The sequence below is a fragment of the Streptomyces sp. NPDC056628 genome, from assembly GCF_042792555.1.
Lineage (GTDB): Bacteria > Actinomycetota > Actinomycetes > Streptomycetales > Streptomycetaceae > Streptomyces.
The window spans coordinates 150952-264086 of record NZ_JBHTWG010000007.1; the positions used below are offsets into that span (position 1 = coordinate 150952).

The following is a 113135-nucleotide window of genomic DNA, read 5'->3' on the forward strand; positions in this document are numbered from 1 at the left end:
GAGTAGCCGCCCTCGTACTCGTGGACGACACCGCGCTGCACGTCCCACATGCGGGTGGAGACCTGGTCGAGGAACCAGCGGTCGTGGGTGACGCACACGAGGGCCGAGCGGCGCTCGCGCAGGTGCTGGGCGAGCCAGGAGATGCCCTCGACGTCGAGGTGGTTGGTGGGCTCGTCGAGGACGATCAGGTCCTGCTCCTCGATGAGCAGCTTGGCGAGCGCGATCCGGCGCCGCTCGCCGCCGGACAGCGGGCCGATGACGGTGTCGAGTCCCTGCGGGAAGCCGGGCAGGTCGAGGCCGCCGAAGAGGCCGGTGAGGACGTCGCGGATCTTGGCGTTGCCGGCCCACTCGTGGTCGGCGAGGTCGCCGATCACCTCGTGGCGGACGGTCGCCTCGGGGTCGAGGGAGTCGTGCTGGGTGAGGACGCCGAGCCGCAGCCCGCCGGAGTGGGTGACCCGGCCGGTGTCGGGTTCCTCCAGCTTGGCCAGCATCCGGATCATGGTCGTCTTGCCGTCGCCGTTGCGGCCGACGACGCCGATGCGGTCCCCCTCGGAGACGCCGAGTGAGACGCCGTCGAGCAGGGCACGGGTGCCGTACACCTTGCTGACGTTCTCGACATTGACCAGATTGACGGCCATTGTTCTCCTGCCCGGGGGCTGTGTCGACGTGCGGCGGAGCCGCGTGGGTCAGCCTCCCAGCCTAGTCGGGCCGGAGGTCAGGCCAGGACGGTGGCGCCGGGGGCCGGCCCCGAGGCCGTGCGGACGGTACGGCAGGTGCCGGAGGCGCGCAGGGTCTCGGCGACCTTCTGCGCGCTGCCGGGGTCGCGGACGAGGAACGCCGTGGTGGGGCCCGAGCCGGAGACGAGCGCGGTGAGCGCGCCGGCCGTGCGCCCGGCGGCCAGGGTGTCCGCCAGCTCCGGGAAGAGGGAGAGCGCGGCGGGCTGGAGGTCGTTGGAGACGGCGGCGGCGAGCGCGTCCGGGTCGCCCTTCGCGAGGGCGTCGAGCAGGGGCTCGGAGGCGACGGGCTCGGGGACGCCGGTGCCCTCGGCGAGCCGGTCGAACTCGCGGAAGACGGCGGGCGTCGACAGCCCGCGGGTGGCCATCGCGAACACCCAGTGGAAGGTGCCGCCGACGTCGAGGGGGCGCAGCTTCTCGCCGCGCCCGGTGCCGAGGGCCGCGCCGCCGACCAGGCTGAACGGGACGTCGCTGCCGAGTTCGGCGCAGATGTCGAGGAGTTCCTCGCGGGACGCGCGGGTGCCCCACAGGGCGTCGCAGGCGAGGAGGGCGGCCGCTCCGTCGGCGCTGCCGCCCGCCATGCCGCCGGCGACGGGGATGTCCTTGGCGATGTGCAGGTGCACGTCGGGGGTCAGGCCCTGGCGCGCGGCCAGCGCCTCGGCGGCGCGGACGGCGAGGTTCGATCCGTCGAGCGGGACCTGCGCGGCGTCGGGGCCGTCACAGGTGACGCGTGGTCCGCCGGGCGAGGGCGTCGCGGTGACCTCGTCGTACAGGCCGACGGCGAGGAAGACGTTGGCCAGGTCGTGGAAGCCGTCGGGGCGGGCGGCACCCACCGCGAGCTGGACGTTGACCTTGGCGGGGACGCGGACGGTGACGCTCACTGCTGGCCCTGCTCCTTGTGCTCGGCGATGGACGCGAACTCCTCGACCGTCAGGGACTCGCCGCGGGCCTGCGGGGAGACGCCGGCCGCGACGAGGGCGGCCTCGGCGGCGGCGGCGGAGCCGGCCCAGCCGGCGAGCGCGGCCCGCAGTGTCTTGCGGCGCTGGGCGAAGGCGGCGTCGACGACGGCGAACACCTCGCGCCGGGACGCGGTGGTCGAGACGGGTTCGGTGCGCCGGGTCAGTGCGACCAGGCCGCTGTCCACGTTCGGGGCGGGCCAGAAGACGGTGCGGCCGATGGCGCCGGCCCGCTTGACCTCGGCGTACCAGTTGGCCTTCACGGACGGCACCCCGTACACCTTCGAGCCGGGGGCGGCGGCGAGGCGGTCGGCGACCTCCGACTGCACCATGACCAGGGTGCGTTCGAGGCTCGGGAAGGTCTCCAGCATGTGCAGCAGGACCGGGACGGCCACGTTGTAGGGGAGGTTGGCGACCAGCGCGGTCGGGGCCGGGCCGGGCAGCTCCGTGACGTGCATCGCGTCGGAGTGGACCAGCGCGAACCGGTCGGCGCGCTCGGGCATGCGGGCGGCGACGGTGGCGGGCAGCGCGGCGGCCAGCACGTCGTCGATCTCGACGGCGGTGACCCGGTCGGCGGCCTCCAGCAGGGCGAGCGTGAGGGAACCGAGCCCCGGGCCGACCTCGACGACCACGTCGTGGGGGCGGACCTCGGCGGTGCGGACGATTCGGCGGACGGTGTTCGCGTCGATCACGAAGTTCTGGCCGCGCTGCTTGGTGGGGCGCACACCGAGGGCGGCCGCCAGTTCGCGGATGTCGGCGGGGCCCAGGAGGGCGTCGGGGGTGGGGCTGCTCACCCGACAAGGGTACGGGGCGCCACCGGGCCGGATCGCCGGAGCTGGCCGGGCGCCCGTCTCACCCGTGCAGGCGCTGCCCGCAGTGCGGCCAGGGGCTGGTGCCCTGGCGGACGTACAGCTTCTTGGCCCGCATCGTCTGTTCCGCGGGCGGGGCGTCCTGGGGGCGGCCCCGGCCGCCGAGGTTCTGCCAGGTCTCGGTGTCGAACTGGTACAGGCCGCCGTACGTCCCCGAGGAGTCGACGGCGTCGGGGCGGCCGCCCGACTCGCAGGCCGCGAGTCCCTCCCAGTCCAGCCGTCCCGTGGAGTTGGTCGACGTCGGCAGGGGCTTCGTGCCGACCTTGACGATCTGGGTCTGCGGCCGGCGCACCAGCTCGGTGCCGGTGCGCCGCGGCTTCTGCCGCACCCCGTTGACGGTGCGCAGCGTGTACGTGATGCGGCGCAGGCCCGCCCGTCCCGGCTGCTCGACGACCTCGGTGCCCCGGAACACCGCCGGGTCCTCGACGCGCCGTACGTCGAAGGGGATGACCTCGTCGCGGATCTCCCGGCCGCCGGTGATCCGCAGCACGGTCACCGCCTGCCCGTCGCGCGGGAAGTCCCCGGCCCGCGCCGAGGTGGTGTCGTCCCCGCGCAGGGTGATGCCGGCCTGCTCGACGACCTCGCCGACGGTCGCGGCGTTGGTGCGGACGGTGCGGGCCCGGCCGTCCGCGAGGACCGTCACGGCGCGTTCGGTGCGCACGTCCAGGGTGAGCCCCGCGCGTCCGATGCGCCGTGAGCGCGGCACCGACACGTACGCGCCCTCGGTGCGCACCCCGAGCTCCCGCAGCGCGGCCTCCACGGTGCGGGCGGTCGTCCACACCTCGCGGCGGCGGCCGTCGAGGGTGAGCCGCAGGGGGCGCCCGTGGCGCACCGAGATCTCGTCGCCGCTCCGCAGCGCCGATCCGGCGGGCGGGTCCACCACGTCGTGGGCGCCGACCTCGACGCCCTGGTCGGCGAGGAGCTCGGTGACGTCGTCGGCGAAGGTGTGCAGGGTGCGCGGGGTGCCGTCGACGGTCAGCTCGACCGCCTTGTCGCTCGCGACGAAGGCACTGGTGCCGCCCGCCAGGAACGCGACGACGAGGGCCTGCGGGACCAGCCGGCGCATGGGGCCCTCGACCCGCTCGACGGTCCGGCCACGCCGGCGGTGCGCGGCCCGCCGCCCGGTCCGGTGGTCCGCGCCGGGCGTGTACGCCCCTTCGGCCACCTCGTACGCCGGGCGGTAGGTGTCCGTGTACGCCTCGGACGCGCCGCCGCCCCCGTACCCGGTGTCGTGACGTTCCGTGTACGTCTCGAAGGCGGCCGGCGTGCCGTAGGGCACCGTGGGAGCGGTGTACGGGTCGAAGCCGCCGTACCCCGGGGGGTACGGGGACGGGCTCGGTCCATACGTCTCGAACTGCGCGTTGCTCACCACGACGCTCCAGCGGAGGGGTCCGTTCAGGGCCACCAGAACCTAGCGGAGCGCCGGGCGGTCACCAAGGCGACGCGGCTACGCACCGTAATTTTTACGGGCGTTGGGAGCCGGGAGGGCCGTCGTGCGGGTGTCAGCGCGGGTAGGAGAAGGCCTGTGCGGTGTTCGATCCCAGGGCCGCGGCCAGCGTGTCCTCGTCGATGCCGCGCACCTCGGCCATGGCCCGGACCGTGATCGGAATGAGATACGGCGCGTTGGGCCGTCCGCGGTACGGGGCCGGGGTGAGGAAGGGCGCGTCGGTCTCCACCAGGAGCAGCTCCGGCGGGGCCACCGCGACGGCGTTCCGCAGGTTCTGGGCGTTCTTGAAGGTGACGTTGCCGGCGAAGGACATGTAGTAGCCGGCGCGGGCGCACACCCGGGCCATCTCGGCGTCGCCGGAGTAGCAGTGGAAGACGGTCCGCTCGGGGGCGCCCTCCTCCTTGAGGATGCGCAGGACGTCGTCGTGGGCGTCGCGGTCGTGGATGACGAGGGTCTTGCCGTGCCGCTTGGCGATCTCGATGTGGGCGCGGAAGGACGCCTCCTGCGCCCGGATGCCCTCGGGGCCGGTGCGGAAGTGGTCGAGGCCGGTCTCGCCGACTCCCTTGACCTGGGGGAGCGCGGCGAGACGGTCGATCTCCGCGAGCGCCTCGTCGAGCGCCGCCGCGCCCCCGGCCTCGCGCGCCCCCTGCCGGGACCAGCCGTCGGGGTCGCCGTGCACGATGCGGGGGGCCTCGTTGGGGTGCAGGGCGACGGTGGCGTGCACGGCGTCGTGCGCCGCCGCCGTCTCGGCCGCCCACCGCGAGCCGCGTACGTCGCAGCCCACCTGCACGACGGTGGTCACCCCGACCGAGGCGGCCTTCGCCAGGGCGTCCTCCACGCTGCCGGACTGCATGTCGAGGTGGGTGTGCGAGTCGGCGACCGGCACCCGCAGCGGTTCCGGCGCGGGTGGGGCGGCGTGCTTGTCGGCGGCGTTCGAAGACATGCCCCGATCCTACGGAAGGGGCCTGCCCGCCCGGCCGGGCGGCGGGTCAGCCGGCCTTGCGGTGGAAGACGTGCAGGAGGTCGGAGAGCTGCCAGTGGTGCGGGACCTCGCCCGCCGGCGCGGGCACGGCCGGGGCCTGCGCGGGGACGGGGCGGGAGCCGTGCAGGGAGTTCTGCACGGAGGACACCTGCCCGGCGCGCATGATGCGCACCACGTGCCCGTCGCAGTTGTGGCAGGCGGGCCGGCTCAGCGGCGACGGCACGACGCGGCCGTCGGCCACGTACCGGACGAACTCGTGGCCGTCCGCGTCGCGGTGGTGCTCTATCTCGTACGACTGCTCCCAGCCGTGCCCGCAGCGCATGCACGCGAACGAGTACGACTCGTGGACGACCGCGGTCGCGGTGCCGTGAAGGTCCGGGACCTGCTGTGTGCTCTCACTCATGCCGGCTCCTGTGGTCCGCTGGGCTGGGACGGTCGGCGCCCCACGACTCAGTGGACTCGCCGGCGGCGGCGAGCGCACGGAATCTGTCCAGTGTTGGCGGCGAATTGGCCGTTCCTTGCCGAAACGCCCGAGTCGCTTTACCCCGGCATGGGGCGCCCGCTCATCCGGGCATACGCCCTGCTCACACCACCTTCACGCCCCCGCGTTCTTGGCCGCCACGACGGCGTCGAAGACCTCCCGCTTGGGCACCCCGGCCTCGGCGGCCACCGCCGCGATCGCCTCCTTGCGCCGCTCCCCCGCCTCCTCGCGGATCCGGACCCGGCGCACGAGCTCCGCCGCGTCGGTCTCCTCGGCACCCTTATCCGGGGCCCCCTCGACGACGACGGTGATCTCCCCGCGCACGCCCTCGGCGGCCCACGCCGCGAGCTCCCCGAGCCCGCCGCGCCTGACCTCCTCGTACGTCTTCGTCAGCTCCCGGCACACGGCGGCCCGCCGTTCGGGACCGAACACCTCGGCCATTGCGGCGAGGGTGTCGTCGAGCCGGTGCGGGGCCTCGAAGTAGACGAGGGTGCGCCGCTCCCGCTCGACCTCGGCCAGGCGCGAGCGCCGCTCCCCCGCCTTGCGCGGCAGGAACCCCTCGAAGCAGAACCGGTCCACGGGCAGCCCGGACAGGGCGAGCGCGGTCAGCACGGCGGACGGGCCCGGCACGGCGGTGACCCGGATATCCTTCTCCACCGCCGCCGCGACCAGCCGGTACCCCGGGTCCGACACGGACGGCATGCCCGCGTCGGTCACCAGCAGCACCCGCGAGCCCTCCAGCAGCGCCTCGACCAGCTCGGGGGTGCGCGCCGACTCGTTGCCCTCGAAGTACGACACGACCCGCCCCGAGGGCTGCACGCCGAGCGCCTGGGTGAGGCGCTTCAGGCGCCGGGTGTCCTCGGCGGCGACCACGTCCGCGCCGGCCAGTTCCTCCGCGAGCCGGGGCGGCGCGTCCTGGACGTCGCCGATGGGGGTGCCTGCCAGTACAAGGGTTCCTGTCACGTTTCCAGTCTCGCAGGGCGCATCCGCGCGACTGTCACAGACGTGTTCCCTACGATGGCGCGGTGACCAGTACCGCGTCCTCCACGGACACCCGGCAGGACCAGGCATCGCACGAGCAGCGGCCCTCGTGGCAGCAGCGGCTGCGCCGATTCGGCTACTCCGCCGCGCCCGGCGGCGACGTACGCGACCGGCTCGTGCCGCCGTACGTGGCGCCCAGCCCGAGGATGTGGCAGTTCCTCGGCGTCTCGGGCCCGCTCGCCGCCCGGATCACGCGCTGGTCCGCGTGGGGCGGTCCGCTGCTGGTGACGCTGCTCGCCGGCGTGCTGCGCTTCTGGCACCTGGGCAGCCCGAAGGCGGTGATATTCGACGAGACGTACTACGCCAAGGACGCCTGGGCGCTGATCCACCGCGGCTTCGAGGTCAGCTGGGACAAGAACGCCAACAAGTCGGTCCTGGAGCTGGGCGACCACGTGCCGATCCCGACGGACGCGGCGTACGTCGTGCACCCGCCGGTGGGCAAGTACGTCATCGGGCTGGGCGAGCTGATGTTCGGCTTCAACCCGTTCGGCTGGCGCTTCATGACGGCGCTGCTCGGCACGCTCTCGGTGCTGATGCTGTGCCGCATCGGCCGCCGCATCTTCCGCTCCACGTTCCTCGGCTGCGTCGCGGGCGCGCTGATGGCCGTGGACGGACTGGCCTTCGTGATGGCCCGCACCTCGCTGCTGGACGGGGTGCTGATGTTCTTCGTGCTGGGGGCCTTCGGCTGCCTGATCATCGACCGGGACCGGGCGCGCGCGAGACTGGCCGCCGCGCTGCCGGTGGACGCCTCCGGGCGGGCCCGCCCGGACGCGCACATCGCCGAGACCCTCCGCCTCGGCCTGCGCCCCTACCGCTGGCTGGCGGGCCTGATGCTGGGCCTGGCCCTCGGCACCAAGTGGAGCGGCCTGTGGGTTCTGGCCGCGTTCGGCCTGATGACGGTGCTGTGGGACGTCGGCGCACGCCGGGTCGCCGGCGCCCGGCGCCCGTACCGGGCCGTGGCCCGGCACGACCTGGGGCCGGCCTTCCTGGCGACGGTGCCGGTGGCGATCGTCACCTACCTCGTGTCCTGGACGGGCTGGATCCTCTCCCCGGCGAACGGCAAGGGCGGCTACTACCGCGACTGGGCGACCGCCGACGGACGCACCAGCGACTGGTCCTGGCTGCTCCCCGACTGGTGGCTGAGCCTGTGGCACTACGAGCGCCAGGTGTACGACTTCCACGTGGGCCTGTCCTCGCCGCACACCTACCAGTCCAACCCGTGGAGCTGGATCGTCGACGGCCGTCCGGTGTCGTTCTTCTACGAGTCCCCGCTGCCCGGCGCTGACGGCTGCCCCTCCGACGCGGGCGGCAAGTGCGCACGCGAGGTCCTGGCGATCGGCACCCCGGTCCTGTGGTGGGTGGCGGCCGCGGCCCTCCTGTACGTCCTGTGGCGCTGGCTGCTGCGCCGCGACTGGCGGGCCGGCGCCATCGCCTGCGGCGTCGCGGCCGGGTACCTCCCCTGGTTCCTCTACCAGGAACGCACCATCTTCTTCTTCTACGCCATCGTCTTCCTCCCCTTCCTGTGCCTGGCCGTGGCGATGCTCCTGGGCGCGATCATCGGCCCACCCCGCTCCGGCGACACCCGCCGCGTGATCGGCGCGACGGCCGCGGGCGTCCTGTTCCTCCTGATCGCCTGGAACTTCATCTACTTCTGGCCGCTGCACACGGGCCAGTCGATCCCGCTCGACGAGTGGCGGTCCCGGATGTGGCTGGACACGTGGGTGTAGCTGGGCGCACGAGCTAGGGCGTGTTTCGAAAGTAGCGTCGTCCGCCCGAAGGGCGGGGTCCGCGGCGTCTGGCGCGGTGCATCGCAAGGCGGAGGGTCGTCCGCGTACTGGGCGTACGCGGACGATCCCGACAACGCGGCGAGGCGCCGTGCCAGGCGTCGCGGACCAGACGGGACTTTCGAAACACGCCCTAGCAGGGTGCGGCCGCCGGTTCGTCGCCCCGGGCTTGCGAGCACCCGGGGTGCGGGCAGCGGGGCCGGGTATCGGGGTGCGCGGAGAGCGGGTTTTCGCCGGCCGCGATGGTGTCCTCCCGCGTCTTCCCCCAGACGTTCGGTCACAAAAGAAAACTCCCCTCACAGTTCTCCCCCACGCCACTTACAGTGCGGAGGACGGAACGGGGAGGGGATCATGGCCAAGGGGGTCAAGGTCGCGGTCGTGGGCGGGGTGTTCGCCCTGATAGTGGGCGGGGCCGGGTACGGCGCCTACAACATCGTGTCCGCGCTGGACGGGGGCGGGGCCACCGGCGCCGGGGGGGCGGCGCGGTCCGGGCCGCCGGACGCGGACGAGGTGGCGGAGACCACCGAGGCGTTCTTCGCCGCCTGGGAGAAGGGCCGGGTCGAGCAGGCCGCCGCCCGGACCGACAACGACGCGGCCGCCGGCGTCCTGCTCAACGCCTACACCGAGGCCGCGCACATCACCGATGTGAAGATCACGCCGGGGAAGGCGAAGGGCACCACCGTGCCGTTCACCGTCGACGCCAAGGTGTCGTACGGCGGGAAGTCCGAGCCGCTGCGCTACGAGAGCCGGCTCACCGTGGTGCGCGGGGTCAGCACAGGACGGGCGCTGGTCGACTGGCAGCCGTCCGTGCTCCACCCGGAGCTGCGCAAGGGCGACACCCTGGTCACCGGCGAGGCCGCGAGCCCGCCCATCGAGGCCGTCGACCGGAACGGCACCGCGCTGACGAAGGAGAAGTACCCCTCGCTCGGCCCGGTCCTGGACACCCTGCGGTCCCGCTACGGCGACAAGGCGGGCGGCGAGCCCGGTGTGGAGCTGTCGATCCGGCACACCGTCACCGAGGCCCCGGACACCTCGCTGCTGACCCTCTCCAAGGGCAGACCCGGCACGCTGCGCACCACGCTCAGCGCGGGCGCCCAGGCGGCGGCCGAGAAGGCGGTGAAGCAGTACGGGCAGTCCTCGGTGGTGGCCCTCAAGCCGAACACCGGTGAGGTGCTGGCCGTGGCCAACCACCGTGAGGACGCCTTCGACGCCGCGTTCCAGGGGCAGGTCGCCCCCGGTTCCACGATGAAGATCCTCACCTCGGCCATGCTCATCGACAACGGCCTGGCCACGATGAACGGCCCGGCACCCTGCCCGGACACGGCGGTCTGGCAGAGCCAGACCTTCAAGAACCTGAAGGGCATGAAGCCGGACGAGGGGCCCGGCGCCACCCTTTCGGCCGCCTTCACCCGGTCCTGCAACACGGCCTTCATCAAGCTCGTCGGCCGCGACGGGGTCACCGACTCCTCCCTGGCGACGGAGGCCGAGCAGCGGTTCGGGATCGGCCGTGACTGGCGGACCGGCATCAGCTCCTTCGACGGCAGCGTCCCCGCCTCCGGCGGCCCGGACCGCGCGGCCAACGCGATCGGGCAGGGCACGGTCCAGATGAACCCGCTGACCATGGCGTCGGTGACGGCGACCGCGATCACCGGCACCTTCCGGCAGCCGTACCTGGTGCCGCGCACGCTCGACGACCGCGACTTCGCGACCGCCTCCGGACTGCGGCCGGGCACCGCGAACCAGATCCGGCAGATGATGCGGCTGACCGCGACGCAGGGCACCGGCGCGCCGGCGATGCGCGGGCTGGGCGGCGACATCGGCGCGAAGACCGGTTCGGCCGAGGTCGACGGGGAGGCCACCTCGGACAGCTGGTTCGCGGCGTTCCGCAACGACGTGGCGGCGTCCGCGCTGGTCCAGCAGGGCGGGCACGGCGGAGACGCGGCCGGTCCGATTGTCGCAGCCGTGCTACGAGCGGCCGGCTGACCTCACCCTCGGCGCCCGGGGACTCTAGGCTGTCGTCGTTGTGCGTGAGGGCAGCGGGGCACTGGGGACCCCTGGGATTCGCGAGGGAACGGAAAGCAGTGGGCACAAGAAAGCGCGTCGCCGAGCGGCGGAAGACCAATCCCGCCGTGCTCGGCGGGATGATCGCCGTCGTCATCGGTGGCGCCGGGTTCGGCGTCTACGCCCTGTACGGCGGTGGAGCCGCGGCCGACTCGCAGTCGGCCTCCGCCGAGCAGCGGGCGAAGAAGGTCAGGTCCGGCCCGCTGTCCGGCAAGGAGGTCACCACGGCCGCCGAGGCGTTCCTCACCGCCTGGCAGAAGGGCGAGGTGGCCGAGGCGGCCGCCGCCACGGACGACGGCGCCGCCGCGAAGGCCCTGCTCACCGGCTACTCCAAGGACGCCCACATCAAGGACGTCACCCTCACGCCGGGTCCCCGCACCGGCGACAAGGTCCCCTTCTCGGTGAAGGGCACCGTCACCTACAAGGGCATCAGCAAGCCCCTGACGTACGACAGCGCCCTCACCGTCGTCCGGCGGGCCGAGGACGGCAGGCCGCTGGTCCGGTGGCACGCGGCGGTCGTCCACCCGGAGCTGAAGGACGGCGACCGGCTCGTCACCGACGCGTCCGGCACCCCGCCGGTGAGGGCACTCGACCGCGACGGCGGCGAGCTGACCGAGAAGACCTACCCGTCGCTGGGCTCGGTCCTGGACGGACTGCGCGAGAAGTACGGCGAGAAGGCCGGCGGCACGGCGGGCGTCGAGCTCCAGGTGGTCCGGGGCAAGGAGTCCCGGAAGGCGGAGCTGTCCGACAGGACGCTGGTGGAGCTGAGCGAGGGCACGCCCGGCATGGTGAAGACGACGCTGAGCCCGGCGCTCCAGGCGCTCGCCGAGCAGCAGGTCGCCGCCAAGGAGAAGGCGTCGGTGGTCGTGCTGCGCCCCTCCACCGGCGAGATCCTCGCGGTGGCGAACTCCTCGCACGGCTTCAACACCGCGTTCCAGGGGTCGCTGGCCCCCGGCTCCACGATGAAGGTCGTCACCTCCTCGCTGCTGATCGAGAAGGGCCTGGCGTCCGCGGACAAGCAGCACCCCTGCCCGAAGTACTTCACCTACGGGCACTGGAAGTTCCAGAACGACGACAAGTTCGAGATCAAGGGCGGGACGTTCAAGGCGAGCTTCGCCCGGTCCTGCAACACAGCCTTCATCAGCCAGGCGCCGAAGCTGGACGACGACAGTCTCACCCAGCAGGCCCAGCAGGTCTTCGGCCTCTCTCTCAACAACTGGTCGGTGGGCGTGCCCACCTTCGACGGTGCCGTCCCGGTGCAGTCCCAGGCGCAGATGGCGGCCGAGTTGATCGGGCAGGGCGGCGTGCGGATGAACCCGCTGAACATGGCGTCGGTGTCGGCGACCGTGAAGGAGGGCACCTTCAAGCAGCCCTACCTGGTCTCCCCGGAGGTGGACGGCCGGTCGCTGGCGAAGGCGTCCCGCGCGATGTCCGCGTCCACGCTCGCGCAGCTGCGCGAGCTGATGGCGTACACGGCGCACTACGGCACGGCGGCCGAGGCGATGGCGGGCGTCGGCGGCGACGTCGGCGCGAAGACCGGTTCGGCCGAGGTCGACGGGCAGAAGAAGCCCAACGGCTGGTTCACCGCCTACCGCGGCGACCTGGCGGCGGCGGGTGTGGCCCAAGCGGCCGGGCACGGCGGTTCGACGGCCGGCCCGATCGTGGCGGCCCTGCTGAAGGCCGGTGGCTGAGGCTCAGCCGCGCACGGGTTCCGCGGCGGCCAGATAGGTCCGCCGCAGGAACCGCATCAGCGCCTTCGTCTCGAACTGGACGACCGAGACACCCTGCGGGGAGTGGAACTCGACCACGGACTGCACCCGGCCGCAGGGCCACACCCGTATCTCGCCGCTCCCGGCGGGGGCGCGCAGCCCCTGCTCCAGCAGGGTGCGTGAGCACGTCCAGTCGTGGGTGTCGCCTCCGGGCAGCCGGATGTGGACGACGCGCGGGTCGGTGTCGGGGTCGTAGCGCAGGACCACGGGGACCGCGTCCTGTTCCGAGGCCAGGATGTCCGCGTCGGTGACGACGTGGGCTCGTGCGTACTGCTCGACTACGGACATCGGACGGCCCCTAACCCGCGTGACATGACGCGTGACCTGTGCGAAGGCCGTGCCTCCGCTCCTTCTCCAATGTGGCACATCTTCCCGATTCCGCTCGTCGTAGCCGGATCGGGCTCAGATGTGTGCGGAATCATGCGGAGGCCGTCCCACGACCGAGGCGGACGCAATGAACAGCCCCTCGCTCTTGCAACTCATTCGCATTAAGCCACTATCATCGAACGGTGCACGTACCTGACGGATTCATAGACGCCCCCACCTCCGCCGTGACCGGAGTGGTCGCCGCGGCCGCCGTCGCCGTGAGCCTGCGCGGTGCCCGGCGCGAGCTCGACGAACGCACCGCCCCGCTGGCCGGGCTGGTCGCCGCGTTCATCTTCGCCGTCCAGATGCTCAACTTCCCCGTGGCGGCGGGCACCAGCGGCCATCTGCTCGGCGGCGCCCTCGCGGCGATCCTCGTCGGGCCCTATACAGGCGTGCTGTGCGTGTCGGTGGTCCTGCTCATGCAGGGCATCCTGTTCGCCGACGGCGGCCTGACCGCGCTCGGCGTGAACATCACCACCATGGCGATCGTGACGACCGTCGTCGCCTACGCCGTCTTCCGGCTCCTGGTGAAGGTGCTCCCCCGCGGCCGCCGCTCCATCACCGTCGCCTCCTTCACCGCCGCCCTGCTGTCCGTCCCGGCGGCGGCCCTCGCCTTCACCCTGATGTACGCGGTCGGCGGCACCACCGACGTCTCCCTCGGCAAGGTCGCCGGCGCCATGGTCGGCGTGCACGTCCTGATCGGCCTCGGCGAGGCCACGATCACCGCGCTGACCGTCGGCGCCGTCGTCGCCGTACGCCCCGACCTGGTGTACGGCGCCCGCGACCTGCGGCAGCGGCTGAGGCTGCGGGTGAACGGCGAACTCGTCGACGCGCCCGCCGGCGAGCCCGCCCCGGTCGCCGCCGCGCGCTCCCCGCGCAAGGTGTGGGCCGTGGGCCTGGTCACCTCCCTGGTCCTCGCCGGGTTCGTCAGCTTCTACGCCTCCGCCAGCCCCGACGGACTGGAGAAGGTCGCCGCCGACCACGGCATCGACAAGAAGACCGAGGACCACGCCGTCGCCGACTCCCCCCTCGCCGACTACGGCGTCAAGGACGTCACCGACGCCCGGCTGTCCGGCGGCCTCGCGGGCGTGATCGGCGTCGGGGTCACCGTCGTCGCGGGCAGCGCGGTCTTCTGGGCCGTGCGCCGCCGCCGTACGGCCGGACCCGCCGACGTCTCCCCCGCGAGCACGAGCGGCGCCTGACATGGGGACGGGGCACGCGCACCGGCTCTACCGGCACGGGCACTCGCCCGTGCACGGTCTGCCGCCGCACACCAAGCTGGCCGCGACGTTCGCGTTCGTGGTCGTCGTGGTCTCCACACCGCGGGAGGCGATGTGGGCGTTCGGCCTGTACGCGGTCCTGCTCGCCGTCGTCGCGCACACCGCCCGCGTGCCCGCCCGGTTCCTGCTGAAGCGGCTGCTGATCGAGGTGCCGTTCGTCGCGTTCGCCGTGCTCATGCCGTTCGTGGCGGAGGGCGAGCGCGTCGAGGTGCTGGGCCTGTCGCTGAGCGTCGGCGGCCTGTGGGGCGCCTGGAACGTGCTGGCCAAGGGCACCCTCGGCGTCGCCGCCTCGGTGCTGCTCGCCTCCACCACCGAGCTGCGCGAGCTGCTGCTCGGCCTGCAACGGCTGAAGCTCCCGCCGCTGCTCGTGCAGATCGCGTCCTTCATGGTCCGCTACGGCGACGTCATCGCCGACGAGATGCGGCGGATGCGCATCGCCCGCGAGTCCCGCGGCTTCGAGGCGAGGGGCGTACGGCACTGGGGCGTGCTCGCCAAGTCCGCGGGCGCCCTGTTCATCCGCTCCTACGAGCGCGGGGAGCGGGTGCACCTGGCCATGGTCAGCCGCGGGTACGCCGGGACGATGCCGGTGATCGACGAGGTCACCGCGTCCCGGGCGCAGTGGACGTACGCCCTGACGCTGCCGCTTTCCGCCCTCGTCGTCTGTCTGCTGGGATGGACCCTGTGACCGCTTCCCTCGAGGTCTCCGGCCTCGCCTTCGCCTACCCCGACGGGCACCAGGCCCTGTTCGGCGTGGACTTCTCCGTCGAGCGCGGCGAACGGGTCGCGCTGCTCGGCCCGAACGGCGCCGGCAAGACGACCCTCGTCCTGCACCTCAACGGCATCCTGAGCGGCGGCACCGGCACGGTGCGGGTCGCCGGACTGCCCGTGGGCCGGGAGCACATGGCGGAGATCCGGCGCCGGGTCGGCATCGTGTTCCAGGACCCGGACGACCAGCTGTTCATGCCGACGGTCCGCGAGGACGTGGCGTTCGGGCCGGCCGCGGCCGGGCTCAAGGGGCCCGAGCTGGAGGCGCGCGTGGACCGGGCGCTGGAGCGGGTCGGCATGGCGGAGTTCAAGGACCGCCCGCCGCACCACCTGTCGTTCGGGCAGCGGCGCCGGGTCGCGGTCGCCACCGTGCTCGCGATGGAACCGGAGCTCCTCGTCCTGGACGAGCCGTCCTCCAACCTCGACCCGGCCTCCCGCCGTGAACTGGCCGACATCCTGCGCTCGCTGGACGTCACCGTCCTCATGGTCACCCACGACCTGCCGTACGCGCTGGAGCTGTGCCCGCGGTCGCTGATCCTGAGCGAGGGCGTGATCGCGGCGGACGGCCCGACCCGTGAACTCCTCGCCGACGACGCGCTGATGAGCGCCCACCGGCTGGAGCTTCCCTACGGTTTCGACCCGCGCTCGGTGCCCACGGACGCCTGACCGCCGCCCCCGCGCGCGAGACGTCGGCCACACTTCGGAATCGACGGTCGCGCACCCATGTTGGATGGGACACCGCAGGCGCCACGGGGGCGCCGGGTGGTCGGTCGAGGGAGCACGAACGTGGACGTGAACGGCACAGTCGCCGAGGGCTTCGAGCCGGTCAGGGAAGCGTTCGCACGGAACTTCACCGGGCTCGGCGAGCGCGGCGCCGCCGTCGCCGTGTACCGCGACGGGCACCGGGTCGTCGACCTGTGGGCCGGCACCCGGGACGTCGACGGCACCGAGCCCTGGCAGCGCGACACCGCGCAGGTCGTGCGCTCGGCCACCAAGGGCGTCGCCGCCGCCGTAGCCCTGCTGCTGCACCAGCGCGGGGAACTGGACCTGGACGCGCCGGTGGCGGCCTACTGGCCGGAGTTCAAGGCGCACGGCAAGGAGCGGCTGCTGGTCCGGCACGTGCTCGGCCATCGCGCCGGGCTGCCGGTCCTGGACGTGCCGCTCACCCCCGAGGAGGCCCTGGACCCCGAGCGCGGCCCGGCGGCCGTGGCCGCGCAGGCGCCCGTCTGGGAGCCCGGGACCGACCACGGCTACCACGCGCTGACCTACGGCTGGCTGCTGGAAGGGCTGGTGCGGCGGGTCACGGGCCGCTGGGTCGGCGCCTGGCTCGCCGAGGAGGTGGCGGGCCCGCTGGGGCTCGACCTGTGGCTGGGGCTGCCGGAGGAGGCGGCCGGCCGGGCCGGCCGTACCGGGCGGGTGGACGGGCCGGAGCCGGCGGGCGCGCTGCGGGCCCGGCCGAAGCGGTCGGTCACCGCGGCCTACGAGGACCCGGACTCGCTCACGCGCCGCGCGTTCGCCGCGATCAGCCCGTTCCCCGACCAGAACGACCCGGTGTACCGGGCCGCCGCGCTCCCGGCGACGAACGGTGTCGCGACGGCCGACGGGCTGGCCCGTTTCTACGCGGCCCTGATCGGCGAGGTCGACGGGGTGCGGCTCCTAGACCCGGCGACGGTGGAGCTGGCCCGCGCCGAGGAGTCGTCGGGCCCGGACCGCGTCCTGGTCGTCAACACCCGCTTCGGACTGGGGTACATGCTGCACGGCACCGCGTCCCCGCTGCTCGGCCCCGGCTCCTTCGGGCACCCCGGACGCGGCGGCGCCCTCGGCTTCGCCGACCCGGAGGCGCGGATCGCCTTCGGCTATGTGACGAACGGCTTCCGCAGGACGGTGACGGCGGACCCGAGGGCGCAGGCGCTGATCCGGGCGGTCCGGGCGTCGTCGGCCGCCTAGGGCGTGTTTCGAAAGTCCCGTCCGGTCCGCGACGCCCTTCGGGCGGACGACGCTACTTTCGACACGCCCTAGACGTTGATCGGGTGCGAGGTGCGGCCGGACGCGGCGTCGATCTCGGTGTGCGCTTTGCCGAGCATCTGCATCGCCAGCTCGTTCAGCGCGCGGGCTCCGGCGATCTCCTCGCCGACGCGGGGCTGGTAGGAATCGGTGTGGTGCCGGCTGGCGTGCCCGTGGGCCCGTACCTCGGTGCCGTCGGGCAGCCGCACCATGGCGACCGCCCGCGTGTGCTGGTCGTCCTCCATGAACTCCATCTCGACGTGCCATCCCACTGCGGTGTGCATCATGACGACCACCTCCGGAAGACCTGCTTCCAGGGTGCTCCTTCACGGACGGGCCCGCCAGAAGGGCACCCGGCTCAGGCGGCGAGGGCGAGCAGCGCGAGATCGGCCAGCAGCAGGGGTGTGTAGAACAGCAGGAGGGTCGGGGTGAACCAGACCTCCCGCCAGGGCATGGCGCTCAGATGGGACGCCACGTTCATCGACAGCGGCTCGACGGTGCTGCCGGGGCGGCGGACGTCGTCGTAGAGCCGGCGGTAGGCCCGTTCCTGGCGCAGGAAGAAGCAGTCGAGGTACCAGAAGCACAGCAGCGGCACCACACCGACGGCCGCGAGGTGCCAGCTCAGCCGGCTCGCGGACAGGGCGAGCAGACCGGCGGCCAGAGTCAGGGCCCAGCCCTTCACCAGGAAGGAGTTGGTCCCCAGCCGCGTGATGGTGGCCTGGATGAACTCCAGGTGCTTGATCCGGTCGGGATGCAGGGGTTCCCGGTCGCCGACCCCCGCGTCCGACCCCTCGCTCAGCGCCGTCACTGTCCGCCCCCTCGGTGAACCGTCCGCCGGGACGATCGTAGTGCGGCGGGCGGGCGGTGGGGGCCGGTCCCGGAGGGTCGAAAGGCCGGTTCCGGACGCCGCGTTCGACCCGGCCGACCCGCGTTTACCCGGGGTCGATCCGGCAACTCGGGATCAGGTGACAACCGGCACAGGGGCCGCCGCAGGCGTTCCCGCCCTGCTTCCGCGGGAGGGTCGCGCCCCGGACCTGGCCCCGCCGCCGGCGCCTCTCGTCCCGTTCCCCGCGCAAGGCCGCCTCGAGGATCTGCGCTGCTGCCTCTCCGCCCATCTCCCCGCCCTCCTGTCGGCTCTCCCGGGCCCCCGTGAGGTGCTGCGCTCCGGGGCGCGGCTGACCCCCGCCCTGCTGCGGTCGGCGGCGACGGCCACCCGGTGGTCCCGCGCACCGCACCCCGACGACCTGGCGGCCGTCCACCTGGAACTGGTCACGCTGACCGAGGACCGCGCGGTCGTCACCTGGTTCACCGGTGTCCCCGGCACCGACGACGGCGCGGGCCGCCCCGTGCCCGCCGTCACCGAGGGCGAGGTCGTCTACGGCACCCACCCGTCCCGGCTTAACCGGGTCGCGTCCGGGGACCGGCCCACCGCCCACCACCAGGTCGAGCTGACCGGTCTGGAGCCGGGGCAGACGTACTACTACCGGGCTCGCTCACGCGGTGTCGCCGCTATTCCCACCCCGCTGCAGCTGGTGCGGGGCAACGCGGTCGGCACCTCGGCGTTCGGGCTGGGCACCCGCAGCGGGCCGTACTCCTTCACGACCCCGCGGCCCCCGCCCGGCCGGCATCTGCTGTCCATCGCGCTCTGCAACGACCTGCATCTCGGCGAGACCACCGCCGGGCTGGTCGGCGGGCTGCCCCTGCCGCGCGGGGTGCCGCAGCGGGCGGGTGGGGAGCCGTACCCGGAGCTCATGGGCCGGGCGCTGGTCGAGGAGGCCCGGCGGCGCGGGGCGGACGTGCTGCTCGCCGGGGGCGACATCTCGGCCTGCGGGGCGGCGCGCGACCTCGCCGAGGCCCGGCGGATCCTCGACGGGTTCGGCAGGCACGGGCAGGACTACTTCGTCGTCGGCGGCAACCACGACCGGTCGGCGGAGAACACCTTCGCCGCCGCGTTCGTGGACGGCGACGGCCCCGGGTACTTCACCCACGACCTCGGCGGGCTGCGCGTCGTCGGCCTCGACACCTACGTCGAGGCCGGCGACGGCGCCGGCGCGGGCGGCCTCGGGCCCGAGCAACTGGCCTGGCTCCGGGATCGGTTGAGGGAGCAGCCGGACCAGCCGACGCTGGTGTTCGGGCACCATCCGCTGACCGTGCGGGACTCGGTGTTCCCGGTGACCCGCGGGCACTGCCTGGACCGCCGGCAGGCAGGTGCCGTGCTCGACGCCTACGCGGACGCGCCCGGCGTCTTCCTGCACCACGCGGGCCACACGCACCGCAACAAGCGCACGGTGCTGGCGCGGGCCCCGCATGTCACCCAGCAGGAGGTCGCGGCGGCCAAGGAGTACCCGGGCGGCTTCACCCTGCTCCGCGTCCACTCGGGCGGCTACGCCCTGAACCACTACAAGGCGGGCGACCTGGCGGCGCGTCAGTGGAGCGAGCGCAGCCGGCGCGTGGCCGCGGGCCTGTGGCCCCACCACTCGCTGGGCCGCACGGTCGGCGACCGCAACAGCATGACGGTCCGTGACCTGTCGGGCATCACGGGACGGGCCTGAGGGACCCGCCGGGTCATCCCGCGTGCAGCATCAGCCCGATCCCGGCGACCAGCAGGAACGCGGCCGCGATACGCGGCGCCCCGAAGCGCTCCTTGAAGAGGACGGCGCCGATGGCGGCGCCGACGATGACGGAGGACTCGCGCAGCGCCGCGACCGGCGCCAGCTCGGCCCGGGTCTGCGCCCACAGGACCAGGGCGTAGGCGGCGACGGACAGGGCCGCGCCGAGCAGTCCCAGCCCCGCGTAGGGCAGCAGCGCGGCCCCGGCCGATCCGCGCCGGCGCACCAGCGTGAACGCCGGGATCACGAGCCCTTGGAGCAGCATCAGCCAGGCGATGTAGCCGAGGGACGACCCGGAGGCGCGGACGCCGAGGCCGTCGAGCAGGGTGTAGGCGGCGATGGTCAGCCCGGTGGCGAGGGCGGCGCCGATCGCGGCCCAGTCGGGCCGGCGGCCGCGCAGCCCCCACAGGGCGACCCCGGTCAGTCCCGCGCAGGACAGGGCGATACCGGCGGCCGCCCAGCCGTCCGGCACCTCGTGGGCGAAGACGGCGGCGAGGACGGCGACCACGAGCGGCGCGGTGCCACGGGCGATGGGGTACGCCTGCCCGAAGTCACCGAGCCGGAACGACGTCATGAGCAGCGCGTAGTACAGGACGTGGACGAGCGCCGAGGCGAGGAGGTACGGCCAGGCGCCCGCGGCCGGGAACGTCCCGAAGGGCAGCAGGGCGGTCCCGATGAGCGCGCCGCCGCCCGCGATGAGGGTGAACCCGACCAGCTTGTCGGTGATGCGGTGCGCGATGGCGTTCCAGCCGGCGTGGGTGACGGCGGCGGTCAGGACGGCCGCGGCGACCAGGGGGGTCACTGCTCGCGCACGTCCACGAGGGCGGCGCCGGCGTGCGCGACGAGGGCCTTCGGCTCGATCGGGAAGACGGCGTGCGGGTTCCCGGCGGCGGCCCACACCACGTCGTGCTCCAGCAGCGAACGGTCGGCGAGGACGCGGGTGCGGGTGCGGTGCCCGAAGGGCGGCACGCCCCCGATGGCGTACCCGGTGGTCTCGCGGACGACGTCGGCCTTGGCGCGGGTGACCTTCGCGGCGCCGAGTTCCTCCCGCACCCGTTCGAGGTCGACGCGGGAGGCGCCGTCCATGAGCACCAGGACGGGGACGCCGTCGGCGGCGAAGATCAGGGACTTGCAGATCTCGCGGAGCTCGCAGCCGATCGCGGCGGCGGCCTCGGCGGCGGTGCGGGCGGCGTCCGGGAAGCGGCGGACGCGGGGCAGCAGTTCGCCGAGGCCGAGTTCCTGAAGGGCCTCGGCGAACCGGGGGTGGGCTCCGGAGCCCGTGCTGTCGGTCGTCGTCATGCACGGCACGCTAGCGGTGCGTGTACGAGCCACGCGAGCCCGTTTCGCGGGCCGGACCGGCATGGCGGAGGCCGGTGAGGGCGCCCCGTCCCCACGGAGCCCTCACCGGCCGGTCCTGATCAGTGGCCGCGGGTCACACGAGGGCCGGCGCGCGGTCCGCGTCCGGGTCGGCGTCCCTGCCGTCCTCGGGGGTGCGCAGGCCCTCGCCCTCCACGTCCACGTTGGGCAGGGCGCGGTCCAGCCACTTCGGCAGCCACCAGGCCCGCTTGCCGAGCAGGGCGAGGACCGCCGGGACGATGGCCATGCGGACCACGAAGGCGTCGAAGAACACCGCGATCGCCAGGCCGAAGCCGATCATCTTGACCATGGACTCGCTGGAGCCGATGAAGCCGGCGAACACCGCCATCATGATCACCGCGGCCGCGGTGACGACCCGGGCGCCGTGCCGGAAGCCGGTGACGACCGCCTGGCTGGGCTTCTCGCCGTGGACGTACGCCTCGCGCATCCGGGTCACGAGGAACACCTCGTAGTCCATGGCGAGGCCGAAGACCACGCCGACCATGAAGATCGGCATCATCGACATGACCGGTCCGGTCTCCTCGACGCCCAGCAGGCCGGCGAACCAGCCCCACTGGAAGACCGCGACGACCGCGCCGAGGGCCGCGAGAACGCTCAGCAGGAACCCGAGGGCCGCCTTGAGCGGGACGAGGACCGAGCGGAACACCACGATCAGCAGCAGGAAGGCCAGGCCGACGACCAGCGCGAGGTACGGCAGCAGGGCGTCGTTCAGCTTCTGCGAGACGTCGATGTTCATCGCGGTCGAGCCGGTGACCAGCACGGTCGCGTCGCTGTCGGCCTGGATGCGGGCGCCCTCGTCGCGGATGGAGTGCACGAGGTTCTCGGTGGTGACCGACGACGGCTTGGCGTTCGGGATGACGGTGATGGTGGCGGTGTCGCCGGCCTTGTTGGGCGCGGCCGGCGTCACGGTGGCCACGTTGTCCAGCCGCTCGATCTCGTCGCCGACGTCGCTGAAGACGGCCTTCGGGTCGTCGGTGCCGCGGGCGTCGACGACGACCATCAGCGGTCCGTTGAAGCCCGGCCCGAAACCGTCGGAGAGCAGGTCGTAGGCGCGGCGCTGGGTGGTGGAGGTGGGCTGGGAACCGTCGTCGCCGAGGCCGAGTTCCAGGGAGGTCGCGGGGACGGCGGCCGCGCCGAGCCCGAGCACGCCGAGCAGCAGCACGGCGACGGGGCGGCGGACCACGAAGCTGGCCCAGCGGGTGCCCATGTTGGGCTTCGCGGTGCCGGACGCGGCCTTGCGCTCGGCGCGCCGGCCGCCCATCCAGCGGCTCTTGGCGCCGGCGGGGCGGACCTTGCGGCCGGCGTAGCCGAGCAGCGCGGGGATCATCGTCAGGGCGATCAGGACCGCGATCACGACGGTGCCGGCGGCGGCGATGCCCATCTTGCTGAGCATGGGGATGTTGACGACCGACAGGCCCACCAGGGCGATGACGACGGTCAGGCCGGCGAAGACCACCGCGGAGCCGGCGGTGCCCACGGCCCGTCCGGCCGCTTCCTCGCGGTCGCGGCCCTCGGCGAGCTCGGCCCGGTAGCGGGAGACGATGAACAGGGCGTAGTCGATGCCGACGGCGAGGCCGATCATCGTCGCCAGGGTCGAGGTGGTGGAGCCGAGCTCCAGTGCGCTGGCCAGGGCGGCGATGGTGGAGATGCCGATGCCGACGCCGATCAGGGCGGTCAGCAGCGGGAGTCCGGCCGCGACGAGCGAGCCGAAGGTGATGACGAGGACGACCGCGGCGATCGCGATGCCGATGACCTCGGTGGCACCGGTCTCGGGGGTCGTCTGGAGGGCGTCACCGCCGACCTCGACGGTCAGTCCCGCGTCGCGGGCGTCCTGCGCGGCGTCCTTCAGGGCCTCGCGCGAGGTGTCCTCCAGCTCCATGCCGGACACCTTGTACTTCACCGACGCGTACGCGATCGTGCCGTCCTTGCTGACGGCGTGCGCGGTGTACGGGTCGGCGACGGATGCCACCTCGGAGCCGTCGGACAGCTCCCGGACGGCGTCCTTCACGGTCGCCTCGTTCCCGGCGTCCGTCATCTTCTGGCCGTTCGGCGCCTTGAAGACGACCCGGGCGGTGGCGCCGTCGGCGCTCATCCCGGGGAAACGTTCGTCCAGCAGGTCGAAGGCCTTCTGGGCCTCGGTGCCGGGGATGGAGAAGGACGTGCTGCCGGCGCTCGGGGCGCTGGCCGCGCCGACACCCGCGAGGGCGAGCAGCGCGACCCAGATGAGGGCGACGAAGTGGCGTCGCCTGAAGGCGAGCCGGCCGAGTTTGTACAGGAACGTGGCCACGAGGGCGTCTCCCGGTCAGGTCGTGGGTTGGTTCTGGGCAGGGGTGATCAGCCCGACGACGTGAGCGGTTACGTCAGGAAAGGGCTTGCGAGAGGGGAACTCGTCAGGTGACGGGGACGCCGAGGGCGGGGAGGACGACGGCGTCGATGTAGGAGGTGAGGAAGGCCTTCGTCGGCGGCCTGTCGTCGATCAGCGACCGTGTGGCGAACGCGCCGACGAGCATGTGCACGACGTAGTCGAGCGCCGGGCGGTCGGCGCGGACCTCGCCGCGGTCGACGGCCCGTCGCAGGATCCGCCGGAACTCCTCCATCTCGGGTTCGATGAGGAGTTCCTTGAATGCCCGCAGGAGGTCGGGGTTGCTGTGCACCGCCATGAACAGACCGCGCATGAGCGCGGCGTTCTGCTGCATGGTGCAGTCGTCCTCCTGGGACGTGAGGGTGTGCAGGTCGCCCCGCAGGGACCCGGTGTCGATGGCGGTGGCGCCGGCCGGCTTGGTGTGCCGGATCGCCTTGACCACCAGCTCCGGCTTGCCGCCCCACTGGCGGTAGAGCGTCGCCTTGCTGGACCGGGTGCGGGCCGCCACGGCGTCCATGGTGAGGGCGTCGTAGCCGACCTCCCGGAGCAGGTCGAGCACGGCCGCGTACATCTCGGCCTCGCGCTCGGGGGTGATGCGTGAACGCCGTGTCGTGGACGCCTCGGTCATCGCTGCCACCCTCCTCCTCCGAACGATACGGTTTCGTACACCTAAGACGATAGCGCACCCCCTAACGAAACGAAACGGTTTCGTTCGTGTCCTGGGTCACGCGCGCCGCCTCCCGGCCGCACGGGCCCGGCACCCATCCGAACGGACGGTATGTCACGACTTGCCCCTGTCGGCCCCCGGGCGAAGCATGGGGAGGTGAGCTACCTGCGCCTACCGCATCTGAGCGGCGACCTGCTGTGCTTCGTGGCCGAGGACGACCTGTGGCTGGCCCCCCTCGACGCCCCGGGCCGCGCCTGGCGGCTCACCGTCGACCGCGCCAAGACCGGCCACCCCCGCTTCTCCCCCGACGGCCGGCACATCGCGTACACGAGCTGGCGCACCCTCGTCCCCGAGATCCATCTCGTGCCCGTCGACGGCGGCATCGCCACCCGGCTCACCTACTGGGGCTCCAGCGACACCCAGGTGTGCGGCTGGGACCCCGACGGGGTGATCCTCGCCGTCGGCTCCCACGGCGAGCCCTTCTCCCACTACACGTTCGCCCACCAGGTGCGCCCCGACGGCGACCCCGGCCGCAAGCTCCCCTGGGGCCCCTGCTCCGACATCCAGGTCGCCGACATCGACGGCGAGCGCCGCACCCTGCTGCTGACCGGCACCCCGCCGCACGAACCGGCGTACTGGAAGCGCTACCGGGGCGGCGCCACGGGCCGCCTGTGGCTGCACTGCACCCGCCTGCTCGCCGGTCTCGACGGGCATCTGCACTCCCCCATGTTCGTCGGCGACCGCATCGCCTTCCTCTCCGACCACGAGGGCATCGGCAACCTCTACTCCTGCGCCCACGACGGCTCCGGCCTGCGCCGGCACACCGACCACGACGCCTTCTACGCCCGGCACGCCGCCAGCGACGGCACCCGGGTGGTGTACCAGTGCGCGGGCGACCTGTGGATCGTGGACGACCTCTCGGCCGACTCCGAACCCCGCCGGCTCGACGTACGGCTGTCCGGCCCGGTGACCGGACGCCGCCGGTACCAGGTGCCGGCCGCCCAGCACATCGAAGGCGTCTCCGTGGACGAGACCGGCCGCGCCAGCGCCGTCGTCGTCCGCGGCAGCCTGTACTGGCTGACCCACCGCGACGGCCCCGCCCGCACCATCACCGACACCCCCGGCGTACGGGTCCGCCTCCCCGAGATGCTGGGCCCCGTCGGCCAGGTCGCCTATGTCACCGACGCGGACGGCGAGGACGCCGTGGAGATCGCCTACCTCCCGCGCGCCACCGGCGACCGCGAGCCGCGCCGGCTGGCCTCGGGCGCGCTGGGCCGGGTCCTGGAGACGGTCGCCGACCCCAAGGGCGAACGACTCGCGATCGCCGCTCACGACGGCCGGCTGCTGCTGCTCGACGCGACCGAGGACTCTGGGGGCACCTCCCGGACGAAGTCTGGGGGAGGCGAGGTCACCGAGCTGATCCGGTCCGTCAACGGCCCCGTGCGCGATCTCGCGTTCTCCCCCGACGGCGGCTGGCTGACCTGGTCCCACCCCGGCATCGGCCGCACCCTGCGCCAGATCAAACTGGCCCGGATGAAGGACCGGCTGATCGTCGACGTCACCGACGGCCGCTTCGAGGACGAGAACCCGGTCTTCACCCGGGACGGCCGCTATCTGGCGTTCCTGTCCTGGCGGGGCTTCGACCCGGTCTACGACGTGCACACCGGCGACCTGTCCTTCCCGCTGGGCTGCCGCCCCTACCTCGTCCCGCTGTCCTCGGCCACCCCCTCCCCGTTCGCCCTGACCCCGGAGGGCCGGCCCGCCGCCGGGGGCCTGGACCCGCTGAGCGACGAGGAGGGCGGCGACCCGGGCACGACGACCGTGGAGACCGAAGGGCTGGAGAGCCGGGTCACGCCGTTCCCGGTGACCGCCTCCAAGTACTCGGCGCTGCGCCCCGTCGCCGGCGGCGGACTGGTGTGGCTGCGCTGGCCGATCTCGGGCGCGCTCGGCGAGACCTTCGCCAACCCCGACGACACGACCGGCCGGCCCACCCTGGAGCACTTCTCCGTCGGCAAGGCGAAGAAGACCGAACTGGTCGGCCACCTCGACTCGTTCGCGGTCAGCGGCGACGGCACCCGGCTGGTCGTCCTCGACGAGGGTGACCTGCGGGCCGTCCCCGCCGGCGAGTCCGGCGACAGCGACAGCACGGTCTGGATCGACACCCGCCGCATCCTGCACGAGGTGGACCCGGCCGCCGAGTGGCGGCAGGCGTACGCCGAGGCCGGCCGCCTGACCCGGGCGTACTTCTGGGACCCCGGCATGTGCGGCATCGACTGGGACGCGATCCTCGACCAGTACCGCCCGCTCGTCGAACGCGTCTCCACCCCCGACGAGTTCGCCGACCTGCTCCGCGAGGTCCTGGGCGAGCTCGGCACCTCGCACGCCTACGTCACGGCCGCCCGCCGCAACGAGGGCCCGCCGCACTACCAGCGCTGGCAGGGCCTGCTCGGCGCCAACTTCGTCCGCCGCGACGAAGGCTGGACGGTCCGGCGCATCCTGCCCGGCGACTCCTCCGACTCCAAGGCCCGCTCCCCGCTGGCCGGCACCGGCATCCGCGAGGGCGCGGTCCTCACCCACGTCGACGGCCGGCCGGTCGACCCCCGCACCGGCCCGTACCCGCTGCTGGCCGGGGCCGGCGGCACCACGGTGGAGCTGACCTTCGTCCCGGCCGAGGGCGTCGCCGGCCGCGCACGCCGCGTCGCCGTCGTCCCCCTCATCGACGAACGGCCCCTGCGCTACCAGGACTGGGTCACCAAACGCCGGGCCGTCGTCCGGGAGCTGAGCGGCGGACGCTGCGGCTATCTGCACATCCCCGACCTCGGCGGCTCGGGCTGGGCCCAGTTCAACCGCGACCTGCGCATGGAGGTGTCCCGCCCCGCGCTCCTCGTGGACGTGCGCGGCAACGCGGGCGGCAACATCAGCGAACTCGTGGTGGAGAAACTGACCCGCAAGATCCTCGGCTGGGACCTCACCCGCAATGCCCAGCCGGTGTCGTACGCCTCCAACGCGCCGCGCGGCCCCATCGTCGCCCTCGCCGACGAGGCGACCTCCTCCGACGGCGACATGATCACCGCCGCGTTCAAGCTGCTGCGCCTCGGACCGGTCGTCGGCCAGCGCACCTGGGGCGGTGTCGTCGGCATGACGGGCCGTCACCGCCTAGGCGACGGGACGGTGATCACCGTCCCGATGAACGCCGCCTGGTTCGACGCCTACGGCTGGTCCGTCGAGAACAGGGGCGTCTCCCCCGACGTCGAGGTCCTGCGCACCCCCCTGGACTGGGCGGAGGGCCGCCACGCTCAGCTCGCCGACGCCGCCGAACTCGCCCTGGAACTCCTGAAGTCGCACCCGCCGGCCACACCGCCGGACTACTCCCACGTGCCGGACCGGTCCCGGCCGAGACTGCCACCGCGGCCGGCGCCCTGACAGCGCGCCGGCCGGCACCCGCCCACGCGAACGCGGGGCACCCACCAGAGCCGGGGGCACCCCGCGTTTCAACGAACCGACCGACTACCGGTCGTAGTCGACGTCGAAGCGCTCGTCGTCCTCACGCTCACGCGTGCGGTCGGACTCCTCGTCCCGCTGCGGCCGCTGCGGGCGGCCCCGCTCCGGCTGCTCCTGCGGACGGCCGCGCTCCTGCTGCCCGTGCTGGCGCGCACGCTCCTGGAGCTGCTCGGACTTCTCCTTGAACTGGTCCTTCATGCCCATGTGGGTTCACTCCCGTAGTGGGTCGGATCGGCCCCCTCGCTGGGGCCTCGACCAGATTCACACGGGCCGTAACCCTGCGCATGTCGATCAGTCACGGCGTGTAGTCCTCGCCTGTTCGTCGGCCTCGCCGCCCGCCCCGACCAGGCCCGTCCGCATGCCGTCCAGCCGGTCCGCGAAGCGCCGCATCTCCCGCTGCCCCACGGTCCCGATGAGCGCCGGCAGATACCCGCGCACCCCCTGCATGCCGCGCAGCCACCACTGCCCGTACACATGGCTGGACCGCCGCTCGATCCCGGCCACGAGCCGGTCGACCGCCGGTCCCAGCGGGTAGGTCTTGTTCGCCGGCCACACCAGCCGCTGCCTCAACTCCCGCATCACGTCGTTCTCATCGGCACCGCGCACCATGTCGGTGTCCGTCCACGACAGATAGCCGACGCCCACCCGCACGCCCTTGTAGCCGACTTCGGCCCGCAGGCTGTGCGCGTACGCCTCCACACCGGACTTCGACGCGCAGTACGCCGACATCATCGGCGCCGGGGTGACGGCCGCGAGCGAGGCGATCTGCAGCAGGTAGCCGCGGCTCTCCATCAGCAGCGGCAGGAACGCCCGCCCGGTCACCGCCGACCCGATCAGGTTGACCTCGATGACCCGCCGCCAGGACTCCGGGTCGGACTCGACGAACGGCCCGCCCGTCGCCACACCGGCGTTGGCGACCACGATGTCGACCTTCCCGAACCGCTCCTTCACCTCCCGCGCCACCCGCGTCATCGCCTCGTGGTCGGTGACGTCGGCGTGCCACTGGTCGCTGTCGCCGTGCAGCCGCTCCGAGACCTGCTTGAGCACATCCGGCTCCAGGCCCACCAGCGCCACCGACGCGCCCCGCGCGGACAGCTTGCGCGCGAGCAGCTCCCCGACCCCGCGCGCCGCCCCGGTGACGACGGCGACCTGACCCTCAAGGCTCACCCTGCTCATGCACCCTCCTTGACCTGCGTGTACGTCGTGACGAGTTCACGTATCTTCCCGGTGACCAGCTCGGGTGCCTCGATGGGCGTCATGTGCCCGAGCCCCTCGAGCTCCGTCACGCCGAGGCAGTTCGGCAGCGCGGCGGCCAGCGAGCGGGCGTGCACCGGCGGGGTGAGCCGGTCGGCCGTGCCGACGACCACCGCAGTGGGGACGGTCAACTCCCCTATGCCGTGGTCGAGATCGATCAGCGCCAGCACCTGCGACCAGGCGTGCCGCACGGTCCGCGGGCAGGCGTGCACGATCCGCGCGCACGCCTCGACCATCTCGGGCGCCGAACGCGGCCCCATCGTCGCGTACTTGAGGATCGCCCGGGCGGCCGCCGTGACCGGCCCGAGCGGCGCCCGCGACCCGAGGAGGCGCCCCGTCAGCCGGGTCCGCAGCCCGCCCGCCCGCAGCGGCAGCACCGTCGACTCGGCGACCAGCCGCGACGCGCCCGTGCTGCACAGCAGGACGGCGGCCACGTGCTCCCGGAAGGCCGGACGGGCGGCCGCCGCCATCACGGTCATCCCGCCCATCGAGTGCCCGGCCACGACGGCCTTCTCGCCGGGGGCCAGCGTGGCCCTCAGGACGGCTTCCAGGTCGTCGGCGAGGGCGTCCGTGCTGCACACGGCACCTGCCGGGCTGCGTCCGTGACCGCGCTGGTCGTAGGCCACGACCCGGTGGTCCACGGCCAGTTCGCGGATCTGCGCCGCCCAGAAGGCCGTCGAACAGGTCCAGCCGTGCGCGAGCACGACGGCCGGAGCGCCCTCCGGTCCGTGCACCTCCACGTGCAGCCGGGCCCCGTCGGCGGACTCCACCGTCAGCTCACGGACGGGCGCGGGCGGCGCGTACGGCCCCGAGGCCACGCTCGTCAGGCGGCTCACGCGGACACCTCCACGTTCTCGCCGCTGTGCGCGCGCTCCGGCGCCGAGGACCGGACGACGGCGTACTCCGCGAGGTCCACCCGGCGGGTGGCCCGCCGGAACTCCGCCGTCGTGCCCGGCCACACCGTGGTGTTGCGGCCGTTGGCGTCCAGGTACCAGCTGGTGCAGCCGCCCGTGTTCCAGACGGTCCGCGTCATCCGCTGCTGCACCCGCCGGTTCCAGGCGTGCACGGCGCTCGGCCGGGCGTCCAGGGCCACCCGCCCGCCGAGCACGTCGAGCTGGCGCACGAAGTCCACCATGTAGTTCAGCTGGGACTCGATCATCAGGATCATCGACGAGTTCCCCAGGCCCGTGTTGGGCCCGATGATGGTCATCCAGTTCGGGAACCCGGCGGCGGACGCGCCGCGCAGCGCCTCCATCCCGCCCTTCCACACCTCGGCGAGGGTCTTGCCCTCCGCACCCACCACGCGCTCGGCGATGGGCATGTCGGTGACATGGAACCCGGTGCCGAACACGATCGCGTCGACCTCGGCCTCGCTGCCGTCGGCCGCGACGAGCGTCGAGCCCCGGATCTCGCTGAGCCCGCTGGCCACCACGTCCACGTTGGGCCGGGCGAGGGCCGGGTAGTACGCGCTGCTCAGCAGGATCCGCTTGCAGCCGATGCGGTAGTCGGGGGTCAGCTTGGCCCGCAGCTCCGGGTCCTTGATCGCACGGGCCATGTTCCGCTTGGCCAGGCCCTCGATGAAGCCCAGCTCGTTCGGGTGCTTGGTGAACGCCTGCACCTGGAGCTCCCGGATGCCCCACAGCAGGCCCCTGCGCACCCGGCTGGTGAACGGCAGCGCCCGGTGCAGCGACCGCTCGGCCCCGCTGATCGCGCGGTCCATCCGGGGCATGACCCACGGCGGGGTGCGCTGGAACAGCGTGAGCCGCTCCACCTGGGGCTGGATGGACGGCACAATCTGGATGGCGGAGGCGCCCGTGCCGACCATGGCGACCCGCTTGCCGCGCAGGTCGTAGTCGTGGTCCCAGCGCGCCGAGTGGAACACCTGCCCGGGGAAGGACTCCAGGCCCGGGATCTCGGGGATCTTCGGGTCGGACAGCGGCCCGGTGGCGGAGACGACGAGGTCGGCGGAGAGCTCCCCCCGGCTGGTCTCGATGTCCCAGCACAGCCGCTCGCCGTTCCACGTCATCCGCTTCACCTCCGAGTCGAAGCGGATGTGCGGCCGCAGCCCGAAGGTGTCGGTGACGTGCTCCAGATAGGCGCGGATGTGCTCCTGGCCGGAGAAGGTGCGCGGCCAGTCCGGGTTGGGCGCGAACGAGAAGGAGTACAGATGGGACGGCACGTCACAGGCGCAGCCCGGATAGCTGTTGTCCCGCCAGGTGCCGCCGACGCTGCCCGCCCGTTCCAGGACGACGAAGTCCGTGACGCCCTCGCGCCGCAGCCGTACGGCCGCCCCCAGCCCGCCGAACCCGGACCCGATCACCGCGACGCGCACATGTTCGCGTTCGGCCATGCGTGTGCCTCCCTGCTCCACCGGAATCACGCCAGTGAACACTGGCATGGTGGGGAGCGTAGAGGAGCCCCGTACCGACCGGTAGGGGGCGGGCCGAGGAAAGTTACCCGCGGTACGAATTAAGGTGCCCGAGTGACCGAGAAGCGTGAGTACCGCATGGAGGAACTGGCCCGGCTGGCCGGCATCACAGTGCGCACCCTGCGCTTCTACCGCGAGCGCAAGCTCATCCCGCCACCCCGCCGCGAGGGCCGCATCGCCTGGTACGACGACCACCACCTGGCCCGCCTGCGCACCATCGCGGCTCTCCTGGAACGCGGCCACACCCTCACCGGCATCGCCGAACTCGCCGAAGCCCTCGACCACGGCCGCGATGTCGCCGACGTGCTCGGCGTCACCCCCACCGAGGAGGAGCCGGTCCGCCTCACCCCCGAGGAACTCGCCGCCCGCTTCGAGGGCCAGGTCACCCCCGAGAACCTCGCCGCCGCCCTCGACCTCGGCTACCTCGGCACCGACGGCGACGAGATCGTCCACATCAGCCGCCGCCTGCTCGACGTCTCCTCGGCCCTCGTCCGCGAGGGCATCCCCCTCGCCGAGGTCCTCACCGCCGGCCGCCGCATCCGCGAACACGTCGACGCCATGGCCGACCTGTTCGCCGACCTGGTCCTGCGCCACGCCGGCGAATCCGACCTCCCCCGCCTGCGCCCCCTGGCCCGCAGCGTCGTCGAGGCGGAACTCTCCCTGGCCCTGGACCGCCGGCTGCGCAACCAGAGCGAGCGGGACCAGCCACAGGACTAGGTCGTGTAGACGACCGTCACCGGCGCGTGGTCCGACCAGCGCTCGCCGTGCGTGGCGGCGCGTTCCACGTACCCCTTGAGCGCCCGGCCCGCGAGCCCCGGCGTCGCGACCTGGAGGTCGATCCTCCATCCTGTGTCGTTGTCGAACGCCCGCCCCCGGTACGACCACCAGGAGTACGGCCCCTCCACGTCCGGGTGCAGGGCGCGGACGACGTCGACGTAGCCGCCCTCGGACGGGTCGAGGACGCGGGTCAGCCAGGCGCGTTCCTCGGGCAGGAAGCCGGAGTTCTTCGCGTTGCCCCGCCAGTTCCTGAGGTCGGCCTTGTCGTGGGCGATGTTCCAGTCGCCGCAGACCAGGACCTCGCGGCCGTCGGCGGCGGCACGTTCGCGCAGGTCTTTCAGGTGGGCCAGGAACTCGGTCATGAAGCGGTACTTCTCGTCCTGCCGCTCGGTGCCGACCTCGCCGGAGGGAAGGTAGAGGGAGGCGATCGTCACACCCGGCAGGTCGACCTCCGCGTAGCGGCCGCTGGCGTCGAACTCGCTGGACCCGAAGCCGACCCGTACCCGGTCGGGCTCGCGGCGTGTGTAGAGGGAGACCCCGGCGCGACCCTTGGCGGCCGAGGGCGCGTGCAGGACGTGCCAGCCCTCGGGGGCGCGGACAGGCTCGGGGAGCTGCTGCGGCTCGGCCCGGACCTCCTGGAGGCACACCACGTCGGCATCGGTTCCGGCCAGCCACTCCACGAAGCCCTTCTTCGCGGCGGCCCGGAGTCCGTTCACATTTACAGAGGTCACAGTCAGCACCCAGGTACTTTACCGGCACACTGGACGTTGTCCGATTCTGGAATGTCCCGATCTTGAATTGATATACGGTATTCAGCATGCATATTCGCCCGGTTCCCTTCGACCACCCCGACGCGGTCAAGCTCAACGACCAGGTCCAGGCCGAGTACGCCGTCCGCTACGGCGACGACGGTGACGCCACGCCGCTCGCCGTGGCCGACTTCGCGCCCCCGCGGGGCCTGTACCTGATCGCGTACGACGCGCTCGGCGTGCCGGTCGCCTCCGGCGGCTGGCGGACGCAGGACGAGAACGGCGAGGGCAACCGGGACGGCGACGCCGAGCTGAAGCGCATGTACGTGGTGGAGGACGTGCGCGGCCGCGGGATCGCGCGGCGCATCCTGGCGGCGCTGGAGGAGGACGCCCGATCGGCGGGCCGCCGGCGGATGGTGCTGGAGACGGGCGTGAAGCAGCCGGAGGCGGTGGCCCTCTACACGTCGAGCGGCTACGAGCCGTGCGAGAAGTTCGGCTACTACCGCTTCCACGAACTGAGCCTGTGTTACGCCAAGGCGCTGTGAGCCCCGGCACGCATCCGTGGCGGGTGATCGGGGGTCAGACCCCGGCGCCCGCCGCCTCTTTCCCGACCCTGAGACATGCCAAAGCCCCGGTCGGGAGATCCCTACCGGGGCTTTGGGCTGCGTGGACCTGAGGGGATTCGAACCCCTGGCCCCCTCGATGCGAACGAGGTGCGCTACCGGACTGCGCCACAGGCCCTTGCAACGAGTGAAACTTTAGCACCCCGATCGGCGTGCTCGGAAATCCGTTGCCGGGCGGCCGGGCGGCCGTGCCGGGCCGCCGTCACTCGTTGGCGGCGCGCGGCCGGTCGCCGTCCTCGTACTGGTCGAACAGCGGTGTGCGGCCCCGCTCGCGGGCCCGGCGGGCGGACGCGGCCCGGCGGGCGTCGCTGCGCTCGCCCCCGTCGGTGCGGTCGTCCTCGGCCGCGGCGGAGGCGTCGGCGGACGCGGCCTCGTGCTCGTGGCCGACGGCGCTGGAGCGGGCCGAGCTCCACGCGTCCGGTGCGCCGAGGTCGACGTCGGAGGTGGCGCGGGGGGCGACGGGCGCGGTCACGTACGTCGGCAGGGGGACGGGCACCGGGTCCCAGCTGTCGCCGTGCCCGGGGCGCCGCTGGCGCTCGCGCTGCTGGTCGACCCACTCGGCGTGGTCGGTCTGCTCGACGAGGGCCCGCCGGTCGGCGGCGAGCGCGGACAGGTCGGTGCCGGTGTCTGGTCCGGCCCCTTCGTCGGACTCGGCGGCGCCGGACGGGGCGTCGCCGGGTCCGCGGCGGCGGTTCCGGCGGGCGTGTTCGCGCAGCCGCTGTGCGGCGACCTCGGCGCCGCGCCGGTCCATCTGGTAGGCGAAGCGGCGGCGCTCCTGGGACCGCAGGTAGGCGATGTACCCGCTGAGGAGGACGGCGGGGACGCCGGGCGCCCAGAGGAAGGCGAGTCCGCCGACGGCGGCGACGATCGCGCCGAGGGTGAAGGCCAGGAAGAGCATGACGGTGGTGCGCCGGCGGCGCGCGAGGACCTTCAGGCGCCGGGCCCGCGCTGCGGCCGCCTCCTCGGAGGGGGACCTCCGGGGGGCCGGCACGCGCTTGCGGGCCTGGGCGTCGGGCTCCCGGGGGGCTTCGGGGCGTGCCGGGTCCGGGCGGGCCGGTGCCTGGGCCGGTGCCGCCGCCTGGGTGTGCGGACGGGTCGGGGGCACGGCGAAGGCCCGGACGTCCACCGACTCGGTGACGTCGTCCGGGTCGTCCGCGCCGGGCTCCCCCTCGCCGGTGGAGCGGGCGCGCAGGTCCTTGGCGTACCGGCGCTCCATGCCCGCCCGTCCGGACAGCAACCGGATGGCCGTGCTGAAGCGTTCCGTCGGACGGGCCTCGTTCAGCTCGTCCTGCCTACGGAGCCACATCGGCACCAGGTAGGCGGCCCAGGCCCCGACGATGACTGCGTAGATGAGGCCGCTGCTGCTCACGCCTCACACGGTAGAGGGGTTTGCTTGAGGCCATCCGCCAATTGAGCCGGTGTGTCGCACGATCTGGCTGATATTTCGAACTTTTTTTGTGACCGATGCGATCAGCAGCCCGCCGAGGCCGCGAATTTCACGCCCTCAGCCGGTCATCCGCCGATCAATTTCGAACATTTATTCAATTCCCGGGGTTACGCGGGATTGCCTCGTGTGTTCTGCGGCTTGGCGGGCGGGGTGGCCTGCGCACGGGTGCGGTGCCAGCGCCCGAGCAGTCCGTCCGGGACCTCTTCCGCGGTGAGCGCGAAGACGAGGTGGTCGCGCCAGGCCCCGTCGATGTGCAGATAACGCGGACGCAGTCCCTCTTCGCGGAATCCGAGTTTCTCCACGACCCGGCGGCTGGGCCTGTTCTCGGGGCGAATGCAGACCTCGATGCGGTGCAGACCGACGGTGCGGAAACAGTGGTCCACGACGAGCGCGACGGCGGCCGGCATGACCCCGCGGCCCGCGACGGACTCGTCCACCCAGTAGCCGACGTGCCCCGAGCACATCGATCCCCAGGTGATCCCGGCGACCGTCAACTGCCCGACGAGGCGCCCCTGGTACTCGATGACGAACGGCAGCATGCGGCCCGCGTTCGCCTCGGAGCGCAGGTGCCGCACCATCTGGCGGTAGGTGGGCCGGTGCGCGATCGGCCCGCTGGGCGTGGGCGGCGGGATGGTGGCCTCCCAGGGCCGCAGCCAGTCCCGGTTGCGCCGGTTGACCTCGCGCCACACCCGCTGGTCGCGCATCTTTATCGGCCTGAGGACGACGTCGCCGTCCCTCAGCTCGACGGGCCAGGATGGGCTGTTCAGCTCGCACCCCCACTGCTCGGTCCGGGGTGGTCACCGCCGCGGAGCTGGTCGAGGGCGTGGATCAGGAGGGGTTCCAGGACGGCCAGGCCGTCCTTCACCCCGCCGCTGGAGCCGGGCAGGTTCACGATCAGCGTCCGCCCGGCGACGCCGGCCAGGCCCCGGGACAGGGCGGCGGTCGGCACCTTGTCCCGGCCGAACGCCCGGATGGCCTCCGCGATGCCGGGGACCTCGCGGTCGATCACCGCGCGGGTCGCCTCGGGGGTGCGGTCGGTGGGCGAGATGCCGGTGCCGCCGGTGGTGACGACGACGTCGTACCCGGCGCCGACGCCGGCGCGCAGCGCCGCCTCGACCGGGTCGCCGTCGGGCACGACCTGCGGCCCGTCGACGGTGAACCCGAGCGCCTCGAGGCCGTCGGCGATCAGCGGTCCGCCCCGGTCCTCGTAGACCCCGGCGGCGGCCCGGTTGGACGCGGTGACCACCAGAGCGCGATACGTCATGCCCGGCTCCAGTCGCCCGACTTGCCGCCCGTCTTCTGCTCCACCCGTACGTCCGTGATGACCGCTCCCTTGTCGACCGCCTTGACCATGTCGATCACGGTGAGCGCGGCGACGGTGACGGCGGTCAGGGCCTCCATCTCGACGCCCGTGCGGTCCGTGGTCTTCACGGTGGCCACGATCTCCACGGCGTCGTCCGCGACCGACAGGTCCAGTTTCACACCGGAGAGCGCGAGGGGGTGGCACAGCGGGATCAGGTCGGGGGTGCGCTTGGCGCCCATGATGCCCGCGATACGGGCGGTGGCGAGGGCGTCGCCCTTGGGCATCCCCTCGCCCCGCAGGAGTTCGACCACGCGCGGCGAGACGAGGACCCGTCCGGCGGCGCGGGCCGTGCGTGCGGTGACGTCCTTCGCGGAGACGTCGACCATCCGGGCGGCGCCTGCCTCGTCGAGGTGCGTGAGGTGGTCCTGCGGGGGTGGGTTCTGCGTGCTCATGCTGGTGTGGCGCTCCCGGTCCGGGCCCGTCGCGGTGCGGCGCACGGACCTGCTGTGCGCGACACGGTACCGCCAACCAGCGACGGTCAGCCGAGCAGGACCACCTCGACCTCGCCACCCGGTTCGACGCTCTCGACGTCCTCGGGGACGACGATCAGCGCGTCGGCCTGCGCGAGGGCGGCGACCAGGTGGGATCCGGCGCCTCCGACGGGCCGGACCTCGCCGTCGGCGTAGGTGCCGCGCAGGAACTGCCGGCGTCCCTTGGGCGAGGTGAGCGCCTTGTCGGCGGCGAGGGTGGCCCGGGTGCGCGGGCGGTGCACGTCGGTCAGGCCCATCAGGGTGCGGATCGCGGGGCGCACGAACAGCTCGAAGGAGACGTACGACGACACCGGGTTGCCCGGCAGGGCGAGCAGCGGGGTGTGGTCGGGGCCGATCGAGCCGAAGCCCTGCGGTTTGCCGGGCTGCATGGCGAGCTTGCGGAACTCGACGCCGCTGCCGGGCTCGTCCTCGTCGCCGACGTGGGCCAGCGCCTCCTTGACGACGTCGTACGCCCCAACGCTGACACCTCCGGTGGTGACCATGAGGTCGGCGCGCACGAGCTGGTCCTCGATGGTGTCGCGCAGCGTCTCGGCGTCGTCGGCGACGGCGCCGACGCGGTAGGCGATGGCGCCGGCGTCGCGGGCGGCGGCCGTGAGGGCGAAGCTGTTGGAGTCGTAGATCTGGCCGGTGCCGAGCGGTTCGTCGGGCTGGACGAGTTCGCTGCCGGTGGACATGACGACGACCCGGGGGCGGGGGCGCACCCGGACCGTGCCGCGGCCGATGGCGGCGAGCAGGGCGATCTGCGGCGGGCCGAGGACGGTGCCGGCCCGCAGGGCGCGGTCGCCGGCCTCGACGTCGCTGCCCGCCGCCCGCACGTGCGCGCGGGCCTCGGCGGGCCGGTGGATCTGCACGGTGCCGGCGGCGCCCTCGGGGGCCTGGCTGCGGGCGCGCATCCCGCTGACCGGGCCCTCGCCGAGCCCTCCGTCGGTCCACTCCACGGGGACGACGGTCTCGGCGCCGGGCGGCAGCGGGGCGCCGGTCATGATGCGGACGGCCTGGCCGGGGCCCACGTGGAGCAGGTCGGCCTGGCCCGCCGCGGCGTCCCCGACGACCTCCAGGACGGCCGGGAACTCCTCGCTCGCGCCCGCGATGTCCGCGACCCGCACCGCGTACCCGTCCATCGAGCTGTTGTCGAACGGCGGCAGGGAGACCGGCACCGTGACGTCGTCGACCAGGACACAGCCCTGGGCGTCGAGGAGCTGCAGCTCGATGGGTTCGAGGGGACGGACGGTGGCGAGGATGTCCTGAAGGTGCTCGTCCACGGACCAGAGCTGGTCGTGACCGGCGGGACGGGGCGCGGCGGTGCTCAACTCGCTACATCTCCTCGGCTACGTAACTGCGAAGCCAGGTCCGGAAGTCCGGGCCCAGGTCTTCACGTTCGCACGCCAGTCGGACAATGGCACGCAGGTAGTCGCCGCGGTCGCCGGTGTCATAGCGGCGGCCCTGGAAGACGACGCCGTGCACCGGGCCGCCGACCTTCTCGTCCGCGGCCAACTGCTGCAGCGCGTCGGTCAGCTGGATCTCGCCGCCGCGGCCGGGCTCGGTCTTGCGCAGTATGTCGAAGACGTGGGGGTCGAGGACGTAGCGGCCGATGATGGCGTAGTTCGACGGGGCGTCGGCCGCGGCCGGCTTCTCGACGAGGTCGTGGACCTTGACGACGTCGCCGTCCTCGGTGAGGTCGACGGCCGCGCAGCCGTAGAGGTGGATCTGCTCGGGCTCGACCTCCATCAGGGCGATGACGCTGCCGCCGCGCTGCTCCTGCACCTCGATCATTCGCTTGAGCAGGGGGTCGCGGGGGTCGATCAGGTCGTCGCCGAGGAGGACGGCGAAGGGCTCCTGGCCGACGTGCGGGGCCGCGCACAGCACGGCGTGGCCGAGGCCCCTGGGGTCGCCCTGGCGCACGTAGTGCATGGTGGCGAGGTCGCTGGACTCCTGGACCTTGGCGAGCCGTTCGGCGTCGCCCTTCTTCTGCAGGGCGGACTCGAGTTCGTAGTTGCGGTCGAAGTGGTCCTCGAGCGGCCGCTTGTTACGGCCTGTGATCATGAGGACGTCGTCGAGGCCCGCGGAGACGGCCTCTTCGACCACATACTGGATCGCGGGCTTGTCGACGACCGGCAGCATCTCCTTGGGAGTGGCTTTGGTGGCCGGCAGGAAGCGTGTTCCTAGGCCCGCTGCGGGGATGACAGCCTTGCTGATCCGAGGGTGGGACTGAGTCATGCCCGACACCTTATCCGGTGCCTTTGCGTGGAATCCGAGGCTCCGGTTATTTGGCTCTCATTTGCGCACATTGGGAAGAGTACGGGAGCGAGCTTTGACTCACTTCGAACAGGGCACCGAGTCTGCCAAACGGACGTTGCGGCGAGAGCTCCTCTCGGTAAGAAGCAGGTTGACGCCGGATGACGTGCGGGAATCGGCGGCCGCGCTGGCCCGGCGCGCCCTGGACCTGCCCGAGCTCGCGCGGGCGGGCACGGTGGCCGCGTACGTGTCCGTGGGAAGCGAACCCGGCACCCTCGCGCTGCTCGACGCGCTGCGCGCGCGGGGCGTGCGCGTCCTGCTGCCCGCCCTGCTGCCCGACAACGACCTGGACTGGGGCCCCTACACCGGCCGGGACGCCCTCGTCCGGGTCCAACACGGCAGGAAGACGGCACTCTTCGAGCCGGCCGGCCCGCACCTCGGCCCGGACGCCGTGACCGAGGCCGGCGCGGTGCTGCTGCCGGGCCTCGCCGTCGACGCGCGCGGGATGCGCCTGGGCCGCGGCGGCGGCTCGTACGACCGGGTCCTCGCGCGGCTGGGGAACGCGGGTGTCCATCCGGCGCTGGTGGTGCTGCTGTACGACGCGGAGGTCGTCGGGCGGGTCCCCGAGGAGCCCCACGACCGTCCGGTGGACGCGGTGGTGACACCGTCCGGGGTGCGCCGTTTCCCGGAGTCCTGACCGGCACCCTGTACGCGAAAGGGCCCTCCACGCGCGCGTGGAGGGCCCGTCCGTGCTGTCAGCGGGTCACGGCCGCAGCACCAGGGTGTCGCTGGTGGCGTCGTCGACCGCCTGCTTCGAGAAGGACCAGTCGAGCAGCTCGCCGTCGGCCCACTTGTCCGTCTGGTCGGTGTAGTGGGAGTTGTAGGCGTGCCCGGAGGCGCCGGTGAGGCTGATCCACTTCGACTTGTCCAGGTCGCCGAGGTTGACGACCATCCGCATCGACGGCACCCACACGACCCCGTAGCCGCCAGCGGCGTTCCAGCCGCTCGCGTTGACCGTGGCCTCGCCGCCGCTGAGCTTCCAGGGGCCGCGGTTGAGGGCGTACTGGAGGAAGCCCGGGCCCTCGGTGCCGAGGGTCTGGTTCTTCAGGAACAGGCGGTGCAGCCGGCCCCAGCTCCAGGTGTCGATGTCCTTGCCGAGCTTCGCGGTCAGCTCCCAGCGGGCGTCGACCATGGCCCGGGCGAACAGGTCGTCCCGGTTGCGGTCGGCTCCGTCGCGGGCGCCCGCGTCGGGCGTCGTCCACCAGTCGCTGTCCGGGTCGTCCATGAGGCCGCGCACGACCTCGAACCATCGGTCGCCGCCGTCCGGCTGCGCCTGGTCGGCGTCGCGCTCGCCGCACTCGCGGACCTTCTGCACCTCGTCGGCGGGACCGGTGGTGTTGACCGGGTCGACGTACAGGCACTGGCCCTTGACCCGCAGTTCCTTGGGCAGCTTGTTGCCGAAGGCCAGCTTGAGGGTGTTGCGCCACACCGAGTTGAAGTAGGCGGCGGCCGCCGAGTCGGCGTCCTGGGTGTAGTCCCAGCCCTCCAGCAGCTCCTGCGCCTCGCGGACGTCCGGGTCCGCTATGTCGATCTTGAGGAGCTGGGGCACCAGCAGCTTGGCCATCTCACTGCTGTTGTCGAGCTGCATCTGCCGCATGTCGTCGGTGGAGATCTTGCCGCCGCCGTCGATCTTCGACTGGATCAGGTCGTTGATGCGCTGGCTGCGGGCTCCGTAGCCCCAGTCCGTGGTGAGCGTGTAGGGGTACGTGTCCTTGTCGACGACGGCCTGGTTGGCGGTGACGATGTAGCCGCGCCTCGGGTTGTACTCGTACGGCAGCTCGTCCTCGTCGAGGTAGCCGGTCCAGCGGGACGCGGGGTCCCAGCCGGGCGCCGGCACCGAGCCGTCGTAGCCCTGCGCGCGCGTGGGGATCTTGCCGGGCAGCGTGTAGCCGATGTTGTCCTCGCGGTCCGCGTAGATCAGGTTCTGCGAGGGGACGTCGAACAGGGCGGCCGCGGAGCGGAAGTCCTTCCAGTTCTTCGCCCTGTCCATGGCGAAGACGGCGTCCATGGTGGTGCCCGGGTCCAGCGCGGTCCAGCGCAGCGAGATGCCGTAGCCGTCGCCCCGGTCGGGGGCCGCGGTGTCCACGGTGGCCTTCTTGCCCACCTTGACGAGCTCGGAGCTGCGGTCGGACAGCAGCGGGCCGCTCTTCGTCGCGCGGACGACGATCTTCTTCGGCTCGCCGCCGGCGACCTCGATGGTCTCCTGGCGGGTGGTGAAGGGCACCGTCTTGCCGCCGTACAGGTAGCCGTCGCCGGACAGCTTCTCCAGGTACAGGTCGGTGACGTCGACGCCGGAGTTGGTCATGCCCCAGGCGATGTCCTGGTTGTGGCCTATGACCACGCCCGGCATGCCCGCGAAGGTGTAGCCCGCCACGTCGTACTGGCAGGAGGCGGAGACCGCTCGGCAGTGCAGGCCCATCTGGTACCAGACGGACGGCAGCGAGGCCGACAGGTGCGGGTCGTTGGCCAGCAGGGGCTTGCCGGTGATGGTGTGCTTGCCGCCGACCACCCAGGAGTTGGAGCCGATGCCGTTGCCGTTCACACCGACGGCGGTGGGCAGCCCGTCCAGGACGTTCTGGAGGCCGGCCAGCTGGCTCTGCAGGCCCGTGGTGCCGGACGACCCGGACGCCCCGGACGACGAGGGGGTGCCGCCCGTGCCGCCCACGGTGCCGGTGCCGCCCGTGGCGTCTTCCGGCCCGTACGTCTTGGTGACCTCGTCGTAGCGGCCGGTCCGCACGATCGCCTTGTTCCGGCTGTACGGGTACTGCGGGTACAGCTCGGCGATCTGCTTGGGGCCGAGGCGGCTGGTCATCAGGGCGCGGTCGATCTCGTCCTGCATGTTGCCGCGCAGGTCCCAGGCCATCGCCTTCAGCCAGGCGATCGAGTCGACCGGCGTCCACTGCTCGGGCTTGTAGTCGTTGGTGAACCCGAGGGCCGCGTACTCCAGGGAGATCTCCGCGCCGTCCTTGCCCGCCAGGTAGGCGTTGACGCCTTTGGCGTACGCCTGGAGGTACTTCTTGGTGGCGGCCGACAGCTTGGTGTCGTACTCCTGCTTCGCGATCCGGTTCCAGCCCAGGGTGCGCAGGAACTCGTCGTTGTCGACCTGCCCCTTGCCGAACATCTCCGACAGCCGCCCGGAGGTCATGTGCCGGCGGACGTCCATCTCCCAGAACCGGTCCTGCGCCTGCACGAAGCCCTGCGCCATGAACAGGTCCGCGTCGGAGGAGGCGTAGATCTGCGGGACGCCGTAGCCGTCCCGCTTGACGTCGACCGGCCCGGACAGGCCGTCGAGCGTGATCGAGCCCTTCGTCTGCGGGAAGGACGCGCGGACGGTGCTGATGGACCAGTAGGCACCGCCGGTGACGCCCGCGATGACGGCCAGCACCAGCACCAGGACGAGCAGACGCGCTCTGCGCCCCTTCTTCCTGCCGGATTTGCCGGGCTGCTGACCCGTGGATGCGGTGGTGTTGGGGGGCATCGCTGTCCTTGCTGTCCTAACGCGAGCGGCAGACGGTCCTGGAGTGCTGGAGCAACCATAGGCGCAGGGCCCGGTCGGACTTGACGCGGAGTGGGCAACCCACGCGGACGGACGTTCGATCATGCCCTCACGAGCGTCAAGAAATCGTCAAGAGTTAGGTAAGCTAATGAAGTAGTTGGGTGCGAAGCACCGCCACTTCGTGTCCTATGTTCATGAGCCCCCGCGCGCGTCCACGTGGGCCAGGGAAGGGAACGGCCGCTGACTGTCCACGACCTCAACCAGCTTCTGCTCGTCTGCTCGCTCGTGCTGCTCAGCGCCGTCGCGGCGGTCCGCATCTCCTCACGCAGCGGCCTGCCCAGCCTGCTCGTCTACCTGGGCATCGGCGTGCTCATGGGCCAGGACGGCATCGGCATCCGCTTCGACGACGCCGAGCTCACCCAGGTCATCGGCTACGCCGCCCTGGTCGTGATCCTGGCCGAGGGCGGACTCGGCACGAAGTGGAAAGAGGTCGAACCGGTCCTGCCGGCCTCCGCCGCGCTCGCGACCGTGGGCGTCACGGTCAGCGTCGGCGTGACCGCGTCGGCCGCGCACTACCTGGTCGGACTGGACTGGCAGCAGGCGCTGATCATCGGCGCTGTCGTCTCCTCGACCGACGCCGCCGCCGTGTTCTCCGTACTGCGCCGCCTCCCGCTGCCCTCCCGCGTGACCGGCACCCTGGAAGCCGAGTCCGGCTTCAACGACGCCCCCGTGGTCATCCTCGTCGTCGCCTTCTCCCACCACGGCCCCATGGAGCACTGGTACGTGCTGCTCGGCGAGATAGCGCTGGAACTGGCGATCGGCGCGGCCATCGGCCTCGCCATCGGCTGGCTCGGCGCCTGGGGTCTGCGGCACGTCGCGCTGCCCGCCTCCGGCCTGTACCCGATCGCCGTCATGGCCATCGCCGTCACCGCCTACGCGGCCGGCGCCATGGCCCACGGCAGCGGCTTCCTCGCCGTCTACCTCGCCTCGATGGTGATGGGCAATGCGCGCCTGCCGCACTGGCCGGCCACCCGCGGTTTCGCCGAAGGACTCGGCTGGATCGCCCAGATCGGCATGTTCGTCCTGCTCGGACTGCTGGTCACCCCGCACGAGTTGGGCGACGACATCGTGCCCGCCCTCGTCATCGGCCTCGCGCTGACCATGCTGGCGCGCCCGCTGAGCGTCGTCGTGTGTCTGACGCCGTTCCGGGTGTCCTGGCGGGAGCAGGCCCTGATGTCCTGGGCCGGCCTGCGCGGCGCGGTGCCGATCATTCTCGCGACGATTCCCGTGGTGAGCGGCGTCGAGGGCAGCCAGCGCATCTTCAACATCGTCTTCGTGCTGGTCGTCGTCTACACCCTGATCCAGGGGCCGACCCTGCCCTGGCTGGCCCGCAAGCTGAACCTCGGACAGGGCCCGGAGGCCGCCGACCTCGGCATCGAGTCGGCGCCCCTGGAGCGGCTGGGCGGACACCTGCTGTCGTTCGTCATCCCCGAGAACTCGAAGATGCACAACGTCGAGATCGCCGAACTGCGCCTGCCGCCCGGCGCCGCCGTCACCCTCGTCGTCCGCGACGGAAAATCGTTCGTGCCGCAGCCGGCGACCGTGCTGAGGCACGGCGACGAACTCCTCGTGGTCGCCACCGACCCGGTGCGCGACGCGGCCGAGCGCCGGCTGCGCGCCGTCGGCGCGGGCGGCAAGCTGGCCGGCTGGCTGGGGGCGGACGGACTGAGGCGCTCGTAGAGAACGCCCCGACCGTTCCGGGGAAGCGCAGGCCGGAAGCCGGGGCGTGCTGGCTTTCACAGGGGTCACAGGGTGAACGCCCTGTACAATGCAGGTGATCCAGATCGAACCAACTCTGCCTGACGCAGAGCTGGCGCGACCGTATGGCGGCCGGGACGCCCCTCCTCATCGTGGGCGCCGGTATCTACCGCAGTTCCGCGCAAGAGGACAGCTCTCGGCGCCGCCCCCACCCGGGGGTGCCGCGCTACCAGGCGGCAGAAAGGCACGGGCCGTGGCGTCCACGGTCACCAAGGAGCCGTCGAAGGACTCGGCCTCCTCCCGCCCGGGATACGGACAGCTGCTGCGCACCCGCGGCGCCTGGACGTTCCTGCTCCCCGGCTTCGCGGCACGCCAGCCGTTCGCGATGCTGACCATCTCCATCGTGCTGCTGGTCCAGCACACCACCGGCTCCTACGGCGCGGCGGGCGCCGCCGCGGCCGTCACCGGCGTCTCCATGGCCCTGTTCGCGCCCTACAGCGGCCGTCTCGCCGACCGCTACGGGCAGCGCACCGTGCTGATCCCCGGCGTTCTCGTGCACACCGTGTCCGGTCTGGCCCTGACCGCTCTCGCCCTCGCCCACGCGCCGCTGTGGGCCCTGTTCGCCGCGGCCGTGCCCACCGGCGCCTCGGTGCCGCAGGTCGGCCCCATGGTGCGGGCGCGCTGGGGTGTGAAGCTCCAGGACTCGCCCCTGATGACGACGGCCGCCGCCTTCGAGTCCGTCACCGACGAGCTGACCTTCGTCGTCGGGCCGCTGCTGGCCACCGCCCTGTGCACGGCCGTCGACCCGGCCGCCGGCCTGGTCACCGAGGCCACGCTCACGCTGGTGGGCGGCCTGCTCTTCGCCGCGCAGCGCGGCACTCAGCCGGCCGTCACCGGCGGCGGGCACACGCGCGTGGAGCACGGCTCCGCGCTGCGCATCCCTGGGGTGCGGGTGCTGATCGTGACCTTCCTCGGCATCGGTTCCGTCTTCGGCGGCATGCAGGTCTCCCTGGCCGCCTTCACCGAGTCGATCGGCCGCCCCGGCCTGAACGGCGTCCTGTACGGCACCTTCGCCGCGGGCAACATGCTCGCCGGCCTGGTCTGCGGTGCCATCGCCTGGAAGGTCGCGCCCCAGCGCCGCCTCCTCGTCGGGTACGCCGCGCTCGCGCTGGCCGCGTCCGGGCTGTGGGCCGCGCACTCGGTCCTCGTGCTGGCCGCCCTGGGCCTGCTGGTCGGCATGTGCATCGCGCCCTCCCTGATCACCGGCTACACGCTGGTCGAGAGCCTGGTCCCGGCCGGGGCCCGCACCGAGGCGTTCACCTGGCTGACCGGTGCCGTCGCGCTCGGCCAGGCCGCCGCCGTCACGGTCGCCGGACAGCTGGAGGACCGTCTGTGGGGCGGGGCCGGTTTCCTGGTGCCGATGGGCGGCACGCTGCTGGCCCTGGTCACCCTCGTCGCCCTGCGCTCCCGGCTCTCGGCGCGGGCCGCCGGCCGTACGGTCGCACGTGGCGTGGGTCACCGCGTGCCGGTCGCAGTGGACTGAGAGGCCGGAATACGTCACTATGGATTGTCGTTAGCACTCATCAAGTGAGAGTGCCAGGAGGAAGACAGTGCCGACCTACCAGTACCAGTGCACCGCTTGCGGCGAGGGCCTCGAGGCGGTGCAGAAGTTCACCGACGACGCACTGACCGAGTGCCCCACCTGCCAGGGCCGCCTCAAGAAGGTGTTCTCGGCGGTCGGCATCGTCTTCAAGGGCTCCGGCTTCTACCGCAACGACAGCCGCGGCTCCTCGTCGAGCAGCTCGCCGGCGGCGTCGAAGTCGTCGTCCACGTCGTCCGACTCCTCGTCGTCGTCCACGGGGTCCTCGTCCTCGTCGGACAAGAAGGCGTCGAGCACCGGCTCCTCCTCCAGCAGCTCCGCCGCGTAGCGCGCACCACTTCTTACAGGACCCTGTCGTCGTAGGGCGGCGGGGTCCTCGGCGTGTCCGGGGGCCGTCGGGGGCGGCTAGGGTGCGGACATGGCGAACAAGGCGAACGCCGAGCTCGGCGTGATCGGCGGCTCCGGTTTCTACTCCTTCCTCGACGATGTGACCGAGGTCCAGGTCGACACCCCGTACGGACCGCCCAGCGACTCCCTCTTCCTCGGCGAGATCGCCGGCCGGCGAGTCGCCTTCCTCCCCCGGCACGGCCGCGGCCACCATCTGCCGCCGCACCGCATCAACTACCGCGCCAACCTGTGGGCGCTGCGCTCCGTCGGCGCGCGCCAGGTGCTCGGCCCGTGCGCGGTCGGCGGCCTGCGGCCCGAGTACGGACCCGGCACCCTGCTCGTGCCGGACCAGTTGGTCGACCGCACCAAGTCCCGGGTGGGCACCTACTTCGACGGCCTGCCGCGCCCCGACGGCACCGTGCCCAACGTGGTGCACGTGTCGCTGGCCGACCCCTACTGCCCCACCGGCCGCGCCGCCGCGCTGAAGGCCGCGCGGGGACGGGACTGGGAGGCCGTGGACGGCGGCACCCTGGTCGTCGTGGAGGGGCCCCGCTTCTCCACCCGCGCCGAATCGCTGTGGCACCAGGCGCAGGGCTGGTCCGTGGTCGGCATGACGGGCCACCCCGAGGCGGCGCTCGCCCGTGAGCTGGAGCTCTGCTACACCTCGATGACCCTGGTCACCGACCTGGACGCGGGCGCGGAGACCGGCGAGGGCGTCTCCCACGACGAGGTGCTGCGCGTGTTCGCGGCCAACGTCGACCGGCTGCGCGGGGTCCTCTTCGACGCGGTGGCCGCCCTTCCGTCCAACGACGAACGGGACTGCCTGTGCGCCGGGGCGCTGGGGGGTATGGACCCGGGGTTCACACTGCCGTAGGGGGCGGCGGGGCGGACTTCGCGGGACCGGTGCGACCGGTGCGACCGGTGCGGCCGGGCGGAACGCCTCCTTCGGGGGGCGGAGTTGTCCACAGGCTGTGGGTTGTCCACGGGCTTCAGCGAGCGGCGGCGGGATGCCGGATGGTGGCTTCGCAAGCCGTTCCGTCCGCACCGTTCTCGCTGGTGGTGATCCCGTGTCCCTCGCTCCCCCCGCCCCTCGATTCCCGGCCTCGCCCTCTTCTTCCTCCCCCTCCCCTCTCTCCTCTTTTTCCTCCCCCTCCTCTTTCTCCTCGTCGCCGCGCTGCGCGCTGCCACCGGGCCCCGACGCCCCGGCCACCCGTGAGGTGCCGCACTTCGATCCGGTGCGGGTGCGCGGCACGCGCCAGCGACTGCGCCGGCTCGTACGGCACCGGCGGCGGGCCGTCGCGGCCGGGCTGGCCGTGACCGCGGCCGCCCTGGTGGCGGCCGGACCGCGGGAGGCCGACGGGGCGCGCGGGCATCCGGCGCAGGGCCCGGCGCGGCTCGCCGAGCGGGTGTCGGCGCCGGTGCGGATCGCCGACGCGGCCACCGTGCGGCTGCTGCGCCCCGGCGACCGGGTCGACGTGATCGCCGCCGAGGAGCACGGGCCCGGTGGGGACGCCGAGGTGGTGGCGCGCGGGGCGCGGGTGGCGGAGGTGCCGGAGCCGCTGGAGGCCGCCGGGGAGAGCGGGGCGCTGGTGGTGCTGTCCGTGCCGCGTCCCACGGCCGCCCGGCTGGCGGGGGCGAGTGCCACCGCGCGGCTGTCGGTGACGCTGTGCTGAGTCCGGTCAAGCGTCGGCTCGCGTCACGTCCCTCCGAAGAGGAGGCCGATTGGACAGAATGGCTGAACGCTGACGTAGGTTGCGGAGCGATCCGTTCCCCAAGCTGCGTGCCAGAGGAGTGCCCCCCAAGTGAGCGAGAACAAGGAACCGAGCGTCTGGCAGGGCTTCAAGGCCTTCCTGATGCGCGGGAACGTCGTCGACCTGGCGGTCGCGGTGGTCATCGGCGCGGCCTTCACCAACATCGTCAACGCGGTGGTGAAGGGCATCATCAACCCGCTGGTCGGTGCGATCGGCACGAAGAACCTCGATCACTACAGCTCGTGCCTGACCGGTACCTGCGAGGGCGACGAGGGCATCCAGATCCTGTGGGGCTCCGTCCTCGGCGCCGGCCTCAGCTTCGTGATCACCGCGGCCGTCGTCTACTTCCTGATGGTCCTGCCCATGTCGAAGTACCTGGCCCGGGTGGAGGCCCGCCGCAAGGCGAAGGAGGGCACGAAGGAGATCATCGAGGTGACCGAGCTGGAGGTGCTGAAGGAGATCCGCGACGCGCTCGTCGCGCAGCGCGGGTCGGGCCACGACCAGCGGTAGTCTCCCGGCGCCCGGGCGGCGCGGCGCCTGTTCTCACGCCTCAGATGTGGTGCGGCGGCTTCTCGTCGAGGAAGCGCTTGAGGTCGGCCGCGCTGTCCCCGGCCGGCCGATCGCCCCACCCGCGGTCCGTGTCGTCCGAGGACTGCTGGTCCAGCGGGTCGTCGAAGATCAGCGCGGGCTTCGGCTCGCGCGGCTCGGAGGCGGGGCTGCTGCTCATGACTCCAGGGTACGGCCGCACCGCCGCGGGTCCCGTCCCGCCGACACGAGCCCGTGGTCCGGCCGGGCCGCCCGGGGAAGTCCTGCGGGGGTTGTGCGCAGGTCGTGCGCCGCGGACGCGAATCCGCGCCCCATCTGCTGTGCTTTATCCCATGACGTCCAGTTCGAATCCCGCGCCGGACTCCCCCCGCCCGCCCGGACACCGCCGGCCGGTGCGCCCGCTCTCGGCCCGGGGCCGTGGTGAGGCACACCGGGCCGCCACCCCGCTGGAGCTCTTCTTCGACCTGTGCTTCGTCGTGGCCATCGCCCAGGCGGGCGTCCAGCTGGTCCACGCGATCGCCGAGGGCCATGTCGGCGAAGGCATCCTGAACTACGCGATGGTGTTCTTCGCCATCTGGTGGGCGTGGATGAACTTCACGTGGTTCGCGTCGGCCTACGACAACGACGACGTGCTGTACCGGCTCGTCACGCTGGTCCAGATCTCCGGTGTGCTGGTCCTGGCCGCCGGCGTGTCCCGGGCGTTCCAGGACCACGACTACGCGGCGGTGCTCGTCGGGTACCTCATCATGCGGCTCGCCCTCGTCGTGCAATGGCTGCGGGTGGCCCGGTCGAGCTCCGGTCCCGAGCGGGCGATGGCCCTGCGCTACGCCGGCGGTGTGCTGCTCTGCCAGATCGGCTGGGTGGGCCTGGTGGTGCTGCCCGAGGACGTCCGGGGCTGGTGGTTCCTCGTCATGGCCGTCCTGGAGCTGTGCGTCCCGGCGTACGCGGAGAGGGCCCACCCGACGTCGTGGCACCCGCACCACATCGCCGAGCGGTACGGGCTGCTCACCATCATCGTGCTCGGCGAGACCATCGCGGCGGCCACGGTCGCCGTGAAGACCGGCATCGACGAGAACGACGCGCTGGGCGAGCTGCTGCCCATCACCACGGGCGGCCTGCTCATCATCTTCTCCGCGTGGTGGATCTACTTCGTGGTGCCGATCCACTGGCATCTGCGTTCCAACCAGCGGGCGTTTCTATGGGGTTACGGCCACTACGTGGTGTTCGCGTCGGCGGCGGCGATCGGCGCGGGCCTGGAGGTGGCGGTCGAGCAGACCCTCCACGAGTCGCACATCTCGACGCTGGCCGCGTCGGCGGCGGTGACCCTGCCGACGGCGCTCTACCTGCTCACGGTGTGGGTGCTGCACTCGCGGTACTTCAGGGTGGGCATCGCCCAGCAGCTGGTGCTGCCGACGACGGCCCTGCTGGTGATCTGCTGCACGTTCCTGCACGACTGGGGGGTGTTCGCGGCGGGGCTGGTCTCGGCGGCGGGCGTGGCCGTCGGCGAGACGCTGACGGCCCGCAGAGCGGCCCGGCAGCGCGCGACGGCGACACGGGAGCCGGCCGCCTGACGATCCCGGCGCGGCGGGTCGGGCCTGGACGACACTGGGCGCATGACAGTTGACGCTCTGACGGATGTCGCCGGGCTGCGCGTGGGCCACGCGACCCGCACCGGGGACGGCTGGCTCACCGGCACGACGGTCGTCCTCGCCCCTGAAGGCGGGGCCGTGGCCGCCGTGGACGTGCGTGGCGGCGGGCCCGGCACCAAGGAGACCGACGCCCTGGACCCGGGCAACCTCGTGCAGAAGGTCGAGGCGATCGTCCTGACGGGGGGCAGCGCGTACGGGCTGGACGCGGCCTCCGGGGTGATGGCGTGGCTGGAGGAGCACCGGCGCGGGGTGCGGGTCGGGCCGGACCCGGCGCACGTGGTGCCGGTGGTGCCCGCGGCCTGTGTCTTCGACCTGGGGCGCGGCGGCGACTTCCGGGCCCGGCCGGACGCCGGCACCGGTCGCGCGGCGGTCGAGGCGGCTGCGGCGAGCGAGGCCGGAGCCCCGGTGCCGGAAGGCTGCGTGGGCGCCGGGACCGGTGCCACGGTCGGGCCGGTCAAGGGCGGGATCGGCACCGCGAGCACCGTCCTCGGCTCGGGGATCACGGTGGCCGCACTGGTCGTGGCCAACGCGGCGGGTTCCGCCGTGGAGCCCGAGACCGGGGCCCTCTACGGGGAGTTGCTGCGGGGCCGGGTGGACCTCCCGGAGGCCGGTGTCCACGAGGCCGCGCGCCGGCGGCTCGCCGAGTTCGCGGAGACCAACGCGCCGCCGCCGCTGAACACCACGCTCGCGGTGGTGGCCACCGACGCCGACCTGTCCAAGGCACAGGCGCAGAAGCTGGCCGGCACCGCCCACGACGGCATCGCGCGGGCCGTACGGCCGGTGCACCTGCTCAACGACGGCGACACGGTCTTCGCCCTCGCCACCGGTGAGCGCCCTCTGGACACCGAGCACCCGCTCGCGCTCAACGACGTCCTCGCGGCGGGCGCGGACACGGTGACCCGGGCGATCGTCCGGGCCGTCCGCGCGGCCGAGCCGGTGACGGGCCCGGGCGGAGCGTGGCCGTCGTACGGGGAGTTGTACGGGCGGTAGCGGGGGCCGAGCCCGGTGCCCTCACCTTGGAATGGCCACATCGCGCTCACGATTGTCGCGGTTGTGTCACGTGATGGCATTCACGGCGCACGTGGGGAACCCGCCCCCGTGGCGGTGGCCTCTTCCACCCTGGAACGGAACGGAACCGAACAGAACTCGCGGAACGTCGGACGAGGGAGCAGATCGTGACAACGCCGGACATGACAGCGCGACGCACAGTGGGGGCCTGTGCCGCCCTGGTGATCGGCGCCCTGACCCTCACCGCCTGCGGGGGCGGCGACACCGGCAGCGGGGCCGGTGACGACGGCAAGGGCGGCAAGGGGGCGTCCACGACGTCCGCGGCGAAGATCGTGATCTCGGCGAAGGACGGTTCCACGGGGGCGTCCATCAACTCGACCGGCGTGCGGGTCAGCGGCGGCAAGCTGACGGCCGTACGGATGAAGGACGCGAAGACCGGGCGGGACGTGCCCGGCTCCCTGTCCCCCGACGGGACCGGCTGGCACCCCGGGAAGCAGCTGGAGCGGGGGGCCAAGTACGAGATAACGGCCACCGCGAAGGACGCGGACGGCCGGGGCGCCACCGCGGACTCGACCTTCACCACGGTCAGCGCGGCCGACAGCTTCGTCGGCACCTACACCCCCGACAACGGCACCACGGTCGGGGTGGGCATGCCCGTGTCGTTCTCCTTCGACAAGGCGATCAGCGACCGGAAGGCCGTGCAGTCGCACATCACCGTCACCTCCAGCAGCGGGCAGAAGGTGGTCGGGCACTGGTTCGGCCAGAAGCGCCTGGACTTCAGGCCCGAGGACTACTGGAAGGCCGGCTCCAAGGTCACGATGAAGATCGACCTGGACGGTGTCGAGGGCGCCGACGGTGCCGTCGGGGTGCAGAAGAAGACGGTCACCTTCACGATCGGCCGCTCGCAGGTGTCGACGGTCGACGTGGACACCCAGACCATGAAGGTCGTCCGGGACGGCAGCACGATCAAGTCGGTGCCGATCTCGGCGGGCAGCTCGGAGTTCTCCACCTACAACGGGCAGATGGTGATCTCCGAGAAGTTCAAGCAGCTCCACATGGACAGCCGGACGGTCAACCTGGCCGACGCGTACGACATCAAGGACGTGCCGCACGCGATGCGGCTGACCCGGTCGGGCACCTTCATCCACGGCAACTACTGGTACAACCAGGGCAACCCGCCGTTCGGCCGCCAGGGCACCAGCCACGGCTGCGTCGGCCTGCGGGACGTGAAGGGCGGTCAGAGGGACACGCCGTCCAAGTGGTTCTACGACAACTCGATGCTCGGGGACGTGGTGATCGTCAAGAATTCCCCCGACAAGGACGTGACGCCGGACAACGGCCTCAACGGCTGGAACATGGACTGGAGCGAATGGGTGGCGGGCAGCGCCGCCTGATCGCCTCGCTTCCCTGAACCGCCCGTCGGGCAGGGTTTCTTGACGGTTCAACGGGCCGCGCGGGAACTTCTCGCGCGGTCCGCGCGTTTCACCGGACGTACGTTTTCTCGGTTCCCGGACATGATGTCCGGCCGAGGGGCTACGGTATGCACCCACAAGGTGACATGCAGCAACGCCGGGAGAAACCTTGAGCGTTCCGTACGAGACCACAGCGTACGAACCACCCGAGTCGCCGGAGTCTCCGGAGGAGCACCTCGCGCGGCTCCTCGGCCGTGCCCTGAACTCCTTCGAGCTGCCCGACGAGACTCTGCGGCGCCTGGACTGCGCGCTGGCCCACGACAGTTCGCTGCACTCCGCGCACCACAGTGCGGGACTGCACCGTGAGACGTACCGGCACACCTGGCTGCTCGACGACGGTTCGGCGCTCACCCTGTGGGAGCTCGTGCACAACACCGCGCGCGGCGGCGTTCCGCAGCACGAGGTGTACGGGGACGAGGAGGAGCTGCGCGCCGCGACCGAGCGGCTTCCGCTGCCCCCGGACGCGCCCGACTTCGAGCTGCCGGTGACCGTTCAGTTGTCGCCGTCGATCACGCCCCGGCACGGGTATGTGCCGGACGATTCGGCGGACCACGCGCGGCGGCTGCTGCGCCGTGCGGAGAACGCGGACCGGCCGGGCCGTGAGACGGCCGCGTTGCTGGCCACGGCCTGCGGGCACCGGATCATGCAGGCGTTCGGGCGTCCCTGGCGGTCGGCGCGCGCGGGCCTGTGCTTCTCGCTCTACGAGCACGCGTTCCTGCTGCGGGACGGGGCGGAGGTCTCGCTGTGGGAGGTCGAGCACACGGCGACGCCGGACGGGCGGCACATGTGCGAGGTGTACGTCAGTGAGGACGCGGCGCGGGCCGCGGTGCGGCGGCGGGCGACGCAGGTCTCCTGAGACGCCGGCGGGCGTCTGCCGGCCGAAGCCGTGCTCAGCGGCCGCTGTTGAGCCGGTGGACCAGGCCGGCGAAGGCGTCGCGTTCCGCCGGGGTGAGTTCGACGGTCTCCCGGTCGGGGGCGGTCTGCCGCTGCTGCGGAAGCCCGGGGAGCGGCTGGTCGGGGGCCCACCGGTGGTGCACGGGGCGGTAGCGGCGCAGCAGGCGGACGAGCCCCGTCACCCACAGCACGGCCGCCAGGGCGAGGACGACGGGACCCAGGAGCTGGAGGATCGAGACGTGCTCAGGCATGCCTCCCAGTAGACATCACGGTCCGGGCCGTATGACCCGGACCGTGACGTATCTCGCAGGAGCCGTGAACCACGCACAGCGCCTCAACCGGGACAAGAGCGATGACCTTGTCCGGGCGGGCGGCAGTCCGCCCCCTCCACCTGTCAGGCGGCGACCGGCTGCGGCCCGGCCCCGGTGTCCGAGGTGCCGGGCGCGCCGGCGGCCGGGGTGCCGTCGGGTGCCGTGCGGCGCAGGCCCTTGAGCAGGATGACCAGGCCGGCCGTGACCACCGTACCGGCCGCGATGGCCAGGAGGTAGAGGAACGGCTTGCCGATGAGGAAGGTGACCCAGACGCCGCCGTGGGGTGCGCGCAAGGTCGAGCCGAAGGCCATGGTGAGGGCGCCGGTGACGGCGCCGCCCGCCATGGAGGCGGGGATGACGCGCAGCGGGTCGGCGGCGGCGAAGGGGATGGCGCCTTCGCTGATGAAGGAGGCGCCGAGCACCCAGGCGGCCTTGCCGTTCTCGCGTTCGGCGGGGGTGAAGAGCTTGCGGCGCAGGGTGGTGGCCAGGGCCATGCCCAGGGGCGGGACCATGCCGGCCGCCATGACGGCGGCCATGATCTTCATGGCGGAGTCGCTCGGGTCCTGCACGGCGATGCCGGCGGTGGCGAAGGCGTAGGCGACCTTGTTGACGGGGCCGCCGAGGTCGAAGCACATCATCAGGCCGAGCAGGATGCCGAGGAGGACGGCGTTGGAGCCGGACAGGCCGCTGAGCCAGTCCGTCATGGCCTTCTGCGCCTCGGCGATGGGCTTGCCGATGACGACGAGCATCAGGAAGCCGACGACCATGGAGGACAGCAGCGGGATCACGACGACGGGCATGATGCCGCGCAGCACCGGGGGGATGCCGACGCGCTGGATGGCGAGGACGACACCGCCGGCGAGGAGACCGGCCACGAGACCGCCGAGGAATCCGGCGTTGATCGTGAAGGCGATCATGCCGCCGACGAAGCCGGGGACGAGTCCCGGCCGGTCGGCCATGCCGTAGGCGATGTAGCCGGCGAGGACGGGGATCAGGAAGTTGAAGGCGACGCCGCCGATCTGGAAGAGCAGGGCGCCCCAGCTGTCGACCTGCCCCCAGTCGAAGTGCTCGGTGACGGGTGGGGCCTCGTTGATCTGGTAGCCGCCGATGGCGAACCCGAGGGCGAGGAGCAGTCCTCCGGCGGCGACGAACGGGACCATGTAACTGACGCCGGACATCAGCCATTTGCGCAGCCGGGTGCCGTAGCCGTCGCCTGGTTCGCCGGCGCGGTCGACGGGGGTGCCGGCGCCGGGCCGGGCCGCCCGGGTGGTTTCTCCGCGGGCGGCCTTCTCGCGCACCTCGGCGATGAGTTCGGCGGGCCGGTTGATGCCGGCTTTGACGCCGACGTCGACCGTGGGTTTGCCCGCGAACCGGTCCTTCTCGCGTACGGCGACGTCGTGGGCGAGGATCACGCCGTCCGCGGCGGCGATGACGGCGGGGTCGAGCCGGGTGAAGCCGGCCGAGCCCTGGGTCTCGACGACGAGTTCGACGCCCGCGTCCCGGCCGGCGTTCTCCAGGGACTCGGCCGCCATGTAGGTGTGGGCGATGCCGGTGGGGCAGGAGGTGACGGCGACGATACGGAAGGGCCGTGCGTCGTCGTCGGCGGAGGCGTTCGTGTCCGGTTCCTCGGCCGCGGGTGCCCGCTCCCCGCGGATCAGCGCGGCCGCCGTCCCGGCGTCCCGGGCGGCGCGCAGGGCGTCCGTGAACGCGCTGTCCATGAGCTGCCGGGCGAGGGACGACAGGATCGTGAGGTGGGCGTCGTCCGCTCCGGCCGGGGCGGCGATGAGGAAGATCAGGTCGGCGGGTCCGTCGGCGGCGCCGAAGTCGACGCCGGCCGTGCTGCGTCCGAAGGCGAGCGTCGGCTCGGTGACGTGGGTGCTGCGGCAGTGCGGGATGCCGATGCCGCCGTCGAGGCCGGTGGGCATCTGTGCCTCGCGGGCGGCGACATCGGCGAGGAAGCCGTCCAGGTCGGTCACCCGGCCCTGGGCGGCCATGCGCTCGGCGAGGGCGCGTGCCGCGGCCTCCTTGGTGTCGGCGGTCAGGTCGAGGTCGACCAGGTCCGCCGTGATCATGTCGCTCATCGCGGGCTCCTTCGCACGCGTATCGCCCCGGGAGTTCGGTGGGCGGGGGTGGGGATGGGGCGGCCGGCGGCCGGTGCGTCCGTGCCGTTCATGACGTGGGCTCCGTGAGGGCGCGGTCCGCGGGGATGTCGGCCGTGACGGTGACGGCCGACGGGTCGAGGTCGGCGGGGGTGGGCATGACGCTGCCGGGGAGCCGTACGGCCGCGGCGCCGTGGGCGACGGCGCAGGCGAGGGCGTCGGGGCCGTGACCGCCGGCGATGAGGAATCCGGCGAGGGAGGCGTCTCCGGCGCCGACGTTGCTGCGGACGGCGTCGACGTGTGCGGTGCCGAACCAGGTGCCCGCGTCGTCGACCAGCAGTTGCCCGTCGGCGCCCAGGCTGGCGAGGACGGCGCGGGCGCCCAGTTCGCGCAGTTGCCCGGCGGCCTTGAGTGCGTCGCCGATGGTGGTGAGGGGGCGTCCGACCGCCTGGGCGAGTTCGTCGGCGTTGGGTTTGACGACGTCGGGCCGGGCGCGTACGGCTTCGAGGAGGGCCGGTCCGGAGGTGTCCAGGGCGATCCGGGTGCCGTCGGCGTGGGCCCGGGTGACGACGTCGGCGTACCAGGTGGCGGCGAGTCCGCGGGGGAGGCTGCCGCAGCAGGCAATCCAGTCGGCGGCGCGGGCCTGGGTGCGGACGGCGTCGAGGAGGGCTTCGCGTTCGGCGGGGGTCAGTTCGGGGCCGGGAGCGTTGACCTTCGTCAGGACGCCGTCCGACTCGGCGAGGGCGATGTTGGAGCGGGTGGCGCCGGCGACGGGGACGGGGGCGACGTCGATGCCCTGCGCGTGCAGGAGGTCGGCGACGAGGGCGCCGGGGGCGCCGCCGAGGGGCAGGACGGCGACGGTGCGCCGGCCGGCCGCGGCGACGGCCCGGGAGACGTTCACTCCCTTGCCGCCGGGGTCCATGCGCTCGCCGGTGGCGCGGATGACCTCGCCGCGGTCCAGGGCGGGGATCTCGTAGGTGCGGTCGAGGGACGGGTTGGGGGTGACGGTGAGGATCATGCGCTCGTTTCCAGGCCCGGGTGGGGGCACGTTCTCAGACACGCTGCACTTCCGTCCCGCCGTGCTCGATGGCCGTGGCGGTCTCGGGTGCGAGGCCGGTGTCGGTGATCAGCAGGTCCACGTCGCCGAGGTCGCCGAAGCGGGCGAAGTGTTCCTGACCGTGCTTGCCGGAGTCGGCGAGCAGGACGACGCGGCGGGCGGCGGCGACGGCGGCGCGTTTGACGGCGGCTTCGGCGAGGTCGGGGGTGGTCAGTCCGTGCTCGGCGGAGAAGCCGTTGACGGCGACGAACAGCACGTCGGCGCGGATCTCGGCGTAGGCGCGCAGGGCCCAGGCGTCGACGGCGGCGCGGGTGCGGTGCCGTACGCGGCCTCCGACGAGGTGGAGCTGGATGCCGGGGTGGTCGGCGAGGCGGGCGGCGATGGGCAGGCTGTGCGTGACGACGGTGAGGGACGACTCGAGCGGCAGGGCGGCGGCGAGGCGGGCCACGGTGGTGCCGGCGTCGAGGATCAGGGTGCCGTCGGTGGGGAGTTCGGCGAGGGCCGCCTTCGCGATCCTGTCCTTCTCGTCCGCCGCCGTGGACTCCCGCTCGGTGAGGTCCGGTTCGAAGTCGAGACGCCCGGCGGGGATGGCGCCGCCGTGCACGCGCCGTACGAGTCCGGCCCGGTCGAGCGCCTTGAGGTCCCGCCGGATGGTCTCGGCGGTGACCTGGAACTCCTCGGCGAGCGACAGCACGTCCACCCGGCCGCCGTCCCGAGCCAGGCGGAGGATCGCTTGCTGCCGCTCCGGTGCGTACATGCCCGTTCTCCTTCGCTGCGTGCCCGAGCTTGTGGTTCTAGAGTGAGATTACGCCCGGGATTCAGGGAAGTAAACAGACTCGGATCCAATCGGGCATGATCGGGCATTGAGTCGGGGAGACCGGGAACGGCGAAGGGCCCGTCCAGGTCATACCCGGACGGGCCCTTTCGGGTCGGCCACTCGGCCACTCGGTCGGTCGACCCTCGGTCGGTCGACCCTCGGTCGCTCAGCCGACGAGCTGAGGGGTCCCCTCGGCGGACCGCTCGTCCTCCGGGGCCTCGCCTCCGGAGCCTTCACCCTCTCCCGGTCCCATCGGCCGCGCCGGCAGGGCCCACATCAGCAGGAAGATGACCGCCATCACCGCCGCCACCCAGCCCAGCGCGTGCTGGAAGCCGTCCGCGAAGGCAGTGCCCGCCGCGGTGGGGGTCGTGGCCTCGGTCAGGCGGTCGTCGACGACGCCGTAGAAGACGACGGAGACGAGGCCGAGACCGAGGGCGTTGCCCATCTGCTGGACCGTGTTGATCAGGCCGGACGCCGAGCCGGCGTGCTCGCGCGGCACCTCGGAGAGGATCGCGTCCGTCAGCGGGGCCACGATCAGACCCATGCCGGCGCCCATCACGATCAGGGGCAGAGCCATCTGCCACGGGGCGATGGCGAGGCCGTAGCGGCCGGCCTCCCAGATGTAGAGCAGGATGCCGGCGCCCATGAGCAGCGCGCCCGTCTGAAGCACCGTGCGGCCGAAGCGCGGCACGAGCTGCTGGACGGACAGACCGGCCGCGGTGGAGACGGCGATCGAGAACGGGATGCCGGTGAGGCCGGCCTTCAGCGGGCTCCAGCCCAGCCCGAACTGCATGTACAGCGTCCAGACCAGGAAGAAGATGCCGAGCGCGACGCCGAAGACCGTCTGGACGGCGATACCGGCCGCGAAGCTCTTCACCTTGAACAGGGACAGCTCGACCAGCGGGGAGCCGTCACGGGCGCCCTTGCGCCGCTCGTACGCCACCAGCACCCCCAGCACGACGAGCGAGCCGCCCATCGACAGGTATCCCCACAGCGGCCAGCCCAGCTCGCGGCCCCGGGTCAGCGGGTAGAGCAGCATCAGCAGTCCGAGGGTGACCAGGGCGACGCCCACCAGGTCCAGCTTCAGGGCCTTCGGGGCCTTGGACTCGGTGATGAAACGGCTGCCGAGGATCAGGCCCGCGATACCGACCGGCAGGTTGATCAGGAAGATCGGGCGCCACGCCAGCCCGAAGAGGTCGCCCTCCGTCAGCAGCGCGCCGAGCAGCGGGCCGCTGACCGCGCCGAGCCCGACGATCGCGCCGAACAGGCCGAAGACCTTGCCCCGTTCGTGCGCCGGGAAGGTGGCGTGGACGATCGACAGGACCTGCGGCACCATCAGCGCGGCCATGCCGCCCTGCAGGACGCGGGAGGCGACCAGCATCTCCGGGTTCACGGCGAAGCCGCACAGCGCGGAGGCGAGTGTGAAGCCGCCGATGCCGATGAGGAACAGCCGCTTGCGGCCGTGGATGTCACCGAGCCGGCCGCCCGTGATCAGGCCCGCGGCGAAGGCGAGGGCGTAGCCCGCGGTGATCCACTGGATCTGGCTGAAGGTGGCCCCGGCCTCGCGCTGGATCGACGGGATGGCGATGTTGACGATCGTGACGTCCACCAGGTCCATGAAGGCCGCGGTCATCACGATGGCCAGCGCGAACCAGCGGCGCCGGTCCGCCGGGGCCGCCACGGCCCCCGGTGCCGGGCCGGGTTCGACAGGTGCGGTGTTCTCGGCCGTGCCGGCCGTGTCGGCCGTCGCCGTCGGCAGGTCCGTCGTCGTGGTCGTTCGCTGTCGCGGTGTCGCTGTCGTGCGCTCGCCTGAGGTCATGTCTCGAAGCTACGGGCCCACTAGGTCAGATCACGTCCTAGATGTACGGCATCCTCGCATCCATGACGACGGACACTCCGGCACGGCTGCTGACCCTCCTCTCCCTCCTCCAGACGCCCCGCGAGTGGCCCGGCGGTGAACTCGCCGACCGGCTGGGGGTGTCCCGGCGCACGGTGCGCCGGGACATCGACCGGCTGCGGGAACTGGGATATCCCGTGCAGGCGACCAAGGGATCCGACGGGGGCTACCGGCTCGTCGCGGGCAAGGCGATGCCGCCGCTCGTCCTGGACGACGAGGAGGCCGTGGCGATCGCGGTGGGGCTGCGGGCCGGTGCCGGGCACGCCGTCGAGGGCGTCGAGGAGGCGTCGGTGCGGGCCCTGGCGAAACTGGAGCAGGTGCTGCCGGCCCGCCTGCGGCACCGGGTGAGCACGTTGCAGGCCGCCACCACGCCGCTGGCCAGCGGGGACGGGGCGAGCATCGCGCCCGAGACGCTCACCGTGATGGCGTCGACCGTGGCGGGGCGGGAACATCTGCGGTTCGCGTACCGGGCGAAGGACGGCACCGCGTCACGGCGCCTGACCGAGCCGTACCGGCTGGTGTCGACCGGGCGGCGCTGGTACCTGGTCGCGTACGACCTCGACCGGGGCGACTGGCGGACGTTCCGGGTGGACCGGGTGAGCGAGCCGTTCGCGACCGGGGCGCGGTTCGCCCCGCGGGAGCTGCCCACGGGGAGCGCCGCCGAGTATCTGCGGCAGTCCATGTGGGGGTGGCAGGAGTCGTACGACTTCTCCGTGACGTTCGCCGCGCCCGCGGAGTTCGTCGCCGCGCGGTTGCCGGGGTGGCTGGGCGTGCCGGAGCCGCTGGAGGACGGGCGGACGTGCCGGGTGCGGGGGACGGTCGGGGGCGCGGTGGAGTGGACGGCGATGCGGCTGGCGATGGTGGGCTGCGAGTTCACCGTCGAGGCACCGGAGGAACTGGTGCGGTCCGTCGAGCAGTTGGGCGGGCGCCTCAGCCGGGCGGCCTCCGCCTAGGGGTGGGGAGCGGGCGCTTGAGCCGGGCGGCCTCCGCCTGGGGGTGGTGGGGGCCCTTGCCCAGGAGCCGTGGGCGGCATCCTTCAGCCCTGCCCTCCTTCAGCCCAGCCCTCTTTCAGCCCGCCTCCCTGGCAGCCCTGCCCGGTTCGCCTCTCCCCCCTCACCGCTCACCGGCGGACCCCCCGCTCCCCCACGGAAAGCCCTTCAGCGCCTCCAGGTTGACCAGGGCCCGTGCCCTGGGGCCCTCCGGGCCGTCGGCCGGGGCCTCTCCGACGGCCCAGGTCTCCACCGCCACGCGGACCGCGGCCGCGGCGACCGCCGCCGGGAAGGCCAGGTCGGCGGCAACGTTGTCGCCCGCGCCGCGCGCCGCCAGCACCGTGGCCAGCCGGGCCTCCGTGGCGTGGCCGACCTCCGCCCACACCCGGTGCAGCGCGGGGTCGAAGAGGGCGAGGCGGACCAGGGTGCGGGTCCACTCCCAGGAAGCATCGGAGATGCCTTCGCCGGGGGTGAGCGTGTGCCGGACCGCGTGCTCCAGGGCCTGCGGCACCGACAAGGCGGCGGGGGCGTCGTGGACGGCCTGGGTCCAGCGCTCGGCGCCGTCCGTATAGAGCGGGGCGACCGCTTCTTCCTTGGTCGCGAAGTAGCGGTAGAAGGTGCGCGGCGCGACACCGGCTGCCGCCGCGATGTCCTCGGCCCGGGTCGCCTTCAGTCCCTGCTGTACGAACAGGCCGGCCGCGGCGCGGGCGATCTCGCCGCGGGTCGCCGCCTTGCGCCGTTCCGTGAGGGAGGCGGAGGCCGGGGGCGGTGGAGGGGTGGGGCTGCTCACGTGCTGCAGGCTATGCCCATGTGACACAATCTGCCATCCGAGGGGTCACCCCGTGGTTCAGGTACGGGGTGACCCCTTGTCCGCTCGAAGTCCCGCTCGAACGAACCCACGTGGGGTGGGCATGGGTGGAGCCGGGCCCCGGCACCCAGGGGGGATGGGCGCCGAAGCCCGGCTCGGGGAAAGTCCCGGCGCCGGGGGGAGTGCGTCGGGACGTGGTCCGCGGGTGGGAGTCGAACTCCCTTGCCCTGAGGTCTTGTTCCCTGGGCCCTGGGGGTTGAAGCAGCGTTCCGCGGCCATGTTTGCGCGGTCTTTCGCCACCCGGCGCACGCCCCTGGGCGGCGCCGCCCCCGCGGCCGCGTGCGTTACGCGGCCGCGTCGAAGCCGGTGCTGCGCGCCAGCTTCTTCAGCTCCAGCAGGGCGTGCTTCTCGATCTGGCGGATGCGCTCGCGGGTCAGGCCGTGCTGCTTGCCGACCTCGGTCAGCGTGCGCTCACGGCCGTCCTCGATGCCGTACCGCATCTTGATGATGGACGCCGTGCGCTGGTCGAGGCGGCCGATCAGGTCGTCCAGCTCCTCGCTGCGCAGCAGGGTCATGACGGACTGCTCGGGCGAGACGGCGGAGGTGTCCTCCAGCAGGTCGCCGAACTGGGTCTCGCCCTGGTCGTCCACCGGCATGTTCAGCGAGACGGGGTCGCGGGCCCAGTCCAGGACGTCGATCACGCGCTCCGGGGTCGCGCCGAGCTCGCCGGCGATCTCCGCGGGCTCCGGGTCGCGGCCGTGCTCGCGGTTGAACTCGCGCTGCACACGGCGGATGCGGCCCAGCTCCTCGACCAGGTGGACGGGGAGGCGGATGGTCCTGGACTGGTCGGCTATGGAGCGGGTGATGGCCTGGCGGATCCACCACGTGGCGTACGTGGAGAACTTGAAGCCCTTGCGGTAGTCGAACTTCTCGACCGCGCGCACCAGGCCGGCGTTGCCCTCCTGGATCAGGTCGAGCAGGGGCAGGCCGCTGCGGGGGTAGCGGCGGGCCACGGCGACGACCAGGCGGAGGTTGGAGCGGATGAAGACGTCCTTGGCCCGCTCGCCCTCGGCGACGAGGGCCTCGAGCTCCTCACGGGTGGCGTCCGCCTTGGATTCCTCGCCCCCGTCGAGGATCTGCTGTGCGAACACACCCGCCTCGATGATCTGCGAGAGCTCGACCTCTTTCGCCGCGTCGAGCAGCGGCGTGCGGGCGATCTCGTCGAGGTACATGCCGACCAGGTCGCGGTCCGCGATCTCGCCGCCATGGGCGCGAACACTGCTGGCCGCGTCGACGGCCTCGCCGGTGGCGGACTGACGACGGGCGACGGCACGGGTTGCCATGCGTGCTCCCTTGCGATTGGGCTGGCGGGTGGTCCTTGAACGCCTGGGACTCTTCTCGAGTGCCCTGCATTCGAAGGGAACAACGACTTGAATCAGGACAGAATTCCCAACCCGCCCCCCTTTTTTCCTGATCTTGCAGTATCCTGCCGGGCCACACGGGCGACCCGGCGCCGTCCGGGCCACAGATACGCAGGTCAGGCGGGATTCGCCGAGATCTCACGCCGTTGGCGGCGCCGCCGAGGGTGAAGCGGTGAGATCTCGCTCACACCGGCGTCGTCGGCCTTTCGGAGGAGGGGCGGTCGTCGTCGTCCGCCCCTTCCCTCCTGAAGACGGTCAGCGCCCGCGGAAGGTTGCCAGGGCGGGCCCGGCCCGCCTCAGCCGAACTGCACCGAGCGCTTGGCCAGGCCCATCCAGAAGCCGTCGATGACCGACTTCTGCCCGTCCAGCTCCCCCGTCGCCTCGGCGGCGCCCATGGTCACGAAGAGGGGGGCGAAGTGCTCGGTGCGGGGGTGGGCGTAGCGGCCTGCGGGGGCCTTGTGCAGGAAGTCGAGGAGCGCGTCCCAGTCGCGGTGCTCCAGGGCGCGGCGCCCCCAGTCGTCGAACTCCACGGACCAGGTCGGTATTCCGCCCTGGCGCAGCGCCGCGAGGTTGTGGGTGAAGAAGCCGGAGCCGACGATCAGTACGCCTTCGTCGCGCAGCGGGGCCAGCTTGCGGCCGACCTCCATGAGCCGTACGGGGTCGAGGGTCGGCATGGAGATCTGCAGGACGGGGATGTCGGCCTCGGGGAACATCTCGACGAGCGGGACGTAGGCGCCGTGGTCGAGGCCGCGGTCCGGGATGTCCTGGACGGGGACGCCGGGGGCGCGCAGCAGCTTGCGGACGGACTCGGCCAGCTCGGGGGCGCCGGGGGCCGGGTAGGTGACCTGGTAGTAGTGCTCGGGGAAGCCCCAGAAGTCGTACACGAGCGGCACGGGCGCGGTGGCGCCGAGGGCGAGCGGGGCCTCCTCCCAGTGGGCGGAGACGACGAGGATCGCCTTGGGGCGCGGCAGCCCGGCGGCCCAGGCGGCGAGTTCGCCGGGCCAGACGGGGTCGTCGGCGAGGGGCGGGGCGCCGTGGCTGAGGTAGAGGGCGGGCATGCGTTCCTGGGCGGCGGCGGACATGTCGGGCACTCCCTCCGAGCCCCGGCGGGAACCGGGTCTCGTCTCCGTGGAAGCCCTCCGGCCGCCTCTGACGGACGAAGTGCTTCAAATCTAAAGCGTTTGCTCAGTCATGACCGTACGCCGAGATAGTTCAAAGTTCAAGAAGAGTGCTCGTACAGTGGAGCGCATGAACACCTCATCGACGTCCGCCCCGGTGGAGGAGCCCCCCTGGCTCACCGAGGACCAGCAGCGCGTGTGGCGCTCGTACAGAGAGGCGACCACCCTGCTCGACGACCATCTGGACCGCCAGCTCCAGCGGGACGCGGGCATGCCCCACCTCTACTACGGGCTCCTGGTCGCGCTCGCCGAGTCCCCGCAGCACCGGCTGCGGATGACCGAGCTGGCGATGTACGCGAAGATCACCCGCTCCCGGCTGTCGCACGCCGTCGCCCGCCTGGAGGGCAACGGCTGGCTGCGCCGCGAGGACTGCCCCGACGACAAGCGGGGCCAGTTCGCCGTGCTGACCGACGACGGTCTCGAGGTGCTGAACCGGACCGCGCCAGGCCATGTGGGGGCCGTGCGGCAGGCGCTGTTCGACCGGCTGAGCCCGGAACAGCAGAAGGCCCTCGGCGAGATCATGAAGATCGTCGCCGAGGGCCTGCAGCCGAACGAAGCGGGTGCGGACCTGCCCTGGCTGCGCTGAACCGCTCGTTCCAGCGAGCCGGGGCAGGTCCTTCGCGGCGTGCGCACCGAGCGTCCCCATCCCCGTACGCACGCCTGGTCCCTCGGGGGTACGGCCGTCACGGCCGCGGCCGTCCGTGCGTCAGTGCGCGACGACCGGCACCGGAAGGTCCTCCGCGGCACCCTCCTCGGAGGACGCCACCGCCGAGCCGCCCGGACGGCCGGCGTTGACCAGGGTCAGGGCGATGACCGCGGCCGCGGTCAGGATGCCGACGGCGAACCAGATGGCGCTGGTGTAGCCCTGCACCATGCCCTGCAGCTGGACCAGCTGCTGCTGGGACCGGCTGGACGCGCCGGCGATGTGGTCGGCGATGTAGGACGTGGTCGCCGAGGCGGCGATCGTGTTCAGCAGGGCCGTACCGATCGCGCCGCCCACCTGCTGCGAGGTGTTCACCATGGCCGAGGCGACACCGGCGTCCTGCGGCTTCACACCGAGGGTGGCCAGCGACATGGCCGGCATGAACGCGGTGCCCATGCCGAGGCCGAGCAGCAGCATCGCGGGCAGCAGGAGCGCGGCGTACGAGGAGCCGATCTCCAGCTGGGTCAGCAGCAGCATGCCGACGGCGGCCACCAGGAAGCCGGGGCCCATCAGCAGCCGCGGCGCGACCCGGGTCATCAGCCGGGTGCCGATCTGGGTGGACCCGGTGATCATGCCCGCGATCATCGGCAGGAAGGCGAAGCCGGTCTTGACCGGCGAGTAGCCCTTCACGATCTGCAGGTAGTACGTCAGGAACAGGAACAGGCCGAACATCGCGATGATCGCGAGGCCGAGCGAGAGGTAGACACCGCCGCGGTTGCGCTCGGTGACCACACGCAGGGGCAGCAGCGGGGCCTTGACCCGGGACTCCACGATGACGAAGGCGAGCAGCAGCACGCCGGAGGCGACGAACATGCCGATCGTGGTGGCGTCGCTCCAGCCGTCGGACTCGGCGCGGGTGAAGCCGTAGACCAGCGAGACCAGGCCGAGGGTGGACAGGATCACGCCGGGGATGTCGAGCGTGGAACGGTTGCGGCCGCCCTGCGGCTCACGGATGACGTACCAGGCGCCGAGCGCGGCGACGATGGCGAACGGGATGTTCACGAAGAACGTCCAGCGCCAGTCCAGGTACTCGGTCAGGAACCCGCCGAGGATCAGGCCGACGGCACCGCCGCCACCCGCGATCGCGCCGTAGATGCCGAACGCCTTGGCGCGCTCCTTGGCGTCGGTGAACATCACGGCGAGCAGGGAGAGCGCGGCCGGGGCGAGCAGTGCGCCGAACGCGCCCTGCAGCGCGCGGGCGCCGAACATCATGGCCTCGTTGGTGGCCGCCCCGCCGAGGGCGGAGGCGGCGGCGAAGCCGCCCAGGCCCACCACGAAGGCCCGCTTGCGGCCCCAGAGGTCGGCGATACGTCCGCCGAACAGCAGCAGGCCGCCGAAGGCGAGAGCGTAGGCCGTGACGACCCACTGCCGGTTGCCGTCGGAGATGCCCAGGTCCTGCTGGGCGGAGGGGAGCGCGATGTTCACGATGGTCGCGTCCAGGACGACCATCAGCTGGGCTATCGCGATGAAGGCGAGCGCCTTCCATCGGTTCGGATCGGCGGCACCGAGGGCGCTGCCGGGAGCCTTCACGGCTGTTTCAGACATGGGGGTACCCACTTCGGGACTTCGTGACGGAAAAGCGAAAGGAAAAAGGGAAAGGGAAAGGGAAAAGGGGACGGCTCGTCGACGGTGACGGCCGCTGGAGTACGGCTGTGCGAGTGACGACCCCCGTGGTGCCCCGAACTCATCGGCCGGTGTGCCGGCGGGGCGGGCGGGTCGGAACGAACGGATCGGGTCAGGACATGTGCTTCGGGACGGGTCGCGTCAGGCCTTGCGCAGGTCCTCCATGGTCAGTGCCGTACCGGGAAGGGTGGAGCGGGCCGGGGCCCGCAGCCCGTCCAGGAACAGCTGCAGATGGCGGTGGACGTAGCGGTCCGCGATGCCGCAGCCGGTGCCGGCCGGGGGCCGGCTGAGCTGGGCCGCGGCGATCAGGACGTCGCCGACGTCCACGTCGGACCGGAGCTGCCCCGCCGCCTTCGCGCGGTCCATGATCGCCGCTACGAGGCTCTCGCACCGCTGGCGCGACGCCTCCAGGTCCGGATGGTGCTGGTCGAAGGTGCTCTGGACCATCGGGCACAGCGCACTGATCCGCTCGTCGGCGGCGGCGTGCACGAAGCGCTCCAGAGCCCCGAAGGCATCCCCGGTCTGTGCGAACGCCAGCTCGGCCGCCGCCACCGTACGGTCCATGACGCAGCAGACGACCTCACGCACCAGCGCGTCACGGTCGGGGAAGTTGCGGTACACCGTGGCGTTGCCGACGCCGGCCCGGCGGGCGATGTCGTCGAGCGGCACGTCCGGGCCGTGCTCGACGAACATCTCGCGGGCGGCGGTGACGATCCGCTCCCGGTTGCGCAGGGCGTCGGCGCGGGGCCGGGGCGCCTTGCGCACTGCGGGGGTGGCGGTCTGCACGGTGTACTCCTCGGTCTCGGTGGGACATGACGCGTGGTGTCCCTGTGATGGCTGTCGTCCACCGTTCCCGGGCCTTGGCGACCCGGGTCCACGATCCGGGGAAGTGCTCCCCGTTTCGCGCGGACACAGGTCTAAACGGGGAAGTGCTCCCCGGTTATTTCCCTCCCTCGCTTTCTTTTCCTGTGACCTGAGTCACATCGACGAAACACCTTCACCAAGGCCGTGACCACGGCGGGGAGCCACGTTCGGTCTCCCCCAACGCGCGCGCCCGCATCCCCCGACACAGGGTGATCGAGAGGGTGCAGCGCGCGGTCCGGCGGGCTGCCATGGACTGAAAGGGCCCATGCATGCAGCCGAACCGCCGGATACGTTCCCGCCGTGTGGCCGCCCTCGCCTCCGTCACCGCCTTGATCATGGCGGTCGGCACCTCAGCAGGCACCGGGCACCTCACGGCGGGCACCTCCACGGTGGCCGGGGCCGGACCGATATCCCCGGAGCACTCCTCAGCGCTCGGCCCCTGCATGATCAGCGGCCCGCCCGCGGTCCAGATGTCCGAGGGCGTGCCCACCCCGCGCGGCTACGCCCGCTCCACCGGCACCGTCCGCGCCCTCACCCTCATGGTCGACTTCCCCGACGCCCCCGGCGCCGGCAGCGCGCTCGACCGCTACGGCGAGTTCTTCCCGCAGACCCAGAAGTGGTTCCGCACCAGCTCCTACGGCCTCCTCGACTACCGCGCCGAGACGCCCGTCCCCGACTGGCTGCGGATGCCCAAGTCGTTCCGCGAGTACGGCATAGAGCGCGGCGCCCCCTTCGACCCCGGGTACCGCCGGCTGGTCCAGGACATCGTGGTCGCCGCCGACGCACAGGTCGACTTCACGTCGTACGACTTCCTGAACGTCCTCGTCACCCCGAACGCCGGCCCGTCCGCCCTCGACACGGTCCTGTCGGTGACCTTCGCCGGCAATGTGGAGGCGCCCGTGGCCGACGGGGTCTCCGTCACCAACGCCTCCTTCGTGTACTCCCGCCAGGACGACGGCTCCGGCTCCTACCACCGCACCGGCTACCGGGTCCTCCCCCACGAGAACGGCCACGTCTTCGGCCTGCCCGACCTCTACACCGCCGAGGGCGGCGGCGCTGTCGGCCACTGGGACATCATGAGCGAGGACTGGGGGGCCAACAACGACCTGCTCGGCTGGCACAAGTGGAAGCTGGGCTGGCTGGACGACACCCAGGTCCGCTGCGCGTCCGCCCCCGGTACGGACGAGTACGCCCTGACCCCGCTCGCCCGCAAGGGCGGCCCCAAACTGCTGTTCGTCCCGCTGAGCCCGCACTCCGGCTACGCCCTGGAACTGCGCACACGTGAGGGCAACGACGAGGCCGTCTGCCGCCCCGGCGTCCTGGTCTACCGGGTCGACGCGGACGTCGACACCGGCATGGGCCCGGTGAAGGTGCAGGACTCCCAGGAGGACAGCGGCGGCTGCACCCGCAGCCCGAACGTCCACGCCGAACTGTCGGACGCGACCTTCGCGCCGGGTGAGGAGTTCCGGGACGACGAGCACGGGGTGCGGGCGGCTGTGGTGGGGGTGGACGCGGAGGGCGGGTACCGGGTGCGGGTGACGCGGGAGCGGTGAAGTACGGGGGTCGGGAGCGGTGTAGTACGGGACTAGGGGGCAGCGAAGTACGGGACGTGGGAGCGGCGAGGTACGCGACCCGGGAGCGGTGACGTGCTGTCCGGAAGCGGTGGGCTTCGCGAGCGGTGACCGGCCGTCGCCGGCCCGCCGGTCTACGGTGGGGGCTGCCGCGACAGCCGTACGGAGAGCAGATGCCCGCGAAGAGGATTCCGTACGACGGTGACGGTGCCGTTTCCTCCGGTCATGCCGTACCCGGCGAGGCGGTCACCCCTCTGATCCGTGGCGTGACGGTGCTGCTCAGGCTGACGGAGGCGGGCGGGACGCTGAGCGCGAGCGGCCTGGAGCGCGCCACGGGGCTCGCACGGTCCACCGTGGACCGGATCGCCCTCACCCTCGCCCGTATGGGATACGTCCGCCTCGACGGCCGCGACGTGACGCTCGCGCCGCGCGTGCTGGAACTCGGCAACGCCTATCTGGCCGCCCTCGGCTGGCCCGCCCTGCTCGCACGGCACGCCGACGCGCTCGCCGGGGAGGCCGACGAGTCGGTGACGTTGACGGCTGCCGACCGGCACGGCGTCCGCCTGGTCCACCAGGCCACGCACTCCCGGCCGCTGTCCCTCGGCTTTCCGCTGGGCGAACTGCTCCCGGCCGACCGTACGGCGCCGGGCGCGCTGTTCGCGGCGGAGTGGACGGAGACCGACTGGAACGCGTGGCGCGACCAGCCGTCCTCGTACATGCACGGCGACTTCGAAGAACGGGCGAGGACGGCAGGCCGGAACGGCTGGGCCGTGGACGACCAGCTCACCGAGCCCGGTCTGCTCACCCTGTCCGTGCCGGTCCGCGACCCCCGCGAGGGCGGCCGGGTCGTCTGCGCGGCGAGCATCGTCAGCCACACCGGCCGGCACACCGCCGCCGGACTGTGCCACACCCACCTCCCCCGCCTGCGGGACGCTGCGGCGGCGATGGAACGCACCCTGCGCGACGCTCCCGTCCAGGACGTCGGCCCACCCGGTGCTGGCCCGGCCGGACTGGCGTCCTGGACGGGCGCCTCCAAGCAGGAACTGGGCCGGGAGTTCGTCGCGTCGCTGGCGCGCGGGCTGACGGTCCTGACCGCGTTCGGCGAGGGCCGCGGCGAACTGACGCTCACCGACGTGGCCCGTACGACCGGGCTGACGCGCGCCACGGCACGCAGGGCCCTGCTCACCTACGGCCACCTGGGCCTGGTCCGCCGGTCGGGCACGCGGGGCTTCCGGCTGACGCCCCGCGTGCTGTCGCTGGGCTTCCCGCCGCTGTCCCGTATGCCGCTGTCCCGGATCGCGGCCCCGCACCTGGCCGAACTGTCCGGCCGGATCGGCGAGTCGGTCTCCCTGGCGGTCCTGACCCCGTCCGGCGAGGAGACCCGCTGCACGGCCGGGACCGCGCCCGCCCATGCCCTGAGCGCGGGCGCCGAGGTGGGCACGCGGCGCCCGGCGCACGCGAGCCCCGCGGGCCGCGTCCTCCTGGCGGATCTCTCCCCGGACCTGCGCAAACGGGCCTTCTGCCACCCCGGGGCCCCCGACCCCGACGACCTGACGGCCGCCTTGGACGTGGTAGCCCGCCACGGCCACGCCCTGTCCGACGACGAGCCGGAGGCGGGGCTGCGCACGCTGGCGGTACCGGTGCGCGACGGCGAGGGCCGGGTGGTGGCGGCGATCGAGACGGCTGTCCACGCGGCCCGGCGGACGCGGGAGGCGTGCGCGCAGGACGTGCTCCCGCAACTACGTCGCACCGCAGGCGCATTGGAGGACGACCTGCGAGTGACGGCACGCTTCACCCACGTCCTCCTGTGACCGTCCCCGCCCCCGTTCAGCCGTCGTAGGACCGGACGGCGCGGCCCTCCCGGAGGGTGAGCCCCCACCAGGCGAGCTGGTCCAGCAGCACGGCGGCGGCCTTGGCGGTGCCGTCCTCGTCGCGCGGGCGCCCTCCGTCGTCGAACCGCTCCCAGGCCATGTGGAAGCTGACGGTGTCGCGCAGGGTGACGGCGTGCAGCTCGGCGAAGACCTGCCGCAGCTGCTCCACGGCCCGCTGCCCGCCGGCCATCCCGCCGTACGACACGAACCCGACCGGCTTGGCCCGCCACCCCCGGTAGACGTAGTCGATGGCGAGCTTGAGGGCGGCGGGGTAGCCGTGGTTGTACTCGGGCGTGATGACGACGAACCCGTCGAGCCCGCCGATCCGCCGGGCGAGGGCCGGGGCCTCGGACTGTTCGAGGTTGAGCTTGAGCTCGTCGGCGAGCGCGGGTTCGGACAGATCGATGACGTGCGTCTCCATGTCGTCCCGCTGCCCGATCTCGGACAGGAACCACCGCGACACCCGGTCGGCGAACCGCCCGGGCCGAACACTGCCGATGAGCACACCGATCTTGAGAGGCGCGTGGGACATGGGTTCCTCGTTTCTCGTCGCGGGGAGCCGGCCCGCTCAAGTGATGGCCGGGACCGACACGAGAAACCTAGAAACTCAACTTAACTTGAGGTCAAGCGGCCCACGGCGGACCCAGCCACCCCGAACCCACCAAACCCGCCCTGACCAGCGGAAACAAGAAAACTCCCAAGACCGATCGAGCATCCGCTAGGCTAGTCGCCGGATCTTCCACGATCCGCGCCTTCGTAGCTCAGGGGATAGAGCACCGCTCTCCTAAAGCGGGTGTCGCAGGTTCGAATCCTGCCGGGGGCACCAGGTAAAGGGCCCCGGACCGATCGTGGTCCGGGGCCTTTGACATCCTTTGACATCAACGGCCCGGTCACTCACGACCGGGCCGCCTCTTGAGCAGCCGATCCATGTGACTGATGGCCTCCCGCTGGGTGTCCTGGACGACGTGCGTGTGGACGTCCATGGTGGTGCTGATCTGACTGTGTCCGAAGATCTCCATCACGACGCGGGGAGCCACACCGGCAGCAGTGAGGAGGGTGGCGCACCCGTGCCGCGCGTCGTGCAACCGGATGACGCGAAGGCCGGCGGACTCAGAACCCCGGTGAAGGAGGGGTACACGTTGCGCGGCTCGACGGGACGACCGTTCCGGGTGGCGAAAGCGTAGCCGCCGTCGTCCCAGGCCCCCCGCGCGCTGCTTGGCAGCCAACTCGCGCATCCGGTGCCGGCGGAGCGGGGCAATGCACATGGCCGGGAGCGGAAGGGCACGGTTGCGGCGATTCTTGGTGTCGTCGTCATACAGGACCCCGCGCCGCCGCTGTGTTTGCTGGCGGACGTACAGGACGCGCTTGTCGAGGTCCACGTCGGTCCAGCGCAGACCGACGAGTTCACCGCGGCGCAGCCCGATGGCGATAGCGAGGACGAAGGCCGCGTACAGCGGGTCATTCCTGTACGTCAGAGGCGAAGGATCGAGCAGCTCACGCAGCGGTTGTAGGCGAAACGCCAGCGCCAAGCGAGGCGAGGACGTGGAGCAGGGCAACGAGGGTGCGAGAGCCCATGAGTTCACCACGCGCCATGAGGCCAGGAATGTTAGAGAGCGGCACCCAGGCGATGGGTCCCGCCTCCTCCAGGTCCGTCGGCTCTTCTACGAGCTTGGCGCCCTTGCCTACGAAGATGTCGTGCGGTGAGTCGACCATGCCCACCATGGGCTGATACGTGACTACCTGCTCAAGGGGGTCCGGCCGCCAGCCGGTTCTTTCCTCGACCTCACGCAGTGCCGTCTGCAACGCGCCGGAAGCTTACGGGGCCATGATCACTCGCGCCAAAGCACCTCCCACCCAAAGCCGCTCCGTAAGGTGTTTGGCGGTCCGGAAGAGTGGGGTGTGGCTCTAAAGTCGCTTGCCCCCGGTGGCTCCGGTGGAGTGGCCGCCCCGCTCTTCGGGACGCCCGGGCCGCTGATTGAGATGTGCGAATCGGTCGCTGTTTACGGAGCTGACGGCGGGGTGTCCTCGGACCGGAACGGCACGCTGTCCGAGGCCGAGGAGACGCACATGACCACGCAGGTGCCCTGTTTATGGGTCGGTATCGACGCCAGCAAGGCCCACCACTGGTGGGTCGCCATCGACGACACCGGAACCACCGTCTGGAGCCGGAAGGTCGGCAACGACGAGGCCGTCATCCTCGCCGGCCTGAGCGAGATCCTTGCACTGGCCCGTGAGGTCCGCTGGGCAGTGGACCTCACCGGCACCGCGCCCGCCTTGTTGCTGGCCCTGCTAGCCGACCACGGTCAACGAGTCGTCTACGTACCAGGCCGGACGGTCAACCGCATGGCCGGCGCCTACCGGGGCGAGGCCAAGACCGATGCCCGCGACGCCTACGTCATCGCCGAGACAGCCCGTCTGAGGAGGGACTTCGCCCCCGTCGAGGTGCCCTCGAACCTGGTTGCTGACCTGGCTCTGCTCACGACACACCGCTCCGACTTGATCGCCGACCGGGTCCGTCTGCTCAACCGTCTCCACGACGTGCTCACCGGCATCAGCCCTGCCCTGGAAGCGGCCTTCGACTACGTCGACCACAAGGGCGCCCTGGTCCTGCTCACCGGCTACCAGACCCCCGGCGCCCTGCGCCGCTGCGGCCAGGCCCGTCTGACCCGCTGGCTCGCCGCACGCGGCGTGCGTCACGCCGAAACGGTCGCCGCCACCGCCCTCACCGCAGCACATGCCCAGCACATCCAACTGCCCGGCCAGGACACGGCCGCGGGCATCACCGCGGACCTCGCCACGCAAGTGCTGGCCCTGGACGAACGGCTCAAGCAGCTCGACCGGCAGATCAGCGACGCCTTCCACGCCCACCCGCAGGCCGCCATCATCGAGTCGATGCCGGGGATCGGCCCCATCCTCGGCGCCGAGTTCCTTGTCGCCGCGGGTGATCTGGCTTCCTACCCCGACGCCGGTCACCTCGCCTCCGCCGCCGGCCTGGTCCCCGTCGCCAAAGACTCCGGACGCCGCACCGGCAACCTCCGCCGACCTCAGCGCTACAGCCGCCGCCTGCGCAGAGTTTTCTACCTCTCCGCGCAGACCAGCATCATCCGCGACGGCCCCAACCGGACCTACTACCTCAAGAAACGAGCCCAAGGACACAAGCACATACCCGCCGTCATCGCCCTCGCCCGCCGCCGCGTCGACGTCCTCTGGGCCCTGCTGCGGGACGACCGCCCCTTCACCATCAGCCCACCAGCCAGGACACCGGCCGCTACAGCAGCTTGACTCGGTCATTAAGACTCCGCCGCCCGCGATCGCAGGCGCGATGTGCATGATGGCGCAGTACGAACAGCTTGCGATCAAGCGCGGACGATGGGGGAATCGTGGCCTACCAACTCAGCTTCTTCTGCCGCTCTGGAGAAGAAAGAGGCGACGAGGCGCTTGATCGCCTGCTGGACTACCTACTGGAGAGTGGCGACCGTTTGGTAGGCGAGTGGTTGGGGCCGTTCGTTGATTCGGTGGCCGCGTTCAGGCTCGGTACTGGTAGCAGCGACAGCGACAGGCCAGTCGCGGACTTGCTGACGCTGGAGGTACACGTGGGTGTAGCCGAGATAGCAGAGTCTGTGATCACTGCGTCGCCCGATGACGAGCAGGGCATCTGGGGATGCGACCTGCTTGCCACCGTCACCCTCAGCGGAGACAACCCCGACTGGGCTCTGGTGCACCGCATTTGGATCGCTGCCGTGAGCCTGTGGAGGGCGGTTCCGTGGGACGAATCCTCTGGATTTGAGATTGCTGCTGGGGAAGCGCCGCAGCACTGACCTCATACCAAGGTCCCGACCAATGGCGGCCATCGATGGCTCCATGAGACGCGCCTCGGGCCGTCGTGGGGCCGTCGAAGGGTGCTCAACGACGACCAACGCTGACAACCGCCGACCGCTAAGTCGCAGGTCGCAGCGTTGATCGATTACACGGCCGCAGGTCAGGGAGCCTGACCTTCACTTCTTCGGCTACTGATCGCACGCTTGCCTCGCCCATTGAGACTCCGCCGGCCTGAGCTGGCGCGTTTCGACTGGCTGGAATTACACAGGTGACACAAGTCATAGCTCTGCGTGAAGCAGAGCCTTGCTAGCCATTTCCTTGCGCCGCTAAGTTGGGTCGCCAGAAAGAACAGACAGCCATTCGGAGGTAAACGTGCGAAAAGTACAATTGGCGGCGGCAGTTCCGCTTGTTTTTGCCAGCTCACTCATCTTTCCTCAGTCAGCAAGCGCAGCGGGAGGGGATATAACAATCGCGCACCAGCTCCCTAGGCTTCGCGCCGCGGCGTGGTTCAAGGAGTACGGAGATGAGTTGCGGGTATGCGATTCTGACTCAGACGGATATGGCGCCTGGGCTGGCCTCTACGATGAGAACACTAACGCTTTCATTAAGTCTGCATTCGCTGGCGGCTCAGGCAATTGCAAGACCAATACAAGTAATGTCGCGGAGGGACGGCCTGTTCATATTCTGCTCTGCCTGAGGAAGAATGACACGAACTATGCTTGCCTGGAGTCGAATTTTGGCTACGCGTAACCTTTAGCTTCTCCCTCGGAAAGAGCGTCCGGCATACGGCAGGCTGCATCTGCTCCTTCGAAAGGCTCGCGGCCATCGATGCAGATGTCCCGTGATGACCCACGTGTTCTGGTGCCAAGCGGCATCAACTGTGCCGCGATCACCGACTCCTACGGAGCAGGGTGGCATAGGCAGTACAGCAGCGAAGTACAGCCACCAAAGCGGCTGACCATGGCCCATAGCGAACCCTGATTGGCCGAGCGGCAACCTCTGTGGACGCGCTTGACCGAGCTGTGGTAGAGCTACGGATTAGAAGGTCACAAGGGCAGATGCATCGGCAGGCTACTGTGTCGATGCATGGCTCTCGAGGGGAACTGATGACCGACCGATCCTGGCAGCTTATGCAGGCGCATACCCTGCTCGGAACACTCACGCTCGACGAGATCGACCAGCCCTGGTTTCGGTGCCGCTTCACCGCGACGCCAGCGTGGGAGGACGTGCGCCCCATCCTTGATGAGTGGACCCACTCGGTAGAAGCAGCGGAGCCCGACTCACCTAGGGCGGAGCAAGCCCTGTGCGCCGTGGACGCTCTGGGCTTGGCTCTGGTGCCAGCCGACGGCAAAGAGCCGATCGGCGACTTCCTCATCCACGTAAGAGGCGCCCGGGCCAGTTTCCGCTACTAGCGTCGTTGAAGCTCGGCCTGCCCGGCAGATTGGTCCTGCCGCATCCGTGCCTGGACTTCCCAAGGTGATGGCTCGGTGCCGGCCTTGACTCGATCCGTGGGCGCTGATCGGCTTGGCCCATGGCCGTGGACCCCAGCGAGTACCACAAGGCAATGCCGATCGTGGCAGCCCACCTCGCGAAGATCGAGCGGGCGGTTAGCCTAACCCGCGCCCCACATGCAGGGCAGCCGTACGCAGCGGTCAATCAGGCACTTACCGAAGCACTGCAGGACGAGGACGCCCAACATGTCGTTGCCCAGGTCGTTGGGGAGCTGGCGCACCAAATCTCTGGGGCAGTTACCGGGCCCTCAGACGTTGTGGGGTGAGTGTCTAACAAGCTCCATGACGCATAGTCAAGCCGAAGTGCATCACCGTCGTCTGTCGAATACGTGTGGAAGTCCCGCAGGCCCCATGTTTCAGGGGCGGGTCTAAGCAGGTCAGCGCAGGGATGCAGCGGTATGCACTGGGCGCCTTGTCAGCGCCGGCCCACGCGAGCACCTTGCTAAAGGCGTCCCCGCCGCAAGAGAACGCTCAGGACCCGTTCAGCTCGCCGAGCACGCTTCTCGTCGGGCATGAGGACTGCGAGCGCGGCGATGAGGGTCACCAGAAGAGAGCGGACGAGGACCCCAGCCGCGGGAACAACCCAGAGCCAGGCAGACATGGACAGCTCCTCAGGGAGAAGTTGTCCCGCTGCCTACGGCTCACCTGTCCGAATCCAGCTTCGTAGCGCTTCGGGATGACGTATACCGGCGTACCTGGGCGTGGTGCGACGCGGTGAGTTCGGACCCGACCCATCACCCGCGACAGCACTGGCATACCCAGTCCACTCTCCTGCAACACCGAGCGAAGCAGCGGGCTCCTGACACCCATGGCTGACATCAACGACGCCGGATGAAGGCGCACAGCAGAAGACCTGACCGGCTGTCGCACCAACGGACGGCAGCACACGGAGCGGACCGGACCGAACTCCTAAAGCGGGTGTCGCAGGTTCGAATCCTGCCGGGGGCACAGGAAAAGGGCCAGCTCAGGAGGGTTTCCTCCCAGGCTGGCCCTTCGTGGTGTTCGAGGCCGTGCCACACGCGTGCCACTAATGCCACGCGGATGCCACATCACTCCTGGCCGGTGGCCTCTGCCCCGCCCTTGCGGATCATGGACCCGAGGCGATCAGCGATGGCCCGGTTACGGTCGCTGGTCATGTGCTGGTAGATCAGCGCGGCGCGCGAGCTGCTGTGGCCCATGCGGGTCATCAGCTCACGGGTGCTGGCCCCGGCCGTCGAGGCCAGCGTATTGCCCGTGTGACGCAGATCGTGGAAGTGCAGCTCGGCCGTGACGCCCGCGGCCGTCCGGGCCTTGACCCAGTCATCGCGGAAGTTGCTCCGTCGCAGTTACCCGCCCTGCGGCCCAACGAAGACGTGCCACCTCACGTCCCGGACCAGCGAAGTGCTCCAGGTGACGCGTGACGGCGTCGAGGAGTTCGGCAGGGAAGGAGATGGTACGCACCCCGGCCGCAGACTTCGGTGCGCGGTGTGGGTCAGGGTTCGCATGGAGCGGCAGAACAGCCGCCTGGGCGGTGGGGCTCCCGCCATGCTCTGGGCGATCCTTGACGAAGCCGTGTTGCGAAGGACGGTCGGCTGTGTCGAAGTAATGCGCGACCAGATGCGGAAGCTGGTGGAGGCGAGCGAGCAGCCGAACGTCACCGTGCAGCTGCTGCCGTTCTCACTCGGAGCGCATCCCGGGTTGTACGGTCCGTTCGTCATCCTAACCTTCCCGCACTCCACGCCGGATCTTGTATGGATAGAGAATCCCAAGAACTCCGTGTACCTCGAGTCCCCGGAAGACGTGGACAACTACACGGACATCTTCGACCAGTTGAGGGACATCGCCCTCGGCCCTTCGGAGACGCGCACCCGCACCGCACGCATCAGCAAGGAGCTCGAAGAGTGAGCACGCCCAGCACTGCCACCCCGCACGACGTCACGGCAGCTCCACACGACGTCGTCTCACGCACGCGCGGTGGCGGAAGAGCTCGTACAGCGCGGGTGCGAACGACTGCGTGGAAATCGCGGAACTGGGCGAACACGCCGCAGTACGCGACTCCAAGGACGCCGGCCGTCGGCCGTTGCTGTTCTCGAAGGTGGCGATGCGTCTGTTGGTCAGCGGAATCGCCCACGGGGCAATTTCAGTGAGCGTTGCGGCTGACGAGAAGGCTGGGGATGAGGAGGGAGCGCTCGCCGCAGCTGCGTCCACTCTGGTCCGCGGGAAGCTGTCTAACAAACGTCAAGCCTGCCCGTGATCTCGTCGGCCAGGGCGACAGCATCCGCGTCAGGCAGTCGGTCACGTCGCCCTGGCCCGTGCTTGCCGTAGAGCACGCGATCCGCCAGCCGTCGCCGGGCCTCAGCAGGTGTCTTCTGGCCCCAGGTGTAGGAGTCGCTGTTGCAGAACCGATGGGCGAGGGCGACGTTGTCCAGAGTGTCAGTGCCGCCTGCAATGACCTCGATGACGTGATGGACAGTCGGAGAGCAAGGATGCGGCGAGGTGAACGCGCGGCTCACTGCACTGTGACAGATCACGCACCGCCACCCGTCGCGGTCCCCGATCTGCACCGGTGTGTAGACATCCCGTGGACCGTTCTCTCGTATGCGCTGTGCGCGCCGACGATTCTGACGCCGCTTGACTGCCCTGTGCCGCTCCGCCTTCCGCTCCTCCTCCGTGAGGCTGGACCACCGGTCCTGATCAAGGACATCGAACGTCCACTGGCCGGGGCGTCCCCCGCTGACTTCAACGACGTGGCGATGCCTGTTGCCTTTCCGCTCGTCCTCTTGCGCCTTGCGGGTGCGCTGCTCACTCATGAATCTCATTCTGGGCGTCTGGCCGATGGCCGCACACCGGGTCACGACGCCGGTTCCGGCACGCGAACTGACATCTGCCCGCCCACCTGGTCAGCGGGCGGGCAGATTGGTGAACTGGTCAGTGCGCGCGTACTGACGCGCCGTAGCCGTCACTCTGGCGAAGCACCGTCACCGCTGCGGCGGGTGCCGGCCACGCTTGGATGAGGTACCACTCGGTCACCTCACCGGGAGCAAGGTCGACAGCCGTGTCGCGGCCACGGGCGTGGATGCGCAGCTGGTAGTCGCCGGGGCCGGCGAAGGACAGGACGGGAAGCTCTTCGTCCAGGTCGTCCATCAGGCCGCGGACCATGAGATCGCCCGACGCGGAATGCGCTGAAATCTCCACGATCTCCTGCCAGTCTCCGATGTCCGGCGCCGGTTCGGCCTCGTGGAGCGTGACACTGACGTTCACGTCGCCGGTGTGGATGCCCGTCAGGACAATGGTGACGCCGTCGGTGACCTGCACGAGTCCGTTGTGCACGCGGCCGAGGTCGGGGCCTGTCAGCCCATCCTCGTCACTGATGTTGAACTGGTGGTACTGGACCGGGACAGGCCCGCTGCCCCGTTCGACCTCGTCGCTCATCTCGCAGTCCTCATGCCGACTTGTGCGGGTCTACTTGATCCACACCAGGAACCGGTCCTTCTCGATGATGCGGTTGTACAGGTAGAAGTTCCCCAGGGCTCGGCCACCGCCCTCGTTCTGCGCTGCAGCGATCATGCGCCGACTGTAACTGCCGCCGGTCTTGGCACCCTGCTAGGTCGAGGCGAAGGGGTACTCGTCGCACTGCTTTCCAGTCGGCCGCGGCAGGCTCGAAGGGCACGACGTGTCTCGGTTCTCCTTGATCTTGGTCTTGTCCGTCAGCCGGGTGAGGCAGCGCGTCGTGCCGTGCTTGCCCGGCAGGTTCTGGGTGTTCTGCGCGTCCTCGATGTGCTGGGCAAGCTCTGGATACTCGCCAGCCTTCGCGTAGACCATCTCCGGTAGGTACGGCATCACGCAACCAGGCTTCGACGTGCCCGGAAGCGCGTTGTCGCACCGCACAGGAGGCGTCGGGAGGTAGATCTCATTGCTCGGGGTGGCTCCGGCCTTGGTGAACACCCAGGAAGCCGAAGCCTGGCCATCCCCCTTCTGGCCCTTGGGGGAGTCTTGATCGTCGTCTGCAGGAAGAACTGTCCGACGGCGTCCTTGTTCTGGCTCATCGCCTGGGAAGGGAAGGTGCTCTTGGTCACCTTGCACTTGCCCGAGCATTTCGCCCTGCCGGACGCACTCATTCCCTTGGCGGTCCCCGTGCTGGAGACCTCCATCAGTTCCACCTGATAGGCCCAGTTCGGAACGTCCCGTCCGCTGTAGGCGTAGGCACGCACCAGGTAGTGCAGGGTGCCGGTCACCGCGCCGGTGCGCGGGTTGATGACACTGGCAGTGGCGGAGAAGACGCCGCACGCCTTGAACCGGTTGACGTACCACTTGCCGCTGACTCCGTGGTCATCGCACCAGTTCGGGGGGCCACGCGGAAACGGAGGCACGCGGCGGGGCCACGCTCGGCGTGCTGTCCTCTGTCGCGCAGGTAATCGGTTCCTCGCTTCCGTCCCGCATGGCGTTCAGAAGGCGTGCCCGACACGTAATGGAGGGGCTTTGAGCACCCGCCAGCGGGTCGGGATTCTCGATGCCTTCTTCCTAGGAGCCCTCGTCTCCTGGAGTGGCCCCCATGACGAACGGGGCCTCGTCTTCTGTCTCCGGCACCGGCTGAGAGATCTCGTCGTCAAGCTCCGTCGACGACTCGTCCAGGTCTTCCGGCAGCGGCACGTCGTCCTCTGCAACCGGCGCAGCCCAACTGACGGCCTGCCCCGGTGTTTTCAATGCGGCACCGGGATTCTCGGACGCGTGAGCAGCGCTGAGACTGCCCCCCAACAGGCCCAGCGTGACTGCGCTGGCAGCCAGCAGCTTCTTCAATCTCAAGTTGTATCCCCTGATTTCGGTCAGAACAGCACGGGACGCCCGTTTTGTCGCGCCCGCGCCGGGTCAATCTGATCAAAACACAGGAGATTCACGGCACACTTGGAATGCAGGTGCTCGTTTTCCGTCACATTCGGGCAATGCTGCGCGGCCTGCATACCCGCTGGATACCGTCTCCTCACGCAGGTACAACTCTGTGCATCTTTGGACTAATTCGAGGGGAGTGGCCTGTCGACCAGCAAGTTCGGGTCTGCGGCAAGGCTCCTGGGTCTAGGCTCCGCCGGTGACAGAATCGAACCGTTTCCAGCTCACGTTTGACGGGCGCTCTTTCGCTGTCGCGGTTGACGGCCGCGACGTGAGCGAGCACGTGGCGGCTGTGGACGTCCACGCCGTGCCCCACGACCTACCGCGAGTCGTGTTACACCTGCGGCCGACCGGGACGTGGCCGACAGCACTGGATCTGCTGTCCACGATCACGGGGGAACTTCAGCTTCATCGCCTGCTCCGGCGCCCGCACTTACAACCTCTGGGCTGGCGGCAACGGGCAGCAGAACTCGCTGCCGCAGATGGATCTCGGTTACCTCGGTCAGAACACGGACATCGTGACCATCGCCATCGGCGGTAACGACTCCCTGTTCACGGACGTGTTCAATGAATGCGTCTGGGCGTCCGGACTGAAGCTCTGCCAGAACGCCGAGATCGAGAAGCGGAACCCGGACACCGGCGACAAGACCGGCGAGATGAGCGGTCCGCTCAAGGACTTCATGCCAGCTTGGATCACCAACCAGGTCAAGCCGAGGATCGTCAAGGTGCTGAACGAGATCAAGGCCCGTGCGCCGCAGCCCAAGATCTACCTCGTGGGCTACCCGCCGCTCCTGTCCGGGAACGGTCAGTGCGTCCCGGGTATCGGAACCGAGGAGGCGCCGTGGCTGAACGACGAGGTCGCTCCGAAGCTGAGCCAGGAGATGAAGGCCGCCGCGACGCCGGTCGGAGCCACCTTCGTCGACCCCGCGCCGGACTTCCAGGGCAAGGCGATCTGCGGTGACCCCGAAAGCATCCACGGTACCGTCCCCGACGGCCGGTCCGAGGCGGACAACGATTCGCCCAATCCGTCGATGAAGTCGTTCCACCCGAAGATCTCCGGTGCCCGGCTCTACGCCAACGCCCTGGAGTGCGCCCTGTAGCCCCTGAAGGACAGACCACCCATGGTCTCCGTCCGCACACATCCGTGGGCCCCAACACCCGTGTTGGGGCCCATCGGCCTGCGAAGAGCGAGGATTCCCGCCATGCGGTACGTGCGATTTGCCAAAGGCGTCGTCACCGTCGCCGCCGCCACCGCGGCCTGCCACACCCTTATGTCCGCCGGCTTCGCGTGGGCACGCGACAGCGCAGCCGAGAGCGGAGACGCGATGTCCTCCGGCGGCTTCGAGTTCCTGCTCACCACAGCCGCTTCCTGGGTTCTCATGCCCCTTCTGCTGTGGGCCGGCATGCGGACGATGGGGGGAGACCAGCAACACCGTGCTCGTGGCCGTCGGTGGGTTGATCTGGTTGGGGTTGTCCGGGTACTTCACCGACGACATCGACCGCGCGGGCGGGCACATACCGATCCTGGCCCTCGCCGCATACGTCCTTCTCGGGACGGGGCTGGCCGGGGTCGGTCCGGGCCGCCGTAGCTGAGGCCCGGGCCGTGTCCCCGCTCTGGGAGATCATTCGCGCGACAGTCCTGGCGTTCTCCCCTGCCCGCGATCACCTCCGTCCTCCGAACCCCCACACCCGCACCTCGATGTCCGCGTACCGCCCCTCGGTCGGAACCCAGTCGCTGGCCGAGTGCGTCGGGCGGGCCGACGCCCACTCGATGGCCGGTCATAGGGCATGGCGCGGGCTTTGGGATCCCACACAACGACACTGTTGCCGACAGCGTGCGTCCGGCTCGCCTCCCCCGTGGCGCGCCAAGAGACGCCCGCTCCCGCGCAGCGGGGGAACCTCAAACGCCCCACACGCGTGAGCGATGCGTGAGCGGACGGCGTGGGCCGAGCCGTCACACGCTGGTTCTTCCCCCGTACCGCATGGCGCTGATCAGGCAGAACAGCGTCACGCGGCACAGCCAGACACCACCCGAAGGATTCGATCCCACTCCTAAAGCAGGTGTCGCAGGCTCGAACCCCTGCCGGGGGCACGCTTGACCTGCGATTTTACCGCGGAGTAGTTCGGCTGGCTCGTCTTCCCTGGGAAATGGGAACGCCGTGAAACGCAATCTGACTGCCTGTCAGGAACGGTTGCAGGTGATGGTGGCAGGGCTGTCCCATGCGCAGCAGGCAAATTGGACTGTCCGCAGGATTGGGTCTGCCTACTTGGTAGCCGTCTGCTGCAGAGACGGTTGCCAGTACCAGAGATCAGCGCGGGGACCAGCGCAAGCCGAAATGGCCTGACGGGCTCCCCGCTGGTGCTGGGAGCGGTTGACCTTCGACTGGTCACCCTGTGCAGCTGGGCCGCCACCGCAGAAGCCTTCCTGGCCGGCGGCCTCGGTCTGGGCCACGGGCAGACCGAGGCCGCCCACGCCATCAGCCTGAGCGGCTGAGAGACGCTCAGATCCCGGTACGAGCCGCAGGCCCACGGTGGTCGCGCCGGCCGGACCGGCCGCAGGCGCCGCGCGGTGTCAGGCTTCCACTCGCGCGGTGGGGATCAGCGGTGGCGGCGTACGGGCCGGGTTGATCGCCCCATGGTGGACCTTGCCGAGGACGACCCGGCGGCGCCGTCCAGACGAGGGCCGGACGCGGCGGCGACGGCCGACGGGCCGACCGCGGTGCCGAGCTCGGTCCAGCGCCCCCCGTACGGGCGGTGTGCTTCCTGAACTTCTCGGCAGTGGTCGGGAAGAAAAGCGTCCCAGGGCGCGGGAGGGTGGATGTGCGCCCCGGGGCCGTTCTGGTCGGCGCGCACATGCGACGCGTGGGCTGTGTTCAGGGCCGGCCGAGCGCGCGGTACGTCCATCCCGCCGCGCGCCACCGTCCGTCGTCCAGGGCATTGCGGCCGTCGATGACGTACGGCCGCGCCACCATGTCGCGCACTACGGCGGGGTCCAGGTCCCGGAACTCCTGCCACTCGGTGAGGTGGAGGACGACGTCGGCCTGACACAGGGCATCCTCGGCGGAGGTCGCGTAGGCCAGGGTCGGGAACGCCTTGCGAGCGTTGTCCATGGCCTTGGGGTCGTAGACGCTGACGTTGCCGCCCTGGAGCTGTATCTGCGCGGCCACGTTGAGGGCCGGGGAGTCCCGTATGTCGTCGGAGTCGGGCTTGAAGGCAGCGCCCAGGACGGCGATCCGGCGGCCGAGGAAGCTGCCCCCGACCGCTTCGCGTGCCAGGTCCACGACCCGGCTGCGGCGGCGCATGTTGATGTGGTCGACCTCGCGGAGGAAGGTCAGTGCCTGGTCCACGCCCAACTCTCCCGCTCGAGCCATGAAGGCGCGGATGTCCTTGGGCAGGCAGCCTCCACCGAATCCGACTCCGGCGCGCAGGAAGCGGCCGCCGATGCGGGTGTCGTGAGACAGGGCCTCGGCGAGGAGGCTGACGTCGGCGCCAGCGGCCTCGCAGACCTCGGCCATGGCGTTGATGAAGGAGATCTTGGTGGCCAGGAATGCGTTGGCCGAGGTCTTCACCAGCTCCGCCGTCGGGAAATCGGTGACGACGACCGGAGTTCCGTTCGAGATGACGGGGGCGTAGACCACGCGCAGGCGCGCCTCCGCCGCCGTCGATCGCACGCCGAAGACCAGCCGGTCCGGCCGCAGGGTGTCCTCGACGGCGAAGCCCTCCCGGAGGAACTCGGGGTTCCAGGCGAGTTCGGCGTCCTCGGGCAGCATCGCCGCGAGTCGCTCGGCGGTGCCGACCGGAACGGTGGACTTGCCGACCACGAGCGCGTTCCGGCCGACCAGAAGCGGGGCCAGGTGCTCGATGACGGCGTCGACGTAGCGCAGGTCCGCCGCGTTGCCACCGGGCGACTGCGGGGTGCCGACGCAGGAGAAGTGGACTTCGCCGAATTCGGCGACTTCCTCGTAAGAGGTGGTGAAGCGCAGCCGCCCGGTGGCCACGTGTTTGGCCAGAAGCTCTTCCAGGCCGGGTTCATAGAAAGGGACCCGGCCGGATCGCAATGCGGCGATCTTGTCCGGGTCGACGTCGAGCCCGAGAACCTCGTGGCCTATTTCCGCCATACAGGCAGCATGCGTGGCACCGAGATATCCGGTGCCGATGACTGTCACACGGGCAGACACTGAATCGCCTTCCGCACATGGTGCTCAGTGACCCCTTTGGAGGTCTGTGGAGAGCGGAACCATAACCCGGGGAAGAGAGCGGATCGACCGCGCCGACCCATGTCACGCAACCGTCACACGAGCGTGATCTTCCGCGCCTTGAACGTGTAACCCTCACACATCTTTCACATCTCCATTGAATAACGAACGATCTTGATGTGCCCTTTTGAGGTGTTTTTCATGATTTAGCACACTGTAACTCCTGCTAGGTTCCGGCCAGTTGACGAGATCAGCATCGATGTCGCCGACACCAGAGGTAGGAGGGCGACCGGGGCCGCACAGGCCCGGCGGAGCAGTCGGCACGGCCTGCCGGCACACGACCTTCCGTGCCTGAATCTCCGATTCCACGGCTCAGGGAAGGTCATGCTTGCGTATTTGCTGGAATTGAGAGAATGGCGGAACAACGGAGTCGTCTACCCGTTCGCCGTTTTCATGACCATGGTCTGGTCGCTCTGGATTATCCGCATTCTGCTGGCCCGCCGCTACAAACCATGGAAGCGACCCTGGCAGACGACGACCTCGGTCATCATTCCCGTCGTCGACGAGCCGGAAGACCTTTTCCGTTCCGTACTCCAGCGAATAACCGAGCAGCAGCCGACCGAGGTCATCGTCGTCATCAACGGCCGACGCAACCCGGTTCTGGAGGACATCTGCACCGACATGGGTGTCGACTGGCGCTGGACCGAGATACCCGGCAAGCGCAACGCGCTGCGCGTCGGCCTGGAGGATGCGACCGGCGAGATCGCCGTACTCGTCGACTCGGACACCATCTGGACCACGGACACCCTGGCCGAACTGGTGAAGCCCTTCCGCGATCCTGAGGTCGGCGGTGTCACCACCCGACAGCGGATCCTCGACCCCGGGCGCTCGGTGCTCACCCGTTGGGCCGACTGGCTGGAGAGCGTCCGCTGCCACTACTCGATGCCCGCGATGAGCGTGGTCGGCACGGTGGGCTGCCTGCCCGGCCGGACCATCGCCTTCCGCCGGAGCATCCTGGAGGACTGCATGGAGGACTTCCTCAACGAGAAGTTCCTCGGCGTCTTCCTGGAGGTCAGCGACGACCGGACACTGACCAACTACACCCTCAAGGCCGGGTACAAGAGCGTCTACCAGTCCACCTCGCTGGTCTACACCGACGCCCCGCTGGAGCTGCGGAAGCTCGCCAAGCAGCAGTACCGCTGGGCGCGCGGCTCGCAGTACAACACCCTGCGGATGTTCTGGTGGATGCTGCGCCACGCGAAGATGCTCTGGCTGTTCTACATCGCCGACATCCTGGTGCCCTTCGTCCTGCTCGGCACCTTCGCGTCCTGGGCCGTCGCCGCCTGGCGGCGCGACAAGCCCGGCATCTACAACCAGCTGCCGCTGCCGCACACCCCGTGGCACGCGCTGGTGTTCGTCCTCGGCCTGGCCGCCCTCATGTCCCTGATCTCCATGGCGATCCGCTTCGGCCGCCACTTCGCCTACCGGCCCAAGGACATGGTCTTCCTGCCGGTCTTCATGATCATCAACACGCTGCTCCTGCTCCCGGTACGCCTCCTCGGCTTCTTCCGCATGGCCCACAACGCGAGCTGGGGAACCCGCGCCGACAGCTTCGCCGGCGAACGCACCCGCAGCCCCCTCGTCGTGGTCCCCTACCTGCTGGGCGCCGCCATGCTCTTCGGATCGGTGATGATGAGTGTCTAAGGCAGGCAAGTCCTCCGTCCGGTCCCGCGCCAGGCGCCTGCACTGGTGGAACCGCGGCAGCGGTGTCCGGCTGCGGCTGTGGATGGCCGTCAACGTCCTCGTGCTGTCGCTGCTCAGCTACGGCGTCTACCTCCTCGCCAACTCCAGCTCCGAGCCGGTCTACCAGGGCCTCGGTGTCCCCGCAGCCAAGCCCGGCATCAAGGACCGGCTCACGTCCGGGGCGTCCGCCGCCCGCACCACCGTCCCGGAGAAAGCTTCCTTCACCGCTCCCGAAGGCAAGTACTTCGGCCTCAGCAGCACCCAGATCCCCTGGTCGTCCAAGAAAACCAACACCCTGGCGAAGGCGGCCGGGCAGCGGCCGACCATGTCCGAGTACTTCGTCAACTGGAACGAGGACTTCGCCCCCACCGCCGTCGACGCGTCCTACCGACAGGGCATGCTCCCGGTAATCTCCTGGCAGCCCTGGGCCGGCCGGAAGCACGGCACCGACCAGCCGAAGTACGCACTCTCAAAGATCGCCGACGGCACGTACGACGCGTACGTCTCAAGCTTCGCGAAAGCCGTCGCCGGCCACAAGTGGCCCGTGGTGATCCGCTTCGCGCACGAGATGAACGGCGCCTGGTACCCCTGGTCGGAGCAGCGCAGCGGCAACCACAAGGGCGACTACGTCAAGGCCTGGCAGCACGTCCACGACCTCTTCGAGCAGGCCGGCGCCGACAACGTCATCTGGTTGTGGAGCCCCAACATCCTGCGCCCGGTGCCCGAGGTGAGCCTGGCCGAGCTGTATCCCGGCGACGACTACACCGACTGGGTCGGCATGGTCGGCTACGCCGTGCACGAGAAGACCGCGGCCGCCGTCTTCGACCCGACGCTGAAGAAGCTGCGCAAGCTCACCGACCACCCCATCGTCATCACCGAGGCCGGCGCGCAGCCCGGCACGTCGAAGGCGGCGTGGATCAGCGACTTCTTCAAGTGGTTCGGGAAGAGCGAGCGTGACGACGTCATCGGCTTCATCTGGTTCGAACGCGACCGGGAACAGGGCGGCGGCGCGGACTGGCGCTTCACCGAGAACGCGGCGACGCTCAAGGCCTTCCGGCGCGGGCTCGCGGACATCGACCTGACCGGGTCGGCGGACCTGTCGACGTCGGCGACACCGACGGCCTCCACCACCACTACGACCGGCTGATCCTCGCCAGCAGTACGGTGTCCAACCCGCCGGCGAAGGCACGGGGGGTCCCCGGGGTCTGGGTGAAGCGCCAGTCCTTCGCACCTGCCGCGCCCAGGCAGCCCGGTGCCGCGCCAAACTCGGCCAGGTCACCGAAGGTAGATGTGGCGGTACGAGCTGGAACGCCAACATTTCCTCAATTGATGTCATTTATCGCGACGAAAGATGAGAAAGGCACTATGTCACGATCGCGCCCGAGGATCTTAGACTCGTGGGGGATGAATCCGTCGTTCGAGTTGTTTATGACCCTCTGAAGCCGAGCAGGGCGACGACTGAAAGGATTCTGAAGAAGTCGATATGGAAGACCCAAGAGGGATATCTGGTGATTGTTGGTTTGTGTATAGCCGCGGTGTTGGCAGTCGATGCCTCTCACTGAGGTGCGCGCCGGACTCCCGCCCTGACGCTTACGTCGGACAGGAGGGAAGAGCCCACAGCCGCCCAGCCGCCACCAGGGCTGCCCGGGGAATCTGAATGTCTGGGCCGGGCCGTCTGTGGGCCGTCCGAGGGCGACCAACGACGGCTGGTGTCGACCACTGGCGACAGTCGTCCAGTCGGACAGCCCCAGGTCACCCGATTGGATCTGCGACATTGGAAGCACCATGCCCAAGCCCGGAGGACTGGCATGAAGGGCTGCTCTGCTGTACAGCAGCGAAGTACAGCAACCACTGCGACCGCAGTCAGTCATCACCGACCGCAGGCACCCGGGGCGACCAGCCCGACAGACCTCAGCGGCCTCCCTGCCCGTAGTTCGCCTCGAGAGGGTCGGAGCTTCCACGCCGGGGCTGGCCATCCACGCGACCACCACCAGGGGTAGCCTTCCCCCTCCGTTCGAAGGTCCCTGGAGGCTCCCTGTGCACACGACTATTTTCCTGCTGCGGAGCGCTCTGGGCCTCGGTGGCGGTCTGGTGTTCATGTGGGAACTGAACCGCCAGGCTTCGGGGCCGGGCTGGAGGAAGCAGCGGGTCTTCTCCGCGGCGGGGGCTGTGGTGCTCGCCGGGCTGCTCGCAGTCTAGGGATGGTCAGTCGACATGCCCCTCCCGTGCCCGTTCGGTCGGGAAAGAACGGGGACCCGCGGTCGCTGGCGGACAACGCTCACGAGAACGGCCCCTGACCGAGTTACCACGGGCCAAGCATCTGCGCCCTGGCGGCGCGACTGGTCGCGGTCTCATTTCTGGTCTCATTCGCAGGCGTCCGCCGCCGTCTGCATGCGTCGAGCCCAGCCCGGCACCGCGGGACGCGAGCGGCCGTGAACGCAGACGATCGGATCCGTACGCACACAGGAGCGACGTCAACACACTTGGAAAGAGTGCGTCCCCGCCGGGATACCGTGCCAGTCATGCCAACCGAGCAAGTCTGTCCGCGCTGCGGGCAGGACTGGGTCCACCCATACCGCTTCAGGGCCGACGGGGCACCTTTCTCGCTGTGCACCGAGTGCGACTCGTTGTGGTGGCCGGGCGAAGCGGTTGAGGTGGCTCGCGCGAAGTTCCTCGATGATGTCGTCGCGGAGCGCCTCGGCGTAGAGGGAAACCCGTGGGGCGATCTGGTTTGGGCCGACGTCATCGAGCCGGCTCCAGACCACGGTGCTTAGCCCGCCGCCACAAGCGCACAAGATAGAGCGGGGAGTAGCGGGGAACCACGGTGAAAGCCGCCCTGCCCGAGGCCGCCACACCTGGACGTTCGCCCAGGTCAGTGGCTGAACCAACGACAAATGATCATCGTGGCGGACTGTCGGCGGTTGGGGTTCGTGCCACAACCGTGTCAGATGCAGGGGTCAGTTACGGTCAACACCGGTGTCCCGCGGTCGAGTAGCCGCCCGCTTCCTCGGTCGGTGAAGCCGCAGCTCAGGAGGGAGGTCACCCCGCCTCCCTCCTGAAGCGGGTGTCGCAGGTTCGCATCCTGCCGGGGAACCCGCCAAAAGGCCCCGGACCGATCATGGTCCGGGGCCTTTGACATCCACTTCTGACATCAACGGGGGCGGTCACTGACGACCGGGACGCCGCTTCCTGAGCAGCCGGTCCATGTGACTCATGGCCTCGCGCTGCGTGTCCTGCACGACCCGCCGCCGCTGGCTGCGAGGCGAGTCAACGTCCCACACTTGCGCAATGGATCAGTAAACCGTGCGCTAAATCTGGTCCACCGAGACAACGGGCGTACAACCAGCGGCGACCCTCGCGGATCTGATCTCGCGTGAGTCAACCGACTCCACGATCACTTCTCCCTCCGAGGGAACGCACATGCGCATACGTGCCACCGTGGCCGCCGTCTCCGGCGCCCTGGCCATCTCCGCCCTCGCAGTCCCGGCCGCGCAGGCCGTCACCGACTCGGGCACCCCCTACACGCTGGACGCGAGCTTCTCCAACGTCTCGATCGCCAAAGCGATCAAGGTCGGCACCACCAACGAGGTCAGCGTCTCGTACTCGTACACACTGACGCACGGCTCGACCGTGAACATCGCCGCGAGCGACTTCTACACGGACGCCTTCCTGTACCACGGCACCTACAGCGACACGGCCCCCGAGCTGTACGGCGACGACCCGGCGACCTGCACCGCCACCTCGTCGACGACGGCCACCTGCAAGGGCTCCATCAACATCTACCCGACCGACGCCGACCCGAAGATCGCGGACGCCGGCACCTGGAACGTGGCCGCCGAGGCCGTCGCCTTCAACGGCCAGGACCAGCAGAACCCCGACATGAGCAAGGTCGGCTTCAAGGACCAGAGCGGCCTGGGCACCACCCTGGTGCAGCGCTACTCGAAGCTGACGACCACCGTGAGCTCGACGTCCGTCTCCAAGGGCAAGACCTTCACGGCGTCCGGCAAGCTCTCCCGCGCCAACTGGGACGACAACCTGTACCACGGCTACACCAACCAGCCGGTCAAGCTCCAGTTCCGCAAGGCCGGCTCCACCACGTACACCACGATCAAGACGGTGTACACCGACTCGTACGGCAACCTGAAGACCACGGCCACCGTGAACTACAGCGGCTACTGGCGCTACAGCTACGCCGGCGTTTCGACTACCCCCGGCGTCAGCGCCACGGGCGTCTACGTCGCGGCGAAGTGACGTAGCGCCCCACTGGGGGGAAGCACCCCGAAGAGGCGCGGGAGAAGGTGCTCGTGCCCCATCCGTGCCCGATCGAGCGGCAAGCTTCGTCGGCGCCGCCAGTCTGGTCCACCAACTTGAGCATTGACTGCCTCGAGTGCTTCTGACATCCACGGTTGGCATCAACGACGCCGGACGGAGACGTACCCCAGGGCACCCGCCCGGCCGCAGTGCCCGTCGGCGCAGCGGCCGGAGCGGGCCCGGATCGAACTCCTTAAAGCGGGTGTCGCAGGTTCGAATCCTGCCGAAGGCACCAGCGCGAAGGCCCCGGATCGATCACGATCCGGGGCCTTCGGTCCATGTGGCTCATGGCCTCGCGCTCGGTGTCCTGCACGACGTGGGTGCGGACGTCCAGGGTGATGCCGATCTGGGAGCGACCAAGGATCTCCATCACGACCCGCGGCGCGACCCCGGCGGCGGTCAACAGGTCGGCCGTGCCGTGCCGGAAGGCCTTCCGCTGCAGGTCGTCACCACAGCGAGCCCTAAAGTACGACCGCTCCCCCAGCTGATGTACCTACACCGCCAAGCCACTCGGTGGCGACGAACGTCTCGTCCGCGGGGCGCTGATGCGTTCCGTCGACAACCAGGACTACCTGGGGGCGCCCGACGCCGAGGAGGCCGTAGCCGCTGCCGCCCTGATCGCCGCCCAATGTCCGGGCGGCGAATCGGTCAGCCTCCGCTACGGCCCGGAAGAGCCCATACCGAGCATGTCGGCGGACGTCAGGCGATCGGCCGCCGAGGCCCTGGACCGAGTCCTCGCCGACAGATCCGAGCTGTCCGAACTCTGGGGAGCGGAAGAGGGCGGGCGCTGGCGCGGCAGCATTGCGCACCTGCGCCAGCTACTCGATCCGGCATCGAGGGCGCAGGAAGACGCGCTGTTCGAGATGTGACGCGTCCCAGCTACGACCACGCGCTCGCCGATGGCCACTGCGCTCGACAGCAATGACGTCCACGGCAGACATCAGCGTGGCCAGACGGCCACGTATGAAGGAGATGCCCAGGCAGCTCCATACGTTCGGCCTCGAATTCGGAGCGCCACCAGTTGCGCAGCCGACTGCCCTCGCGACCTCACCGCGGTCCTCCCTTCCCGTCGTCGTGCTTGCCTGGCCGCTCGCCGCCCTTGGCGCCACCGTGCTCCGGCCTGGGTGCCGTCCTGGCGGACGGAACGGCTGGCGACGGGGTCGTGGCCGGGGGTCGATCGGCGGGCGGTGATGCGGTGCGCGTGGGTGAGGGGGAGGTCGGAGACGTAGGCGCCTCGGCGCCGGAATTCAGTGCTGCTCCGAGGGCCGTGGCCCCGGCGAACAGCGCGAGGCCGGCGCCGGCGAGAACGGCTTTGGAGGCCGGTTTGCGGCGACCGCTGGGGCGGGAGTGCGTGCCGGCGCGGGAATCACCGGCGTGTGGGGGCGGAGGCGATGGAACGGCCGGGGTGGGCATGAGGGTGGTGCCGTCGTGCTCGGCCGGTCGCGGTGTCCCGTCCTGCGCGGCGAGCCAGTCGGCCGCCTGCTCGGCGGTGGGCCGGTGGGCCGGGTCCTTCGCGAGCATCCGCAGCACGTAGTCGGAGAGCGGCTGCGGGATGCCGGGGCGCAGGTGGTCGGGCTGTGCCGGTGTGGCACTGACGTGCTGCTGGACCACGGCCAGTGACGTCGCTCCGCGGAACGGAGGCCGCCCGGTGAGCAGTTCGTACAGGACGCAGCCGAGGGAGTAGACGTCGGACGCCGGCTGCGCGGGACGGCCCAACGCGCGTTCCGGAGCCAGGTAGTCGGCGGTGCCGATGATCTTGCCCGTGGCGGTCAGGTTGCTGGCGGCCTCCTCGGCGAAGCGTGCGATGCCGAAGTCGGCGATCTTCACCGTGCGGTCGGTGGTCAGCATGACGTTGGCGGGTTTGACGTCCCGGTGGACCACTCCCTGGCGGTGTGCCGCGGAGAGGCCGGCCGCCGCCTGGGCCGCGATGGCTGCCGCCTCGGCCGGGGCCAGGGCGCCGCGCAGGGAGCGTTCCTGGGCCAGGTTCCAGCCGTCGACGAGTTCCATGACCAGATGGGGCTGGTCATGGTGCGAGCCGAAGTCGTACATGCCCACGACGTTGGGGTGGTTGAGCCGGGCCGCGATCCGCGCCTCCTGGCGGAATCGCTCGGCGTCCGTCCCTTCCTCGGCGTGCAGCAGTTTGACGGCCACGGGGCGCCCGAGGAGGTGGTCGCAGGCCCGCCACACCTCGCCCATCGCGCCGCGTCCCAGCAGCTCCTGCAACTCATAGCGGTCCGCCAGCAGACCCTGCACACCCACCCCGATCATCGCGTTGCTCGTGGTTCCCCCAGGCCCAGACGGTTCGGTTCGAGGGCGTTCGGGCCCCGGTCGACCGGGCCGACGCACTCGCTCTCGGACCGGGCGCCGGGGTGCGCTTAAGGCAGGCAGACGACGGGGGGTTCACCTGCCTGTCCCTCATTCGCGCGACCACCCGCCCGGACTGGGGTGCGAGCAGGTGCCACGAGGCCCTGGGTCCCTGAACCCACTTCTACAGCGATCCGGAGTCCCGGGCCGTCACACCCCTGGGGCGCCCAGCGCCACACGGCTCTCCGAGCTGGGAGAGCAGGGGCGGGCCCGGCACGGGGACCGAACCTGCCCCAGCACGTCGGCGCCTTCCTGCTCGTCGTCAGCAGCCCCGGCACGGTCACGGACACCGCGTCATCACAAGGACCGATTCCCCCTCCCGGAGAGGTGCCCGCCCCCTCCCCCCGGATTCACGCGACGGACCCGCCCTCCGGCCGCGTAGAGCAGACGACGGACTCACCCGAGGAGGGGCGGCACAGTGAGAGCGAGCGCACTCAAGGGGGCACTGAGGGGTGCCAGGGGTACGGCGATCGCGGCGGCGGCGATGGCCGTGCTGACCGCGTCGCAGGCACCGGGGGCGGTGTCGGCCGGGGCCGCGGAGCCCGCGCGGAGGGCGGCACCCACCGAGCACGGCCTCGGTGTGTCCGGCGACACCCCGTACCGCACCGATCTCCCCCCGCTGCGGACGCGGAAGAAGGGCTCGGCGCAGGAGGTGACGGACGAGGGCGCGCTGCCCGCGAGCGTGTTCGACGCATACCGGCGTGCCGAGGAGGAGCTGGCACGCAGCGCGCCACACTGCCGGCTGCGCTGGCAGTTGCTGGCCGCGATCGGCCAGGTGGAGTCCGGGCACGCACGGGGCGGCAGGGTGACCCGGGACGGTACGACCGTGACACCCGTCCTCGGCCCGCGGCTGGCCGGCGGCGCCTTCGCCGTCGTACGGGACACCGACGGGGGCGCGTACGACGGGGACACGGTGTACGACCGCGCGGTGGGCCCGATGCAGTTCATCCCGTCCACCTGGGCCCGCTGGGGAGCGGACGGCAACGGCGACGGACGGACGGACCCGGACAACGTCTACGACGCGGCGCTCGCCGCCGGCCGCTACCTGTGCGCCGGCGGCCGGGACCTGGCGAACCCGGCCGACCTGGACCGGGCGATCCTGGGCTACAACCACTCGGACGCCTATCTGAGCACCGTCAAGGCGTGGTACGCGTACTACCTGACCGGGCACCGCGTGGTGCCGGACGCATCCGGCGGATCCGGGTCGGGGCGGCCGAAGCCGTCCCGCCCGAAGACGCCGCAGCCCTCGGCGCCGAAGTCGCCGGACGACCGGAAGCCGGGCCCTGGTCCTTCGCACGCGTCGTCGCCGCCGCCCCCCTCGTCCTCCCCCAGCCCGTCCCCCGAGGCCGGCGCCCCCGAGGAGTCCGGGACGCCGCTGGTTCCTGTCCCCGAACCGGCCCTCACACCGCCCGTCGTCGGCGTGCTGAGCGATGCGGGGCCGCTGACCACGGGCAACGACTGAAACACGGGGGGTGTCTCCCCCTCCACAACGGCCCCTACCCGGGGGTAATGTCGCCACCCGCCGGATGCACAGGACCGGCGGGTGAGTGCGAAGGGGCCCTCATGGCGACGGACATGCCGGCGGACACAGCGGCCGCCGACGAGCGTTGGCAGCACATGTGGAGCCACCGTGAGCAGCTGCTCAAGGTGGCCCGGCGGCGGTCCATGAGCCAGGAGGACGCCGAGGACGCCGTTCACGAGGCGATGTTGCGGGCCGCCGAGCGCCCGGAGCTCGACGACGAGCGGCTCGGCGCCTGGCTGACGACGGTGACGATGCGGCTGTGCGTCGACCGGCACCGGCAGGTCAGCCGGGAGGCCGAGGTGGGCACCCGCCCCACACTCGTCGCGCCCGGCCCGGTACCCGTCGAGGAGGCGGTGTGCGACCGGGCCGAGGCGAAGTGGCTCGCCGTGCGCAGCGGTGAGCTGCCGGCCCGGCAGGCGGAGGCGCTTCGGCTGAGGTCCCAGGACCTGGACGTGAGCCAGGTCGCGGTGCGGATGGGGCTCAGCTACCGGACCGTCGAGTCGCTGCTCGCCCGGGCCCGGCGGACGCTGCGCGCCTCGCTGGCCGGGACGCTCGGGCTGGTGTTGTTCCTGCTCGGGCGCGGGCGGCTGCGCGGGGGCGTCAACGCGCAGGCGGTCGTGGTCACCTCGACGGCGGTGACCCTGGCGGTGGCGGGGTTCGTGCTGCCGTACGCACTCGACGCGGGCGGAGACGGGAACGGTCCGACGCCACGGCCGACCGTGTCCGGCGACGTGCAGATCGTGGGCAGCGATACCGCGGGCCGGGGGCGTGCCGCGAGGACGCCCACCCCCTCGCCCTCTGTGCCCGGCGTCTGGGGCGGGACGCCCTCACCCACCGGGTCCCTGCCGGTGCCGTCCCTGCCGGACGTGTCCGCGTCCCTGCTCCCGGAGCTGTCGACGCCGCAGGTACCCGAGGTGCCGAAGGTGCTCGATGTGCCGCAGGTACCCGAGGTGCCGACGGTCCCGAAGGCGCCCGACGTGCCCACCGTGCCGAAGGTGCCCGACGTGCCCACGGTGCCGAAGGTGCCCGCGGTCCCGAAGGTGCCGGACCTGTCGACCGCCGTGCCGGACCTGTCGACGACGTCGGCCGCCTCGTCGGTCCCGTCGCTTCCCCCGGCCTCGGCCGTACCGGCCGCTCCGCTCTCCGTCCCCGCTCCGGGAACGCCTTCGCCACAGCTGCCGTAGCGCCCCTTACGCCCCGTACGCCCCGTACACGCGTCCGCAAAAAATTCTTCGTCCGCCGCGACGGACACCCGTCCCCTCCCCGTAGAGCAGGTGTCGGAGCTGCTCCACGGACGAAGGGTGGACCCGGATGGGTGTCGAGATCTGTGTGGAAGGGCTCACCAAGTCCTTCGGCCACCAGGTCATCTGGCAGGACGTCTCGCTGACGCTGCCCGCCGGGGAGATCTCGGTGATGCTCGGCCCCTCGGGGACGGGAAAGTCGGTGTTCCTCAAGACGCTCGTGGGGTTGCTGAAGCCCGACCGGGGCTCGGTGAAGGTCGCGGGCCGGGACATCACCCGCCTGCGCGAGCGCGACCTGTACGAGGTGCGAAAGCTGTTCGGCGTGCTGTTCCAGGACGGCGCGCTCTTCGGCTCGATGAACCTTTACGACAACATCGCCTTCCCGCTGCGCGAGCACACCCGCAAGTCCGAGAGCGAGATCAAGCGGATCGTCCTCGAAAAGATGGACATGGTCGGACTGATCGGCGCCGAGGGGAAGCTGCCCGGCGAGATCTCCGGCGGTATGCGCAAACGGGCCGGGCTCGCCCGTGCCCTGGTCCTCGACCCGGAGATCATCCTGTTCGACGAGCCGGACTCGGGCCTGGACCCGGTCCGCGTGGCCTACCTCAACCAGCTCATCGTCGACCTCAACGCACAGATCGACGCGACCTTCCTGATCGTCACCCACGACATCGCCTCGGCCGGCCAGGTCCCGGACAACATCGGGCTGCTGTTCCGGCGCGAGCTGGTGATGTTCGGGCCCCGCGAGAAGCTGCTGGCCAGTGACGAGCCCGTCGTACGGCAGTTCCTGAACGGCCGGATGCAGGGGCCGATCGGCATGGCGGAGGAGAAGGACGCGGCCCAGGTCGAGCAGGAACTGGCCCGGCTCGACGACGGCGGCCCGGCCGATGCGCCGGCTCCCCGTCTGCTCCCCGGCCCCGGAATCGTCCGCCCGCCTCGCTGGGAGGCGATCGCGCGACGCGAGGCACACCTGCACGGGACGGAGGTGAGGGGCGCATGAGGCTCTCCCCGACGGGCGCGCTCCGGCAGTCGGGCAACCTCTTCGCGATGGCGCTGGACGTCGTGCGGACTCTCCCCCGGCGGCCCTTCCAGACGCGGGAGTTCATCCAGCAGGCGTGGTTCGTCGCGAGCGTCACGATCCTGCCGACGGCTCTGGTCTCGATCCCCTTCGGGGCGGTCATCGCGCTGCAGATCGGCAGCCTGACCCGGCAGTTGGGCGCGCAGTCCTTCTCCGGTGCCGCGTCCGTGCTCGCCGTGCTCCGGGAGGCCTCGCCGATCGTCACCGCGCTGCTGATCGCGGGCGCGGGCGGCACGGCGATCTGCGCGGACCTCGGGGCGCGCAAGATCCGGGACGAGATCGACGCGATGCAGGTGCTCGGCATCGACCCGATCCACCGGCTCGTCGTACCGCGGGTGCTGGCGTCGATGGTCGTGGCCGTTCTGCTCAACGGCCTGGTCTCGGTGGTCGGTGTCGCGGGCGGCTACTTCTTCAACGTCGTCCTCCAGGACGGGACGCCCGGCGCCTACCTGGCGTCCTTCACCACCCTCGCTCAGCTGTCCGACCTGTGGGCGGCCGAGCTGAAGGCGCTGGTGTTCGGGGCGATCGCCGCGATCGTCGCCTCCTACAAGGGGCTGACCGCGCGGGGCGGGCCGAAGGGCGTGGGCGACGCGGTCAACCAGTCGGTGGTGATCACCTTCATGTTGCTGTTCGTGACCAACTTCGTGATGACCGCGGTGTACTTCCAAGTCGTCCCGCAGAGGGGTTAGCCCATGCGACTTCTCAGCCGTCCACTGAACGCTCTCGAAGAGCTCGGATCCCAGCTCTCCTTCTACGGTCGCTCACTGGCCTGGACGGGCCGCACCGTGCGCCGCTACAAGAAGGAGATCCTGCGGCTGCTCGCCGAGGTGAGCTTCGGCCGGGGCGCCCTCGCCGTCGTCGGCGGCACGGTCGGCGTGATCGCCTTCCTCTCCTTCTTCACCGGAACCGAGGTCGGCCTGCAGGGCTACGCGGCCCTCAACCAGCTCGGCACCTCGAACTTCGTCGCGTTCCTGTCGGCGTACTTCAACACCCGGGAGATCGCCCCGCTGGTGGCCGGACTCGCCCTGTCCGCGACAGTCGGCGCCGGGTTCACCGCGCAGCTCGGTGCGATGCGGATCAGCGAGGAGACCGACGCGCTGGAGGTGATGGGCGTCCCGTCGCTGCCGTTCCTGGTGACGACGCGGATGATCGCCGGCTTCGTCGCGGTGATCCCGCTGTACGTGGTCGGGCTGCTGTCCTCGTACCTCGCCGCCCGCACCATCACGACCGTCTACTACGGGCAGTCGACGGGCACGTACGACCACTACTTCCACCAGTACCTGCCACCGGTCGACGTCTTCTGGTCCTTCGGCAAGGTGATCGTCTTCGCCGTCCTGATCATCCTGGTGCACTGCTACTACGGCTACCACGCGACCGGCGGCCCGGCGGGCGTCGGCGTCGCGGTCGGCCGTGCGGTGCGGACCTCGATCGTCGCCATCAACGTCCTGGACTTCTTCCTGAGCCTCGCGATCTGGGGCGCCAACACGACCGTACGGATCGCAGGGTGAGGCCGATGAGAGCACTGAGACTCAGGTTGTACGGCGTCGCGTTCCTCGTCGTGCTCGCGCTGCTGCTGTCGCTCGCCGTGGCCGTCTACGAGCAGGCGTTCACGCCGGTCGTGCGCATCACGCTGCGGGCCGACACACTCGGCAACCAGCTCGAGCCGCGCGCCGACGTCAAGCTGCGCGGGCTGCTGGTCGGCGAGGTCCGGGCGACGCACGCGGACGGGACGAAGGCCACGCTCGACATCGCGCTCAAGCCGCAGTACGTCGCGCACATCCCCTCGGACGTACACGCCCGACTGCTGCCCAAGACGCTCTTCGGCGAGAAGTACGTCGACCTGGTGCCGCCCGCCGGGCCGGCGGCTCGGCCCATCCGCGCCGGGGACGTCATCACGCAGGACCGCACCACGGTCGGCATCGAGGTACAGCAGCTGATGAACGACCTGCTGCCGCTGCTGCGGACGGTCCAGCCGGGCGAACTCAACGCCACGCTCTCGGCGTTCGCCACGGCTCTGGAGGGCCGCGGCGACCGGATCGGCGACAACCTCGCACGGGTCGACGGCTATCTGCGCCGCCTCAACCCGCACATGCCCTCCCTCAAGGAGGACATCGCGCGGTTCGCGGACGTCGCCGAGGTGTACGGCGACGCCGCGCCCGACCTGATGCGGATCCTGCGCAACACGGTCACCACCAGCCGGACGATCGTCGAGAAGAGGGACCGGCTGGCCGCGGCTCTGCGGGCGACCGCGTCCGTGGCGGGCACGGCGAACGGCTTCCTGTCCGAGAACGGCGACCGGCTGATCACCCTGGGCCGGGTCTCCCGCCCCACGCTGGAGCTGTTCGCCCGCTACTCCCCCGAGTACCCGTGCCTGTTCCAGGGCCTGGTCCGGCAGGGGAAGGCGTCGGAGGACGCGTTCCGGGGCGGCGAGATGCGGATCACCCTGGAGGTCGTCCGGCCGCAGGGGGCGTACCGGCCCGGTGAGGAGCCGGTGTACGGCGAACGGTCCGGCCCGAACTGCCGCGGCCTGCCGCATCCGCCGGTGCCCGGGCCGAAGCCCCATCTCGACGACGGTACGTCGGCCGGAGGGTCCGGCGGCGACTCACCCCCCGGAGGTGTCGACGTGTCCGCCACCCGGGCCGAGCAGCGGGCCGTCGGCTCGCTCGTGGCCCCCGCCATGGGCGTCCCCGCGGACCAGGTGCCGTCCGTGGCGACCCTGCTGTTCGGGCCGCTCGCGCGCGGAACGGCGGTGAGTGTCGCATGAGCAGGTCAGGAGCCCGGCAGACCGCCGCCCCGCTGGTCAAGTTCAGCCTCTTCGCGCTGGTCACGATCGCGGCGACGGCGCTGCTCGCCGCCACCATCGTCAACTTCTCCTTCACCGCCAAGGAGACCTATCACGCGGTGTTCACCGACGTCACCGGGCTGGAGACCGGCGACGACATCCGGGTGGCCGGAGTGCGGGTGGGAGAGGTCGACGGCATCCGCATCAAGGACCGGACCCTGGCGGAGGTCACGTTCACCGTCAGCGCGGACCGGCCGCTGCTCGCCGGGACCCACGCGGTCGTCCGCTACCGCAACCTGGTCGGGCAGCGGTACATCGCGCTGACCGAGGGCCCGGGTGACGTGACCGCCCGGCTGCGGCCGGGCGGCACCATCCCGCTGTCCCGGACCCAGCCGGCGCTGGACCTCAACGACCTGCTGAACGGCTTCAAGCCGCTGTTCGCCGCGCTCAGCCCGAGCGACGTCAACCAGCTCGCCACCGAGATCGTCCGGACCCTCCAGGGCGAGGGCGGCACGGTGAACAGCCTGCTCGCGCACACCGCCTCGCTCACCAGCACCCTCGCCGACCGCGACGAGCTGATCGGATCGGTGGTCGACAACCTCAACACCGTCCTGGAGACGCTCGACAAGCGCGGCTCCCGCTTCTCCGGGCTGCTCACGCAGCTGCGCCGGGTGGTCTCGGGGCTGTCGGCCGACCGCAGGCCCATCGGGGAGTCGCTGGTGAGCATCGGCGAGCTCACGGACGTCACGTCGGGGCTGCTGAAGGACGCGCGTCCACCGCTGAAGGACGACATCGCCGAGCTCGGCGATCTCACCGGAACGCTGAACAGGAACGAGAACACCGTGGAGGGCGTCCTGAAGCGGCTGCCGAACAAGCTCGAGAAGCTGACGGGGACCGCCTCGTACGGCTCGTGGTTCAACTTCTACCTCTGCGACTTCGACGGCCGGATCGTGCTGCCGAGGACCAAGCAGGTGATCAGCCCGGAGCTGCATGTGGCGCAGGCGAGGTGTGGCGGATGAGCATGCGCATCGGGCGGCGCGATGTCCGCCGCCCCGAGCCGCTGGTGAAGGTCAAGGTCCTGCCGCCGAGGCTGCCGAGACTCCCCCGACTGCTGCCCAAGCGCAGACCGCCCCGCCCCGAACCCCTCGTGAAGGTCAAGGTCCTGCCGCCGAGGCTGCCGGGACTCCCCCGACTGCCCGGGATCCGGCTCAGGCGCCCACGCCTGAAGCCCTTCCGCGAGCGGAACCCGGTCGGCGTAGGCGCCGTCGGCCTCACCGTCCTCGCGCTGCTCACCGTCGCCGCCTTCAACGCCGACAGCCTGCCGCTGATCGGCGGCGGCGACACCTACAGCGCGGCCTTCTCCGAGGCCGGCGGGCTCAAGCCGGGCGACGAGGTACGGATCGCCGGGGTCAAGGTCGGCAAGGTCGAGGACGTCGACCTGGACGGCGACCACGTCAAGGTGACCTTCAAGGTGAAGGGCGATCCGGCGTTCGGTACCGACACGGGTGCGTCGATCCGGGTCAAGACGATCCTCGGCGCGAAGTACCTGGCCCTGCACCCGAAGGGGCCCGGCCAGTTGCAGCCGGGCCGCGAGATCCCCCTCCGGCGGACCGTGTCGGCGTACGACGTCGTCCAGGCCTTCAGCGACCTGACGACCACCACCGAGGAGGTCGACACGGACCAGCTCGCGAAGGCACTGGACACGATCTCCGTCACCTTCCAGGACTCCCCCGCGGAAGTGCGGGCGTCGATCAAGGGGCTGTCCCGGATCTCCCGGACCGTCGCCACCCGTGACAAGGCCCTGCGCGGGCTCCTCGACCATGCGAACGGAGTCACCGAGGTGCTGGCCGCTCACACGAAGGACTTCTCCGCGCTGGTGAAGGACGGTGACGCCCTGTTCAAGGAGATCAGCAAGCGGCGCGCGGCGATCCACAAGCTGCTCAAGAGCTCCGCCCTGCTCGGCATCGAGCTGTCCGGCCTGGTCGACGACAACAGCAAGGAGATCGGGCCCGCGCTGAAGAACCTCAACACCTTCGTGACGATGCTCGAACGCAACCAGACGAGTCTCGACCGCAGCGTCCGGCTGCTCGCGCCCTACGTACGGCTCTTCACCAACACCCTCGGCAACGGCCGCTGGTTCGACTCCTACATCCAGAACCTGGTCGCCGCCCCGGTCACCCCACGGGCGGGAGACACCCGATGACCCGCAGAATCCTGGCCCTGTTCACCGCGCTCGCGATCGTCGTCGGCCTCGCCGTCGTCCTCTGGCCGCGCCCCGGCCCCGTCCACGTGACCGCGTACTTCCCGCGCACCGTCGGCATCTATCCCGGCTCCGACGTCCGCGTCCTCGGCGTCCGCATCGGCGAGGTCAAGGAGATCACGCCGGAGGGCGACCGGGTACGCGTGGAGCTGGAGTACGACCGGGGCCGCAAGGTCCCGGCGGACGCGCAGGCCGCTGTCGTCAACTCCTCGGTGGTCAGCGACCGTTACGTGCAGCTGCTGCCGGTGTACCGCGAGGGCGCGGTGCTGCGGGACGGAGCCGTCATCCCCGAGTCCCGTACGGCCGTCCCCGTCGAGCTTGACCGGATGTTCGACAGCCTGCACACCACCGCCGAGGCGCTCGGCCCGAACGGCGCCAACGAGAAGGGCTCCCTGTCCCGGCTCCTCGGGGTGAGCGCGGACAACCTCCACGGGCAGGGCGGGAACCTCAACCAGACGGTGGAGAACCTGTCCCAGGCGGTCACCACGCTGTCCGACGGGCGCGGCGACCTGTTCGGGACCGTGCGGAACCTTCAGGTGTTCACGGCCGCACTGGCGGCGGACGACGCCGACGTCCGGTCGTTCAACACCGACCTCGCCGACGTGGCCGGGCAGCTCGCCGGGGAGCGCAAGGATCTCGCGGCCGCGCTGAAGTACCTGGCCGCCGCGCTCGGCGACGTGTCCGGCTTCGTGAAGGGCAACAAGAAGGCCCTGACGGCGGACGTGAGGAGCCTGGCAAAGGTCACCAAGGTGCTCGTCACCCAACGGGACGCTCTGGAGGAGCTGTTGACCGTCGCCCCCACGGGTCTGTCGAACCTGCAGAACGCCTACAACCCCGCCGCCGGCACCCTCGACACCCGCAACAACGCGCAGGCCCCGCAGGATCCGGCATCCCTTCTCTGCTCGATCCTGAGGACGACCGGCGACGACCACGACAACTGTGCGGGGCTGAAGAAGCTCCTCGACTCCCTGCCCGAGGTCCCGTCGGGCCCGGCGTCGACGGGGACGGTCGACAAGACCCTCGGCGGAATCCTGGGGGCACCGGCATGAGCGTGCGGCGCAAGGGGCGGATGGCCGCCTGGACGGCGGTCGGCACGCTGCTGCTGACCGGCTGCGAGTTCAACGGCTGGTACGACGTCCCGCTCCCCGGCGGTGCCGCCTCGGACGGTCACGCCTACCACGTCACCGTCGACTTCCGGGACGTCCTGGACCTGGTGCCGCAGTCGGCGGTCAAGGTCGACAACGTCACCGTCGGCGCGGTCGAGACGGTGGAACTGGACGGCTGGCACGCCCGCGTGCGGCTCAGGATCGCCGACTCGGTGAAGCTGCCCGGCAACGCGGTCGCCGATCTGCGGCAGACCAGCATGCTCGGCGAGAAGTACGTCGCCCTGTCCCCGCCGGCCGGGACACGGCCCGTCGGACGGCTCCGCGACGGCGACCGCATCCCGCTGTCCCGCAGCGGCCGCAACCCGGAGGTCGAGGAGGTGCTGTCGGCCCTCTCGGCGCTGCTCAACGGCGGCGGGGTGGCCCAGCTGAAGACGATCACCGTCGAGCTGAACAAGGCCCTCGACGGCCGCGAGGACCGGGTCAGGTCCCTGCTGAAGCAGCTCGACACCTTCCTCGGCGGCCTCGACGACCAGCGGGCGGAGATCGTGCGCGCGCTGAAGGGCGTCGACCGGCTCGCCAAGCGGCTGAAGAAGGAGAAGAAGACGATCGCCCTGGCCGTCGACACCATGCCGCCCGCCCTGAAGATCCTCGCCGACCAGCGCAAGGACCTGACGAAGATGCTCACCGCCCTGTCGACGCTCGGCAAGACCGGCACCAGGGTGGTGAACGCCTCCCACGACGACACCGTCGCCAACCTGAAGAAGCTCCGCCCCATCCTGCGGCAGCTGAACGAGGCGGGCGACGACCTTCCCAACTCCCTGGAGATCCTGACCACTTACCCGTTCCCGCGCAACGCGACGGACGCGGTGAAGGGCGACTACGTCAACCTGAAGATCACTGCCGACCTCGACCTGGCGGACCTGTACGGCAACGCCACCGGCAAGCCGGGCGACGACGGGAAGTCCCCGGCCCCCGAGACCCCGCGCCTTCCCGACGTCCCCACCCCCACCCCGCTCCCGTCCGTCCCGTCGCTGCCGGGCACCCCGTCCGTGCCCCCCGCGCCCTCCGCGCCGTCCGTGCCGTCCGTGCCCTCGACGCCCTCCGACGGCAGCACCCTGCTGTGCCCGCCGGTGTGCACCGCCGCCTACGGCACCAGGGGCGGCTCGCGGCGCCTCCCGCCGGGGGTCGATCTCGGCCTCGCCGAGCTGATGCTGAAGGGGATACTGCCGTGATCACACGTACGGTCAGGGCCCAGCTGCTCGCCTTCGCGACCGTCACCGCCCTCGGAGTGTCGTTCGTCGGCGCGCGGTACACGGGCCTGGTGGACGCTGTCCTGCACCGCGGCTACACCGTGCGTGCCGACTTCGCCGAGTCCGGGGGTGTCTTCCCCGGCGCCGAGGTCACCTACCGGGGCGTACCAGTGGGCCGCGTGGGCGAGCTGCGGCCGACCGGGTCCGGGGTCTCGGTGGCGCTGAAGATCGAGGACGGCGCGCCGGGAATCCCGGCCGACACGCTCGCGGTGGTCGCCAACCGTTCGGCGGTGGGCGAGCAGTACGTCGACCTCCAGCCGCGGCGCTCGGGCGGGCCGTACCTCACGGACGGCAGCCCGATCCCGCGCAGCCGCACCCGGACCCCGCTGCCGGTCACCGACCTGGTCCTCAGCCTCGACCGGCTGGTCAACTCCGTCCACAAGGGCGATCTGCGGGTCAGCGTGGACGAGTTGGGCAAGGCGTTCGCCGGCACCGGACCGAACCTGAGCCGGCTGGTGGACTCCGGCAACGCGCTGGTGGAATCGGCCTCCGAGTCGCTGCCCCAGACGATCTCGCTGATCGAGGACTCGCGGAAGGTGCTCAGGACACAGGCCGACCAGGGCTCGGCCATCAAGTCGTTCTCCCGCGACCTGGCCGCGCTCACCGAGCAGCTGAAGTCGAGCGACGGCGATCTGCGCAGGCTGATCGGCAACACCGCGCCCGCCGCCCAGCAGGTGGACTCCTTGCTGAGGTCCACCCGGCCGCACGTCCCGGTCCTGCTGGCCAACCTCATCAGCGGCGGCCGGATCACCGTGGCCCGGCTGCCCGGCGTCGAACAGGCCCTGGTCACGCTCCCGCTCACTGTCGCGGGCAGCTACACCGTCATCCCCGGCGACGGAACCACCCACTTCGGGATGGTCGTGAACGCCGACGACCCTCCCGCCTGCACCCAGGGCTACGGCACCCAGCGGCGCGACCCCGCCGACACCCGCACGCGTCCGGCGAACACCGACGCGCGCTGCACGGCACCGCGCGGCGGCAAGACCTCGGTGCGCGGAGCGCAGAACGCGCCCGGCGCGACGACCGGTCGGCACGGCTCCGACCAGGCCGCGTTCGTGGCCCCCTACGACCCGGAGACCGGCACCGTGACCGGCCCGGACGGAACGCCCGTCGAGATCGGCTCGACGGGCGGGGAACAGACCGTGTTCGGAAAGGAGTCCTGGCAATGGCTGCTCGTGGGACCGATGGTGTGAGCGGCGGACGCGTGAAGCTGCTCTCCGCGGGGCTCGTCGCCGCGACCGTGCTGACGACCGTGCCGTGTGTCTGGCTGGGCCTGAAGCTGTCCGACCAGCGCGCGGCGGAACAGCGCCGGCAGGACATCCTGGCGGCGGCCCGCCAGTCCGCGCTGAGCTTCACGTCGCTCGACTACCGCCACTACGACCGGGACAGCGGCAATGTGCTCAAGGGTGCCACCGGCGCGTTCAAGAAGGAGTTCGCCGCGCAGACCGAAGAACTGACGAAGCTGGTGGCGCAGAACAAGTCGGTGTCCGAGGGCCAGGTCCTGGAAGCGGGCATCGTGCGGTCCGACGCCCGCTCGGCCCGGGTCCTGGTCGTGGCCGACAGCAAGGTGACCAACACCGCCGCGCCCGAGGGCCAGGCGCGTACCTACCGGCTCCAGCTCGACCTCTCGCGCGTGGCCGGCCGCTGGCTGACCTCCGACGTCGCGTTCGTCGGCTGACCCACCCGTGAGGCCATCGATGAGAAGAGACACCGTGGCGAACCCGACCTCCCGCACCCGCGGCACCGGCTCACCGGCCCGCCGCACCATGACCGCGGCCGCCCGCGCGGCGGCCAAACGCTCCGGGCGGCCCGCGCGCGCCGAGGCCGTCGCCCGCCAGGAGGAGCGGACTGCCTCCGGGCGCACCCTGCTCGTGGAGCCCCCGGCGAACGGCTGGGAGGACCCGCCGGAGCCCGAGTCGCTCGACGCGTTCGAATCGTTCGAATCCTTCGAGTCGTTCGAGGAGGAGCCGGAGGACGGCGTGCCCCCGCGCAAGGCCGGGCGGAGCGTCCTCATCGCGATGCTGGGCGTCGTCCTCGTGGCGGCCCTGGTCGCGGCCGCCGTACTCGGGTGGCAGTACCGGCAGGGGCGGCAGGCGGAACAGGCTCGCGGCGAGGCCCTCGCGGCCGCGCGGAAGGCGGCGCCGGTGGTGCTGTCGTACGACTACCGGCACCTGGACCGGGACTTCTCCCGGGCCCGCGCCCTGCTGACCGGGCACTTCCGCGACCAGTACGGCAAGACCACGAAGGCGGTGGTCGCGCCGACCGCGACGAAGTACCACGGCGTGGTGAAGGCGACCGTGGCCACACCCGCCGACGGCGGCGCCCCGGCGGTCTCCGTCGTGTCGGCCACGCCTGACCGGGCCGTCGTCCTGCTCTTCGTCAACCAGCTCACCCGGAGCACCCAGGTTCCGGCGCCCCGGCTGGACCTGAACCGGGTGCGTATGACGCTCACCCGCACCTCCGACGGCTGGAAGGTGAGCGGCGTCGACGCACTCTGACCGGTGAGAGGGCTACGAACCAGGACGAGGCCGTTACCGGAGCCCGCCCCGTGGGGCTCCGGCCCGGACTCGTCCAGGCAGGTCCACCAGGGCCGCCCGGGTTGACCTGTCAGGCCGAGACAGTCCCTCAGGGCTGCGGCTACCGTCGAGAGGAAGAGCGGATTGCCACCGGAGGAGGAACGACGATGGCCGGCACCGAAACGCTCGACCGCAGCACCTGGGAGACCGCCCTCAACCAGATGACCGAGGAACACCAAGGGGAGTTCGTCACCATCGAGGTACTGGATCCCGAGGTCGGGCACCAGTACGAAGCCAACCGGCTGCCCTTCGCCACCATCGTGTACGACCCGAAGGACGACGTGGTGGCCGTCTCCGTCGGCGGGCAGTCGCCGGGCTACCCCGTCGTCCTGCGGCACCTGGTGTGGCACCCCACGGAGATCGACGTCGCCACGCAGGACATCCCCGAGCCGGCGGTCCGGGTGGTCGACAAGGACGGCACCGCCACGCTGATCACCTTCTTCTCCAAGGAGTCCGGCACCGAGTCCTGACCCCCTGGGCGCGCTCGCCGCGGGCAGCCGTCACGGCACCTCGCAGCGGGCTGTCCGGCAGGCGGTCAGGGCCGCAGAAAGTGCCTCTGAGCAGCAAGAACGAGGATCGCCGAGCTCCCGTTTCTGCCAGCGCCGGAGGCACTTTCACCCGTGTCCGCGTCCAGGACGACGGCCGCCGATCCGTGCACTCCTGAGGCGGGACGACGTGTCGCGCGGCCTCGGCCGTGCACCTTTCAACGAGTGACGGACGCGCAGCGCACGCAGGTCTTTGCCGCCGGGCGGACTTCGAGGCGCTCCGTCGGGATCTGCTCACCGCATTGCTCGCAGCGCCCGTAGTCGCCGCTCTCCAACCGCTCCAGGGCGTGATCGAGATCGTTCAGATGCTCGCGCGTCTGGGACAGCAGGGCGGCGACGTGCGCCCGCTCGAACGCCGTGCTCGCCCCTTCCGGGTCGTGCTCGTCGTCGACGGCCACCAGTGCGTTCGCCTCGACGATCCCTTCGTATTCACGGCTCAGAGCGGATATCTGCTGCAGCGTGCCGTCACGGTCGGCCGCGAGCAGCGCACGCATCGACTCGCTCTGAGGTGCGGAAAAAACGGCATTACTGCCTTGATCGCTCATAACGGAGGAAACCTCTGCGTCTTGCGCCACATTCCCGGGCGCTCGGGCGACGGCAGCCTCAGGAACGACGGGGGCGGCCCCGCTGGTACTGCTTCGGCCACGGGACGTCGTCCCCCAGCACGCGGGCCGCGCGGAGCGGCCAGGTCGGATTGCGCAGCAGTTCGCGCGCGAGCATGATCGCGTCGGCCGAGCGATCCACGAGGATCTGGTCGGCCTGCTCCGGTGCGGTGATCAGGCCCACCGCGGAGACGGGCAGGGCCGCGCCCTCGCGGACGGTTCGGGCGAAGGGCACCTGGTAGCCGGGCTCCACTTCGATACGGGCGTTGTGGACGAGCCCGCCGCTGGTGATGTCCACCAGATCGACGCCGTGGGCCACCAGGTGCCGCGACAGTTCGACCGTCTCCTCCGGAGTCCAGCCGCCGTCGGCCCAGTCCGTGGCCGAGAAGCGTACGAACAGCGGGCGGTCCTCCGGCCACTGTGCCCGTACGGCGTCGGTGACCTGGACGAGGAAGCGGCTGCGCCCGTCGAGATCGCCTCCGTACTCGTCGCTGCGGTGGTTGGACAGCGGTGACAGGAACTGGTGCAGCAGATAGCCGTGCGCGGCGTGGATCTCCAGGACGTCGAAGCCGGCGGACAGCGCCCGCGTGGCGGCCTCGGCGAAGGCCCGGACCAGAGCGCGGATGTCGTCCACGCCGAGCTCCCGCGGGGCCGGCCAGTCGCCGAACGGCAGCGGTGACGGTGCCACCGTCTGCCATCCTCCGGCCTCCGGTTCGACGTACACGTCACCCACCCAGGGCGGTGCCGTCGACGCCTTGCGGCCGGCATGGGAGATCTGGATGCCGGCGACGGCTCCCTGCCCGCGGACGAAGTCGGTGATCCGCTTGTACGCGGCGGCGTGCCCGTCATCCCAGATGCCGGCGTCGGAAGGGGTGATCCGGCCCTCGGGTACCACTGCCGTGGCCTCTTGCATGACCAGGCCGGACCCGCCGCGTGCCAGGGAGCCGAGATGGACCAGATGCCAGTCCTGCGGATAGCCGTCGACCGAGCTGTACTGGCACATGGGGGCCACCCAGGCCCGGTTCGGGAAGGTCGTGCCGCGAAGGGTGAGCGGTGAGAAGAGACGGCTCATGGGAGGCCTCGCAGGAGGGATGGGGGGAGGACGGGTGCCCCGCAGCCGTCGAGCCGTGACGGCCTGGGCTCCTGCGGAGCGCCCCTCACGGTGGGTGCACCCGAGTACCCCGGCCACTCGTGACACACACCACACACCACCGGTCAGGCGTGCCCGCCCACGCGATGTCACAGCTCTCGTCGTCAGGCCCGTCCGTCGGCGTGATCACCAACGGATCCGGCCGAACCCGCACCTGTCGCCCCGGCCACGGGACAGGGCCGGCATCGCTCCCGCCCTGCCGAGGAGGGGCCATGAGTTCCCGCAGGTCAGCGCGTACGCCCTCGGAGCGGAAGACCTGCCGGTTGCTGCCGCATGACCGGCGGGGTCCACTGGGGTAGAGGGCCTCATCCGGAAAGGGGCTGTTCCATGGAACGGCAGGCAAAGGACATCAGGACGCGTGTGGCTGCCCGCGGCCGAGCACTCCCGGCGGAGATGTCGTGACCGCCCGGGTCGAGTGCGTGGTGACGACCGGCGTCTTGGCGGAGCCGGACGCGGACACCACGCCGATGATGAACAACGTGTGGATCGTCGGTGACGACGAGCAGGCGATGGTGGTCGACGCCGCCCATGAGCCGGACGTCATCGCCACGGCGCTCGGCGACCGCCGCGTGGCGGCGATCGCGTGCACCCACGCACACAGCGGCCACGTCGACGCGGCGGTGGCTCTGTCGGACCTCACCGGGGCTCCGATCATGCTGCACCCGGACGACCTGGAGCTGTGGCGTCGCAGCTATCCCGGCCGTGTCCCCGACGAGGAACTCGTCGACGGCCGGGTGATCGACGTCGCCGGAACTTTTCTGACGGTGCGTCACACTCCAGGGCACACGCCGGGATCCGTAAGTCTCTACGATCCGGCCCTGCACAGCGTCTTCACCGGGGACATGCTGTTCTCGCGCGGCCCGGGAACCATCGGGCCGGAGGACTCCGACTTCCAGGCGATGATCCACTCGATCCGCGAGCGCCTCGTCACCCTGCCCCCCGAGACGGTGGTGTGCCCAGGGCACGGCGACGTCACCACGGTCGGCGAGGTGGGCGAGCGCGTCGAGGACTGGCTCCGCGGCATCGCATGAGAGCGGGAGCTGGGCTGACAACGTGGTGAAGCCCCTGGTAGACGCGTTCTCGACCAGGAGAACCGTCTCCACCAGAGGCTTCACGAGCCCGTTGCGTCCGTCCGGCGTCGACGAAGCAAGGGCGCCCGGTCTTCAAGAGCCGGCCTCGGTCTCGTCCGGTCCGGCTCTGCTTTTGGCCGTGCTCCCGCACCGCTGCGGGATCCCAGCCCTTCGCCCCCATTCCGACGGCGCGGACAACGGACCCCTAGGCCGTCCGACTCAGGCGTTGGGGCGCTTGCCGTGATTGGCCTTCTTCTTCCTACGGGCACGTCGCTTGTTGCCTCGCTTAGCCACGGTGCACATCTCCCTCATTCGGCACTTTCTACGCGTTGATCAGTCTAGATCCGGCCCGCTGTGTCCGCATCAGCGGTGCCGCGGGAGCACCGCGTAGCCCAGCCCTCGTCCCGGAGCAATCACCGGCTTCCGCCGAATGCGGGGGTGGGCCAAAGGCCGTCGCGCTCGATCGTCGCGCCATCCAGTCCAGCGTGTCAGCGCGCGCCGCCGGCGTCGCTCCTCGCGTCTCGGGGAAGCTCGATGTGCTTCCCGGGCGGGACCAGGCAAGCGTCCGTCACGGTGCGGCGAACAAGGCGGGGAAACCGGGCGCGAGCCAGGGCTTGCGCCCCCAGGCGAAGACCTTGCCGCGGGCGATGGCACCGGTGGCAGTGCGCCGGCCCAGTGCGAGCAGGAAGAACGTGATCGGTTCGATCATGATCGTGCAGTCGGGACGGCGCGAGGGCTCGGCGTGCACGGCCACCGTGCCGTTGGTGAACGTCACGGTGAGCCGGGAGAGGCCGCGCACCCTCAGCTCGTAACAGGCACTGTGCCCGTCGGCCGCTCGTACATCGACGACACGGGGCATCGCGGTGATCAGGAACGGCATCGCCAGATCGACCCTGTCACGGTTGATCATGTGCGGTTGGCCGAGTGCCGCCGCGATGTCGTAGCCGTGCCCGAGCATGTGGGTCAGCAGGTAGGAGCTGAGGGTCTCCAAGTCCATGGGCCCCAGCGGTGTCACCGTCGGTGTGTCCGCCGACCGCGGGGCGGCCGCCTCGGTGAAGGCCCGCGCATGCCGGACGATGCCGTCCGCCAGGACGGAGGTGTCGCGTTCGGGGAAGGAGACCAGCGAGGCGGCGTTGGCCGCCGCAAGTCCCCCTGGTGTGCCGTCGCCGTACTGCTGCTCATGCCCGGCGGCAAGGGCGGCCATCAGTTCGTTGGCCAGGACCAGATGCGCCGCTGCCTCTCCCACCGTCCACGCAGCACCAGGAATGGGCACCGTGGCATCGGTACACGACCGGAGCAACCCGGCTATCTCGTCGGCTACGGCACAAATGGCTTCGGACAGCCGCGATCGCGCGGCGGCCTCACGATGAGGGATGGTCATGGAAGTGAAGAGTGGACCAGCCCTCCGCATCTGTCCATCTTTCAATCTTTCCGGATACACCGGTCGACCTGCGAAGCAGTCAGGATGAGGGCTGCGTACAGGGGCCGGCTCAGGCGACCCGGTACCCGGCGCACGCAGCCGCTTGCCGACCGGCCGCCACCCCTTCAGGAAGGAGTGGGCCTACGTGTTCGGCGCGGACGTGTCCAGGGTGCGGTCAGTGCCGCGGTCAGGGAGACGGCGGAGAGGAGCGCGAACAGGTGGACGTAACCGCCGAGGGGTGCGGAGAGCACGGCTCCGGCGAGCGGGGCCAGGGCGGCGGCGGTGGTCACGGGGGCGGCCATCAGCCCTGACAGGCGGCCGTAGTGGGGGCGCGAAGATCGTGGACGCGAGGCCGCCGGCGAGGGTGACCGTGGTGAGGGCCCGTATGTGGTCGGGAGCCCACCAGCGGGTGAGCGCGGCGAAGGCCGGCTGGTAGAAGGTCGAGGCCATCGCGAGCCCGGCCAGTGCCCAACCAGCGGCGAAGGCCCACGGGTTCGGGGCGGTGGCGATGACGACCAGGCTGGTGGTGCCGAGCACCGATCCGGCGGTCATGACCGTGCGCGGGCCACGCCGGTCGAGCGCGCGGCCGACGGGGATCCCAGCGAGCGCGGAGACGATCAGGGCGAGGGAGAAGGCCGCCGTGGTCGCGCTGGTGGGCCAGCCGGTGTCCGCGTCGATCTGCGGGTTCAGGACGGGGAAGGTGTAGTAGACGACGCCCCAACTGGTGATCTGTGTGACGCAGAGGGCGGGCAGGACCGCGCGGGGCCGCGACCGGTCCCCTGTTCCGGTCGCGGCCCCTCCGTCGCGGGTGTACAGGCTGGTCACGAGCCGCAGCAGCCGCCCGCCGGGGCCTCATCGGCAGGTGCCCTCACGCCGAGCTGGACCAGTTGCGGCGCCGGGGCGCAGCAGCCGCCGTCGCCCCGGTCTGCCTCGGGGGCGTCGAACAGCCCTGCCCCACCGCACACCCCGGTTTCCGGGAGGGTGAGTTCGACGCGGTCGGCCGACTCGATGTCACCGGCGATGGCGGCCACGACGGAGCGGACCTGCTCATAGCCGGTCATCGCCAGGAACGTCGGTGCGCGGCCGTAGGACTTCATGCCGACCAGGTAGACGCCCTGTTCCGGGTGGGCCAGTTCACGGTGGCCGTGCGGGTAGACCGTGCCACAGGAGTGCTGGTTGGGATCAATCAGCGGAGCCAGCGCGACCGGGGCCTGAAGCCGCTCGTCCAGGCCGAGCCGGATCTCCGAGAGGAACGACAGGTCCGGCCGGAAGCCGGTCAGCACGATCACCTCGTCCACCGGCTGCAGACGGCGGCCGTCCTCGGCTACCAGGACCAGACGGCCGTCGCTGTCACGCTCGATCGCCTCGGTGCGGAAGCCGGTGACCGCGTCCGCGTGACCGTCGTCCACGGCGG

102 protein-coding genes, 2 tRNA genes and 6 pseudogenes (2 of these 110 only partly in view) are annotated in these 113135 nt (G+C 71.1%); 54 read left to right on the plus strand and 56 right to left on the minus strand.

Annotation, left to right across the window (positions count from 1 at the left end):
* The 7 genes from ACFRAC_RS12610 to rsmI all read right to left on the minus strand — a co-directional run.
* Nucleotides 1-638, minus strand: the start of a protein-coding gene (locus tag ACFRAC_RS12610) for an ABC-F family ATP-binding cassette domain-containing protein (protein ID WP_382923877.1). It extends 1171 nt beyond the left edge of the window; the window shows 638 of its 1809 coding nt (coding positions 1-638); its start codon is at nt 636-638; the stop codon falls past the left edge of the window.
* 77 nt (nt 639-715) lie between these two features.
* Nucleotides 716-1615 (minus strand): 4-(cytidine 5'-diphospho)-2-C-methyl-D-erythritol kinase, encoded by a 900-nt coding sequence (locus tag ACFRAC_RS12615; RefSeq protein WP_382923878.1) that lies wholly within the window; start codon nt 1613-1615, stop codon nt 716-718.
* Entirely contained in the window at nt 1612-2484 is an 873-nt protein-coding gene (rsmA, locus tag ACFRAC_RS12620) for a 16S rRNA (adenine(1518)-N(6)/adenine(1519)-N(6))-dimethyltransferase RsmA (RefSeq protein WP_382923879.1), read from the minus strand. Before rsmA ends, ACFRAC_RS12615 begins: the two co-directional genes overlap by 4 nt.
* A 58-nt stretch (nt 2485-2542) precedes the next feature.
* Nucleotides 2543-3928, minus strand: coding sequence for a ubiquitin-like domain-containing protein (locus ACFRAC_RS12625; protein WP_382923880.1), 1386 nt, complete (start codon nt 3926-3928; stop codon nt 2543-2545).
* A gap of 133 nt (nt 3929-4061) precedes the next feature.
* On the minus strand, nt 4062-4949 hold the full coding sequence (locus ACFRAC_RS12630; protein ID WP_382923881.1) for a TatD family hydrolase: 888 nt from the start codon (nt 4947-4949) through the stop codon (nt 4062-4064).
* Nucleotides 4950-4995: 46 nt separating this feature from the next.
* Nucleotides 4996-5391, minus strand: coding sequence for a hypothetical protein (locus ACFRAC_RS12635; RefSeq protein WP_382923882.1), 396 nt, complete (start codon nt 5389-5391; stop codon nt 4996-4998).
* 192 nt (nt 5392-5583) lie between these two features.
* Entirely contained in the window at nt 5584-6432 is an 849-nt protein-coding gene (gene rsmI, locus ACFRAC_RS12640; RefSeq protein WP_382923883.1) for a 16S rRNA (cytidine(1402)-2'-O)-methyltransferase, read from the minus strand.
* A gap of 62 nt (nt 6433-6494) precedes the next feature.
* On the opposite strand from rsmI, the gene ACFRAC_RS12645 reads away from it, so the two are divergent.
* From ACFRAC_RS12645 to ACFRAC_RS12655, 3 genes are all read left to right on the plus strand, one after another.
* Nucleotides 6495-8237 carry a dolichyl-phosphate-mannose--protein mannosyltransferase gene (locus tag ACFRAC_RS12645; RefSeq protein ID WP_382923884.1) on the plus strand — a complete coding sequence of 581 codons (1743 nt, stop codon included), beginning with the start codon at nt 6495-6497 and terminating at the stop codon, nt 8235-8237.
* Between the two features lie 408 nt (nt 8238-8645).
* Nucleotides 8646-10277, plus strand: a complete 1632-nt coding sequence (locus tag ACFRAC_RS12650; RefSeq protein WP_382923885.1) for a penicillin-binding transpeptidase domain-containing protein — start codon at nt 8646-8648, stop codon at nt 10275-10277.
* A 98-nt stretch (nt 10278-10375) separates the two neighbouring features.
* Entirely contained in the window at nt 10376-12046 is a 1671-nt protein-coding gene (locus tag ACFRAC_RS12655) for a penicillin-binding transpeptidase domain-containing protein (protein ID WP_382923886.1), read from the plus strand.
* 3 nt (nt 12047-12049) lie between these two features.
* Here ACFRAC_RS12655 and ACFRAC_RS12660 read toward each other — a convergent pair whose 3' ends face one another.
* Nucleotides 12050-12412, minus strand: a complete 363-nt coding sequence (locus tag ACFRAC_RS12660; protein WP_382923887.1) for an SsgA family sporulation/cell division regulator — start codon at nt 12410-12412, stop codon at nt 12050-12052.
* Between the two features lie 221 nt (nt 12413-12633).
* Between ACFRAC_RS12660 and ACFRAC_RS12665 the strand changes: the two genes are divergently transcribed.
* The 4 genes from ACFRAC_RS12665 (at nt 12634) to ACFRAC_RS12680 (ending at nt 16482) form a co-directional block, all read left to right on the plus strand.
* Complete coding sequence (locus ACFRAC_RS12665; protein ID WP_382923888.1) at nt 12634-13692, plus strand: energy-coupling factor ABC transporter permease; 1059 nt, start codon at nt 12634-12636, stop codon at nt 13690-13692.
* 1 nt (nt 13693) lies between these two features.
* Nucleotides 13694-14455, plus strand: a complete 762-nt coding sequence (gene cbiQ, locus ACFRAC_RS12670) for a cobalt ECF transporter T component CbiQ (protein ID WP_382923889.1) — start codon at nt 13694-13696, stop codon at nt 14453-14455.
* Nucleotides 14443-15201 (plus strand): energy-coupling factor ABC transporter ATP-binding protein, encoded by a 759-nt coding sequence (locus ACFRAC_RS12675; RefSeq protein ID WP_382923890.1) that lies wholly within the window; start codon nt 14443-14445, stop codon nt 15199-15201. Before cbiQ ends, ACFRAC_RS12675 begins: the two co-directional genes overlap by 13 nt.
* A gap of 120 nt (nt 15202-15321) precedes the next feature.
* Entirely contained in the window at nt 15322-16482 is a 1161-nt protein-coding gene (locus ACFRAC_RS12680; RefSeq protein ID WP_382923891.1) for a serine hydrolase domain-containing protein, read from the plus strand.
* Nucleotides 16483-16550: 68 nt separating this feature from the next.
* On the opposite strand, the gene ACFRAC_RS12685 is transcribed toward ACFRAC_RS12680, so the two are convergent.
* Both ACFRAC_RS12685 and ACFRAC_RS12690 read right to left on the minus strand, forming a co-directional pair.
* Nucleotides 16551-16826, minus strand: a complete 276-nt coding sequence (locus ACFRAC_RS12685) for a DUF1876 domain-containing protein (RefSeq protein ID WP_382923892.1) — start codon at nt 16824-16826, stop codon at nt 16551-16553.
* A 71-nt stretch (nt 16827-16897) separates the two neighbouring features.
* Entirely contained in the window at nt 16898-17347 is a 450-nt protein-coding gene (locus ACFRAC_RS12690; protein ID WP_382923893.1) for a hypothetical protein, read from the minus strand.
* Between the two features lie 283 nt (nt 17348-17630).
* Between ACFRAC_RS12690 and ACFRAC_RS12695 the strand changes: the two genes are divergently transcribed.
* Entirely contained in the window at nt 17631-19091 is a 1461-nt protein-coding gene (locus ACFRAC_RS12695; RefSeq protein ID WP_382923980.1) for a metallophosphoesterase, read from the plus strand.
* A 13-nt stretch (nt 19092-19104) separates the two neighbouring features.
* Here the strand turns inward: ACFRAC_RS12695 and ACFRAC_RS12700 are convergent, their stop codons facing one another.
* The 4 genes from ACFRAC_RS12700 to ACFRAC_RS12715 all read right to left on the minus strand — a co-directional run bounded on the left by ACFRAC_RS12700 (nt 19105) and on the right by ACFRAC_RS12715 (nt 23515).
* Complete coding sequence (locus ACFRAC_RS12700) at nt 19105-19950, minus strand: EamA family transporter (protein WP_382923894.1); 846 nt, start codon at nt 19948-19950, stop codon at nt 19105-19107.
* Entirely contained in the window at nt 19947-20447 is a 501-nt protein-coding gene (locus ACFRAC_RS12705; RefSeq protein WP_382923895.1) for a YbaK/EbsC family protein, read from the minus strand. The genes ACFRAC_RS12700 and ACFRAC_RS12705 overlap by 4 nt, the downstream gene beginning before the upstream one ends.
* A 133-nt stretch (nt 20448-20580) precedes the next feature.
* Nucleotides 20581-22812 carry an MMPL family transporter gene (locus ACFRAC_RS12710; protein ID WP_382923896.1) on the minus strand — a complete coding sequence of 744 codons (2232 nt, stop codon included), beginning with the start codon at nt 22810-22812 and terminating at the stop codon, nt 20581-20583.
* Nucleotides 22813-22915: 103 nt separating this feature from the next.
* Complete coding sequence (locus ACFRAC_RS12715; RefSeq protein ID WP_382923981.1) at nt 22916-23515, minus strand: TetR/AcrR family transcriptional regulator; 600 nt, start codon at nt 23513-23515, stop codon at nt 22916-22918.
* 195 nt (nt 23516-23710) lie between these two features.
* Between ACFRAC_RS12715 and ACFRAC_RS12720 the strand changes: the two genes are divergently transcribed.
* Nucleotides 23711-26977 (plus strand): S41 family peptidase, encoded by a 3267-nt coding sequence (locus ACFRAC_RS12720; protein WP_382923897.1) that lies wholly within the window; start codon nt 23711-23713, stop codon nt 26975-26977.
* An 84-nt stretch (nt 26978-27061) separates the two neighbouring features.
* Here the strand turns inward: ACFRAC_RS12720 and ACFRAC_RS12725 are convergent, their stop codons facing one another.
* From ACFRAC_RS12725 to ACFRAC_RS12740, 4 genes are all read right to left on the minus strand, one after another.
* Entirely contained in the window at nt 27062-27253 is a 192-nt protein-coding gene (locus tag ACFRAC_RS12725; protein WP_382923898.1) for a hypothetical protein, read from the minus strand.
* 93 nt (nt 27254-27346) lie between these two features.
* Entirely contained in the window at nt 27347-28231 is an 885-nt protein-coding gene (locus ACFRAC_RS12730) for an SDR family oxidoreductase (protein ID WP_382923899.1), read from the minus strand.
* Nucleotides 28228-29145, minus strand: coding sequence for an alpha/beta fold hydrolase (locus ACFRAC_RS12735; RefSeq protein ID WP_382923900.1), 918 nt, complete (start codon nt 29143-29145; stop codon nt 28228-28230). The genes ACFRAC_RS12730 and ACFRAC_RS12735 overlap by 4 nt, the downstream gene beginning before the upstream one ends.
* Nucleotides 29142-30659, minus strand: coding sequence for a flavin-containing monooxygenase (locus ACFRAC_RS12740; RefSeq protein WP_382923901.1), 1518 nt, complete (start codon nt 30657-30659; stop codon nt 29142-29144). The genes ACFRAC_RS12735 and ACFRAC_RS12740 overlap by 4 nt, the downstream gene beginning before the upstream one ends.
* Nucleotides 30660-30791: 132 nt before the next feature.
* Between ACFRAC_RS12740 and ACFRAC_RS12745 the strand changes: the two genes are divergently transcribed.
* Complete coding sequence (locus ACFRAC_RS12745) at nt 30792-31454, plus strand: MerR family transcriptional regulator (protein WP_382923902.1); 663 nt, start codon at nt 30792-30794, stop codon at nt 31452-31454.
* Here the strand turns inward: ACFRAC_RS12745 and ACFRAC_RS12750 are convergent.
* Nucleotides 31451-32254 carry an exodeoxyribonuclease III gene (locus tag ACFRAC_RS12750; protein ID WP_382923903.1) on the minus strand — a complete coding sequence of 268 codons (804 nt, stop codon included), beginning with the start codon at nt 32252-32254 and terminating at the stop codon, nt 31451-31453. The two genes, ACFRAC_RS12745 and ACFRAC_RS12750, sit on opposite strands and share 4 nt — an antisense overlap.
* Before the next feature lie 77 nt (nt 32255-32331).
* Between ACFRAC_RS12750 and ACFRAC_RS12755 the strand changes: the two genes are divergently transcribed.
* The gene (locus ACFRAC_RS12755) at nt 32332-32808 is read left to right on the plus strand and encodes a GNAT family N-acetyltransferase (RefSeq protein ID WP_382923904.1); all 477 of its coding nucleotides are present in this window, start codon (nt 32332-32334) and stop codon (nt 32806-32808) included.
* 122 nt (nt 32809-32930) lie between these two features.
* Here the strand turns inward: ACFRAC_RS12755 and ACFRAC_RS12760 are convergent.
* From ACFRAC_RS12760 to galU, 7 genes are all read right to left on the minus strand, one after another.
* Nucleotides 32931-33004 (minus strand) — tRNA-Ala (locus tag ACFRAC_RS12760).
* Between the two features lie 84 nt (nt 33005-33088).
* The gene (glpR, locus tag ACFRAC_RS12765; RefSeq protein WP_382923905.1) at nt 33089-34255 is read right to left on the minus strand and encodes a gephyrin-like molybdotransferase receptor GlpR; all 1167 of its coding nucleotides are present in this window, start codon (nt 34253-34255) and stop codon (nt 33089-33091) included.
* A gap of 185 nt (nt 34256-34440) precedes the next feature.
* The gene (locus tag ACFRAC_RS12770; RefSeq protein ID WP_382923906.1) at nt 34441-35037 is read right to left on the minus strand and encodes a GNAT family N-acetyltransferase; all 597 of its coding nucleotides are present in this window, start codon (nt 35035-35037) and stop codon (nt 34441-34443) included.
* A 59-nt stretch (nt 35038-35096) separates the two neighbouring features.
* Nucleotides 35097-35597: a molybdenum cofactor biosynthesis protein B gene (locus ACFRAC_RS12775; protein ID WP_382923907.1), complete on the minus strand. Its 501-nt coding sequence runs from the start codon at nt 35595-35597 to the stop codon at nt 35097-35099.
* Entirely contained in the window at nt 35594-36088 is a 495-nt protein-coding gene (gene moaC, locus ACFRAC_RS12780) for a cyclic pyranopterin monophosphate synthase MoaC (protein ID WP_382923908.1), read from the minus strand. The genes ACFRAC_RS12775 and moaC overlap by 4 nt, the downstream gene beginning before the upstream one ends.
* An 86-nt stretch (nt 36089-36174) precedes the next feature.
* Complete coding sequence (glp, locus tag ACFRAC_RS12785) at nt 36175-37497, minus strand: gephyrin-like molybdotransferase Glp (protein WP_382923909.1); 1323 nt, start codon at nt 37495-37497, stop codon at nt 36175-36177.
* 4 nt (nt 37498-37501) lie between these two features.
* Complete coding sequence (gene galU / locus ACFRAC_RS12790; RefSeq protein WP_382923910.1) at nt 37502-38404, minus strand: UTP--glucose-1-phosphate uridylyltransferase GalU; 903 nt, start codon at nt 38402-38404, stop codon at nt 37502-37504.
* 94 nt (nt 38405-38498) lie between these two features.
* Here galU and ACFRAC_RS12795 point away from each other — a divergent pair, with 94 nt between their 5' ends.
* Nucleotides 38499-39119 (plus strand): 5-formyltetrahydrofolate cyclo-ligase, encoded by a 621-nt coding sequence (locus ACFRAC_RS12795; RefSeq protein WP_382923911.1) that lies wholly within the window; start codon nt 38499-38501, stop codon nt 39117-39119.
* 66 nt (nt 39120-39185) lie between these two features.
* Here the strand turns inward: ACFRAC_RS12795 and ACFRAC_RS12800 are convergent, their stop codons facing one another.
* Nucleotides 39186-41960, minus strand: a complete 2775-nt coding sequence (locus tag ACFRAC_RS12800; RefSeq protein WP_382923912.1) for a penicillin acylase family protein — start codon at nt 41958-41960, stop codon at nt 39186-39188.
* A gap of 234 nt (nt 41961-42194) precedes the next feature.
* Between ACFRAC_RS12800 and ACFRAC_RS12805 the strand changes: the two genes are divergently transcribed.
* From ACFRAC_RS12805 to mscL, 6 genes are all read left to right on the plus strand, one after another.
* Nucleotides 42195-43718 (plus strand): potassium/proton antiporter, encoded by a 1524-nt coding sequence (locus ACFRAC_RS12805; RefSeq protein WP_382923913.1) that lies wholly within the window; start codon nt 42195-42197, stop codon nt 43716-43718.
* 271 nt (nt 43719-43989) lie between these two features.
* The gene (locus ACFRAC_RS12810; RefSeq protein WP_382923914.1) at nt 43990-45279 is read left to right on the plus strand and encodes an MFS transporter; all 1290 of its coding nucleotides are present in this window, start codon (nt 43990-43992) and stop codon (nt 45277-45279) included.
* A gap of 67 nt (nt 45280-45346) precedes the next feature.
* Nucleotides 45347-45664 (plus strand): FmdB family zinc ribbon protein, encoded by a 318-nt coding sequence (locus tag ACFRAC_RS12815; RefSeq protein WP_382923915.1) that lies wholly within the window; start codon nt 45347-45349, stop codon nt 45662-45664.
* Between the two features lie 90 nt (nt 45665-45754).
* Complete coding sequence (locus ACFRAC_RS12820) at nt 45755-46597, plus strand: S-methyl-5'-thioadenosine phosphorylase (RefSeq protein ID WP_382923916.1); 843 nt, start codon at nt 45755-45757, stop codon at nt 46595-46597.
* 307 nt (nt 46598-46904) lie between these two features.
* Entirely contained in the window at nt 46905-47396 is a 492-nt protein-coding gene (locus tag ACFRAC_RS12825; RefSeq protein WP_382923982.1) for a hypothetical protein, read from the plus strand.
* A gap of 129 nt (nt 47397-47525) precedes the next feature.
* Nucleotides 47526-47984 (plus strand): large conductance mechanosensitive channel protein MscL, encoded by a 459-nt coding sequence (gene mscL / locus ACFRAC_RS12830; protein WP_382923917.1) that lies wholly within the window; start codon nt 47526-47528, stop codon nt 47982-47984.
* A 40-nt stretch (nt 47985-48024) separates the two neighbouring features.
* Here mscL and ACFRAC_RS12835 read toward each other — a convergent pair whose 3' ends face one another.
* Nucleotides 48025-48201 carry a hypothetical protein gene (locus tag ACFRAC_RS12835; protein ID WP_382923918.1) on the minus strand — a complete coding sequence of 59 codons (177 nt, stop codon included), beginning with the start codon at nt 48199-48201 and terminating at the stop codon, nt 48025-48027.
* Nucleotides 48202-48352: 151 nt separating this feature from the next.
* Between ACFRAC_RS12835 and ACFRAC_RS12840 the strand changes: the two genes are divergently transcribed.
* The 4 genes from ACFRAC_RS12840 (at nt 48353) to ACFRAC_RS12855 (ending at nt 53005) form a co-directional block, all read left to right on the plus strand.
* Nucleotides 48353-49591 (plus strand): low temperature requirement protein A, encoded by a 1239-nt coding sequence (locus tag ACFRAC_RS12840; RefSeq protein WP_382923919.1) that lies wholly within the window; start codon nt 48353-48355, stop codon nt 49589-49591.
* A gap of 42 nt (nt 49592-49633) precedes the next feature.
* Nucleotides 49634-50659 carry a P1 family peptidase gene (locus tag ACFRAC_RS12845; RefSeq protein ID WP_382923920.1) on the plus strand — a complete coding sequence of 342 codons (1026 nt, stop codon included), beginning with the start codon at nt 49634-49636 and terminating at the stop codon, nt 50657-50659.
* Nucleotides 50660-50844: 185 nt separating this feature from the next.
* Complete coding sequence (locus tag ACFRAC_RS12850) at nt 50845-52071, plus strand: Ig-like domain-containing protein (RefSeq protein ID WP_382923921.1); 1227 nt, start codon at nt 50845-50847, stop codon at nt 52069-52071.
* A gap of 187 nt (nt 52072-52258) precedes the next feature.
* Complete coding sequence (locus ACFRAC_RS12855) at nt 52259-53005, plus strand: DUF6227 family protein (protein WP_382923922.1); 747 nt, start codon at nt 52259-52261, stop codon at nt 53003-53005.
* 34 nt (nt 53006-53039) lie between these two features.
* Here the strand turns inward: ACFRAC_RS12855 and ACFRAC_RS12860 are convergent, their stop codons facing one another.
* The 5 genes from ACFRAC_RS12860 to ACFRAC_RS12880 form a co-directional block, all read right to left on the minus strand.
* A complete protein-coding gene (locus ACFRAC_RS12860; protein WP_382923923.1) occupies nt 53040-53294 on the minus strand; it encodes a hypothetical protein in 255 nt (84 codons plus the stop codon).
* A gap of 143 nt (nt 53295-53437) precedes the next feature.
* The gene (locus ACFRAC_RS12865; protein WP_382923924.1) at nt 53438-55435 is read right to left on the minus strand and encodes a fructose-specific PTS transporter subunit EIIC; all 1998 of its coding nucleotides are present in this window, start codon (nt 55433-55435) and stop codon (nt 53438-53440) included.
* Between the two features lie 88 nt (nt 55436-55523).
* Nucleotides 55524-56471 carry a 1-phosphofructokinase gene (pfkB, locus tag ACFRAC_RS12870; protein WP_382923925.1) on the minus strand — a complete coding sequence of 316 codons (948 nt, stop codon included), beginning with the start codon at nt 56469-56471 and terminating at the stop codon, nt 55524-55526.
* 34 nt (nt 56472-56505) lie between these two features.
* Nucleotides 56506-57267, minus strand: coding sequence for a DeoR/GlpR family DNA-binding transcription regulator (locus tag ACFRAC_RS12875; RefSeq protein ID WP_382923926.1), 762 nt, complete (start codon nt 57265-57267; stop codon nt 56506-56508).
* A 226-nt stretch (nt 57268-57493) separates the two neighbouring features.
* Nucleotides 57494-58960: an MFS transporter gene (locus ACFRAC_RS12880; protein ID WP_382923983.1), complete on the minus strand. Its 1467-nt coding sequence runs from the start codon at nt 58958-58960 to the stop codon at nt 57494-57496.
* Between the two features lie 248 nt (nt 58961-59208).
* On the opposite strand from ACFRAC_RS12880, the gene ACFRAC_RS12885 reads away from it, so the two are divergent.
* Nucleotides 59209-60177, plus strand: coding sequence for a helix-turn-helix transcriptional regulator (locus tag ACFRAC_RS12885; protein WP_382923927.1), 969 nt, complete (start codon nt 59209-59211; stop codon nt 60175-60177).
* A gap of 160 nt (nt 60178-60337) precedes the next feature.
* On the opposite strand, the gene ACFRAC_RS12890 is transcribed toward ACFRAC_RS12885, so the two are convergent.
* The 3 genes from ACFRAC_RS12890 to ACFRAC_RS12900 form a co-directional block, all read right to left on the minus strand.
* Entirely contained in the window at nt 60338-61003 is a 666-nt protein-coding gene (locus ACFRAC_RS12890) for a TetR/AcrR family transcriptional regulator (RefSeq protein WP_382923928.1), read from the minus strand.
* A gap of 362 nt (nt 61004-61365) precedes the next feature.
* Complete coding sequence (locus ACFRAC_RS12895) at nt 61366-62364, minus strand: RNA polymerase sigma factor RpoD/SigA (RefSeq protein ID WP_382923929.1); 999 nt, start codon at nt 62362-62364, stop codon at nt 61366-61368.
* 374 nt (nt 62365-62738) lie between these two features.
* The gene (locus ACFRAC_RS12900) at nt 62739-63524 is read right to left on the minus strand and encodes a class III extradiol ring-cleavage dioxygenase (protein ID WP_361341037.1); all 786 of its coding nucleotides are present in this window, start codon (nt 63522-63524) and stop codon (nt 62739-62741) included.
* Nucleotides 63525-63690: 166 nt separating this feature from the next.
* Here ACFRAC_RS12900 and ACFRAC_RS12905 point away from each other — a divergent pair, with 166 nt between their 5' ends.
* Nucleotides 63691-64206 (plus strand): MarR family winged helix-turn-helix transcriptional regulator, encoded by a 516-nt coding sequence (locus ACFRAC_RS12905; protein ID WP_382923930.1) that lies wholly within the window; start codon nt 63691-63693, stop codon nt 64204-64206.
* Between the two features lie 120 nt (nt 64207-64326).
* Here ACFRAC_RS12905 and ACFRAC_RS12910 read toward each other — a convergent pair whose 3' ends face one another.
* Both ACFRAC_RS12910 and ACFRAC_RS12915 read right to left on the minus strand, forming a co-directional pair.
* Nucleotides 64327-65868 (minus strand): MFS transporter, encoded by a 1542-nt coding sequence (locus ACFRAC_RS12910; protein WP_382923931.1) that lies wholly within the window; start codon nt 65866-65868, stop codon nt 64327-64329.
* Nucleotides 65869-66087: 219 nt separating this feature from the next.
* Complete coding sequence (locus ACFRAC_RS12915; RefSeq protein WP_382923932.1) at nt 66088-66732, minus strand: TetR/AcrR family transcriptional regulator; 645 nt, start codon at nt 66730-66732, stop codon at nt 66088-66090.
* 347 nt (nt 66733-67079) lie between these two features.
* Here ACFRAC_RS12915 and ACFRAC_RS12920 point away from each other — a divergent pair, with 347 nt between their 5' ends.
* Both ACFRAC_RS12920 and ACFRAC_RS12925 read left to right on the plus strand, forming a co-directional pair.
* Complete coding sequence (locus tag ACFRAC_RS12920; protein WP_382923933.1) at nt 67080-68363, plus strand: M6 family metalloprotease domain-containing protein; 1284 nt, start codon at nt 67080-67082, stop codon at nt 68361-68363.
* Between the two features lie 191 nt (nt 68364-68554).
* A complete protein-coding gene (locus ACFRAC_RS12925; RefSeq protein ID WP_382923934.1) occupies nt 68555-70192 on the plus strand; it encodes an IclR family transcriptional regulator C-terminal domain-containing protein in 1638 nt (545 codons plus the stop codon).
* A gap of 16 nt (nt 70193-70208) precedes the next feature.
* Here ACFRAC_RS12925 and ACFRAC_RS12930 read toward each other — a convergent pair whose 3' ends face one another.
* Nucleotides 70209-70784, minus strand: coding sequence for an NADPH-dependent FMN reductase (locus ACFRAC_RS12930; protein ID WP_382923935.1), 576 nt, complete (start codon nt 70782-70784; stop codon nt 70209-70211).
* A gap of 218 nt (nt 70785-71002) precedes the next feature.
* On the opposite strand from ACFRAC_RS12930, the gene ACFRAC_RS12935 reads away from it, so the two are divergent.
* Nucleotides 71003-71078: transfer RNA gene (locus ACFRAC_RS12935), tRNA-Arg, on the plus strand.
* 64 nt (nt 71079-71142) lie between these two features.
* On the opposite strand, the gene ACFRAC_RS12940 is transcribed toward ACFRAC_RS12935, so the two are convergent.
* Both ACFRAC_RS12940 and ACFRAC_RS12945 read right to left on the minus strand, forming a co-directional pair.
* Nucleotides 71143-71781: a site-specific integrase gene (locus tag ACFRAC_RS12940; protein ID WP_382923936.1), complete on the minus strand. Its 639-nt coding sequence runs from the start codon at nt 71779-71781 to the stop codon at nt 71143-71145.
* Nucleotides 71747-72049, minus strand: a pseudogene (locus ACFRAC_RS12945) (ADP-ribose pyrophosphatase); the annotation flags it as partial. The gene ACFRAC_RS12940 and the pseudogene ACFRAC_RS12945, both read right to left, overlap by 35 nt.
* A 270-nt stretch (nt 72050-72319) precedes the next feature.
* Between ACFRAC_RS12945 and ACFRAC_RS12950 the strand changes: the two are divergent.
* The 3 genes from ACFRAC_RS12950 (at nt 72320) to ACFRAC_RS12960 (ending at nt 75483) form a co-directional block, all read left to right on the plus strand.
* Nucleotides 72320-73534 carry an IS110 family transposase gene (locus ACFRAC_RS12950; protein WP_382923937.1) on the plus strand — a complete coding sequence of 405 codons (1215 nt, stop codon included), beginning with the start codon at nt 72320-72322 and terminating at the stop codon, nt 73532-73534.
* 98 nt (nt 73535-73632) lie between these two features.
* Nucleotides 73633-74070: a hypothetical protein gene (locus tag ACFRAC_RS12955; protein ID WP_382923938.1), complete on the plus strand. Its 438-nt coding sequence runs from the start codon at nt 73633-73635 to the stop codon at nt 74068-74070.
* Between the two features lie 1107 nt (nt 74071-75177).
* The gene (locus ACFRAC_RS12960; RefSeq protein WP_382923939.1) at nt 75178-75483 is read left to right on the plus strand and encodes a hypothetical protein; all 306 of its coding nucleotides are present in this window, start codon (nt 75178-75180) and stop codon (nt 75481-75483) included.
* Nucleotides 75484-76631: 1148 nt separating this feature from the next.
* Here the strand turns inward: ACFRAC_RS12960 and ACFRAC_RS12965 are convergent.
* Entirely contained in the window at nt 76632-76769 is a 138-nt protein-coding gene (locus ACFRAC_RS12965) for an integrase (protein ID WP_382923940.1), read from the minus strand.
* Nucleotides 76770-76772: 3 nt separating this feature from the next.
* Nucleotides 76773-76907: pseudogene (locus tag ACFRAC_RS12970) on the minus strand (site-specific integrase); the annotation flags it as partial.
* Nucleotides 76908-77046: 139 nt separating this feature from the next.
* On the opposite strand from ACFRAC_RS12970, the gene ACFRAC_RS12975 reads away from it, so the two are divergent.
* On the plus strand, nt 77047-77466 hold the full coding sequence (locus ACFRAC_RS12975) for a DUF5753 domain-containing protein (protein ID WP_382923984.1): 420 nt from the start codon (nt 77047-77049) through the stop codon (nt 77464-77466).
* 76 nt (nt 77467-77542) lie between these two features.
* Nucleotides 77543-77815 (plus strand): annotated as a pseudogene (locus ACFRAC_RS12980) (DUF397 domain-containing protein); the annotation flags it as partial.
* On the opposite strand, the gene ACFRAC_RS12985 reads toward ACFRAC_RS12980, so the two are convergent.
* From ACFRAC_RS12985 to ACFRAC_RS13000, 4 genes are all read right to left on the minus strand, one after another.
* Nucleotides 77790-78371: an HNH endonuclease gene (locus ACFRAC_RS12985; protein ID WP_382923941.1), complete on the minus strand. Its 582-nt coding sequence runs from the start codon at nt 78369-78371 to the stop codon at nt 77790-77792. The pseudogene ACFRAC_RS12980 and the gene ACFRAC_RS12985 sit on opposite strands and share 26 nt — an antisense overlap.
* Nucleotides 78372-78489: 118 nt before the next feature.
* A complete protein-coding gene (locus ACFRAC_RS12990; protein ID WP_382923942.1) occupies nt 78490-78993 on the minus strand; it encodes a hypothetical protein in 504 nt (167 codons plus the stop codon).
* A gap of 171 nt (nt 78994-79164) precedes the next feature.
* A complete protein-coding gene (locus tag ACFRAC_RS12995; RefSeq protein ID WP_382923943.1) occupies nt 79165-79506 on the minus strand; it encodes a hypothetical protein in 342 nt (113 codons plus the stop codon).
* A gap of 576 nt (nt 79507-80082) precedes the next feature.
* Nucleotides 80083-80358 carry a hypothetical protein gene (locus ACFRAC_RS13000; RefSeq protein ID WP_382923944.1) on the minus strand — a complete coding sequence of 92 codons (276 nt, stop codon included), beginning with the start codon at nt 80356-80358 and terminating at the stop codon, nt 80083-80085.
* 497 nt (nt 80359-80855) lie between these two features.
* On the opposite strand from ACFRAC_RS13000, the gene ACFRAC_RS13005 reads away from it, so the two are divergent.
* Entirely contained in the window at nt 80856-81545 is a 690-nt protein-coding gene (locus tag ACFRAC_RS13005) for an SGNH/GDSL hydrolase family protein (RefSeq protein WP_382923985.1), read from the plus strand.
* Nucleotides 81546-82804: 1259 nt separating this feature from the next.
* Entirely contained in the window at nt 82805-82939 is a 135-nt protein-coding gene (locus ACFRAC_RS13010; RefSeq protein WP_382923945.1) for a hypothetical protein, read from the plus strand.
* A 379-nt stretch (nt 82940-83318) separates the two neighbouring features.
* Here the strand turns inward: ACFRAC_RS13010 and ACFRAC_RS13015 are convergent, their stop codons facing one another.
* Nucleotides 83319-84623 (minus strand): UDP-glucose dehydrogenase family protein, encoded by a 1305-nt coding sequence (locus tag ACFRAC_RS13015; RefSeq protein WP_382923946.1) that lies wholly within the window; start codon nt 84621-84623, stop codon nt 83319-83321.
* A 402-nt stretch (nt 84624-85025) separates the two neighbouring features.
* Here ACFRAC_RS13015 and ACFRAC_RS13020 point away from each other — a divergent pair, with 402 nt between their 5' ends.
* The 4 genes from ACFRAC_RS13020 to ACFRAC_RS13035 all read left to right on the plus strand — a co-directional run bounded on the left by ACFRAC_RS13020 (nt 85026) and on the right by ACFRAC_RS13035 (nt 90635).
* On the plus strand, nt 85026-86345 hold the full coding sequence (locus ACFRAC_RS13020; protein WP_382923947.1) for a glycosyltransferase family 2 protein: 1320 nt from the start codon (nt 85026-85028) through the stop codon (nt 86343-86345).
* Nucleotides 86338-87531 carry a glycoside hydrolase family 26 protein gene (locus ACFRAC_RS13025; RefSeq protein ID WP_382923948.1) on the plus strand — a complete coding sequence of 398 codons (1194 nt, stop codon included), beginning with the start codon at nt 86338-86340 and terminating at the stop codon, nt 87529-87531. The genes ACFRAC_RS13020 and ACFRAC_RS13025 overlap by 8 nt, the downstream gene beginning before the upstream one ends.
* A gap of 890 nt (nt 87532-88421) precedes the next feature.
* Nucleotides 88422-88583 (plus strand): hypothetical protein, encoded by a 162-nt coding sequence (locus tag ACFRAC_RS13030; protein ID WP_382923949.1) that lies wholly within the window; start codon nt 88422-88424, stop codon nt 88581-88583.
* 1221 nt (nt 88584-89804) lie between these two features.
* Complete coding sequence (locus tag ACFRAC_RS13035; protein WP_382923950.1) at nt 89805-90635, plus strand: hypothetical protein; 831 nt, start codon at nt 89805-89807, stop codon at nt 90633-90635.
* 253 nt (nt 90636-90888) lie between these two features.
* Here the strand turns inward: ACFRAC_RS13035 and ACFRAC_RS13040 are convergent.
* Nucleotides 90889-91119, minus strand: a pseudogene (locus ACFRAC_RS13040) (hypothetical protein); the annotation flags it as partial.
* A 109-nt stretch (nt 91120-91228) separates the two neighbouring features.
* Here ACFRAC_RS13040 and ACFRAC_RS13045 point away from each other — a divergent pair.
* Nucleotides 91229-91564, plus strand: a pseudogene (locus ACFRAC_RS13045) (DUF4259 domain-containing protein); the annotation flags it as partial.
* A gap of 178 nt (nt 91565-91742) precedes the next feature.
* On the opposite strand, the gene ACFRAC_RS13050 reads toward ACFRAC_RS13045, so the two are convergent.
* Entirely contained in the window at nt 91743-92963 is a 1221-nt protein-coding gene (locus tag ACFRAC_RS13050) for a serine/threonine-protein kinase (protein ID WP_382923951.1), read from the minus strand.
* 580 nt (nt 92964-93543) lie between these two features.
* Between ACFRAC_RS13050 and ACFRAC_RS13055 the strand changes: the two genes are divergently transcribed.
* The 14 genes from ACFRAC_RS13055 to ACFRAC_RS13120 all read left to right on the plus strand — a co-directional run bounded on the left by ACFRAC_RS13055 (nt 93544) and on the right by ACFRAC_RS13120 (nt 107404).
* On the plus strand, nt 93544-94521 hold the full coding sequence (locus ACFRAC_RS13055; RefSeq protein ID WP_382923986.1) for a lytic transglycosylase domain-containing protein: 978 nt from the start codon (nt 93544-93546) through the stop codon (nt 94519-94521).
* 101 nt (nt 94522-94622) lie between these two features.
* Complete coding sequence (locus ACFRAC_RS13060; RefSeq protein ID WP_382923952.1) at nt 94623-95765, plus strand: sigma-70 family RNA polymerase sigma factor; 1143 nt, start codon at nt 94623-94625, stop codon at nt 95763-95765.
* Nucleotides 95766-95892: 127 nt separating this feature from the next.
* On the plus strand, nt 95893-96822 hold the full coding sequence (locus ACFRAC_RS13065; RefSeq protein ID WP_382923953.1) for an ABC transporter ATP-binding protein: 930 nt from the start codon (nt 95893-95895) through the stop codon (nt 96820-96822).
* A complete protein-coding gene (locus ACFRAC_RS13070) occupies nt 96819-97589 on the plus strand; it encodes an MlaE family ABC transporter permease (RefSeq protein ID WP_382923954.1) in 771 nt (256 codons plus the stop codon). The genes ACFRAC_RS13065 and ACFRAC_RS13070 overlap by 4 nt, the downstream gene beginning before the upstream one ends.
* 3 nt (nt 97590-97592) lie before the next feature.
* Complete coding sequence (locus tag ACFRAC_RS13075) at nt 97593-98408, plus strand: ABC transporter permease (protein WP_361341102.1); 816 nt, start codon at nt 97593-97595, stop codon at nt 98406-98408.
* Nucleotides 98409-98413: 5 nt separating this feature from the next.
* A complete protein-coding gene (locus tag ACFRAC_RS13080) occupies nt 98414-99664 on the plus strand; it encodes an MCE family protein (protein WP_382923955.1) in 1251 nt (416 codons plus the stop codon).
* Nucleotides 99661-100701, plus strand: coding sequence for an MCE family protein (locus ACFRAC_RS13085; protein ID WP_382923956.1), 1041 nt, complete (start codon nt 99661-99663; stop codon nt 100699-100701). Before ACFRAC_RS13080 ends, ACFRAC_RS13085 begins: the two co-directional genes overlap by 4 nt.
* A complete protein-coding gene (locus tag ACFRAC_RS13090) occupies nt 100698-101885 on the plus strand; it encodes an MCE family protein (protein ID WP_382923957.1) in 1188 nt (395 codons plus the stop codon). Before ACFRAC_RS13085 ends, ACFRAC_RS13090 begins: the two co-directional genes overlap by 4 nt.
* Nucleotides 101882-102991 carry an MCE family protein gene (locus ACFRAC_RS13095; RefSeq protein WP_382923958.1) on the plus strand — a complete coding sequence of 370 codons (1110 nt, stop codon included), beginning with the start codon at nt 101882-101884 and terminating at the stop codon, nt 102989-102991. The genes ACFRAC_RS13090 and ACFRAC_RS13095 overlap by 4 nt, the downstream gene beginning before the upstream one ends.
* Nucleotides 102988-104280 carry an MCE family protein gene (locus tag ACFRAC_RS13100; protein ID WP_382923959.1) on the plus strand — a complete coding sequence of 431 codons (1293 nt, stop codon included), beginning with the start codon at nt 102988-102990 and terminating at the stop codon, nt 104278-104280. Before ACFRAC_RS13095 ends, ACFRAC_RS13100 begins: the two co-directional genes overlap by 4 nt.
* The gene (locus ACFRAC_RS13105; protein WP_382923960.1) at nt 104277-105551 is read left to right on the plus strand and encodes an MCE family protein; all 1275 of its coding nucleotides are present in this window, start codon (nt 104277-104279) and stop codon (nt 105549-105551) included. The genes ACFRAC_RS13100 and ACFRAC_RS13105 overlap by 4 nt, the downstream gene beginning before the upstream one ends.
* Complete coding sequence (locus tag ACFRAC_RS13110; protein WP_382923961.1) at nt 105524-106036, plus strand: hypothetical protein; 513 nt, start codon at nt 105524-105526, stop codon at nt 106034-106036. Before ACFRAC_RS13105 ends, ACFRAC_RS13110 begins: the two co-directional genes overlap by 28 nt.
* Nucleotides 106037-106070: 34 nt before the next feature.
* The gene (locus ACFRAC_RS13115) at nt 106071-106856 is read left to right on the plus strand and encodes a hypothetical protein (RefSeq protein ID WP_382923962.1); all 786 of its coding nucleotides are present in this window, start codon (nt 106071-106073) and stop codon (nt 106854-106856) included.
* Nucleotides 106857-107041: 185 nt separating this feature from the next.
* Nucleotides 107042-107404: a DUF5335 family protein gene (locus ACFRAC_RS13120; RefSeq protein WP_382923963.1), complete on the plus strand. Its 363-nt coding sequence runs from the start codon at nt 107042-107044 to the stop codon at nt 107402-107404.
* Between the two features lie 233 nt (nt 107405-107637).
* Here the strand turns inward: ACFRAC_RS13120 and ACFRAC_RS13125 are convergent, their stop codons facing one another.
* Nucleotides 107638-108024 (minus strand): TraR/DksA family transcriptional regulator, encoded by a 387-nt coding sequence (locus ACFRAC_RS13125; protein ID WP_382923964.1) that lies wholly within the window; start codon nt 108022-108024, stop codon nt 107638-107640.
* Between the two features lie 58 nt (nt 108025-108082).
* Nucleotides 108083-109153, minus strand: a complete 1071-nt coding sequence (locus ACFRAC_RS13130) for an NADH:flavin oxidoreductase/NADH oxidase (RefSeq protein ID WP_382923965.1) — start codon at nt 109151-109153, stop codon at nt 108083-108085.
* A 476-nt stretch (nt 109154-109629) separates the two neighbouring features.
* On the opposite strand from ACFRAC_RS13130, the gene ACFRAC_RS13135 reads away from it, so the two are divergent.
* On the plus strand, nt 109630-110262 hold the full coding sequence (locus ACFRAC_RS13135) for an MBL fold metallo-hydrolase (protein ID WP_382923966.1): 633 nt from the start codon (nt 109630-109632) through the stop codon (nt 110260-110262).
* A gap of 258 nt (nt 110263-110520) precedes the next feature.
* On the opposite strand, the gene ACFRAC_RS13140 is transcribed toward ACFRAC_RS13135, so the two are convergent.
* From ACFRAC_RS13140 to ACFRAC_RS13155, 4 genes and pseudogenes are all read right to left on the minus strand, one after another.
* Nucleotides 110521-110604 carry a 50S ribosomal protein bL37 gene (locus ACFRAC_RS13140; RefSeq protein ID WP_382923987.1) on the minus strand — a complete coding sequence of 28 codons (84 nt, stop codon included), beginning with the start codon at nt 110602-110604 and terminating at the stop codon, nt 110521-110523.
* Nucleotides 110605-110869: 265 nt separating this feature from the next.
* The gene (locus tag ACFRAC_RS13145) at nt 110870-111682 is read right to left on the minus strand and encodes a maleylpyruvate isomerase family mycothiol-dependent enzyme (protein WP_382923967.1); all 813 of its coding nucleotides are present in this window, start codon (nt 111680-111682) and stop codon (nt 110870-110872) included.
* A 366-nt stretch (nt 111683-112048) separates the two neighbouring features.
* Nucleotides 112049-112546, minus strand: a pseudogene (locus tag ACFRAC_RS13150) (MFS transporter); the annotation flags it as partial.
* A protein-coding gene (locus tag ACFRAC_RS13155) for an NAD(P)-binding domain-containing protein (protein ID WP_382923968.1) crosses the window boundary here: on the minus strand, nt 112543-113135 show its 3' end. 787 nt of this gene lie beyond the right edge of the window; only the last 593 of its 1380 coding nucleotides appear in the window; its start codon lies beyond the right edge, outside the window; it ends in the stop codon at nt 112543-112545. The pseudogene ACFRAC_RS13150 and the gene ACFRAC_RS13155, both read right to left, overlap by 4 nt.

Coding starts and splice junctions, on each gene's coding strand:
- ACFRAC_RS12845 (WP_382923920.1), top strand. CDS start 49,634: ATGACAGTTGACGCTCTGACGGATGTCGCCGGGCTGCGCGTGGGCCAC.
- pfkB (WP_382923925.1), bottom strand. CDS start 56,471: ATGATCCTCACCGTCACCCCCAACCCGTCCCTCGACCGCACCTACGAG.
- ACFRAC_RS13060 (WP_382923952.1), top strand. CDS start 94,623: ATGGCGACGGACATGCCGGCGGACACAGCGGCCGCCGACGAGCGTTGG.
- ACFRAC_RS13095 (WP_382923958.1), top strand. CDS start 101,882: ATGACCCGCAGAATCCTGGCCCTGTTCACCGCGCTCGCGATCGTCGTC.
- ACFRAC_RS12675 (WP_382923890.1), top strand. CDS start 14,443: ATGGACCCTGTGACCGCTTCCCTCGAGGTCTCCGGCCTCGCCTTCGCC.
- galU (WP_382923910.1), bottom strand. CDS start 38,404: ATGACTCAGTCCCACCCTCGGATCAGCAAGGCTGTCATCCCCGCAGCG.
- moaC (WP_382923908.1), bottom strand. CDS start 36,088: ATGAGCACGCAGAACCCACCCCCGCAGGACCACCTCACGCACCTCGAC.
- ACFRAC_RS12950 (WP_382923937.1), top strand. CDS start 72,320: ATGACCACGCAGGTGCCCTGTTTATGGGTCGGTATCGACGCCAGCAAG.
- ACFRAC_RS12985 (WP_382923941.1), bottom strand. CDS start 78,371: ATGAGTGAGCAGCGCACCCGCAAGGCGCAAGAGGACGAGCGGAAAGGC.
- ACFRAC_RS13020 (WP_382923947.1), top strand. CDS start 85,026: ATGCTTGCGTATTTGCTGGAATTGAGAGAATGGCGGAACAACGGAGTC.
- ACFRAC_RS13085 (WP_382923956.1), top strand. CDS start 99,661: ATGAGCAGGTCAGGAGCCCGGCAGACCGCCGCCCCGCTGGTCAAGTTC.
- ACFRAC_RS12740 (WP_382923901.1), bottom strand. CDS start 30,659: ATGGCCGAACGCGAACATGTGCGCGTCGCGGTGATCGGGTCCGGGTTC.
- ACFRAC_RS12840 (WP_382923919.1), top strand. CDS start 48,353: ATGACGTCCAGTTCGAATCCCGCGCCGGACTCCCCCCGCCCGCCCGGA.
- ACFRAC_RS12660 (WP_382923887.1), bottom strand. CDS start 12,412: ATGTCCGTAGTCGAGCAGTACGCACGAGCCCACGTCGTCACCGACGCG.
- ACFRAC_RS12635 (WP_382923882.1), bottom strand. CDS start 5,391: ATGAGTGAGAGCACACAGCAGGTCCCGGACCTTCACGGCACCGCGACC.
- ACFRAC_RS12865 (WP_382923924.1), bottom strand. CDS start 55,435: ATGAGCGACATGATCACGGCGGACCTGGTCGACCTCGACCTGACCGCC.
- ACFRAC_RS12630 (WP_382923881.1), bottom strand. CDS start 4,949: ATGTCTTCGAACGCCGCCGACAAGCACGCCGCCCCACCCGCGCCGGAA.
- ACFRAC_RS12880 (WP_382923983.1), bottom strand. CDS start 58,960: ATGACCGCGGCCTTCATGGACCTGGTGGACGTCACGATCGTCAACATC.
- ACFRAC_RS13080 (WP_382923955.1), top strand. CDS start 98,414: ATGAGAGCACTGAGACTCAGGTTGTACGGCGTCGCGTTCCTCGTCGTG.
- ACFRAC_RS12965 (WP_382923940.1), bottom strand. CDS start 76,769: ATGACCCGCATGGGCCACAGCAGCTCGCGCGCCGCGCTGATCTACCAG.
- cbiQ (WP_382923889.1), top strand. CDS start 13,694: ATGGGGACGGGGCACGCGCACCGGCTCTACCGGCACGGGCACTCGCCC.
- ACFRAC_RS12770 (WP_382923906.1), bottom strand. CDS start 35,037: ATGCGCGACCAGCGGGTGTGGCGCGAGGTCAACCGGCGCAACCGGGAC.
- ACFRAC_RS12685 (WP_382923892.1), bottom strand. CDS start 16,826: ATGATGCACACCGCAGTGGGATGGCACGTCGAGATGGAGTTCATGGAG.
- ACFRAC_RS12875 (WP_382923926.1), bottom strand. CDS start 57,267: ATGTACGCACCGGAGCGGCAGCAAGCGATCCTCCGCCTGGCTCGGGAC.
- ACFRAC_RS13145 (WP_382923967.1), bottom strand. CDS start 111,682: ATGACCATCCCTCATCGTGAGGCCGCCGCGCGATCGCGGCTGTCCGAA.
- ACFRAC_RS13140 (WP_382923987.1), bottom strand. CDS start 110,604: ATGTGCACCGTGGCTAAGCGAGGCAACAAGCGACGTGCCCGTAGGAAG.
- ACFRAC_RS13090 (WP_382923957.1), top strand. CDS start 100,698: ATGAGCATGCGCATCGGGCGGCGCGATGTCCGCCGCCCCGAGCCGCTG.
- ACFRAC_RS12730 (WP_382923899.1), bottom strand. CDS start 28,231: ATGAGCAGGGTGAGCCTTGAGGGTCAGGTCGCCGTCGTCACCGGGGCG.
- ACFRAC_RS12900 (WP_361341037.1), bottom strand. CDS start 63,524: ATGTCCGCCGCCGCCCAGGAACGCATGCCCGCCCTCTACCTCAGCCAC.
- ACFRAC_RS12925 (WP_382923934.1), top strand. CDS start 68,555: ATGCCCGCGAAGAGGATTCCGTACGACGGTGACGGTGCCGTTTCCTCC.
- ACFRAC_RS13075 (WP_361341102.1), top strand. CDS start 97,593: ATGCGACTTCTCAGCCGTCCACTGAACGCTCTCGAAGAGCTCGGATCC.
- ACFRAC_RS13125 (WP_382923964.1), bottom strand. CDS start 108,024: ATGAGCGATCAAGGCAGTAATGCCGTTTTTTCCGCACCTCAGAGCGAG.
- ACFRAC_RS12725 (WP_382923898.1), bottom strand. CDS start 27,253: ATGAAGGACCAGTTCAAGGAGAAGTCCGAGCAGCTCCAGGAGCGTGCG.
- ACFRAC_RS12835 (WP_382923918.1), bottom strand. CDS start 48,201: ATGAGCAGCAGCCCCGCCTCCGAGCCGCGCGAGCCGAAGCCCGCGCTG.
- ACFRAC_RS12650 (WP_382923885.1), top strand. CDS start 8,646: ATGGCCAAGGGGGTCAAGGTCGCGGTCGTGGGCGGGGTGTTCGCCCTG.
- ACFRAC_RS13065 (WP_382923953.1), top strand. CDS start 95,893: ATGGGTGTCGAGATCTGTGTGGAAGGGCTCACCAAGTCCTTCGGCCAC.
- ACFRAC_RS13055 (WP_382923986.1), top strand. CDS start 93,544: ATGGCCGTGCTGACCGCGTCGCAGGCACCGGGGGCGGTGTCGGCCGGG.
- ACFRAC_RS13050 (WP_382923951.1), bottom strand. CDS start 92,963: ATGATCGGGGTGGGTGTGCAGGGTCTGCTGGCGGACCGCTATGAGTTG.
- ACFRAC_RS12755 (WP_382923904.1), top strand. CDS start 32,332: ATGCATATTCGCCCGGTTCCCTTCGACCACCCCGACGCGGTCAAGCTC.
- ACFRAC_RS12960 (WP_382923939.1), top strand. CDS start 75,178: ATGACCGACCGATCCTGGCAGCTTATGCAGGCGCATACCCTGCTCGGA.
- ACFRAC_RS12705 (WP_382923895.1), bottom strand. CDS start 20,447: ATGACGACGACCGACAGCACGGGCTCCGGAGCCCACCCCCGGTTCGCC.
- ACFRAC_RS13100 (WP_382923959.1), top strand. CDS start 102,988: ATGAGCGTGCGGCGCAAGGGGCGGATGGCCGCCTGGACGGCGGTCGGC.
- ACFRAC_RS13035 (WP_382923950.1), top strand. CDS start 89,805: ATGCGCATACGTGCCACCGTGGCCGCCGTCTCCGGCGCCCTGGCCATC.
- ACFRAC_RS12800 (WP_382923912.1), bottom strand. CDS start 41,960: ATGCCCCCCAACACCACCGCATCCACGGGTCAGCAGCCCGGCAAATCC.
- ACFRAC_RS12990 (WP_382923942.1), bottom strand. CDS start 78,993: ATGAGCGACGAGGTCGAACGGGGCAGCGGGCCTGTCCCGGTCCAGTAC.
- ACFRAC_RS13120 (WP_382923963.1), top strand. CDS start 107,042: ATGGCCGGCACCGAAACGCTCGACCGCAGCACCTGGGAGACCGCCCTC.
- ACFRAC_RS12820 (WP_382923916.1), top strand. CDS start 45,755: ATGGCGAACAAGGCGAACGCCGAGCTCGGCGTGATCGGCGGCTCCGGT.
- ACFRAC_RS12860 (WP_382923923.1), bottom strand. CDS start 53,294: ATGCCTGAGCACGTCTCGATCCTCCAGCTCCTGGGTCCCGTCGTCCTC.
- ACFRAC_RS12895 (WP_382923929.1), bottom strand. CDS start 62,364: ATGGCAACCCGTGCCGTCGCCCGTCGTCAGTCCGCCACCGGCGAGGCC.
- ACFRAC_RS12715 (WP_382923981.1), bottom strand. CDS start 23,515: ATGACCGAGGCGTCCACGACACGGCGTTCACGCATCACCCCCGAGCGC.
- ACFRAC_RS13130 (WP_382923965.1), bottom strand. CDS start 109,153: ATGAGCCGTCTCTTCTCACCGCTCACCCTTCGCGGCACGACCTTCCCG.
- ACFRAC_RS12905 (WP_382923930.1), top strand. CDS start 63,691: ATGAACACCTCATCGACGTCCGCCCCGGTGGAGGAGCCCCCCTGGCTC.
- ACFRAC_RS12910 (WP_382923931.1), bottom strand. CDS start 65,868: ATGTCTGAAACAGCCGTGAAGGCTCCCGGCAGCGCCCTCGGTGCCGCC.
- ACFRAC_RS13070 (WP_382923954.1), top strand. CDS start 96,819: ATGAGGCTCTCCCCGACGGGCGCGCTCCGGCAGTCGGGCAACCTCTTC.
- ACFRAC_RS13110 (WP_382923961.1), top strand. CDS start 105,524: ATGGCTGCTCGTGGGACCGATGGTGTGAGCGGCGGACGCGTGAAGCTG.
- ACFRAC_RS12885 (WP_382923927.1), top strand. CDS start 59,209: ATGACGACGGACACTCCGGCACGGCTGCTGACCCTCCTCTCCCTCCTC.
- ACFRAC_RS12930 (WP_382923935.1), bottom strand. CDS start 70,784: ATGTCCCACGCGCCTCTCAAGATCGGTGTGCTCATCGGCAGTGTTCGG.
- ACFRAC_RS12920 (WP_382923933.1), top strand. CDS start 67,080: ATGCAGCCGAACCGCCGGATACGTTCCCGCCGTGTGGCCGCCCTCGCC.
- ACFRAC_RS12775 (WP_382923907.1), bottom strand. CDS start 35,597: ATGACGTATCGCGCTCTGGTGGTCACCGCGTCCAACCGGGCCGCCGCC.